The organism is Phytohabitans rumicis, from assembly GCF_011764445.1.
GTDB classification, from domain to species: Bacteria; Actinomycetota; Actinomycetes; order Mycobacteriales; family Micromonosporaceae; genus Phytohabitans; species Phytohabitans rumicis.
Genome location: NZ_BLPG01000001.1, coordinates 5,271,608 through 5,386,950, shown reverse-complemented (window position 1 = coordinate 5,386,950; position 115,343 = coordinate 5,271,608). Strand labels below are relative to the sequence as shown.

Here is a 115,343-nt window from a genome sequence, read left to right as displayed (position 1 = left end):
GGGCTCGCGGTGCCGTACGCGGCGCCCAGTTCGATGGACGGGCCGACCCCGGCGACCGGAATGGACACCATCCGGCCGACGTACGCCGACGCGGGCGACACCGGCGCGGCCCGCAGCGGCACCCACGTGACACGCGCCACGGCGGCGGCCGCTCCGGCGGGCCGCGGCCACCACGTGATCTGTTCGGCGCTGAGCGCGGGCAGCGACGGCGCGCCGTCCAGCGCCGGCTCCACGCCACGCAGCCGGGCGCCGACGAGCCGCGCGTCCGGCCGGCGCGCCGGGTCGGCGGCGAGGCACTCCTCGATCACCGGCCAGACGATCGGCGGCAGCCCGGGCGGCGGCACGGCGGCGCACATGCCGTGCCGGCGCAGCACCTGCAGCGGCCCGCCGCCCCGGAACGGGCTGCGACCGCACAGGAGTTCGAACAGGACGATGCCGAGCGCGTACACGTCCGCGGTCGGGGACGGGGCCGCCCCGGCGACCACCTCGGGCGCGGCGTACTCCGGGGTGGCGTGAATGGACGACGGCGGCGGGTCCGCGAGCCGCCACGCCACGCCGAAGTCCACCAGCTTGACCGGGCGCCCGTCGGCGGGGATGACGAGGTTGCCCGGCTTGACGTCGCCGTGCACGATGCCGTGCTCGTGCAGGTACGCCAGCGCGTCCGCCACCTGGGCGACCAGGTTGGCGGCGATCGCGGGCGGCACCGGCCCGTCCCGGCGTACCCGCCGGCGCAGGTCCTCGCCCTCCACGAGGTCCATCACGATGGCCCGTACGCCCGGCCGCTCGACGTACGCCCGGGGCCGCACGATGGACGGGTGCTCGATCCCGGCGAGCAACTCGGCCTCGGCCCGGAACCCCATGACCAGCTCGGGTTGGTCGGCAACCTCCGGACGCAGCAGCTTGACGGCCACCCGCTCCCCGGTGACGGTGTCGACGGCACGCCACACGGCGCCGATCGCGCCGCGCGCGATCTCCCCGTCCAGCCGGTAGCGGCCGTCCAACAGCGCGTCCATGCGATCGACGCTAGGGCCGGCGGGACCCTCGCCGATCCGACCCGACACGGGGTTGGCACGAACCGGGGACTGGCAATCGATCGTCGACTGCGGGAGGGTGAAAACCCGTGACCTCCCCCTGGTGCGATGGCTCGCGTCCCTGCCCGCCGAGGACCTCGCGGCGATCCTGACCCGGCGCCCCGACGTGCTCTCCGGCCCGCCGATGTCCAGCCTGACCGGGCTCGCCGGCCGGCTTCAGGACACCGAGGCGGTCGTGGCGGCGGCCGGCGGGCTGCCGCTGCCCGCGCTGCAGCTCATCGAGGTCATCCAGGCGTTTGGCGGGCCCGAGGTGAGCCTCGACCAGGTCGCCGCGGCGGTGGGGCGCAAGCCGGACGACCCCGAGCTCGCCGCCACCCTCCAGGTGCTGGCCCAGCGCGCCCTGGTCTGGCCGGACGGCGAGGACCTGCGCATGGCGGGTCCGCTGTGGGCGGCGTTCGAGCATCCGCTGCGCCTCGGCCCGCCGGCCCGCCGGCTGCTCGAGGGCGCCCAGGTGAGCGAGCTGCGCGAGATCGCCGGGGCGCTCGGGCTGGCCCGTGGGCGTACCCGGGCGACGGTCGTGGCCGACGTGTGCGGCGCGCTCGCTGACGGCGAACGCGTGCGATCGGTGCTCGCGTCCGCACCGGCCGACGCGCGCGACTTCCTCTCCAAGATCGCTTGGGACGGCCCGTTAGTGATCATGGGGCTCTACGGGCAGCCGTCCACCGGCCCGGTCGCCTGGGCGCTGCGCCACGGCCTGCTCGTGGCCGACGGCTGGCAGCACGCGCTCATGCCCAGCGAGGTGGGCATGGCGCTGCGCGGGCCGGACTGGCGGGCGCCGTTCGAGCCGCAGCCGCCCACCCCGGCGGTGACCGCCGTCGAGCCCGCGTCCGTCCACCGGGAGGCGGCCGCCGCGGCCACCGCCGCGGTCGAGCAGGCGTCCGCGCTGCTGGCCGCCGTCGCGGCCGCGCCCGTCGCGCTGCTGAAGGCCGGCGGCGTGGGCAGCCGCGAGCTGAAGCGGTTGGCCAAGACCGTCGGCTGCGGCGAGCCGGAGGTACGGCTGTGGCTGGAGCTCGCGTACGCGGCCGGCCTGATCGGCATGTCCGAGCTGCGGGCGCTGCCGGCGGACGGGTACGACGCGTGGTGCGCCGCCGACCCGGCCCACCGTCTGGTGCCGCTATTGCGCGCCTGGCTGCACCTGCCGGCCACCCCGCTGGCCACGACCGGCGCCGCGCTGACCCGGGACGCGTTCGGGCTCGCCGCGTACGACCTGCGGCCCGCGCTGCTGCAGACGGCGGCCGACCTGCCGGACGGGCAGGGCGCGACGGGTGACCTCGCGGAGGTGCTGCGCTGGCGGCTGCCGATGCTGGTCGGCTCGCCGGAGGACGACGAGCAGTTCCTGCCCGGGCTGTGGCGGGAGGCGCACCTGGTGGGCGCCGTCGCCCACGGCGCGCTGACCGCGCTCGGCCGGGCCCTGCTGTCGGACGGCGATCTGCCGGCGGCCGCGACGACCCTGCTGCCGCCGGCCGTCGGGGAGGCGGTGTTCCAGAACGACCTCACCGCCCTCGTCCCCGGCACCCCCGCGGCGGCCCTCGCCGAACTGCTCGACGCGGCCGCGGTCCGCGAGTCGAGCGGCGGCGCCACCACGTGGCGGTTCTCCGCGGCGTCGGTGCGGGCCGCCCTGGACGCCGGCCACGCCCCGGACGACCTGCTGGCCGGGCTGCGCGCGGTCGCCGTGGCCGGCGCGCTGCCGCAGGCGCTGGAGTATCTGATCCGGGACGTCGGGCGCCAGCACGGCCAGGTACGGGTCCGCCCGGTCGCCTGCGTGCTGCGCGCGGACGACCCGGCGCTGCTGGCCGAGATCGCCGGCGCGCGGGCGCTGCGGCCACTCGGGCTGAGCGTGCTCGCCCCGACCGTGCTCGCCAGCGCGAAGCCGGTGGCCGAGACGCTCGCCGCCCTGCGCGCCGCCGGCTACGCACCGGCGGGCGAGGACGCGCAGGGGGCCGCCGCGGTCGAGCGGGTGCCCCGCCAGCGGGTCGCCGCGCCACGCCGCGTGGCGGAACCGCGTACCCGAGGATCGGCCGACCCCCTGGAGCTTGCGCGGCGGCTGCTGGCCGCGCCCGTCAGCACGCCGGCCGGCCCGCGACCCACGCCGATCGGCGTCGCGAAGGCGGTGCGCGACTACGCCCCGCAGCTCACCGGCCACGAACGCCTGGTCCTGGTGAACGCGATCAGCGAGGGCACCCCAGTGGAGATCACCTACACGGATTCGGGCGGCTATCCGTCGCAGCGCGTGATCGAGCCGCTCGACCTGGAGGGCCCCAAGCTTTCCGCGTGGTGCCAGCTCCGCGAGGACGAGCGGATGTTCCTACTCCCGCGCATCGTGTCGGTGGCGCTGCCCTAACCCATATGGGGGTACGTGTGATCGGTCGGCGGCACGAACGTCTCCTTGATCGTCCGCGGGGACGTCCAGCGGATCAGGTTGTGCCACGAGCCGGCCTTGTCGTTGGTGCCGCTGGCCCGCGCGCCCCCGAACGGCTGCTGCCCGACCACGGCGCCGGTCGGCTTGTCGTTGACGTAGAAGTTGCCGGCCGCGTACCGCAGCGCCTGCGAGGCCCAGTCGACCACCCGCCGGTCCGTCGCGAAGATCGCCCCGGTCAGGGCGTACGGCGCGGCGCTCTCCGCCTGCTTGACCACGTCTTCGAAGCGCGCGTCGTCGAAGACGTGCACGCTCAGGATCGGCCCGAAGTACTCGGTCGTGAACACCTCGTGCTCCGGGTCGGTGCACTCCACCACGGTCGGGCGGACGAAGTAGCCCTCGCTGTCGTCGGCCGTCCCGCCGGCGATGACGATGCAGGAGTCCGAGTTCTTGATCCGGTCCAGCGCGGCGGCGTGCCGGGCGAACGCCCGGTCGTCGATCACCGCCCCGCCGAAGTTGCCGAAGTCGGTGACGTCGCCGTACGCCAGGGAGTCCGCGGTGGCCGCGAGCCGGTCGCGCAGGCCGGCCTCCCACAGCGACCGCGGCACGTACGACCGCGAGGCGGCCGAGCACTTCTGGCCCTGGAACTCGAACGCGCCGCGGACCAGCGCGGTGACAAGGGCATCCGGGTCCGCGCTGGCATGGGCGATCACGAAGTCCTTGCCGCCGGTCTCGCCCACCAGCCGCGGGTACGACCGGTAGCCGCCGATGTTCTGCCCGACCGTCTGCCAGAGGTGCTGGAAGACCTTGGTGGAGCCGGTGAAGTGGATGCCGGCCAGGTCGGGGTCGGCGAGCGCGACCTCGGACACCGCGATGCCGTCACCGGTCACCATGTTGATGACGCCGGGCGGGAGGCCGGCCACCTCCAGCAGCCGCATCGTGAAGTGGGCCGCGAACTGCTGCGTCGGCGACGGCTTCCACACCACGGTGTTGCCCATCAGCGCGGGCGCGGCCGGCAGGTTACCCGCGATCGCGGTGAAGTTGAACGGCGTGATGGCGTACACGAAGCCTTCGAGCGGGCGGTGGTCGAAGCGGTTCCACACGCCCGGCGACGACACGGGCTGCTCGCCGAGCAGCTTCTGTCCGAAGTGGACATTGAAACGCAGGAAGTCGATGAACTCGCACGCGGCGTCGATCTCGGCCTGGTACACCGTTTTCGACTGGCCGAGCATGGTAGCGCCGTTCAACGTGTCGCGCCACGGCCCGGCGAGCAGATCGGCCGCGCGGAGGAAGATCGCGGCCCGATCGGCGTACGAGAGGCTGCGCCACATCGGTGCGGCTTTCTTCGCGGCCGTCACCGCCGACACAGCATCCGCGTTGGTTGCGTTGTGGGTGACCCCCAGCACGTGCCGGTGCCGATGCGGCTGCACGACCTCGATGGCCGCCCCGCCCGCCATGCGCTGCTGACCGTCGACGGTCATCGTCAGGTCGAGTCGCTCGGCACCCAACTCCGCCAACCGCCGCCGCAGGCTCTCCCGCTCGGCGCTGCCGGGGGCGTAGTTGCGGACCGGTTCGTTGCGTGGCTCGGGTACGGCGAAGACCGCGTCCATCATGGGCTCCTGTCAGGGTCTGGACCTGGTTCCATCCTTACATGTTCCGGGCCGTACGCTGTGAAGTTGTCTTCTGGCCCTGGGAGGCTCCTGGATGACTGAGACTGTTGCCGCGCCGGCCCGGCCGGCCGAGAGTGATACCGCTCCGGGGGCGAGCATCCTGGCGGTGATCGCCCTGGCCTGGCTGGCCGCCATGATGTGGTCCTCGCACGCCGAGATCACGTCCGGCGAGGGCACCCTGGCGATCACGTCCGCGGCGATGGCGCTGCCCACGGTGATCTCGGCGGGACTCGTCGCCGGCGCCGCGGTCAGCCTCGCCGTATCCCAGCTCCTGCGCCGGCTGCGCGGGCCACTGCTGTTCGCCGTGGCCGTCGGCTCCGGCCTGGTCGTCGGTGTCCTGGCCGCCGTCGCGATCGTGTCCAGCTACGGCGGCGGCGAGGCCAGCACGGTCCTGGCCGGCACGCTCGCCGCGGCGGTCACCGCGGGCGGCGCGCTCGCCGGCGTACGGGCCCGCGGCGTGGTCGGGGCGATCGTGACCGCCGGCCTGGTGGTCTTCGCGGTCGAGCAGGTGCTCGACAACTTCAAGCCCACGCTGATGTCGTTCTACGGCGAAGGGGACGACCCGTCCTCGCGGCTGAGCGCCTCCGGCTGGTCCGCGCTGACCATCGCGGTCGTGACCGGCATCGCGGCCGGCGTGGCCGCATACGTCTACCTGCGCCGCGCCGCCCGCCGCACCCCGGACCAGCCGCCGCGCTGGCCCGCCTACGCCATCGCCGGCGCCGGCCCCGGCCTGCTCCTGATCGCGGCCGAGGTGATCATCCGTACGCTGGGCGGCGACGTGCTCGCCCTCGCCGGCTCGGTGAGCGAGGCCGACGCCACGGCCCAGCAGATGATGGACAGCTCGCGGCTCAACAACGCCCTGGTCGTGCTCTTCGTCGGCGCGATCGCCACGATCATCGCGTTCGGCCGTACGCTTCCCCGCGCTAAGTAAGGGTTTCCAGCTCGGAGATGTCGTACCACTCCAGCTCGTGGTCCTCGGCGCTATCCACGGTGAACTGCGCGTCCGGGTCCCCGGCCTGGGCCTCCTCCACCACCTCGGCGGCCGCCGAGACGTCGTCGACCGCGCCCGTACCGTCGATGTGAATCGCGGCCACCGCGGCGAGCTCGACCGGCCGTTGGATGCGCACGGCGCTGGAGCCCAGCTCCTGGTCGTCCCGGGTCACCGCGTTCGAGGGCACGTCGGCCGAGACGACCACCCGCTGGCGGGGCGCGTCTGGATCGTGCCGGAGCATGCGCAGTGCGCCCTGGGCCGCGCGCGTGAACGCCACGTACTCCAGCTCCTCCTCGTCGCCCTCGGCGTACCACTCGCGGAGGGCGGGCGTCACCGCGTGCGCCTCGTCCCCCGCGATCTGGCCCTGAGCGCGCAGGCTGGACAGCATCGGCATCGTCGCCGGCAGGTACACCCGGATGAGCTGCTCTGACACGCTCCCATGTACTACACCCTCTAGTTGATCAGCTCTGCACCGGGGCGGTCAGCGGGTCGGCCGGCCTGGTCACCAGCCCGTCCGCGGTCTCCACCGCAAAGCCCTCGCGGATCCAGTACTCGATCCCGCCGATCATCTCCTTGACCTGGTAGCCCCGGCGGGCCAGCTCCAGCGCGGCCTTGGTGGCCCCGTCGCAGCCCGGCCCCCAGCAGTACGTCACCACCGGCACGTCCCGGTCGAGCAGCCGGGCCGCCTTGATCGGGATCATGCGCCGGGGCAGGTGCACGGCGCCTGGGATGTGGCCCTGCCGCCAGGCGGCCAGGTCGCGGGTGTCGATGAGGACAAAGCCAGGGTCCGGCTTCTCCAGGGCCTCGTGGACGTCCGATACGTCCGTCTGGAAGGCCAGCTTCGCTTCGAACCAGCTCACGGCGTCAGTCATGATCTTTACGGTACGACCCGGGGCTAGGCTTTCTGAGAGGCGTTCCCCGGCGCTGGGCTCCACATGCCGTTGAATCACCGTTATTGTGCTCGGATGACCGCTGAATCACCGGTGCTCGACCAGACCGACTGGCGGATCCTGGAGGCCCTGCAGCGCGACGGCCGGATGAGCTTCGCCGACCTGGCCCGCGCGGTCGCGATGTCGCCGAGCGCGGTCACCGAACGGGTACGCCGGCTGGAAGAGTCCGGCGTGATCGCGGGCTACCGGGCCACCGTCTCGCCGGAGCGGGTGGGCCTGTCGATCCTCGCGTTCGTCCGCCTGCGCTACCCGACCGGTAACTACCGCCCGTTCCACGCGCTGCTCGACTCCACCCCCGAGATCATCGAGGCGCACCACGTGACCGGCGAGGACTGCTTCGTGCTCAAGGTGGTGGCCCGCTCGATGCGCCACCTGGAAGAGGTCAACGGACGGATCAGCGGGCTCGGCGCGGTCACCACCAGCGTCGTCTACTCCAGCCCACTCGCAGGCCGTACGGTGGACTCTCAAGCAGTCGATGGCAAACTGAAGCAGTGAGCCCCGCTTCCTGCTGCTGTCGGACGTCGCGGCCGAGCTGAACGTCACCGACTCGCAGGTCTACCACATGGTGCGCAGCGGCGAGCTGCCCGCAATCAAGATCGGCGGGCGCGGCCAGTGGCGGGTCGAACGGGCCAAGCTAGAGGAGTACATCCAACGCAAGTACACCGAGACAGCAAAATGGGTCCAGACCAACCCGCTAGTCGACTAGCCCACCCTCCGCCCTCTCTTGCGCCCTCTTTGCGCCCTTCGCGCCCTCTTGCGCTCCGTCTTTTGCGCCCTTCGCGCCCTCTTTTGCGTCGATCAAGGGCAAATGGTCGTGCTTTGATCTCCAAACCACGACCGTTTGCCCTTGATCGACGACGAAGTCCTTGATCGACGCGGGTGGGGGTCAGTTTCGCGGCAACCCATTGACGGATGCCGTTTGCATGTCTACAAACTAAAGGCTAACGGAGGCAAACGAAGGCAAACTCAAGATCGAGGTGATTGCATGATCGCCAAAGTCCGCCCGGCCATCCGGCTCCGCCCCGCTCCCGCCCTCGACCCTCCGTACGACGACGAGGCCGCGCCGCCCCAGCCCTGGAGCCTGCAACTGGCCCTCCAACTCGACGGCGGCGTCCGGCGTCGCATGCCCACCCCGGCCGCCCCGCCACCCGCGCCCGTCGCCGCCTCACCCGAAGCCCGCCGGGCGGCACGGCGCTTCCTCGACATGATCCTGGAGATCCTCAACGGCTACCGTCCGGTCAGCCACGTACGCCCCTCGCCGGCCAGGTCGACACCGAGATGGTCGTGGAGCAGGTGTCCGCCTGCCTGGACCGTGCCGACACGCTGCGCCGCGCCCGGCAGCAGGCCAGATCGATCCGCCGGCCAAGCGCGTTCGTGCAGCTCAAGCAGATACGCGTGTGCGAGCCCCGCCCCGGCGTCGCCGAGGTCGCAGCCGCGCTGGCCCTCGCCGAGCGCACCTGGGCGTTGGCCTACCGCCTCGAACGGCGCCGCGGCGCCTGGCTCTGCACCGCCATCCGTCTGGTGTAACCCCAGACCCCAGGGCGCTCACCTGCGAAAGCCAAGCGGCGAGCGCCCTGGCCTCCACCCACCCACCCCCGACGTCGCCTGCCCTGTCGTCCCACCCCACCCCGCCTGCCCGCCCCGCCTGACCCACCCCACCCCGTCGATCAAGGGCATACGGTCGTGGTTTGATCTCTGATCCACGACCGTATGCCCTTGATCGACGCAGAAGTCCTTGATCGACGGCGGCGTGGGCCCCGGGCCGGGCACTTCGTACCAGCAGGCGCCCTGTTGGTCCACCGACGCGAGCAGGGCGAGCAGGGGCGGAATTCCGCGCCGGATGTATCCGACATGACCGACGCGATCCCGGTACGGCAACGAATCTAGATCCACCCGCCTCACGTCCGGCTCGACGCGGAGCGCAACACCCTGCCCGGGTCCGCCGATCAAGGACGCGTCCGCAGGGAACGTGAAGGATCCGTGTCGTCCCAGCGACCCAAATCCTTCACGATGACGCCGTACCTGCGAACTCACACCGGCCCACCCGGAGTGGGATCCCAGGCGCACCCCACACCGCCGCCGTCGATCAAGGACTTCCACGCGGATCAAGGGCAAACGGTCGTGGATCAGAGATCAAAGCACGACCATATGCCCTTGATCGACGAGGCGAGGCCAGGCCAGGCCGCACAGGGCGAGGGGAGGCCGCACGAGGCGAGGCGCAGCCGGGCCAGGCCGCGCGAGGCGGGGACTCACGCGGGGTGAGGCGACGCCCCTCGGGGCCTGGCTGGCGGGTGGACGGAGGCGGAGGGTTAGGCGCCGGCGCCGGGGGCGCCGTGGCAGCGCTTGTACTTCTTGCCGGAACCGCACGGGCACGGGGCGTTGCGCGACGGGCCGGAGCCGCTCGAAGCCTGGCTGGGCGACGGGGACGGCCGTCGCGACCGGGCTGGCGCGGGACCGCCTAGCCCCAGCGCCGGAGCGGTGTCCTGCTCTTGCTCCATGAACACCGCGCCGTCGCCGGCGGCACCGTCGATGGTGGGCGCGGAGTACTGCAGCGGCTGCTGGGGGCGCTGGCGACCGAGGCCCTTGGCCTTGATCTCGATGGTGGCGTCGTCGGGCATCGGCATCGGCGCGGGGCCGCTCGCCGGGGGCGGAGCCGTGGCCGCCTCTTCCACCTGGACTTCCAGGTTGAAGAGGAACCCGACCGTCTCCTCCTTGATGCCGTCCATCATGGTGGCGAACATGGCGAAGCCCTCGCGCTGGTACTCGACCAGCGGGTCGCGCTGGGCGTACGCGCGCAGGCCGACGCCCTCCTGGAGGTAGTCCATCTCGTACAGGTGCTCGCGCCACTTGCGGTCGATCACCTGTAGCAGGACCATGCGCTCCAGTTGGCGCACGGCGTCGGTACCGAGCTCCTCCTCGCGCCGGCCGTACGCCTCGATCGCGTCGTCCTTGAGCCTCGCCATGAGGAAGTCGGCGTCGAGGTTGTTGCGCTCGCCGCCGGCCTCGTCCTCGAGGTCTTCGACGGTCACGCCGACGGGGTAGAGCTGCTTGAGGCTGGACCACAGCTGGTCCATGTCCCAGTCTTCGGCGTATCCCTCGGCGGTCGCGCCACTGACGTACGCCTCGATGACGTCGTTGATCATGTGGTTGACCTGGTCGCTGAGGTCCTCGCCGTCGAGCACGCGCTTGCGCTCGGCGTAGACCACCATGCGCTGCTTGTTGAGCACCTCGTCGTACTTGAGGACGTTCTTGCGGATCTCGGCGTTCTGGCCCTCGATCTGGCCCTGCGCGCTCTTGATCTGCCGGGTGACCATCTTGGACTCGATGGGCACGTCTTCGGGGATGTTGAAGCGCTCCATGACGGCCTCGACCGCCCCGGCCCGGAACCGCTTCATCAGATCGTCCTGAAGGGACAGGTAGAAGCGGGACTCGCCCGGGTCGCCCTGCCGGCCGGAGCGGCCGCGGAGCTGGTTGTCGATCCGGCGGGAGTCGTGCCGCTCGGTGCCGAGGACGTACAGCCCACCGGCCTCGGCGACCTCTTCGGCCTCGGCGTCGCATGCCAGCTTCCACCGCGGCATGATCTCTTCGAGTGCCTTCTGGTAGTCGTCCTCGTGCTCGACCGGGTCGAGGCCGCGCTGGTGCAACTCGTTGGCGGCCAGGTACTCGGGGTTGCCGCCGAGCAGGATGTCCGTACCACGGCCGGCCATGTTGGTGGCCACCGTGACGCCGCCCTTGCGCCCGGCCTGCGCGATGATCTCGGCTTCCTTGGCGTGGAACTTCGCGTTCAGTACGGCGTGCGGGATGCCCCGCCGGCGCAGGAGCTGGGAGAGGATCTCCGAGTTTTCCACCGAGACGGTGCCGACGAGGATCGGCTGGCCGAGGGCGTGCCGCTCGGCGATGTCCTCGACGACGGCGTGGAACTTGGCCTTTTCCGTCTTGTAGATGACGTCGGGCCGGTCGAGGCGGACCATCGGCCGGTGCGTGGGGATGCTGACCACGCCGACGGTGTAGACCTTGTTGAACTCGGCGGCCTCGGTTTGCGCCGTACCGGTCATGCCGGACAGCTTCTCGTACAGCCGGAAGTAGTTCTGCAACGTGATCGTGGCGAGGGTCTGGTTTTCCTGCTTGATCTCGACGTGCTCCTTGGCCTCGATGGCCTGGTGCATGCCCTCGTTGTAGCGGCGGCCGTGCAGGATGCGGCCGGTGAACTCGTCGACGATCAGGACCTCGCCGTCGTTGACGATGTAGTCCTTGTCCCGCTTGTAGAGCTCCTTGGCCTTGATCGCGTTGTTGAGGTAGCCGACGAGCGGGGTGTTGACCGACTCGTACAGGTTGTCGATGCCCAGCCGGTCTTCGACCTTGGCCACGCCGCGCTCGGTGATCGCGACCGTGCGCTTGGCGTAGTCGACCTCGTAGTCGCCCTCGCCGTCCTTGCCCGGCTGCAGTCGGGCCACCACCGCGGAGAACTCGCTGTACCAGCGGGCGGACTGCTCCGCGGGGCCGGAGATGATCAGCGGGGTACGGGCCTCGTCGATCAGGATGGAGTCGACCTCGTCGACGATCGCGAAGTTGTGGCCGCGCTGCACCAGCTCGTCCTTCGACCACGCCATGTTGTCGCGCAGGTAGTCGAAGCCGAACTCGTTGTTGGTGCCGTACGTGATGTCGCACTCGTACGCGGCGCGGTGCTCGGCGGAGGGCCGGTTGGGCATGATCACGCCCACGGACAGGCCCAGGAACCGGTGCACCCGCCCCATCCACTCGGCGTCGCGCTGGGCCAGGTAGTCGTTGACCGTGACGACGTGCACGCCCTTGCCGGACAGCGCGTTGAGGTAGGCCGGCAGGACACAGGTCAGGGTCTTGCCCTCACCGGTCTTCATCTCGGCGATGTTGCCGAAGTGCAGGGCCGCCCCGCCCATCACCTGTACGTCGTAGTGCCGCTGCCCCAGCACCCGCGAAGCCGCCTCCCGGGCGGTGGCGAACGCCTCGGGCAACAGGTCGTCGAGCGATTCGCCGTCCGCGATCCGCTGCCGGTACTGATCGGTCAGCTCCCGCAGCTCCGCGTCGGTCAGGTCGGTGTACTCATCCTCGAGCGAATTGACTGCGTTGGCGACCGCCTTCAGCCGCCGTAGCATGCGGCCCTCGCCGGCGCTAAGGATCTTTTCCAGAATCGACACGGATCAACGCTCCCCTTGGAACAGTCTGCCGAACCATCGTAGGCGCACCATCGGGGCAACTGTCAGCCACGCCTCCGGCCGATCGTGCTGAAGCGGACATAACGCACGGCCGAGCACCGAATTAGGTTACGCCACGCGCGAACCCTCCCAGACAATGACCATGTGCAGCCGAAAGCAGAGGGCCTACACCTCCGGCACTGGCGGGCCGACGACATCGACACGGTCTACCGGGCCTGCCAGGATCCGGCCATCCAGCGGTGGACCGGGGTCCCGTCGCCCTACCTGCCCGAACACGCCCGCGAGTACGTCACCGCGGTCGCCCCGGCGGGGTGGCAGGACGGCACGTCCGCCCATTTCGCGGTGACCGACGCGCAGACCGACGAGCTGCTCGGCTCGTGCGGCCTGCCCTCGATCGACCGGGTACGCCGCTCGGCGGAGGTGGGTTACTGGGTGGCGCCGTGGGCCCGTGGCCGGGGCGTCGCCACGCGGGCCACCCGGGCGGTGTCCCGCTGGGCGTTCGACGAGCTCGGCATGAAGCGCGTGATCTGGCAGGCGGAGATCGGCAACCACGCCTCCCGCCTGGTCGCCCGGCGGGCCGGGTTCCGGATCGAGGGCTACCTGCGGCTCGCCGACGCCGGGCAGGAGGCGTGGGTCGGCTCGCTGCTGCCCGGCGACCCGACCGAGGTGGACGTCCCGGAGCTGGAAGAGCAGCGGGCGGCGATCTTCGGAGCGCCGCAGCCGCGCCTGAGGTGCGGGCCGCAGCCGCGCCTGGACGGCATCCTGCGCGCGCCGGACGAGCGCGACATCGACGCCATGGTCGCCGCCTGCCGGGACCCCGAGACCGTACGTTGGACGACCGTGCCCAACCCGTACGAGCGGCGCCACGCCGAGGACTTCGCGCTGCGGGTCACCGCGGCGAAGTGGGCCCGCGGCGACGGCGTCGTGTACGCGATCACGGACCCGCACGACGCGTGGGTCGGCTCGATCGACCTCAGCCTCGCGCCGACCGACCCGTACGCCGGCGAGGTGGGCTTTCTGGTGGCGCCGGAGTCGCGCGGCCGGGGGTACGCCGTGGCCGCGCTCCGGGCGCTGGCCGAGTGGGGCTTCGACGAGTTGGGGCTGGCCCGGATCGTGTGGAAGGCGCACGTCGGCAACGTCGCGTCCCGCCGGGTGGCGGAGAAGGCGGGGTTCACGATCGAGGGCACGCTCCGCGGTGACCTCAACCACCGCGGCGAGCGCAAGGACGCCTGGGTGGGCGGGCTGACCAGGTGATCCACCTCCGCAAGTTCCGCGAGGCGGACACCGATGACCTGGTCGCCAGCCAGGACAACCCGCGCTACGCCAGGAGCGACGCGCTGCACTGGATCACCTTCGGCGCCCCGGCGGCCTGGGCCGCGGGCGGCGCGGCGTACGCCATCGCGGACCCGGCCACCGACCGCCTGATCGGCGGGGTGGGCGTCGGCCGGGTGCTGCCGGAACGCGGCCAGGGCGAGGTGGACTACTGGGTCGCGCCCTGGGCCCGACGGCGCGGGGTGGCGACGGCCGCCGCGAAGGCGGCGTGCGGCTGGGCGTTCGAGCGCGGTTTCAGCCGCCTGGAGCTGCTCGCCGACCTGGCGAACGGGCCGAGCCAGCGGATCGCGCTCGCAGCCGGATTCCAGCACGAAGGGGTGCGACGGAACTCCGGCGCCGGCCGGCATGATCTCGCCGTCTGGGCCCGGCTCGCGGACGATCCGCCCGGACCGACCGCGCGGCTGCTGCCCGACCTGCCGGGCGGCGCGCTCACCGACGGCGCGGTGACGCTCCGGCCGGTCGGCCCCGGCGACGCGGACTTCCTGCACGGGCTGATGTCCCTGCCCGACGTGGCCGGGACCAGCCTGCCGCCGGTGGTGCCGGACCGCGAGGAGATCGAGCTGCGCTGCGCGCGTGCCGAGGGCCACTGGCTCGCCGGCGAGCGGCTCAGCCTGGTGATCGTGGACGCCGCCACCGGCATCCCGGCTGGCGAGCTCGGCCTCTACTACGACGACCCGCGCACGGCCGAGGCCACGATCGGGTACGCCATGCTGCCGGCCTGGCGAGGCCGCGGCATGCCCACGCGGGCCGTGCGGCTGCTGGCCCGCTGGGCGTTCACGGAGGCGGGCATCGGCCGGTTGAGCGCGGGGACGCTCCCGGGCAACGCCGCCTCCCAGCGGGTGCTGGAGAAGGCCGGCTTCCGGCGCGAAGGCTACCTGCGCGGCCGGTTGCCGGGCATCTCCCGCACCCGCGTCGACGATGTGCTCTTCGGCCTACTGGCCGAAGACCTCGCGCGGGTTCAGGCGGCTAGGGCGATGATCCCGTAGTCGTAGCCCTTGCGCCGGTAGACGACGCTCGGGCGCCCGTTTTCCTTGTCGAGGAACAGGTAGAAGTCGTGCCCGACGAGCTCCATCTGGAAGAGCGCGTCGTCGACGGTCATTGGCTCGCCCGGGTGCTCCTTTTCCCGGACGAGGTGCCACGGCTGGTCGTCGTACTCCTCAACCGTGTTGACCGGACCGCCCCTGCCGTTCGCGGACGGTGCGGGCTCGACGTCGGCGGCGGTGGACTCGTTGAGCCACGCCGTGGGCAGGCCCGCCGTCGCCGCGGCGACGGAGACGGGCGTATGCCGGCCGCGGTGCACCCGCCGCCGGTCGGCGGCGCGGCGCAGCCTGGTGTCGAGCTTGGTGATCGCGCAGTCGAGCGCAGCGTAGAAATCCTGGGCGCACGCCTCGGCCCGTACCAAAGGGCCTCGGGACACGACGGTGATCTCTACGCGCTGGCAGTAATCGGACTGTCGCGGGTTTCGTTCGTGGAATAATTCGACGTCGACACGGATGAGCTTCTGGTCGTAACGCTCGATCTTGGCGAGCTTGTCGCCGACGTGCACTCGGTAATGATCGGGCACTTCGACGTTGCGCCCCTTGACGACGATGTCCACGCGTGACCTCCCCACGATGGTTCTGTGGTGACGTCACCGGCCCTTGCCGGATGACGATGAAGGAACGTGCCTCCTCTCCGGCCGTGCGGGCGACGACGGTTGCGATCGCCCTTCCGGTGGCTGAACCAATGGTCATACCCCGGTGAAGACGACGCTAACTCTTGCGCGGCCAGTAGTCACCCCTCCTAGCCAAGACCGTTTCGGGAAGATTCGCTCAGATAGCACGTTCGGGTGAAGAGGACCTACTGCCCGTAACGGAGACGCGTCGCAGCGATCACCGAAGCGCCGTCCACGGGTATATCGATGGCCGCCAAACAGCGTGCCACCGCGGCCAGCGTCACGCCGGTCGTGACGATGTCGTCCAGGACGACGACGCGCCGGCCGGCCGCCGCGCGCCGCAGCGCCGCCGCCCGCCCGGCCCGCAGCCGGAACGCCGATTCCGCCGCCGCGGCCCGCCCGGCCGCGTCCAACTCCGCCGAGTCCGGCTTCGGCAACGCCCGCAGCGGCCGGGCCACCGCCGTGGGCCAGCCCGCGCGCCGCAACCGGTCCGCCGCCCGCCGGGCCAACCGCCCCATGTGATCACCATGCCGGGCCCGCGCGGCCCGCGCCGTCGTCGGCACCGGAATCAGGAGTACGCCCAAGGGGTCCCCGCCGGCCGCAGAGGCGATCACATCGGCGAGCAACGCGCCCAGTGGCACGGCCAGCCCATGGCGCCCGCGTTCCTTGTAGGCGAGCAGCACCTCGCGCAGCACCCCGTCGTACGGGCCCAGCGCGGTGCACGGGGGCAACCCGGCCGGCACGGGTGTCGGCGACGTCGGGCCGGGGCGCAGGTCCTCCAGTTCCGCGGCGCACTCCGCACAGACGCCGTACCGCAGCGGCACCCGCTCGGCTTCGCAGCCGGCGCAGGCGGCGGGCAGTACGAGGTCCACCAGCCCGGCCATGCTGCGCATCGCCGCTCAGCCCATCAGGAAGAACGGCGCGGTGGCGCCGCCCTGTGGCGCGTCGGCCGGGGCACCCACCACCTCGCTCGCCTCGATCAGCTTGTTTTCCCCGTCGAGGTCGTACGACGAGTCCTCGCGGGCGTACATGACCATGGCCGGGGTCGGCCCGACGACGAGCGGGCTGCGCGGGTACGCCACCAGATGCGTGATCTGGCTCGGCTCGGTCTGCTGGTCCTCGATGATCCCGCCGTCCAGGCTGACCTGCCGGACCGCGATCTTCCCTCTTTCATGTCGCGCCCGGCCAAGACGACCTTGGTCTCCCCGCTCCAGTCGACCCCGGTGACGTCGGTCAGCCCGGCGCGTACCTCCTGGGCGCCCTGCACCTCCACGCCGCCGTCCTCACGAGTCACGGTCGCCACGTACGCCTTGCCGCCGGCCACCACCGCGATCCGGCGCCCGTCCGGCGCGACGCCGACGTCCGCGATCGGCCCGGCGATGCCCTCCACGTCGACCTTGGTGAGCACGGCGTTGTTCAGCGCGAACCGGTACAACTCCCCGTCCGCCACGACCAGCCCGGTGTCCAGCGGTGCCTTGAGCCAGACCGGGCGCCCCATCCGCTCGTACGTCCGGGGTCCCGTCGCCAATGGCCCGCCCGCGTCGCCGTACCCGGATCCGACCCGCAGCCGGAAGCGCTGCCCCTGCTGCTGGACGACGAGCGCCGTGGCCAGCAGGACCCCTGGCCGGTGGGCTCGCGCGCGAGAGCCGCCGCGGCGATGTTCTGGTTGACGCCTTCGCCGAGCAGGACCTTGGGCAGCGGAGCGGTGCCGCCGTTCGGCGAGCTTGCCAGCCGGTAGATCTTGCCCTGGTAGATCGCGAACCGCTCCGGGGTCTCGATGAGCAGATGCGCCGGGTTCGCGGCGAGATAGTCGTTGTCTTCGACGAACGCCTTGTTCGCTTGCCCGTCGATCCTCAGCTCCAGGTCGGTGCGCACGTACGGCTGCAGGGACCACAGCAGCTGCCTGCCGAGCCGGTCGATGCTGGCCTGTCCCCCGTCGCCCTGAGCGGCCTCCGCGTTGAGGCCGATCTCCAGCCGGTCGTCGGCGGAGTCCGGCACGTTCTGCGTCCGGTCGGTGCCGTTCGGCAGCGGGCGCACGCCGGGCAGGAGCCAGGGCGAGGGTCCACCCTTGATCATCATGTCGAGGATCTCGGTGGGCTGGCCCTCCAACGAGATCGCGCGGGGCACATAGCGGGCGTCCGGCACCAGCACCCGCTCGTCGGCGCTCCAGAAGTAGAGCGTCCGCTGCTCGTAGTAGTTGTTCAGGGCCTCGGAGCTGAGCAGCGCCACATCCGGGGCGTCCTTGATGATGACCCAGCCGGCGGTGCCCTCCGCCACGCCGATCGTGAAGCTGTACGAGCTGGTCGTCTGCGTCGCCGGGCCGATCTGGCCGAACGCGTTGAGCACCCCGACCTGCTCGACCTTGAGCGTGACCTTGGAGGCGCCGCCCACGAGGGCGATATCGGTGCTGAGCACGTGCACGACGTGGATCGCGACCGCCTCGCCGGGCTTGTCCTTGATCCGGTTCTGGAGGTTGGGCGCCAGGAACTTCTGCACCCGCGCGTACGCCTTGTCCGCCTCGCCCGCGGCCGCGCTCAGGTAGTACTGGACGAATTCGGGCTCGGTGGCGGCGCTCTCCCGTTTCGGCGGCTCGAGACCGACGGCACCGCTGGTCGCGAGCCCGGGCTCCGGCCCCTCGCCCACCGTCCGGACCTCGGTCTCGTCGGGGATGCCACAGCCGGCCAGCCCCGCGGCGAAGGCGGCGGCCAGGGTGAGCGCGGAGCGCCGGTTCACGCGGTCACCTCGACGGTCGGGCGCTGGTCGGGCGCCGGGCCAGGCACCGCGTCCGCCGGCACGAGCCGCAGCGGCGACGAGGTGAGCCGGTCGCCGGCCCGTACCGGGAGGGTGAGCCGGAACTGGGCACCCTGGCCCAGTGCGCCCCAAGCCTCCAGCCAGCCGCCGTGCAGCCGGGCGTCCTCCAGGCTGATCGACAGCCCGAGACCGGTGCCGCCGGTCTGCCGCGCCCGCGACGGGTCGGCCCGCCAGAACCGGTTGAACACCAGCTTCTCCTCGCCGGGGCGCAGCCCCACGCCCCGGTCCCGTACGGTCACCGCCACCGCGGAATCGTCCACCCCGAGCGTCACCGCCACCGGCCGGCCCTCGCCGTGCTCGACCGCGTTGCCGACCAGGTTGCGCAGGATCCGCTCGACCCGGCGCGGATCCACCTCGGCGATCACCGGCGTGTCGGGCACGCTCAGCTCGATCGGCACGCCGGCCCGGCTGCTCACGCCGTCCAGCCGGTCGACGACCCGGCGCACCACCGGCACCAGGTCGGTCGGCTCGGCGTCCAGCATCGCGAACCCGGCGTCGAACCGGCTGATCTCCAGCAGGTCGGTGAGCAGGCTCTCGAACCGGTCCAGCTCGGCCTGCAACAACTCGGCCGAGCGGGCCACCGCGGGGTCGAACTCGTCGCGCTCCGCGAAGATCAGGTCGGCGGCCATCCGCACGGTGGTGAGCGGGGTACGCAGCTCGTGCGAGACGTCCGAGGTGAACCTCCGCTGCAGCCGCGACATCTCCTCCAGCCGGACGATCTGGCGCTGGAGGTTGGTGGCCATCTGGTTGAACGACGCGGCCAGCAGGGCCAGATCGTCTTCGCCGTTGACGGCCATGCGCTGGTCGAGCAGGCCGGCGGACAGCCGTTGGGCGGTACGCGCGGCGACCCGGACCGGGTTGACGACCAGCCGGGTGACCAGGGCGGCCAGCACACCGAGGAGGATCACCAGCGCGAAGCCGGTGAGCAGCACCATCGCGCGGATCTGCACAGCGGTCTGGTCTTCGGTGGTGAGCGGGACGATGTAGTACAGCTCGACCTGCCCGAAGCCGGTCGGCACCGGCGAGCCGTACACGAGGTATTTGGTCGGGCCGGCGCCGAGGTCGTGGGTCCGGATCTGCCACGCGACCTCGTGTCCGTCGACGACCTTGGCCTGCAGCTCCGGCGAGATCAGCGGCGACACGTTGGCCGCCTGGACGGTCGCGGTCTTGAGGCTGGGCACCTGGCTGGCGGTGATCGCCACGATCGCGCCGCCCTGGCCGGGCCCGCCCCGGGACAGCGAGCTGGCGGTGCGGTTGAGCGTGGTCTGCACGGCGGCGCTGAATGGCTGGTTGTAGATGCCGAGCTGCTCGGCCGCGTACTCGGCGTCCACCTTCACCTGGGCCCGCGCGTTCTCCTCGGTGCGCTGCAGCAGGATGTTGGTGCTCTGCGTCGCGACCAGATAGGCGAACGCGCCCACCAGCAGGCTGGACGCGACCAGCGTGATCGCGACGACCCGGAAGTGCAGCGAGCGGCGCCAGGTGCCGCGCATCGGGGCGGCCAGCACCGCGGCCCGCCGCGCCACCGCGTGCCAGCGCCGCCGGGCAGCCGCCAGCGCCCGCGCGGACAGCGCGGATACGGAGGTAGCGGTAGTTTCCACGGCCGGACCCAGGCTATCCGGTGCCCGCCTTGTAGCCGACTCCGCGCACGGTCAGGATGATCTCCGGCCGCTCCGGATCCGGCTCGATCTTGGCGCGCAGCCGCTGCACGTGCACGTTGACCAGCCGGGTGTCGGCGGCGTGCCGGTAGCCCCAGACCTGCTCCAGCAGCACCTCGCGGGTGAAGACCTGGCGCGGCTTGCGGGCCAGCGCCACCAGCAGGTCGAACTCCAGCGGCGTGAGCTTGACCTCCTCGCCGTCGCGGCTGACCGTGTGCGCCGGCACGTCGATCGTGATCTGGTTGCCGGGCGGACCGATGGTCAGCAGCTCCGGGGCGGCGTCCTCGCCGCGCCGCAGCCGGGCCCGCATCCGCGCCACCAGCTCCTTGGGCTTGAACGGCTTCACCACGTAGTCGTCGGCGCCCGACTCCAGGCCGAGCACCACGTCGACGGTGTCGCTCTTGGCGGTGAGCATGACGATCGGAATGCCGGATTCACCACGAATCGACCGACATACGTCTATTCCGCTCATTCCAGGCAACATCAGGTCGAGCAGCACGATATCGGGCCGGCTCTCCCGGAACGCGGCCAGCGCCCGCTCTCCATCGGCGACGAACGACGGCAAAAAGCCCTCGCTGCGCAGCACGATGCCGAGCATCTCGGCAAGCGCAGGATCGTCGTCGACTACCAGTACCCGAGCCCTCATGCGTTCAATATTCCACCTCGCGTCCGATCCGTGGGACCGGCCCTCACCTGGGGTTATGACAAACCGGACGATCAGGCCATGGGTACGCGATGCCGGCCGACCCGTGCCAGGATGGCGCAGTGCTGCCGCTGCGCCCGCTCACCGTCGGCGAGCTGCTCGATGCCGCGGTGTCTCTGCTGCGCGGGTACGGCCGGGTACTGCTGCCCGTGGCGGCGGTGCTCGCGGCGGCCGAGCAGGCGTTGCTGGCCCCGCTGCGGCGGGCCGCCGGCGCCGAGCCGCCCGCGTACCTGCCCAACTTCCCGGAGTTCGATCACCTGGGGATGTACTGGGTCATGCTCGCGACCGGCGCGGCAACGGAGGTCACGATCATCGCGCTGCTGGGCGGGCTGACCTCCCGGGCCGCCGCAGCGGACGTACTCGGTCAGCGGCTGCCGGCCCGGCAGCTCCTGCATCCGCGCGGCGGCCGATTCGGCGCGGTGGCCGTGATCGCCGTCGGGGCCGGCGCCGCGACGTTCGCCGCCGCGCTCGCCGGGCCATTCTGGTTCCTCGCGTACGGCCTGCTCGGGCTCGCCGTGCCGGCCGTCGTACTCGATCGGTTAGGGCCCGGCCGGGCGCTTCGGCGCGGCACGGCGCTGGCGTGCCGCGCGGGCCTGCGGGCCGGCGCGATCCGGGTGCTCGGGTACGTCGCGTGGCTCGCCATCCGGGTCGCGCTCGGCGTGGGCGCGCTGGCCGCGCTCGACGGGCTGCACCTGGGCGGCGCGGAGTGGACCGGGTGGATGAGCGCGCTCGCCTGGCTGCTCGTCAACACCGTCGCCTACCCCACGCTGGCCTGCCTGGACGCGGTGCTGCACCTGGAGACCCGGATGCGCACCGAAGGGCTCGACATCCTGCTGGTCCGGGCCAGCCGGCGCGGCACGCTGACGCCTGCGTTGCTCGGAGTGGTCCGTTGACGCGCTGGTGGACCGAGTCGGTGGCGGCTCTTGGCGACGTGGTGCCGCTGCCGATCGCGGCGCTGCTCCTTCTCCTGGCGGCTTCGCTGGCCGCGGCCGGCTGGTACTGGTGGCCGCGGTGGGTGCCGCGCCGCCTCCCCCGCTGGCACCTGCCCTGGGTCCGCCTGCGCCGGCCGCGCCTGCGCTGGCTGCTGCGACTGCTGCGGCCCCGCTGGCCCTTCCGGCGCCGGCGCCGTGCCCCGGTGACCGCCGACCCGGCCGCGCCCGCCCAACCCGGCGACGACGAACTGCCCGACCTGCCGGCCGCCGCGTTCGCCTCGCTGGCCGACCGGCTCGCCGCCCAGGGCCGGTACGCCGAGGCGGTCCGCGAGCGGCTCCGCGCGATGGTGCGCGAGCTCATCGAGCGGCGCGTCGTCGAGCACCGTCCAGGTTGGACGGTCACCGAGCTGGCCGGCGCCGCGGCCAAGGCCCGGCCGGTCGTCGACGAGCCACTGCGCGAGGCCGGCGGCGTCTTCTCCGACGTGTGGTACGGCCAGCGCCCCGCCGAGGCCCGGCACGACGACCGGATGCGCGAGCTCGCCGACCAACTGCACCGGGCTTTGTCATGAAACGACGATGGCACCGGAGCCGACAGAGTCCGAGGCTTGGCGCGGAGCGACAAGGCCGGAGTCTGTCGGCTGCCGGGGCCAAAGCGAGCGAAGCGAGCCGGCGGGCGCGGCACCGGTTCGCCATACCGTTCGGGATCGCGGCGCTGTTGCTCGTGGTGACCGGCGTGTCGTACGCGGTCGAGGAGCCCGACCCCGGCGACCCGGCGTTCCTGAGCCCGACCAGCGACGCCGACATCGGTGGCCAGCGCCTGGCCGAGGCGCTGCGGGCCCGCGGCATCGAGGTGCAGCGGGTGACCCGTTCGATCGACGCCCGGATCGCCGCGCGCGCCGGGGACACGACGCTCTTCGTGCCGGCGCCCGACGCGGTGCATCCGGCGTACCGGCCGTTCCTCCGGCTCATGCCGCAGAGCACGCGCCTGGTGCTGGTCGACCCGTCGCGGCGCACCCTGGATGACGCCGGCATCGAGCTGACCACCGGCGCCCGGCGGTGGGCGGCCGAGGCGGTCCCGCCGGATGACGGTGGACCGTGCACAGTGGACGAAGCGCGAGCGGCGGGCGTCGCGGCGGCACTGCGCCAGCGCTACATCGGCGACGGCGACCGCTGCTACGGCGACGGCGTGGTACGCCAGCGCACGTTCTTCGCGGAGGTCGTGGTGGTCGGCGCCAACGACCCGTTCCGCAACGACCGGATCGGCGAGCACGGCAACGAGGCGCTCGCCACCGCCCTGCTCGGCACGAAGTCCCGCGTGGTGTGGCTCGACCTGCACGAGGTGGAGCCACCGCCGGATACGGCGGACGGCCCGGGTTCGGCGACCGAGGGCCCGTCGCAGGCCGGCCAGTCGCCCGAGGGCTCGTCCGGGCCCGGCCGGCCCGGATCCGGGTCCGGCTCGTCCGGCGACGGGCAATCCGGCTCCGGCTCGTCGGGCGAGGAAAACTCCACCGCGGACCGTCCAAATCCATTGTGGAACGCCTTTCCGCCGTCCTTCTGGGCGTTGCTGGTCCAGTTGGCGTTGGCCGCGCTGGTGTTCGCGCTGTGGCGGGCCCGCCGGCTCGGGCCGCCGGTCAGCGAGCCGCTCCCGGTGACCGTCCGGGCCGCCGAGACCGTCCTTGGTCGCGGGCGCCTGTACCGGCGGGCGAAGGCGCGCGGGCCGACCGCCGGCATCCTCCGGGCCGCCGCGCGCGAGCGGATCGCGCAGTCGCTCGGACCGGACGCCGACCTGGTCGACGCGGTGGCCGCCCGGACCGGACGGGACCGGGACGAGATCGACGCACTGCTGTACGGTGCCAGCCCGGAGACCGATGACGAACTGCGGCGGCTGCACGCCGACCTGGATGCGTTGGTGGATTCACTAAGGAGTGCATGGTGACCCAAACGGCGGGATCCGACGAGGCCCGCGCCGCCCTGCACCGGCTGCGCACCGAGGTGGCCAAGGCGGTGGTCGGGCAGGACGCCATCGTGACCGGCCTGCTGATCGCCCTGCTGTGCCGCGGCCACGTCCTGCTCGAAGGCGTGCCCGGCGTGGCGAAGACCCTGCTGGTGCGCGCGCTGGCGGCCGCCCTCGACCTGGACGCCAAGCGGCTCCAGTTCACTCCCGACCTGATGCCCGGGGACGTGACCGGCTCGCTCATCTACGACCCGAACAGCGCCGCGTTCGAGTTCCGGACCGGGCCGGTCTTCACCAACCTGCTGCTGGCCGACGAGATCAACCGCACCCCGCCGAAGACCCAGTCCGCGCTGCTGGAGGTGATGGAGGAGCGCCAGGTGTCGGTGGACGGCACGCCGCGGCCGCTGCCCGAGCCGTTCATCGTCGCGGCCACCCAGAACCCCATCGAGTACGAGGGCACCTACCCGCTCCCCGAGGCCCAACTCGACCGGTTCCTGCTCAAGCTGGCCGTGCCGCTGCCCAGCCGCGACGAGGAGATCGGCGTGTTGCGGGCCCACCACAACGGTTTCGATCCGCGCGACCTCAAGGGTGCCGGCGTGCAGCGGGTGGCCAGCGCCGCCGACCTGGCCGCCGGGCGGGCCGCGGTGCAGCGGGTCGGCGTCGTCGAGCCGGTGCTCGGCTACATCGTCGACCTGTGCCGGGCCACCCGGGTGTCGCCGTCGCTGGAGCTGGGCGCCTCCCCGCGCGGGGCCACCGCCCTGCTCGGCGCGGCCAAGGCGTGGTCCTGGTTGGCCGGCCGCGACTACGTGACGCCCGACGACATCAAGGCGGTCGCCCGGGCCACCATGCGCCATCGGGTACGCCTGCGCGCGGAAGCCGAACTGGAGGGCGTGACCCCGGACGCCGTGCTCGACGGGGTCCTCGCCACCGTGCCGACGCCCCGCTGATGCTCACCTGGCGGGCCGCCGCCCTGCTGGCCTTGACCGCCGGCACGCTGCCGCTGTGGCAGTCGCCGTGGGTGGGCCTCCTGGTCCTGGCCGGCGGGGTGGCGCTGCTGTCCCTTGTGGACTTCACGCTCGCGGCGGCGCTGCGCGACCTCGCCCTGAGCCGGGACGGCGCCCGCACCGTACGGTCCGGCGAGACGGCGACGGTCTCCCTGCGGGTGCGCAACGGCTCCACCCGCCCGCTGCGCGCCGAGATCCGGGACGCGTGGGTCCCGTCGGCCGGCGCGACGCCGTACTCGCACCGGGTGGTGGTCCAGCCGGACGAGAGCGCCGTGCTGGACACGACGCTGACGCCGACCCGTCGCGGCGACCGCCCCGCCGTACGACTGACCCTGCGGTCGTACGGCCCGATGGGGCTGGCGTTCCGCCAACGGGCCGGACGGCCGGAGATGCCACAGTGGACACTGCGCGTGCTGCCGCGCTTCGACTCGCGCCGCTTCCTGCCGGAAAAGACGGCGCGGCTGCGCACCCTCGAAGGCGCCACGGTGACCCGCGGTCGCGGGCAGGGCACCGAGTTCGACGTGCTCCGCGAGTACGTCATCGGCGACGACGTACGCTCCATCGACTGGCGGGCCAGCGCGCGCCGCTCCGACGTGCTCGTACGCACCTGGCGTCCGGAGCGCGACCGCCGCGTGGTGTGCGTGCTCGACACCGGCCGCACGTCGGCCGTACTCGTGGGCGCCGAACCACGGCTCGACGCGGCGATCGACGCCGCGGTGCTGCTGGCCGCGCTCGCATCCCGGGCGGGCGACCAGGTCGACCTGCTCGCGGTCGACACCGCGGTCCGGGCCAGCGTGTCGGGCGGCCGGCACGTGCTGCTCCCCAGGCTGGTCAACGCCTTGGCGCCGCTGCAACCGTCCCTTGTGGAGACTGACTTCGAACTGGTCGTCGGCGAAGTGCTGCGCCGGGAGCGGAAACGGGCGCTGGTCGTGCTCTTCACCGCCCTGGAGCCGGGCGCACTGGGCGAAGGACTCCTGCCCGTCCTGCCGAGGCTGGCCACACGCCACAAAGTGCTAGTGGCCGCCGTCCACGACCCCCTACTGCGGGACCTGACGTCCGACCCCTACCTCCACGCCGCCACCCTCCGCACACTCTCCGAACGCACCCGCGTAAAACACGCCCTGACAAGACACGGCGTAGAAGTCCTAGACGCCCCCGCCGACACCTTCCCCTCACTCTTAGCCGACACATACCTACGCCTAAAACGCACCGGCGCCCTCTAACCCGTCGATCTTGGAGTTGTCATGTCGGGATGCCCGATATGGCACCTGAAAACCCCAAGATCGGCGGGTTTAGGTCAGCGCCCCTCGCAAGACCGTCACCAGGTGCTGGGGGCGGCGGTAGAGGTCCACATCGGTGAAGTAGCGCATTCGCCAGCCCTGCGCGACGAGCCAGTTGTGTCGCTCGCGATCCCGGCGGGCCACCACACGGTCGAGATGAGATACGCCGTCGTATTCCGCGCCGACCCGCCTGCGGCGCCAGCCTAGGTCGAGGTAGTAGCGCACGTTGCCGTACTCGTCGACAACAGCCACCTGCAGCTCCGGGCGCGGTAGCTGACCATCGATGATGACCAGACGCATCTGGCTCTCCTGCCGGCATTGAGCGCCCGGGTCGGCGAGTGACACCAGCTCTCTGACCTGGCACACACCGCGGAGCCTTTGATGCAGCGCGACCTCTGCCGCGAGGTCGTCCGTGGTGCAACCGCCGAGGCGAAGCGCCCCATCGAGCACCGGCAATGCATCGAGCCTGCGGCTTGTCCGGGCCAGATCGACCGCACATCGCGCGGCCGGGACGCAGGGGATGCCGTGCACCATCACCGGCTCGACCGGCCGTACCGTGTCGTAGATCTTGACGCCCCGTACTTGTGGTCGGGCTAGTCCCGCAGGTACGAGGATGTGCACCTGCGGTGACAGCGGCGCGAATTCGCCGAACCCGTGGAGCCGTGCCGCGGTCTGCCGACACGCGACGGCCTCCGGCGGCAACCGAAGGAAGAGCGCGCGGAGACGGGCCACGTCGTCATGGGCGTTGCTGGGCGCGAGGTACACGCCGTGGAAGGGTCGAGCGAGTTGCCGATCGTCCGCCCGCCAACGGATCTGGCCCTCGCTGAGGCCGGACTCGCGGAGATCTCGGTATCGCCACGCTTCTGCCATGGGAGTCGAGGATTACGGCGACCACCCCGGCGCGCGACCCCGCACCCCGGTACCTGTGGACAACGAACCCCACTGTGGACAACGTTCGTACGCATGTCCACCCCGTCGATCTTGGGGTTGTCAGGTGCCATATCGGGCATCTGAACCTGACAACTTCAAGATCGACGGCCGAGGATGGCGATGTACCCGAGGAAGGCTAGCCAGGCCAGCGCGCCGATGGCTACGCGGAATACCGTGGGGAGGGGGGACGGGGTTACGAAGGCTTCGATTACGCCGGCTACCGCGAAGACGCACACCAGACCCAGGGCCACTAGCATGCCGCTGCGGCCCGCCTCGGCGACCGCCCGGCCGCGGGTGCGGTGCGGACCCGGGGCGATCCAGGCCCACCCGATCCGCAGCCCGACCCCCGCCGCGACGTAGATGCCGGTCAGCTCCAGCAGGCCGTGCGGGGTGATCAGCCCGAAGAAGAGGTCGCCCCGGTCGTACGAGAGCATCACGCCGCCGACCACGCCGACGTTGAGGGCGTTGTTCCAGAGCAGCCACAGCGTCGGCACGATGAGCACGCCCGAAGCCAGGCACTGCGCCGCCAGCCAGGCGTTGTGGGTCCACAGGTGAAAGGCGAACGCGGACGGCAGGTGCTCGGTGTAGTAGCCGGCGAACCCGGACTCGACCAGTTCCGCCGCGGCGTCCTCGCCGATGAACGCCGCCGCGCTCTCCGGATGCCCGGCCACCCACCACATCAGGAACCCGGTGAGCACGGTGGACAGCGCGCCGACGCCGGTCCACCATGGCCACGCCCGGTACACGGCGACCGGGAAGCTCTCCGTGAAGAACCGGCCCACCTCGCGCCGGGAGAAGCGGCTCCCGCCGGTGATCGCGGCGCGGGCGGAGAGCACCAGGCGGGACAGGCGGGCGACCAGGGCCGGGTCAGGCGACCTGCTGCGTACGACGGACAGGTGGGTGGCCGCCCGCTGGTAGAGCGCCACCAGTTCGTCCGCCTCATCCGCCGACAGCCGGTGACCGCGCGACAACTGCTCCAGCCGGCGCCACTCCCCGTCGTGCTCGGCGACGTACGCGTCGAGGTCCACGCCCGACATGGTGTTCACTGGTCGGGTGAACGCGCAAGTGCCCGGCGTGGTGAGCGGCGAGGCGGTCGAGCTGGAGATAAGGGCGGCCCGGGTCGGATCCCGGGTCCTCGCCCTGCTCATCGACATCGCCGTGCAGGTGCTGATCGCGCTCGTCCTGCTCTTCGTGACGGTCATGACGCTGTCGATGGTGCCGGCGGTCGACCCCGCGTTGGAGGGCGCCCTGTTCACCGTGGGTACGGTGCTGGTGCTCGTCGGTTACCCGGTGCTGTGCGAGACGTTCAGTCGCGGGCGGACGGTCGGCAAGCTCGCGGTGGGCCTGCGGGTGGTCCGCGACGACGGCGGGCCGGTGCTGTTCCGGCACGCCCTGACGCGTGGGCTGGTCGGCGTCGCCGTCGAGTGGCCCGGCCTCGTGTTGCCGCTGGTCACCTGGGTCGCGAGCATCGCCACCATGTTGGGCAACCCGCGCAGCAAGCGCCTGGGCGACCTGGCCGCCGGCACGATGGTCATCCACGAGCGCACGCCGGCCTCGTGGGGCTGGGTCCCCGGCATGCCGCTGCCGCTGGCGACCTGGGCGGCGACGCTGGACCTGACCGGGCTGGACGACGACCTGGCGCTGGCCGTACGCCACTTCCTGGCGCGCGGACACGGCCTGGCCGAGCCGGAGCGCAGCCGCCTCGGGCGGGCGCTGGCCGCCGAGGTGGCCGCCACGACGACGCCCCCGCCACCGCCGGGGGTGCCGGGGTGGGCATACCTGGCGGCCGTGCTGGCCGAGCGGCATCGGCGGGCGGCCCACCGGCTGGCCCGCGCCCGGTCAGTCACCGCCACCCTGTGGCCGGGACTGGTCAGCCCGCGGCGCGGCGTCCCGACCCAGCTCCGGCCACCGGCGCCCGCCCGGCCCGGCGAGCCGCAGAACTGGCCCACCGAAGCCTGGCCCGACCCGCCGTGGCAAACGCCGTCACTGGACCCCGTGGACTGGACCGGCCTACGCCCACCGCCCGTGGCGAGCGCGTTGCGCCGGTCCGCCCCGGACTAGAGATCCGCGCTAGGCGAAGAGGGCGCGGCCCCAGAAGTCGCCCTTCTCGGCAACGCCGCCGGGGCAGGCCCATAGGGCGCTGGAGACGTGTCTGATGTATTCGTTCATCACGTCGTTGCGGGCAAGCGCCAACTGGACGGGCACGAACTGCTTGTGTGGGTTGCGCTGGTACGCGATGAAGAACAGGCCCGCGTTCAGCCGGCCCAACCCGTCCGAGCCGTCGACGAAGTTGTAGCCGCGCCGCAGCAGCCGCGCACCGGCGTTCTGGTCCGGGTGGGCCAGCCGTACGTGGGCCACCTCCCCCACCACGAGCTCGCCGTCGGCGCCCTTCACGGCGAAGTCGGGCTCGTCGAACTCGTCCTTCTTGCCCAGCGGCGCGCCCGAGCCCTTGCTCCGCCCGACGATCGCCTCCTGCTCCATCAGCGAGGTCCGGTCCCACGTCTCGACGAGCATCCGGATCTTCCGGGTCACCGCGTACGACCCACCGTCCATCCAGGACGGACCGTCGCCGGACCGGGCCCAGAGCCACTCGCGCAGCAGCGCCTCCTCCTCGGCCTTCAGGTTGGCGGTGCCGTCCTTGAAGCCGAAGAGGTTGCGCGGTGTCGCCTGGTCGCGCGAGGTGGACGACGTACGCCCGAAGCCGAGCTGCGACCATCGCACGCTGACCACGCCGAAGCCGATCCGGGCCAGGTTGCGTACGGCGTGCACGGCCACCTGCGGGTCGTTGGCGCACGCCTGGACGCACAGGTCACCACCGGAGATCTCGGCCTCCAGCGCGTCACCGGGAAACTTCGGCAGGTCGGCCAGCGCGTCCGGGCGCCGCGCCGCCAAGCCGAACCGGTCGACGCCGTCGGCGTTCCGGAAGAGTGACGGCCCGAAGCCGATCGTCAGCGTCAGTCCGGACGCCGGCAGGCCGATGGCCTCACCGGTGTCGTCGGGCGGGGCCTCGGGGATGCCGGCGACCGCGCCGATGAGGCCGGCGTCCCGGCCGGCGGTCATCCGCGCTGCGGCCTCCGTCCACTCCCGGAGCATCTCGACCAGCCGGTCCCGGCTCTTCGTGACCACGTCGAACGCGACGAAGTGCAGCCGGTCCTGGGCCGGGGTGACGATGCCGGCCTGGTTGGCCCCGTAGAAGGGGACGGCGTCGGAAGCCGCGGACGCCGGAGAGTCGAACGCGTTCCGGGCCACCAGGGCGCCGCCCGCGACCCCGACCACGCCGGCACCGCTGAGCGCGATTGCCTTGCGACGGTTCATCTTTCCACCTACTTCGCTACGACGGCCGCGACCTTGCTGATCGGTTCGGCGAGCGCGTTGATGGCGTCGGACAGCTCTTTCAGCTCGGCCTGGGTGAGCTGGTTGTGCAGCTTCCAGCCGTCGCCCGCTCGGTGCTTGGCGAGCGTCGTGTCCACATTGGCGAACTCGGTGTCGAGCGTCTTGACCAGATCCGGCGCGCGCTCCTCCAGGACCGGCCGCAGCGCGGCGATGGCCGCCTTGGAACCCTCCACATTGGCGTTGAAGTCCCACAGGTCGGTGTGCGAGTAGCGGTCCTCTTCACCGGTGATCTTGCCGGTGGCGACCTCGTCGAGCAGTTCCTTGGCGCCGTTCGCCAACTGCAGCGGGGACAGCTTCTCCGCGTTCGCCTTGGCCACGATCTCGTTCACGTCGGCCATCAGCTTGTCGGCCATCGGGCCGGACTTGGAGATGTCGCCGGTCACCCACAGATCCTTCTCGATCCGGTGGAACCCGGTGAACTCCATGCCCTCCTCGATGACCTCTTCGCGCCCGTCGATCTTCGGGTCCAGGTCACCGAAGATCTCGGCGACCGGCTCGATCCGCTCCCAGTAGGTACGCGCGATCGGGAAGAGCTCCTTGGCCTTGGCCACGTCGCCCGCCTTGACCGCGGTGACGAACTCCTGCGTCTTCTCCAGCAGCGCGCCGGTCTGGCTCTTGACGTACCGCTGGTAGCTTTCCGTCGCGGCGGCCAGCGCCGCGTTGTCGGTCAGCGGCGCCGCGGACCCACTCACCTTGAGCGGCCCGCGGATGCCCTTGCCGATCATGCCGGGCTTGCACGCCGTCTCGTACGTGCCCGCGGGCAACTCCACGTGCAGTTCCCGGCTGAGGCCCGGCGCGATGTTCTCCACCTCGCCCATCACCCGGTCGCCCGCGGCGTAGACGTAGAACTCGGTCACCTTGACGCCCTTGTTGGTCACCTTGAACGTCACCGTGCCGGCCGCGACGTCGGTCGTGGCCACCTCGCAGAGGCTGTCGGTCGCGTTGACCGTGATCGGGCCGCCGGCCGCGGCCTCGTCGCCCGAGTCGTCGGAACAGGCCGCGAGAGCGCCGCCGGCCAGGACGCCGGCCGCGGCGAGAGCAAACAAACGGGGGGTACGCATACTTCGGTTCTCCTTCAGGCGGCCTGTTGCGCGGGCGCGGGAGTCTCAGGGGCCGGCTTGGGCGCGGCGGGGCGCCGTCCGGGCAGCAGGAAAAGCACCAGCACGGGTACGGCGTACGCCACCCACGCCACGACCTCCAGCACACTGGGTGCCGGGGTGATGTTGAACATGCCGGCGAGCAGGGCGGCGTACCAGGTGCTCGGGTCGAGCGTGCCGCTGATGTCGAACGCCAGCGTGTTGAGCCCCGGCAGCACGCCGGCCTCCTGGAAGTCGTGCACGCCGTACTTCAGGATGCCCGCGGCGATCAGCACCAACAGCACACCGGTCCAGGTGAAGAAGCGGGTCAGGTTGATCCGTACGGCGGTGGCGAAGAGCAGCACGCCGATGACGATCGAGGTGAGGATGCCGCCGAGGATCGCGAGCAGCGGCCCGGTGTCGCTGTCCGCCCCCTGCACCGCGGCGAAGAACAGCAGCGCGGTCTCCAGCCCTTCGCGGGCGACCGCGAGGAAGGCGAACAGGACCACCGCGACCGGCCCGACCGCGATCGCGCGTTCCAACCCCTCGCGCAGCTCACCGCCGATGGAACGCGCCGCGCGGCGCATCCAGAAGATCATCCAGGTGACGAAGCAGACCGCGGCGACGGACGTGATGGCCTCGAAGAGCTCCTGGTCGCGATAGTCGGCGAGCAGGCTGGTCCGGGTGTACGTGAGAAGCGCGCCGAAGCCGACCGACAGCGCCACGGCCACACCGACACCGAGGCCCACCCAGGGCAGCCGGTTACGCCGGTCGGATTTGACGAGGAACGCGACGAGGATGCTGACCACCAGCGTGGCTTCGAGGCCCTCGCGGAGGCCGATCAGATAACTGGCGAAGAGCGGGCTGTCGCTCATGCTGAGCTCCGAGGTCGTTAGGAGCCCCTTACTTAGGGCAGCCACACCTTCCCTCGCCCAACACCGCCACGTCAAGTCGGTGAGCTGTGACGCGCACCGCGCTCACCAGCAACTTTGGACTCTATCAAGATCGTTTAGAGGCGTACGTCGCCCCGCCCGGACGGCCACACCATCGCCGGCGCCGCGGCTACTCTTCTCCCACCCCGCACCCGTGAGGTCAGGTGATCCCGTGAAGTCACGCCGCTTTAAGCCCGAATTCATTACTTTGCCCCGCTTTCACGGCGGCCTCCTTGCCTCGATGGCATTATTCATCGCTGTTGTTCTTCTGATCATCTTTTCGCCGCTTGCGTTACAGATGCTGGACGACGACGGAAGAGACTGGGAACGTTTGAGCCTTATCGGCCAGTCCTACGGGGCGATTTCCGCAGTGCTGGCCGCCGCAGCGGTGGTCGCGGTCGCACTCACCTTGATACTGCAGCAACGGCAGATACGTGACGCTCGGCGGCTCGCAATCCGCCAATTTCACACCAATCTCTTGGCGATGGCGATAGAAGACCCCGAACTGCTACAGGCGTGGGGGCAGTTTCACCAACCAGAGGGCACCGCACCACGGCTGACCGTATATACGAATCTGGTTCTCAACTACTTCGTTTTGCTGCACCAGACAGGCACCGCAGACCTGGATGAGATCAGGTTGCACCTGAAGTTCATGGCGACAAGCGAATGGGCCCGTAACTACTGGGAAAGCACGGCCGACATCTGGGCCACCGCCTACTCGGGAAAGTCCGGCGAGATAGTAGACGTCTTCGCACAAGAGCTAGGCCGACCTGCTCAACGCTCAGAAACCTAGTCTCGGCGGGTTCGAGTCGAGGCGGTCCCACAAGAACCGCCTCGAACCCCAAGCTTTAGCTATGCAGTACGATCGAAATTTCCGGCTCGAAGAGAGTCCACGAAATCACGCCACGTCGCGGCGCGGAACTGAAGAATTGGGCCTTCAGGGTCCTTGGAGTCGCGCATAGCGATACCATCGGACATCGTCGCAATCTCGACACACTGGCCATTCCCGGCACTGCGGGTGCTCTTGCGCCAGTGCATCGACTTTTCGACAGACGCAGACATTGCGCCTTTCCTCTCTTCAAACTAACGAAGTAGTTATTGATTGTCACGCACAACCGCGTTGATGAACTCCACCGACCTGCGTGGATTCAGCGCGGCCGCACGTAACGCCTCGAAGCTCATCCAGTAACTTCGAAGCTCATCCTGCCGGCTACGGAACACGCCGCCCGTCATGCCTTCGCAGTAAACGAGCGGATGATCCGAGTCGCCGGAGAATTCCAAGATGACGAACGAGCCGGCCAAAGCCCGATGGGCACCGGCCGAGAAGGGGAGCACGTAGACCGTGATCATACTTCGTTCGTTCGCTTCGACCAGGCCGGTCAGTTGGCGGCGCATGATGTCTGGGCCACCGATCTGCCGGCGCAGCACGGCCTCATCGAGGATGACGGACAGCTTCGGCGGCGGATCGCGCGTCAACACGGCCTGACGCGCCATTCTTACCGCCACCCGCTGACTGTGCACCTCCTCGTCCTCGTACACACCATCGGCTTGGATCACCGCGCTGGCGTACTCGGCGGTCTGCAGCAGGCCCGGCACGATTTGGGCCTCATAGTTGTAGATCCCGGTCGCTTCGGCCTCGAAGCCGATATAGGTCTCGTACGCGTTGGGGAGGACGTCGCCGTACGCCTCCCACCACGCGCGCTGCCGGGACTGTCCCGCGAGCGCCCGGATTCGTGCCCGGCCATCCTCGGCGACGCCGTACGCCTCGAGCAGCCGGTCCAGGTCCTTGGGCCGGATGCCCGTGTGGGCGGTTTCGATGCGACTCAGTTTGGAGTCTGACCAGCCGAGCTCTCCAGCGACATCCGCGACCGTGCGGTCGGCTCGCAAACGCCTGAGCTCTGCGCCCAGTTGCCGCCGCAAGGTGGTCGGGCTCGGCTTCACTGCCATCATGCACACCGTACACGCAAGAGTGCCTCACAGGATGCAACAAGTTGGCCTCAGATGCACTTGCATCTGCCAGGCACAACATGCACTCTGAAAACAGGCAAGGCGACAACGACGTCGACGAGCAGCCACATCGAGTCCCACGAAGACCGAGGGAGGCAGCCGTGTTGGACGAGCAGACCCTGGCCGCAGAGCTTCCTGACCTGCCCTGGCAGCTACGTCTCGGGTTGGTGTTCGTCGACGAGAAGCCGACGGTGTTCGCCCTTTACCGGCGTGCCACCGGCGAGACCGCCGGCAAGGTCACCGCCTGGCTGATCGCCCTGCCCGGCGACAACGCGGTGCTACTCCCCGTCGACGGCGACGCGTCCACGCGGCCGATCCTCACCACCCTGCACAACGTCCGGCGCCGCTGGCTGCGGCTCTACGAGTCGGAACTTGTACAGGTCGTGGGACCGCAGGCGCAGCACATGGTCTGATCGGAGGTGTCAGGACTGGACCGGCGGGTCAGGTGGCGGCAAACACCGGCCCGCCGCTCCTTGCGTAGCGTGGTGGGTGTGAAGGCGTTTCTTCCCTGGCTCGCGGTGCTCGCGGTCATCATCGTTCTCAACGCGCTGAAACTGCGCTCGCTCGCGACCGCGGTGGCCGTGACCTGGTTCGTCTACTGTGTCTGGACCTGGGTACGCCCAAGAAAACGAGATCGGGCCGGCTGACCGCCGGCCCGATCCTGTTACGCGTTGCTCAGTAGCGGTAGTGGTCCGGCTTGAACGGGCCCTCCACCGGCACACCGAGGTACGCCGCCTGCTCCTTGGTCAGCTCGGTCAGCTTCGCCCCGAGCGCGCCGAGGTGCAGCCGGGCCACCTTCTCGTCCAGGTGCTTGGGCAGCGTGTAGACGCCGACCGGGTACTGGTCGAGCTTCGTGAACAGCTCGATCTGAGCGATCGTCTGGTTGGCGAACGAGTTCGACATCACGAACGACGGGTGCCCGGTGGCGTTGCCCAGGTTCAGCAGCCGGCCTTCGGACAGCACGATGATCGAGTGACCGTCGTCGAAATTCCACTCGTCGACCTGCGGCTTGATGTTGATCCGCGTGACGTCGTCGCGCTTCGCCAGGCCGGCCATGTCGATCTCGTTGTCGAAGTGGCCGATGTTGCCCACGATCGCCTGGTGCTTCATCCGCGCCATGTGCTCGGCGGTGATGACGTCGTAGCAACCGGTCGCGGTGATGAAGATGTCGGCGGTCTCCACGACGTCTTCGATCGTGGCCACCTGGTAGCCGTCCATCGCCGCCTGCAGCGCGCAGATCGGGTCGACCTCGGTCACGATGACCCGGGCGCCCTGGCCACGCAGCGACTCCGCACAGCCCTTGCCCACGTCGCCGTACCCGAACACCACGGCGACCTTGCCGCCGATCAGCACGTCGGTCGCCCGGTTGATGCCGTCGATCAGCGAGTGGCGGCAGCCGTACTTGTTGTCGAACTTGCTCTTCGTCACCGAGTCGTTGACGTTGATGGCTGGGAAGAGCAGGGTGCCGGCGGACTGCATCTCGTACAGCCGGTGCACGCCGGTGGTGGTCTCCTCGGTCACGCCCTTGATGCCAGCCGCGATCCGGGTCCAGCGCCGGTTGTCCTCGGCCAGCGAGCGCTGCAGCACGCCCAGGATGACCGCGTACTCCTCGTTGTCCGCGGTCTCCGGCGACGGCACGGCACCCGCGTTCTCGAACTCGGCGCCCTTGTGCACCAGCAGCGTGGCGTCGCCGCCGTCGTCGAGGATCATGTTGGGGCCTTGCCCATCGGGCCAGACCAGCACCATCTCGGTGCACCACCAGTACTCGTCGAGCGTCTCGCCCTTCCAGGCGTACACCGGAACGCCGGCCGGCGCCTCGGGCGTACCCGTGGGGCCGACGACGATCGCGGCGGCGGCGTGGTCCTGTGTGGAGAAGATGTTGCACGACGCCCAGCGCACCTGCGCACCGAGCGCGACCAGCGTCTCGATCAGGACCGCGGTCTGGATCGTCATGTGCAGCGAACCGGTGATCCGCGCGCCCTTCAGCGGCTGCGCGGCCGCGTACTCCCGCCGGATCGACATCAGGCCCGGCATCTCGTGCTCGGCGAGCTGGATCTCCTTACGGCCGAAGGCCGCCAGCGAGAGATCGGCGACCTTGAAATCGCCCTCGGCGAGGCTGGTGGGGCGGGCCGCAGCCGACGCCCCCGGCGCCGGCAGAGTGCTGGTCATGAAAGCTCCTGTCGTACGCGTCTGTTGCACGGCCCACTACCTTACGCGGCCGTCGACGCATAGCGCGCGGGGCGGCGGGTAAAGAGCGGACTCTCCGCTCAACACCCGACCGCCCCGCGCATCCCCCCGGTTTGGTTCCCCCGCGCGTGACTCGGACCTTGGTCGCGATAACGCTGCGTGGTTACTAGGTTACACGGCGCTACCGACCCGTCAAGCCAATCAGGAAATTTCTTGATCCGTCCTGGTGTGCACATGACGCACGCCACACGAGTGGGCGAAGGGGGACGGCGGAACGCGCTCAGGCGGGGACGGAGGCGACGTACGCCTCACCGGCGCCGGTCAACGTCACCGGTGACGGGCCGGCCGCACCGAACGCGGCGTACCCGCCGGAGAGCCGCACCGCGCCCGCGCCGTCGTCGGCGGACACCTCGCCGCTCAGGCACAGCACCACGCGCGGCCCCGCGAGCGGCAGCGTCACCGCGCCGCCCGCCTCGTCCGGCCGGACCCGGTGCAGCGCGAACTCCGCGATCGGCGCCGGCCAGGTCACCACGCCGGGCGCCACCGCCTGGGCCGGCACGACCGGGTCGTCCAGCGCCTCGAAGCGCAGCACCCGGAGCAGCTCGGGCACGTCCACGTGCTTGGGCGTGAGCCCGCCGCGCAGCACGTTGTCGCTGGCCGCCATGATTTCCACGCCGGTGCCGTCGAGGTACGCGTGCAGGTTGCCGGCCGGCATCCAGATCGCCTCGCCGGGCGCCAGCGTGACGTGGTTGAGCAGCAACGCCACCAGCACGCCGGGGTCACCGGGATAGAAGGTGGCCAGTTGCCGGGCCAGCTCGGGCGCGCCGGGGCGGCGACCGCCTCGTCCACCACGGACGGCGGGAGGCCGATCAGCGTCTCCATGGCGGCCCGAAGGTCGCCGCCGTGCAGGGCAAAGACGACGGGCTTCAGCACATCAAGTTCAAAGAGGTCGAACGCCGCGGCGGACAGCGCGGGATCACGAAACCCGCACAGCGCAACGAAATCCGACACCGCGACCAGCATCTCCGGCTTGTGGTAGGCGTCCACATAGCTCGGATGGCCGGCCGCGAACGCCGCCTGGGCCTGGGCCGAGTCCGGGTGCGCCTGCAACGACAGCGGGGCGGCCGCCGCCAGCACCTTCAGCAGGTACGGCAGCCGCGCCCCGAACCGTTCCGCGACCGCCGGACCGAGGAGCCGGTCCGGCTCGGCGGTGATCAGGTCGGCCAGGCTCGCACCGTCCAGCGTGGACGGATCACCCGGGTGCGCGCCGATCCACAGCTCCGCCTCGGGACCCTCGCTCGGCACCGGCCGCCCCTGCAACGAGGCGATCGCGGTACGCGAACCCCAGGCGTACGGGCGGATCGGGCTGGACAGCGGTCGCACGGCTCAGCTCGCCGCGGGGGCCGGGACCTGGTAGATGTCCGGCTCCAGGTAGATGACCCGGGCGATCGGCACCGCCTCGCGGATCCGCGCCTCGGTGTCGTTGATGTGCTGGGCGATCTCCTCGCCGGTCTCGTGCTGCCGGACCGCGATCTTGGCAGCCACGAGCAGCTCCTCCGGGCCGAGGTGCAGCGTCTTCATGTGGATGATCCGCTCGACCTCGGGCCCCGCCATGATGGCGTCCTCGATCTTGGTCACGTCCTCCGACGTAGCACCCTCGCCGAGCAGCAGACTCTTGGTCTCGATCGCCAGGATGACCGCGATCGACACGAGCAGGAGGCCGATCGCCGCGGTGCCGAGGGCGTCCCACAGGCCGCTGCCGGTGATCAGCGTAAGCACCACACCGAAAAGGGCGAAGATCAGACCAACCAACGCGCCGAGGTCCTCCAGCAGCACGACCGGGAGCTCGGGCGCGCGGGCCCGGCGGACGAACTGGACCCAGGTCGCCTTGCCCCGCACATGGTTGGACTCCTGGATGGCCGTGCGGAACGAGAACGACTCCAGGATGATCGCCACGACGAGGACGACAACCGGCACCCAGTGCCACGAGGTGATGCCCGACTCGTCAGGGTGGCTGTGCCACTCCTCGTACTTGTGGTACGCCTCGTACAGCGCGAAGAGGCCACCGACGCTGAAGAGCACGATCGACACGATGAACGCGTAGATGTAGCGCTCCCGGCCGTACCCGAAAGGGTGTTGCGGCGTGGCCTCGCGGCGCGCCCGCTTGCCGCCGAGCAGCAGCAGCGCCTGGTTGCCGGAGTCGGCGACCGAGTGGATCGCCTCGGCCAGCATCGACGATGACGCGGTGAGCGCAAAGGCGATGAACTTGGTCACCGCGATGCCCAGGTTGGCCAGCAGGGCGGCGACGATCGCTCTGGTCCCCCCGGAGGCGCTCATGGGTTGCTCAGCTCCTTCATCTCGGTGACGGCCGGCACCGCCATCGGGTCGAGTCCGTGCGCCAGGGCCAGGTAGATCGAGGCGAAGTCGGGCACCGCCACCAGCGACGCCAGGCGTTCCAGCGACGACCCGCCCTCGGCGGTCACCACGTCGCAGCGGACGCCGCGCCGCTCGGCGAGGGTCTGCACCGCGTCGGCCCGCCGCTCCTCCACCGCGAACGGCTCGTCGGTGTCCTCGTCGCTGCCGAGGCCGCCGTCGCGCAGCAGCACGAGGCGCAGCCGCGTCGCGTCCGACTCCGACTCTTCCTCCGGGTCGGCGAAGATGTCGCGCGCCGACTCCACCAGGCCGCCGAACACGCCGTCGAGCAGGCCCACCCGCCCGCGGCCGGCCTCGCCGAGCGCGCCGGCGACGACCGGGTAGCGGGCGTTCGCCGACAGGGTGTCGGCGAAGCGGCGCGCGGCCACCGTCGCCAGCGGCGACGAGCCCCACACGATCGGCACCGAGCCGGCCAGGCCGAGTGCCAGCGACTTCGCCGGGTTGACGAACGACTCCGCCGTGGGCCGGCACCGATCGGCGTCCGCGTCGAGCCGGGCCGCGGTCTCCGCCAGGTCCGCCTCATTGACCTTGACCAAGCCGAGGGTACGCGCGGCGAGCAGCACCGGGACCGTCAGCGCCCACAGGCTGGCGCGGGCCGGGGCGCGCCGCGGCACCGGGATGAACGGCGCGCGGGCGGTCTCGGCGACCGACTGGAGCAGCGAGTCCGGCGCGCCCACGGCGACCAGTCGCGCGCCCCGGCGGGCGGCTGCCTCGGCGGCACCCAGTGCCTCCGGGCTGCGACCCGAGGCGCTCACCGCGATCACCACGTCGGCCGCGCCCACCCAGCCGGGCACGCCTGCGCTGCGGTGTGCGATCACCGGCACCGGGCAGCGCGGGCCGGCGACCGTGGCCAGCACGTCACCCGTACGCCCGGCGGTGCCGATGCCCGCGATCACGACGGCGCGCGGGCGGCCCTCTTCGCCGAGCACGGCGAGGTTGGCCTCGGCGGCGAGCGCCGCCGACTCGCGGACCTGGGCCCCCGCGGACGCCGTGGCCCGCAGCATGCCGCCCGGGTCGTTCTCCCCGATGGCGGCCGGGTCGTCCAGGACGGCCTCGTCGACGGTACGGCGGCCGCGCACGCTAGCGCTCATTTCTCGCCTTCTGGAGCGGGGGTCTCGCCTTCTGGGGCACGGGCCTCGTCAAGCAGCAGCACCGGGATCCCGTCGCGCACCTCGAAGATCCGCCCGCACTCGGTGCAGGTCAGGGTCTCCGCCTCGGCGTCGTAGTCCAGCGGGGCGTGATGCGTGTCCGGGCAAGCGAGGATCTCGAGTAGCTGCGAGTCCAGTGACACCGGACGGCTCCTTTCACTCCTGTATGCAGGAGTGATCCTAGACGTCCCCGCTCGGGCCGTACGGCAGCGAGGGGAGTAGGTGCTCCACGTACTCCGCGGTGTCCTGCCACCGCGACACCGCCACGCACCGGATACCCATCGCCTTGACGGGGTAGTCGTTGCCGCCCTCGTCCAGCCGGTCGCCGACGAAGAGGACGTCCTCCTTGGCCAGCCCCAAGCGCTCGATCAGCTTGCCCATGCCGTACGCCTTGTCGACGCCCTTCTTGGTGACGTCGACCGAGGTGGAGCCGCCGCTACGGACCTCCAGCTCGGGCAGCCGCTCGGCGGCGTAGTCGCGCAGCGCCGCCTTCTTGCGGCCGTCCGGGTCCCATTCGTACTTGGCCTGCACGGGCGCCTTCTGGCCCAGCGCGGAGAACGTGATCTGGCTGCCCCGGTCCTCGATGATGTCGCCCCAGGGCTCGGCCTCCCACAGGCCCAGCGCCTTGGCGCCCTCGACCAGGACGGTCACCACATGTTCCTTGGCGGCGGTGCTCAGGTCCTCGGCGTACACCTGGCCCCAGCCGCCCTCGATCCAGCGGTAGTAGCGGGTGCCGCAGGTGGGCATGAGGTGGAGGTGGTCCCGCGCCTCGCCGTCCAGCTCCAGGTGCCGCAGCACCTGGGTGTCGAACTGCTCGAACCGGCCGCCGGAGATGATGCAGACGTCCACCTTGCCCAGCAGCTGCGCCAGGAGCTTCGCCATCCGGTCGTCGATCTGCGATTTCGACACCGCCAGGGTGTCGTCGAGGTCGAACGCGACGACCCGAATGTTGCCCGCCAACACATGCCTCCCGCGCGACTACGATTCGTTAGCGCTCACCGAACTCCCCAGGAGGATACGTCGTGTCCGATACCGACCGGCTTCACCCTCGTGCCGGCAAGGTTGCCGAAGGTGGCGATCTGGTTGATGTGCCGCGTCTCGTCTCGGCGTATTACACGGGCCGTCCGGACCCGTCCGTCGCCGCGCAGCGGGTGACCTTCGGCACCTCCGGGCATCGCGGATCCAGCCTGTGGCTCGGGTTCAACGAGGACCACGTCCTGGCCATGAGCCAGGCCATCTGCGAGTACCGGGCGGCGCAGGGCACCGACGGCCCGCTCTTCCTGGCCCGGGACACGCACGCGCTGTCGGAGCCGGCGCTGGTGAGCGCCCTGGAGGTCTTCGCCGCCAACGGCGTGGAGGTCCGGCTGGACAGCCGCGACGGCTACACCCCGACCCCCGCCGTCTCGCACGCGATCTTGACGCACAACCGCGGCCGCACCGGCGGGCTGGCCGACGGCGTGGTGATCACACCGTCGCACAACCCACCCCAGGACGGCGGTTTCAAGTACAACCCGCCCAATGGGGGACCCGCCGGCACGGACGTGACGCGGGTGATCGAGGACCGCGCGAACGCCCTGCTCGAAGGCGCGTTGAAGGAGGTCAAGCGGGTCACCGCGGCACGGGCGCGGGCCGCGGAGACCACCGGGACGTACGACTTCGTCGGCCAGTACGTCGGCGACCTGCCCAGCGTGGTCGACCTCGACGCGATCCGGGCCGCCGGGGTGCGGATCGGCGCCGACCCGCTCGGCGGCGCCAGCGTGGCGTACTGGGACGAGATCGCCTCCCGCCATGGCCTCGACCTGACCGTGGTGAACCCGGACGTCGACCCCACCTGGCGGTTCATGACGCTGGACTGGGACGGCAAGATCCGGATGGACTGCTCCTCGCCGTACGCGATGGCCTCGCTGATCGCGCAGCGCGACCGCTACCAGGTGGCGACGGGCAACGACGCGGACGCCGACCGGCACGGCATCGTGACCCCGGACGCCGGCCTGATGAACCCCAACCACTACCTGGCCGTCGCCATCGACTACCTCTACCGCAACCGGCCCGGCTGGGCCGCGGACGCCGCGATCGGCAAGACCCTGGTGTCGTCCTCGATGATCGACCGGGTCGCGGCCGACCTGGGGCGGCGCCTGATGGAGGTGCCGGTCGGCTTCAAGTGGTTCGTGGACGGGCTGGTGGACGGCTCGGTCGGGTTCGGCGGCGAGGAGAGCGCCGGGGCGTCGTTCCTGCGCCGGGACGGCTCGGTCTGGAGCACCGACAAGGACGGCATCATCCTGTGCCTGCTGGCCTCGGAGATCATCGCGGTCACCGGACGGTCGCCGAGCGACCACTACGCCGCGCTGACCGAGCGCTTCGGCGCCCCCGCGTACGCCCGGATCGACGCGCCGGCCACCCGGGAGGAGAAGGCGGTGCTCGGCAAGCTGTCGCCGGACCAGGTCACGGCGAAGGAGCTGGCCGGCGACCCGATCACGGCGGTGCTCTCGCACGCGCCCGGCAACGGCGCCCCGATCGGCGGAGTCAAGATCACGACGGCGTCCGGCTGGCTGGCCGCCCGCCCCTCGGGCACCGAGGACGTCTACAAGCTGTACGCCGAGTCCTTCCGCGGCGCTGAGCACCTGGCCCAGCTCCAGCAGGAGGGCGTGGCGCTGGTGTCGTCGGCGCTGCGCTAGAGGTCGAGGCCGGTGAGGACCATCACCCGCGGTTCGGTGTAGTCGTCCATCGCGCTGCGCAGGCCCTCACGGCCCGCGCCGCTGCCCTTCACCCCGCCGTACGGCATCTGGTCGGCGCGGTACGACGGCACGTCCCCGACGATCACACCGCCGACCTGGAGCGTGCGGTGCGCGGTGAACGCCGTCTGCAGGCTGTGCGTGAACACGCCGGCCTGCAAGCCGTACGCGGAATCGTTGACGGCCGCGAGCCCGGCGGCGTCGTCGGCGACCCGCGCCACCGCGAGCACCGGGCCGAAGACCTCCTCGGTGAGCACCTTCGCGCCGGCCGGCACGCCGGTCAGCACGGTCGGCAGGTACGTCGCGCCGGTCCGCCGGCCGCCGGTCACGACCGTCGCGCCGCCCGCGACCGCCTCCTCGACCCAGCTCTCCACCCGCTTCGCGGCGTCCTCGCTGATCATCGGCCCGACGTCGACCGCCTCGCCGCTCGGGTCGCCGGTCTTCAGCGCCTCGACGGCCGCGACCAGCCGGGGCACGAACGCGTCCTCCAGGAACTCGTGCACATACACCCGCTGCACCGCGATGCAACTCTGCCCGGCCTGGTAGTTGGAGAAGGTGGCGATCCGCTGCGCCGCCCAGTCCAGGTCTTCCAGGCTCGACCAGTCGCCGCAGATCAGCGCCGCGGCGTTGCCGCCGAGCTCCAGCGTGACGTGCTTGCGCGGCACCTGGTCGCGGATGCCGAAGCCGACCGGCCCCGAGCCGGTGAACGACACCACCGGCAGCCGCGGGTCGGCCACCAGGTCGGCGGCCCGGTCGTTCGGCACCGGCAGCACCGAGAACATGCCCGGCGGCAGGTCGGTCTCGGCCAGGATCGAGCCGAGCAGCAGCGCGGTCAGCGGGGTGGCCGGCGCCGGCTTGACCACGATCGGCGCACCCACCGCGAGCGCGGGCGCGACCTTGTGGGCGACCAGGTTCAGCGGGAAGTTGAACGGGCTGATGCCGAGCACCGGGCCGCGCGGGAAGCGGCGGACCACGGCGATCCGGCCGGCCGCCGCCGGGTCCGTGTCCAGGCGCTGGAGGTCGCCGGAGAAGCGGCGGGCCTCCTCGGCGGCCCAGCGAAACGTGGAGATCCCCCGGGTCACCTCGACCCGGGCCCACTTGAGCGGCTTGCCGTTCTCGGCGGTGATCAGCCGGGCCACCTCGTCGGCCCGCTCCGCGAGCCGCCGGGACACGTGGTCCAGCGCCGCCGCCCGCGCGGCCGCGGGCAGCGCGGCGGCTTCCGCGGCCACCGCCGAGGCCGCGGCCACGGCGCGCTCGACCTGCTCGGGGGTGGCATTCGCGGTACGCCCAACAGCGCGGCCGTCGTACGGATGCCTGACCTCGACCACGTCGTCGCTCGTGCTCTTCTGACCCGCCACGAAGAACGGAGTGGTCTGCATATGATCACCGTAATCCACGCTGAAATAGTTGCAGAACACCTTGTCCGCTGCGAATTCAGTAGCGAAGATGGCGAGTGGGATGCGATTACCGCCGTCTACCGGGGAGCCCTCGATGACCGAAAAGCAAGTCCTGCGCAACTTCGTCAACGGGGCGTACGCCGACCCGGTCGACGGCCGGTTCGGCGACCTGATTGACCCTTGCACCGGCGAGGTCTTCGCCCAGGCACCCATCTCCTCCGAGCGCGACGTCGACGCCGCCATGGGCGCCGCCGCGACCGCGTTCGAGTCGTGGCGCGACAGCACCCCGGCGGAACGGCAGAAGGCCCTGCTCAAGTTCGCCGACGCGGTCGAGTCCCGGGCCGCCGACCTGGTCGACGCCGAGGTCCGCAACACCGGCAAGCCGCGCCAGCTCACCGCCGACGAGGAGCTGCCGCCCGCCGTCGACCAGCTCCGCTTCTTCGCCGGCGCCGCCCGGATCCTGGAGGGCCGGTCGGCCGGCGAGTACATGGCGGGCCACACGTCGTACGTCCGGCGCGAGCCGATCGGCGTCTGCGCCCAGGTCACGCCGTGGAACTACCCGCTCATGATGGCCGTCTGGAAGATCGCACCGGCGCTGGCCGCGGGCAACACGGTCGTGCTCAAGCCGTCGGACACCACGCCGCTCTCCTCGCTGATGCTCGCCGAGATCGCCGCCGAGCACCTGCCCCGGGCGTGTTCAACGTGGTCTGCGGCGACCGCGACACCGGCCGCGCCCTGGTCGCGCACCCCACCCCGCAGTTGGTGTCGATCACCGGCTCCACCCGGGCCGGCAAGGAGGTCGCCGCGGCGGTCGCCCCCGACCTCAAGCGCACCCACCTGGAACTGGGCGGCAAGGCCCCGGTGGTGGTCTTCGACGATGCCGACCTGGCCGCGGCGGCCGAGGCGATCGCGGTGGGCGGCTACTTCAACGCCGGCCAGGACTGCACCGCGGCCACCCGCGTGCTCGCCGGACCCGCGGTGTACGACGACTTCGTCGCCGCGCTGGTCGAGCAGGCCCGCGGCACCAAGACCGGCGCACCCGACGACGAGGACGTGCTCTACGGCCCGCTCAACAACGTCAACCAGCTCGCCCGGGTCACCGGCTTCGTCGACCGGCTGCCGGACCACGCCTCCCTCGGCATCGGCGGCGCCCGGGTCGGCGACCGCGGCTACTTCTACTCGCCGACCGTCGTCTCCGGCGTACGGCAGCAGGACGAGATCATCCAGGACGAGGTCTTCGGGCCGGTCATCACCGTGCAGCGCTTCAGCGACGAGGACGAGGCGGTGCGCTGGGCCAACGGCGTCGAGTACGGCCTGTCCGCCTCGGTGTGGACCAAGGACCACGGCCGGGCGATGCGGATGACCCGGCGGCTGGACTTCGGCTGTGTGTGGGTCAACACGCACATCCCGTTCGTCTCCGAGATGCCGCACGGCGGGTTCAAGCACTCCGGGCACGGCAAGGACCTGTCCATGTACAGCCTGGAGGACTACACCCGGGTCAAGCACGTCATGCACAACTGGGGTTAATGCGATGCCATCCTCGGAGGAACTGCACAAGCGGCGTACGGCGGCGGTGGCCCGCGGCGTCGGCAGCGTCGTCACGTCCTACGTGGACCACGCGGGCGGCGGCACGCTGACCGATGTGGACGGTCGCGAGTGGATCGACTTCGCGTCGGGGATCGCGGTCACCTCGGTCGGCAACGCCGCACCCCGCGTCGTCGAAGCCGTCCAACGACAGGTCGAACGCTTCACCCACACCTGCTTCATGGTCACCCCCTACGAGTCGTACGTCGCAGTGTGCGAAACACTGAACGGGCTGACGCCGGGCACGTTCGACAAACGGTCGGCCCTGTTCAACTCCGGCGCCGAAGCCGTCGAGAACGCCGTCAAGGTCGCCCGGCACGCGACCGGCCGGCCGGCTGTAGTGGTCTTCGACCACGCCTACCACGGCCGCACCAACCTCACCATGGCGCTCACCGCGAAAAACATGCCCTACAAACACCGCTTCGGCCCCTTCGCGCCGGAGATCTACCGGGTACCCATGTCGTACCCCTACCGGGACGGCGGCCTGACCGGGGGCAGGCCGCCACCCACGCCCTGGAACAGATCGACAAGCAGGTCGGCGCCGACAACGTCGCCGCCGTCCTGATCGAACCCATCCAAGGCGAAGGCGGCTTCGTCGTACCCGCCGAAGGTTTTCTCCCCGCCCTGGCCGACTGGACCCGACAAGCCGGCGCCGTGTTCATCGCCGACGAAATCCAAACCGGCTTCTGCCGCACCGGAACATGGTTCGCATGCCAGCCGGAGGCGGTCGTCCCCGACCTGGTCACCACCGCCAAGGGCATCGCCGGCGGCCTGCCGCTCGCCGCCGTCACCGGCCGAGCCGAACTCATGGACGCCGTCCACGTCGGCGGACTCGGCGGCACCTACGGCGGCAACCCCATCGCCTGCGCCGCCGCCATGGCCACCATCGACACCATGCGCGAACTGGACCTATGCGCCGCCGCCCGCCACATCGAGTCAGTCATGCTCCCCGCCTGCACGCACTGGCCGAGCGTGACCCCCGCATCGGCGACGTACGCGGACGCGGCGCCATGCTCGCCATCGAAACGGCGGCCGCCGACCCCACCCTTGCCGGCGCCGTCTCGCGGGCCTGCCACAGCGCCGGCCTGCTCACCCTCACCTGCGGCACGTACGGCAACGTGCTGCGCTTCCTGCCCCCACTCGTCATCGACGACGCCACCCTGACCCGCGGCCTGGACATCCTCGACGAGGCATTCACAACCATTTGACCCCGAGGGATGTGCACGTACGCGCACGCAACACGTTTGGGGCTGGGATGAGGATCTTCGAGATCCTGGACGACCGCGACCACTGGCGTGGCGTGATCCGGGACGTGCCTGGTGCTCAACGCCGCCTTCGCGTCGACCTCGGCGCAGGACAGCGAGCGGGTGCCGGGTGGCGCCGAGGCCGGTGACCTGCCGCCCGAGGTGCTGGAGATGATGTCGCGCATCGAGAAGAACATGGAGTTCTTCATCGGGTACGAGGTGCCGCCGTTCGCCAGATACGTCCCGGACCTCGCCGCACTGAGCGCGTCCTCGGTACCCGTGGTGGCGGCTGTCGGCGGCGAGACGCAGGTGGACTTCGCACCGCGCCGCGCCACCATCGAGCTGGCCGCGCGGCTCGGCGTCGAGCCGACCGTGTTTCCCGGCGATCACGGCGGCTTCGGCACCCACGTCGAGGCGTTCGCGGCGAGCCTCGACCTGGCACTCTCGTAGCCCCGTCGATCAAGGAATTACCCGCCGATCAAGGACATACGGCCGTGGTTTAGAGATCAAAGCACGACCATATGTCCTTGATCGACGCGCAAAAAAAAAGGGGGTCGCCGGCGAACGGGGTCATGGCATGGGCGATGCCAGTGCCGTGAACGCGGGCAGGTGACGGTCGGCGCGGCCGGCGAAGAGGGCCATCTCGTACGCGATGGAGTCGACCTCCGAGTCGCCCGCGAACACGACGGTCAGGATCGCTCCGCCGGCGGTGGCGGTCACGAACAGGAACTTCGACCTCATCTCGGCGGTGATCTGCTTGACCGCGCCGAACTCGGTGTGCCGCCCGGCCGCGACGGACAGGGCGTACAGGCCGGCCGCCACAGTGGACAGTTGGTCGGCCTCGACGGCGCCCGCGTGCCGCGAGGCGGCGAGCAGCAGGCCGTCGGGGGAGATCGCTACGGCGTGCTCGGCCCCGGGGACCCGATCGACCACATCGTCGAGAAGCCATGCCAGGTCAGCGCTCATAACCGCCGGGTGCGTCACGTAGTCCCCCTTATGAAGTAATCGGTCAGTCAGCCGGCCGCCGTGGCCAGGGTGCCCGCCGCGCGCCCGCGCCACCGGGCTGCTCGGCGGTCATCGCGCGGAGCTTGGCCAGCAGGTCGCTGCGATTCGCGCAGCCCAGCCGTTGCCGCATCCGCGCGACGTGGTGCTCCACCGTCTTTGCCGAGATGAAGAGGCGGTCGCCGATCTGCTTGTACGTCAGGCCCGTAAGCACGAGATCCGCCACCTCCTGTTCGCGTTCGCTGAGCAGGCTCCTGGCCGGCGTGGTGAACGCCTCCGTGACCTGGTCGGCGGGCGAGGCACCCCCCGATGCGCCCCCGACTGCGTGCCCCGCAAGGATCCCTGAAGGAGGCGTGCGCAGTCCAGTAGCGCGGTCATGGCTCTGCGGTCCGACGTACGGATCGCGGCCTGCCCCGCCAGCCGGGCCCCGTCCCACCACAGCCCTGCACCGTGCAGGCCGCGGGCGGCGGCCTCCACTTTGGCCGGATCGACGGCTCCGCGCAGGACCTCCAACCAGCTCTCGGCCGCCGCGGCCACCACGGCACCGTACCGGGTGTGCCGGGCGGCGGCCACCAACGCGGCGGCGTGTTCATCGGCGACTGCCGGTTCCTCGGCGATTATCGCGGCGTGCAGACCGTTCCAGCGCAGCGGCGTCGACCACAGTGGTGGGTTGCCCAGCCGGTCGAGCAGGCGCCGCGCCTCGTACAGGTGGGTGGTCAGCCGGCTCTGCTCGCCGAGGCGCGCGGCGGCGACCGCCAGCTCGCCCAGCGGCAGCAGGGTGAAGAGGTCGACCGGGTTGCGCATGGCGGCCTCGCGCGCCTGGGCCCAGCCACGGTGCAGCCCCGCGAGGTCGCTGTTGCGCCGGGCGATGCCGACGTCGAGGGCGGTGGCGAAGAGCAGGTCGCGCGGTTCGAGCCCGGTGGTGCCCACGGCGGCCAGGCGTTCGGCGGCCGCGGCGGTGCGCCCGCGCAGCATGAGGATCCACGCCTGCAGCAGCCGGTGCCGGCGGGACATGAGCGCCGCGCCCATGTCCGCCTCGACGGCCCGGTCCAGGACGGACTCCCCGGTCTCCAATTCACCACTGTGGAGCGCCACCAGCGCGGCGAGCGCGGCCGGGCTGTCCGGCAGCAGCACCGCCTGGCCGGCCGGTTCGAGCAGCGCGGACGCCTGCACCAGTGTGGACAGTGCCGCGGTCGCCGAGCCGGTCAGCGACTCCCGGACGCCGCTCGCCATGAGGGCGGCAGCGCCGGTGAGCAGCGTGGGCGGCCCGTCCGGCGCCGTCTGGTCGTCGGCGCGGTCCAGTTGCCCCGTACCGATGAAGCCGATGGCGGCGAACGACACCGACGAGGCGGTGCCCGACCACCGGTAGAGTTCGGCGCCGCGGCCGAGTTGGCCGCGGTGCGCCAGCGCGGTCGCGGACACCGCGGCACCGGCAGCACGGTCCGGCGAGCCTTCGGCGACCAGGCGGTCGGCCAGGCGCAGCCCCGAGTCGAGGTCGCCGGAGAGCGCCGCGGCCAGCGCCCGGCGCGCGGCCGTCGGCCGCCCGGCGGAAGCCGCCTCGGCGAACAGCTCCGCGGCCAGCGCCGGCTCGTCGGCGAGCGCCTCGTCGGCCGCCGCCTCGAACGCCACGGCCAGGCCGCCGCCGCCCACCCCGGCCTCGCGCAGGGCGCGCACCAGCGGGAGTACGGCTCCGCCGCGCGCCTGCTGGAGCGCCGCGAGCCGGTGCCACAACGCGGTCCGGTGCGCCGCGGGACTGAGCGACGCCACAGCGAGCCGGGCGATCGGCACCAGCCGCCCGTCCGGCGCCATCAACCCGGTCGCCCGCGCCGCGTCGAGCACCTCGTCGACCGCCTCCGGCCCCGCTCCAGCAGCGCCCCGAGCAGGTCGGCCGGGAGCTCCACGCCGGTGGCGGCGGCGAGCAGCAGCCCGCGCAGGTCGCCGTCCACGTCCTCCAGATCCGCCCGGAACGGGAGCAGGACCTCCGGGGGCAGGCTTTCGTCGGGCCGTTCGGCCAGCGGCGCCAGGCGTTCCACCAGCCGGGGTACGCCGCCGGTCTGCGCGTGGATGTGCCGGGCGGCCGGCGAATCCGGCGCCACGCCGAGGTACTCAGCCGTCTGTGCCGCGGTGAACGGCGCGAGCGCGAGCGGTGGCCCGGCCGGCCGGAGCAGCTCCACCAGGTCGGTCAGGCCGGCCGGTCGCGGCCAGGGCCGGTACGCCAGCACCACGCCCGGTCGCCGGGTCTCGACCAGCCGGCGCAGCTCGCCCAGCCGCTCCGCGCCGAGCCGGTGCGCGTCGTCGACCAGCAGCACGAAGCCATCGGGCGGGTCGCCCTCGTGCCACGCGTCGACGACCGGCACGCCGGCCCGCCGGTAGACGCGGCCCAGCTCGCGCAGGAGCGCGCTCTTGCCGTACCCGCCGGGGGCGCAAAGGGCGACCCGCAGCGGCGCGTGCGGTGCGGCCTCGGCCGCGTCAAGAAGTGCCCTGGCCCGCTCGTCCAGCACGAGCCCTGCGGCCATGACGATCCTGGCGCTCAAGGATGCCCTCCGACCAGCCCGAAGAGGCGCTGAGCCGAGCGCATCCGCGGGAGCTTCAATGGCGTGATCTTCACGGGTGGGCGCGGCGGCGGCCCCGCGCCCGTGTCATCTTGTTCCACGTGCGGCGCGGGCTCCGGGTTCGGCGAAGCGACGACCGGAAGCTGAGAGGTCCACGTGGCCTGAGAGGTCCACACAGGACCGTGGCTCCGCACCGCCGGCGGCGCCACGATCTGCACCGCGGCCAGGGCCGCGCCGGCCGCGGCCGTGGTCTGCGGCTCCGGCTCGACCGACACCGGACCGGGCAGCGCGGCCCGGACCAGCTCCGCGACCAGCGGCATCCGCGCCGCGCCGCCGACCAGGAGCACGCCGTCCAGCTCGGACGGTCGCAGGCCACAAGTCCGCACCACCCGGACCAGTGTGTCGACGCTCACCCGCAGCGCAGGTCGGATCAGTTCCTCCAGGTCGGCCCGGTTCACCGGCACGCGAACCTGTCCGTGGGACGCCGTCAGGATCACGTCCGTCTCCAGGGCCGCGGTCAGGTCCTCCTTGACCCGCTGGCACTCGCGGCGCAACCCGAACAGCGCCGCACGGGCGTGCGGCGCCGACGCGTACAAGTGGCGCATTTGCTTGTCGAGCCGCGACCGCACGTGGCCGACGAGCGCCTCGTCGATGTCGGCCCCGCCAAACGGTTCGACGGCGCTCGCGCTGCCGAGGAGGCGGAAGCCGACGGGGTCGGCCCAGCGCACGACGGACGCCTCGAATTCGGTGCCGCCGAGGGAGAAGACGCCCAGCGTGCCGCCGCCCCAGCCGCGCGCGGCGTGGCTCTCGGCCGCGGCCACCGGCTCCGGCAGGAGCGTGACGGTGGCCAGGCCGATGTCCCACAGGGCCTGGTGCAACAGCTCCCTGCGGTACGCGCCCCAACTCGCCGGATGGCTGATGACGACCTGCTCGGCCGGCTCCCCCTCGTGAGCCAGCACCCGCTCGACGACCCACATCGCCAGGACGGCGACCAGCGCCTGCGGCGTGCACGGTTCGCCACCGACGATGAGCGGCACGTCGTCACCGACCCGGCGGATGAAACCGCGGGCGACCCGACCGGCGTCGAGCTGATCCGGATCACCCACGGTGAGCGCGCCGTCGCCCGAGACGTGCAGCACCGACGGTACGGCGGCCGACCGAACCCCTAGCCGGACCACCTCCGGCGCCGCCCACCCCGCGCTACTGAGCCGTGACACAGCGGCAGACGTGGTGGTGCCACCGATGTCGATCCCCAGCACGTACGGCATCCGAGCGCTCTCCTCCCCAGCGGACCTCTACGTTCGTACCAGAGATATCTGCACTTATGGGCCACTAATTCTGCCGGGACGGACCCCTAGTCCCCTAACGGACGGGCCCCGGACGCCCTAACCACGGCGGGGCGAAACCCGGCGCCGTCCCCGATGCCCGGCCCGCCACCCCGCTCATACGGTCGGCGCATGGAATCGAATCAGACCCTGCACGACTTCGTGCTGAACCTGCTCACCAACTCCGAGGCGCGCTCCGCCTTCGAGCTCGACCCCGAGGGCACGCTCAACGCCGCCGGCCTCGGTGACATCACCGCGGCGGACGTGCAGGACGTGGTTCCGCTCGTCGTCGACTACGCGCCCGTCCAGGGCATCGCGAACCTCGCGCCGGTGGGCGACCTCGGCCTCGGCGGGCTCGGCTCGCTCGACACCGCGACCAGCGCGATCGGCCAGCTGCAGACCGTCACCAACCAGCTCGCCCTCGGCGCGCAGTCGACCACGGCCGACGTCAACTTCGCCGGCGCCGCCGCGATCACCGTCGACGCCGGCGGGTTCGCCGTCGGGACGACCAGCATCCTGCCGGGTATCTCGGTGGCGGGCGGCCCGTCCGGCGTGGCCGCCGACCTGTCGGGCGTGCACGACGTGGCGAACACCCTGGACTCCGACGTGGTCGGGCAGGTCGGGACGGACGCCGCCGGCGCGGTCGACACCACTCTGGGTACGGCGCACGGCCTCATCGGCGGCGGCACGCCACTCGACGACGACGTCCTCGGCGGCGTGACCGGGCAGGTCGGCGGCGCGAGCGACCTGGTCGGCTCGGTGACCTCCGGGCTGGGCGTGGACCTGCCCGACGTCGACGGGACCCTGCACGGCACCCTCGACGGCAGCGGCTCGCTGACCGGTGGCGTCACGAGCACTGTGGACAGCACGCTGGACGGTGTGGGCGTCTCCGGCCTGCTGAGCGGCGACGCGGACGCGAGCCTGCACGGCTCGGCCAGCGCGGCGGGTCTGCACGGCACAGCCGACGCGGGCGCGGACGGTGGCCTGCTTGGTGTGACCGACATTCTCTTCTAATCGCTGCGCGCGCCGAGAACGTTACAGAGGTCCCGGGGGTGGGAGATCGGATCGGGCCGATCTCCCACCCCCTCTTGATAAATGCGGGGAAATCAGCACACTTGGTCCGGTGATGGCACCCATCTGGCTCGACGTCCTGGACGAGACGGCTCGGGTTTGCGCATCCCTCGGCCGCACCGACCTGGTCCACCGGCTGCTGCAGAAGCGGGCGCAGCTGCTCGACCCGACGCTGCGGGTGCTGGTCATCGGCGAGCCCAAGCAGGGCAAGAGCCAGCTCATCAACGCGCTCATCAACGCGCCGGTGTGTCCCGTCGGCGACGGCATCACCACCGCGATCCCGACCGTGGTACGGCACGCCGAGACGCCGTCCGCGGCGCTGGTGCCGGCGGGCGACGCCGAGGAGCGGATCGCCATGCCGGTGGCCGACATCGCGTCCCGGATCAGCAGCGGGTCCGGCCGGTGGTCCGGCGCCGATCCCGGGCACGCCGAGATCGGTGTGCCGCGCGGCCTGCTGGCGTCGGGCATCGTCCTCATCGACACGCCGGGCACCGACGAGCGGCATTCCGTGCCGCTGCCGAAGGCGGACCTCGTGCTGTTGGTCACGGACGCGACACGCGAACTGTCCGTCACCGAAGTCGACCTGCTTCTCCACGTCATGCAGTCACACCCGCGGGTGCTCGTCGCACTTACGAAGACCGACATCTCGCCGCACTGGCGGACGATCGCCGAGCGCAACCGCGAGCACCTCGCCAGCGCCGGCGTGCCGGCCACGCTGCTGCCGGTCTCCGCGGCCCTGCGGCTGCAGGCCGCCCGCACCAACGACAAGGCCATCAACGCCGAGTCCGGCTTTCCCGAGCTGATCGCCCGGCTCACCCGCGACCTGGGTACGAAGAAGGACGTCCTCGCCCCCAGCACGGTGGGCCTGCTGGCCACCACGGTCATCGAGCAGCTCGCCGCGCCGCTGCGCGCCGAGCTGTCCACAGAGGACTCCGGATCGATCTCCCGGCTGTACGACGCCCAGCGCGGGCTCGACGAGCTGCGCCGGTGCTCGACCCGCTGGCAGAACACGCTCGCGGACGAGATGACCGACCTCATGTCCGACATCGAGTACGACCTGCGCGACCGCACCCGGCAGATCATGCGCAAGGTCGACGAGGCGTTCGAGACGGCCGACCCGCTCAAGGCGTGGGACGAATACCAGTCCTGGATGGAGAAGAACCTCACCGAGGCGACCGAGGCCAACTTCGCCTGGCTGGTGCAGCGGTGCGACTGGGTCACCGGCCGGGTCGCCGACCACTTCGTCAGGTACGGCGCCGACATCCTCCCCGAATGGCGGCACGGCGTACCCGACCGGCTGGCCGAGCAGTTGAACGAGCTGGAGCGGCCGAACATCGAGAAGTTCACCCCGGCCCAGAAGATCTTCACCGGGCTGCGCGGCTCGTACGGCGGACTGCTGATGTTCGGCCTCGCCACCACGCTGGCCGGCATGCCGCTCATCAACCCGGTCTCGCTCGGCGCCGGCGCGCTCTTCGGCGGCAAGAGCATCCGGGACGAGGGCAGGTCGATGCTCAAGCGCCGCCAGGCGACCGCCAAGCTGGCCTCCCAGCGGCACGTCGACGACTTCTTCCTCCGCCTGAACAAGGAGTGCAAGGACACCGCCCGCTGGGTGCAGCGCGCGCTGCGCGACCACTTCACCGGCCTGACCGAGCAGTTGCAGGAGGCGATCGTCCACTCGCTGCGCACCGCCAAGCAGGCGGCCGACGCCGACGCCCTGGAGCGGGACCAGCGGCACCGCGACATCCAGCAGAAGATGCGGCGCCTCGCCGCCCTCTACGACCGGGCCCAGACCCTGTCCACGCTCCCTCGTACCCTGGAACCCGTGGCGTGACGTCCACTCTGGAAGAGTCGGCGTGGGCGCTGTTGCGGGAGGCGCTTGACCTCTACCGGGACAGCCAGCCGGCGACCGAGCGGCTGCACCATCACCTCAGCCGCTTCGGGGAGCCGCTGCGGATCGCCGTCGCCGGGCCGTGGCAGGCCGGCAAGTCCACATTGGTCAACGCGATGGTGGGCGAGGAGGTCGCCCCGATCGAGGTGCGGGACGGGGCACAGGTGTTCACCTGGTACCAGGACGGGACCGAGCCACGCGCCACCGCGTACCCGGCCGGGATCGAGCTGCCGGTCAGCCGGTCGACGCACGGGCTGGCCGTCGACATCGGACGGTGGCGGCCGTCGGCGGTCAACGACGTGGTGGTCACCTGGCCCAGCCGTACGCTCCGGAACGCCACCATCGTGGACACGCCCGCGCTCCCGGCCAGTGGCGACAAGGTGCTGCGCGACGCCGACGCGATCCTCTACCTGACCCGCGACGGGCGGGGCACCGACCTGCGGTTCCTGGAGGTCGCGCAGGACGGTACGGTGGCGCGGGCGGCCCCGGTCAACGTCATCCTCGTGCTGTCCCGGGCCGACGAGATCGGCGGCGGCCGGATCGACGCGCTGCTCGCAGCCAAGCAACTGGCCCGCAAGCACCACCGCGACCACCAGGTGGGCGGGCTGTGCCTCGGTGTCGTCGCGCTCGGCGGCCTGGTCGCCTTGGCCGGCCGGGTGCTGACCGACGCGGAGTTCGCCGCCCTGTCCACACTGGCCGGTGCCCCGCGCGCCGAACTGGACAGCCACCTGCTCTCCACCGACCGCTTCGCCGGCGCGGACTTCCCGGCGCCGGTCGACGTGGCGACCAGGCGGGCATTGCTGGACCGGCTGGGCATCTTCGGCGTACGGCTGGCGACGACGCTGATCCGCACCGGCACGGACACCCGCGCCGCGCTCGCCGCCGAACTGGTACGCCGCAGCGGCCTGACCGACCTGCGCGAGGCGGTCAGCCGCTGCTTCGTCGACCGGGCGGGCGCGCTCAAGGCCCGTTCGGCGCTCGCCACGCTGGAGGCGGTGCTGCGCGCGGAGCCGCGTCCGGGCGCGGACAAGCTGCTCGCGGATCTGGAGCACGTGCTGGCGAACGCGCACGACTTCCGCGAGCTGCGGCTGCTCGGCGCGCTCCAGGGCCACCGGATCCGGCTCGACAAGCCCTTGGAGGCCGAGGCCCGCCGCCTCATCGGCGAGAACGGCACGGGCACGGCCGCCCGGCTGGGCGTGGACCAGCGGGCGACCGCCACCGAGCTGTGGGAGCTGAGCTCGGACGCCCTCTACCGGTGGCAGGAGCAGACCGAGGATCCGCTGCTGAGCCTGGAGCAGCGCCGGGCCGCCGGCGTGGTCGTCCGCAGCTGCGAGGGGATCCTGCACGCCCTCACTCGTTGATGCGGTTGATGGCCGTTTCCACGCCGCCTACCCGGTCGGCCAGGAGGCCGATCGCGCCGACCGCCCGGGTCATCGGGTCGTCCTCGGCACCACCCAGCGCCTTCGCCTTCAGGTAGCCGGCCTTCACCTCGGTCCAGCGTTCGGCCCGCTCGGGGGTCAGCCGGCCGCGCAGCTCGGCGAGCTTGAGCAGGTTGGCCTCGGCCCCGGCCGCGAGGGTCTGCGCCTCGCCCAGGTAGTGGTCGTCGATGACGGCTTCCAACTCGTCGTCGTTCATCACCGGCACGATCCGCTCGGCCAGCTTGTTCATGTTCCGGTACGACCCCTGTAGCTGGAACGGTGGCTCGGTGCGGGACGCGTCCGACTGGGCGGCCGACGCGATGTACGCCTTGTTGTTGGTCAGCACCACCCGCTGTACGCGCAGCAGCTTGCGCAGCACCGCCAGCATCTGGTCCAGCTCCACCGCCGAGTACGGGTGCGCGAGCTGGTCCGGCTGCACGGTCTCGTCGCCCTTGGCCAGCCGTACGAGCAGCTGCACGTCGTCGCGTTCCCTTGTGGACAGGGGGGCCAGCACCGAGTTGGCGGTCAGCGAGTTCTCGATGTAGCTCAGCGCGAACAGCTCTTCCTTGCCGGACAGCACGTCGCCCAGGTTCCACACGTCGGCCCGGTTGGCGAGCATGTCCGGGATGCGGAAGCGCTGACCCGACTCGGTGTACGGGTTGCCCGCCATGCAGACCGCGAACCGCTTACCACGCAGGTCGTACGTGCGGGTGCGGCCCTCCCAGACCCCTTCCATCCGGCGCTGCGCGTCGCAGAGCGAGATGAACTTCTGCAGCAGCTCCGGCGAGGTGTGCTGGATGTCGTCCAGGTAGAGCAGCACGTTGTTGCCCATCTCCAGGGCGAACGAGATCTTCTCGATCTCCTGCCGCGCCGTGGCGTTGGGCGCCTCGGCCGGGTCGACCGACGTGACCGCGTGCCCGAGCGCCGGCCCGTTCACCTTGACGAAGACCAGGCCGAGCCGGCTCGCGACGTACTCCATGAGGGTGGTCTTGCCGTAGCCGGGCGGCGAGATCAGCAGCAGCAGGCCCATCTGGTCGGTGCGCTTGGCCTCGCCGACGGCGCCGAGCTGCCGGGCCAGGTTGTCGCCGATCAGCGGCAGGTAGACCTCGTCCAGCAGCCGGTTGCGGACGAACGCGCTCATCACCTTCGGCTGGTGCTCGTCCAGACGCAGCCGGGCGCGCTCGCGGGCCACCAGGTCGTTGCGCTGCCGCTGGTACGCGCGGAACGCCGGCACCCGCTCGGCGCGGAACCGCCGGATCCGGGTCAGCACCTCGTCGAGGCGTACGTCGAGCCGCCGCCCTGCGACGCGCGGATGGGTGCCGAGCAGCCCGTCGACGCCGGCGGAGAGCACCGCCGACGAGTCGTGCCGGGGCAGCTCGGTGCCGCACAGCTCGATGGCCACGGCTTCGGGGAGGTCGGTCGCGTCGCCGCCGGCCTTGTCGACAAACGCCTTCAGCCACGCGGTCACGAGCTGATGCCGGGCCGCCAGGTCGCCGTCCAGCGCCCGCAGATCTTCCTCGAAGGACGTCACCACCGTGCGGTGGAACTTGTCGAGCAGGTCGCGGGCGCCGGCGCTGGTGACGAAGCCGAACGGCGCGCTGGACAGCTCCTCGAAGAGGTACTCCCCGCGAGGTAGGTGTCGATGGGCAGGCCCATGCCTTCGACCGCTTCGGAAAGCTCCGCGCACAGCTCGTCGATGGCCGGGCTCTTACCGAAGGCAGCACGTGCCCGCCCGAGCGAACCGGCCCTTGTGGACAGCCGGGTCCGGGTCGCCTCGTCGGCGCCGTACGCCCAGAAGAGCTGAGCCGCGGCTCGGGCCGCCGGCGGGTAGCGCAGCAGTCCCGCGCCGGCGTGCAGGCGCAGCAGGGCGTCCAGGATCGCGGCGGCGTCCTGGTCGTGCACGCCGCGCTCGTGCCCCTCGTCATAGCGGGTCTCGGCGGCGCGCCGTACCAGATCGCGGAGCCCGCCCTCGGTGACGGCGGCCTCGTGGAGCGCGTCCAGATCGCCGTCGGCGAGCATCGAGGCGGCCAGGAACTCCGCCCGGTACACATCCGGCGTCTCGGAGACCAGCAACTGCTCCCAGAACGGCCGCGTCGCCTCGAAGTCCGCGTCCCGTACGGGCGCGCGGTAGTCGGTGCCGGTGACCGCGACCGCCATCCGCCCGTCGTGCGGCACGAGCGTGAGGTCAACCGCCTGGGTGTTGACGGCGAAGCGGTGCCGGCCCAGCTGGATCGTCTCGCCGCCGTCGCTGTAGAGGTCGAGCCGGTCGCGCAGGCTGCGGCCGGCCTCCTGGCGGGCGGACTTGATCCGCCCCGCCAACTCCTCGGCACGGACCGCGTCGCCGAGGCCGCGCAGATCCTCCGCGACCGAGCGCAGCTTGGCCACCATCGGGTCAGCGGCGAAGTAGGTGTTGACCTCGTCGATCGAGCGCAGGCCGGCGATCCGGCGGTGCACGCTGGTGAGGATCCGGTCGGCCGACTCGACCAGCCGGTCGGACCGGCGGGCCCGCTCGTCCAGCAGCGCCTGCTTGCGCGAGGAGAACACCTCGTACACGTCGGTGCGCTTCGCGCCCAGGTCGGCCAAAAAGTCGTCGAACTCGCCGAACCGCGACTCCAGGTTCTCCAGCTGGAGCAGCAGCCGGCCGAGTTGCTCGTCGCACTTCTCCGGGGTGTCGGCGACCGCGAGCGCGCCGGTGATGGCCTGGCCCAGCAGCGCGAACTCGGCGGCGAACTCGGCCCGCCCCTCGGTGGCCAGCAGCTCCCTGCGGCGACCGTCCAATGTGGCCCGAGCGCGGTTGACGCCGCCGAGCACCTCGCCGATCCGCTCCAGGATGCCGGTGCGCACGGTGGCGTCGGCGATGTCGAGCGTGCCCACGACCTCGGTGATGACCTGCATCCCCTCGGCCTGCTCGGCGAGCCGCTGGCCGAGCGGCTCGGCCGCCGCGACGGTCGTGATGGTCTCCGCGTCCGCGACCAGCCGCTCGATCTCCGCGTGGTAACCGGTGAACGCGTCCTCCCGCTGGAGGAACCCCACCGCCCGCTGCGCGGCCAAGGCCAGCTCCGTATCGAGTACGCCGGACAGCTCGTCGATGCGAGCGGTGTCCACATAGCGCAGTTCCCGCAGCGTCACCAGGTGGCCCTGGGCGGCGTGCAGCTCAGCGATCTGGCGCACCCACGCGTCCGTCGACTGTGGAGTCTCGCCGCGCGCACGCCGTACCAGGGACTGGATCCGGGCGGCGGCCTCCTCAAGAGCGGCGGCGGCCTGACCGGTGAGCGCCTGCACCTTCTCGAACTCGTCCAGCACCTGCTCGGCCGTCGCCCGCACCTCGGCGAGCGGGCTGCGCAGGTCGCCGAGCTCGGCCTCGCCGAGCCAGTGGTAGTGGTCGAAGATCCGGGCGCAGGCCGCGATCAGACCCTCGAAGACGCCGGTGGACGGGCTCATCTCGTTGACCATCCGGCCCACCGAGAGGCAGTCCGAGATCCCGCGTACCAGGTCGGCGTTGCCCACCCGCTCCAGCGGCCCGGTGCCGACCGGCTGCGCCGCCGCGTACGTGTCGGACACGTACGGCGTCTGCCACACCTGCATCGGGTGCACCCGGGTCGGCTCCTCCGACGTGGCCCGGAACACCACGAGCGTGCCGTCGTCGAAGAGCGAGTAGCCGTGGCACGGGATCGGGTTGGCCACCTCTTTGCGGATCACGTTGTACGGCAGGAGCAGCGAGCGCCCGTCCGCGCGGGCGTGGAAGACGTACAGCACGTCTTCGCCGTTGGTGGAGCGGATGACCCGGTCGAACTCCAGGCTCGCCACGTCCGTGTCGAACGTCTTGGTCACGCCGGTGGCCAGGTAGTAGCCGCCGGGGAAGATGATGCCGTGGTCCTCGGGCAGCCGCTGGCACGCCTGCCCGATCCCGTCGAGGCGTACCACCGTCTTGGTCCTGGTGTTGAAGACCAGGTGCCGCCACACGGTCTCCTTGTACGGCCGTACCCGCAGCAGGATCAGCGACCCGACCCGGGCGTAGTGCACGTCGGCGTCGGCCAGGCTCTGCAACGGCTCGTCGACCGGCTCGGAGTAGATGCCCTCGCCGGTCTCGGTGTTGTTCTCTATCTTGACGGTCAGGTTGCCGCCGACGGTCTCGACGAAGACCTCGTCACCGATGGAGATGTGTGGGTGCCGCCCGAGCACGTGGTTGTCCCGCGTCGTCTCGACCCACTCGAAGTCGTGCGCGGGCGGGAACGTGTGGTCGCGCTCTCCGCGGCCGTCCAGATAGGACACGGAAGCGTCAGCACCGACCTGCCACCGCAGTACCCGGATGTCCTCGATGTTCGGCCCGGTCTGGAAGACGGCGAGCAGCCGCCCGTCGAGCCGGCGCAGCTGGACCAGCCGGGTGTCCCGGTAGTAGCGGTACAGCTCGCCGAAGTCCCGGAGGAACTGCGGGTCGCGCAGGAATCCACCGTCGCCGGGCGGCTCGGGGTCCGGGGTGTCCCTGGGATCGCTCTCGAAGCGGAACGCGTCGCCGTCGCGGCTGAACGCGTGCAGCGAGAACACGTCGTCGACCGTGGTCTCCGGCTTCAGCCCGATGAAGACGTTGTACCCGAAGAGCATCAGCCCGCCGATCGACACGATGTCGCGCGGCACGCAGTTGTTTTCGGTGCGGATCCGCTCGGTGCCGATCAGCCGCATCTCCGCGCTGCCGAAGACCTCCAGGCGGCGCGCGTTCAACGCCTCCGCGCGGCGGGCCAGCTCGGCCGAGCGTTCGGCCAGCCGCCCGCGCAGGACTTCGTAGGTCCCGACGTCCAGCGCGGGTGCGGCCTGCGGCGTGGTTGTCGCGGTGGTCACTTCGAGTTGAGCTCAGCGAGAGGGGCGTCGGCCAGGCCGAGGCGCTTGGCGGTGTTCAGCAGCTCCTTGAGCTTGTCCGCGTCGGCGCCGCCCGCCTTGATCTGCTGCACGAGGAACGCCGACAGCGTCAGGTTCTGCACGTCGGCGGTGCTCAGCGAGCCGAGCATCCGGGATAGGTCTTCGGGGAAGCTGGCCGACCCGTCCAGCCACGGCCTGCCGAGCGCCTGCGCCACGTCGGAGTGGCCGACGAAGCCGTCGACGCTCTTGCCCGCGGTGATCGAGCCCATCAGCCGGTCGACGAACATGCTGTCGCCGCCCACGATGTCGATGTTCGCCTTCTCCAGGCCGGCGGCCACGACCGACGCCTGCGCCTCGGCGATCTTCTGCTGCACCTCGATGCCGGCGAGCCGGATCTCCTTCTCCGCCTCCAGCCGCAGCCGGTACTCCTCGTGCTGGCGGGTCGCGTCGTCCAGGGCGGCCATCGCGGCCGCCTTCTCGGTCAGACCCTCGGCCTCGCCCTTGAGCTTCTCGCGTACGGCGTCGGCCAGCACGAGCGCCCGCTCCCGTTCCACGGCGGCCTCGGCCTTGCCGACCTTCTCGGTGCCCTCCGCGGAGGCGAGCGCCTTCTCCCGCGCGACCGCGGCCTCGGCCCGGCCGATCTTCTCGATGGCCGCCGCGTCCCGTTCCCGCACCTGCACATCGGCCAGCCCGGCGGCGGCCGCCTCGGCCTGCGCGCCCTCGGCGAGCCGGATCTTCGCCCGGGTGTCCAGCTCGGCGGTCTGCTGGCGCGCCTCGGCAAGCACGAGCGCCTCGCGCGCCTTGTGCTTGGCGGCCTGCTCCGCCGCCTCGGCGGCCTTGATGTCCTTGACCAGGTGCTCCTGCGCCTCGGCCTCGGCCTGGATCACGACCGCCTGGCGGGTCCGCTCGGCCTCCTCGACCACCCGCAGGCGCTTGATGTTCTCCTCCTGCTCGGCGACCGTCTTCTCCACCGCGATCCGCTCGCGGATCACCTCGGCGATCGCCCGCTTCTCCCCTCGACCTCTTTGTCCTTGGCGATCGTGGTCAGCTCGGTCTCCCGCTGCCGCGAGATGACCTCCAGCATCCGGTCCTTTTCGATCTTCTCGGACTCGATCGCGATGACCCGCTCGCGGTTCTTCTCCGCGACCGCGATCTCGCGCGCCTTGTTCTCCTGCTGGATGCCGAGCTGCTCCTCGGTACGGATGTTCGCGCCCTCGGCCCGCAGCCGCTCCTGCGCGTGCGCGGTGGCGATCTCCGCCTCCTCGCGCGCCCGCATCGTCTCGATCTCGCGGCGCTGCTTGATCTCCGCCTCGGCCTGCTGCCGTTCCAACTCCAGGATCGTCTGCCGGGCGTCGACGTTCTGCCGCGTGATCTCCTTCTCTTCCTTCTTCTGGAACTCGTTCGTCTTGACGTGCTCGATCGCGGTCAGCTCGGTGATCTTCCGGATGCCTTGCGCGTCAAGGATGTTCTTCGGGTCGAGCCGTGCCATCGGGGTCTGCTCGAGGAAGTCGATCGCGGCGTCCTCCAGGCTGTAGCCGTTCAGGTCGGTGCCGATCACCGCGATGATCTGGTCGCGGAACTCGTTGCGCTTGGTGTAGAGGTCGACGAAGTCGAGCTGCTTGCCGACGGTCTTGAGCGCCTCCGAGAACTTCGCGTTGAACAGCTCCTGCAGCGTCTCCTGGTCGCTCGCCCGGGCGGTGCCGATCGCCTGCGCCACTTTGATGACGTCTTCGGTCGTCTTGTTGACCCGGACGAAGAACGAGATCCGGATGTCGGCGCGGATGTTGTCCCGGCAGATCAGGCCCTCGTTGCCGGTGCGCTCGATGTCGATCGTCTTGACCGAGATGTCCATGACCTCGGCCTTGTTGAACACCGGCAGCACCACCGCACCGGTGAACGTGACGTCCACCCTGCGGATCTTCGAGATGATCAGCGCCTTGCCCTGCTCGACCTTGCGGAACAGCCGGCTGACCATGAACAGCAGCACGATTACGACGAAGACGGCGACGGCGATGAGCACGCCGAGCCCCGTGGTGATGACGCCCATCAGTGGTTCCCTCTATCCGTGAGTGCGACGGGGGTGACCCAGAAGAACTCCCCGTCGGCGTCGTAGTCGTAGATCAGGGCGGAGCTGCCGGCGCCCAGCTCGTCGGCGCCTGCCTGCCGTACCTGGATGATGGCGGATGAACCGTCGGCGGCGGTAACCTCCGCCTGGCCGAAATCGGGGCTCACCCGGCCGGTGCGGATGACGCAGAGCGAGCCGACGAAGTCGTTGCGCGACGCCTCCGGGCCGCCGGAAAACAGCGGCCGCAGCGGGCGCAGCAACAGTCGGGTGGCGAAGAGCGCGACGGCCAGTGCCACCACCAACACGAGAATCGACAGCACGAGCGCCGACGGGAGCAGCACCCCGCCGACCAGGCTGACGAACCAGGCGATCGCGACGGCGATGGAGAGCGCGACGGTCGCCGGTACGCCGGAAAGCCCGAAACCGTCGAGGAATCCGCCTTCGAGCGCCTCGATGTCGAGCGCGCCGATCAGCACGAGGACCCAGTAGCCGACGACGGCCACGAGCAGAAAACTGAAAAGCACGGTCGGGAAACCGAACGCCGCATCGACGAACCCACCCATCGGACCCGCGCCGCCCCCCGTTGCCGCTCAAGATTTGGTAGCCAGAATGATGGCATGCCAGGTCAACCGCGTACGAACCGCGGTGTGACACATCCACGGCCCGTGGCGCTGTACGAGAGGGGACCCTGACACCCACGGAGGTTCACGCCCGTATGGAAGTAGCGGAGGCACCGATCGACCTCCACGCTCCGCCGGATCTGGCCGGCACAGTGCTGGCCGCACAAGCCGGCGACGAGTCCGCGTTCCTTACGGTCTACCGGACGCTACAGCCCGTGCTAATGCGCTATCTGCGCGTACTCGTCGGCGATGACGCCGACGACGTGGCGTCGGAAGCGTGGCTGCAAATCGCCCGCGATCTGGGCGGTTTCCGGGGTGACTGGGACAAGTTCCGCGGCTGGGCGGTGACCATCGCGCGGCACCGGGCGATGGACCATCTGCGCAGCGCGCGCCGGCGGCCCAGCGTCGCGGCTCCGGTCGAGCACTTCGCCGACCTGACCGGCACCGAGGACACCGTCGAGGCGGCCATGGAGTCGGTCGGAACGAGCGCGGCGATCGCGCTGATCGGCACGCTCCCGCGCGACCAGGCGGAGGCCGTGCTGCTGCGCGTCGTCGTCGGGCTCGACGCCGAGACGGCCGGCCGGGTGCTGGGCAAGCGCGCCGGAGCGGTACGCACGGCCGCGTACCGGGGCCTGCGCCGGCTGGCGGAGCAGCTCGGTGCGAGTGAGAGAGCTGGCGCGGCGGCGTCTGGACTGAGGAGCGAAGCGACGAGGGAAGGCGGCGCCTTTGACGCCGCGCGAGCGAACGAACAGAAGGCACTGTGACATCTGAGAACGCCTCGGCGCTGAAGAAGGTGAAATGAGCAGCCACGAAGGACCACGCCGCATCGACCGCGCAACGGCAGAGCGCCTACTGCGCGGCGGAACGGACGCGCGCGACGCCGGACAGCCGCGTCTCGCCGCCGTACTCGCCGCCGCGGCAGCGCCGCACGGCGGTGGGCCGGTCCGGGGTGAGTCGGCGGCACTGGCCGCCTTCCGGGCCACTCAGCTCGACCCACATTCCCGACCGCAGAGGCAATCCATGATCAAGACCGCGCTGGCCAAGCTGCTCACCGTGAAGATCGCCGCAGTGACCGCCGGAGCCCTCGGCGTCGGCGGCGTCGCCCTCGCCAGCACCACCGGCACTCTTCCCGGACCGCTGAAGTTTGGCGGCCCCTCCGCGTCGCACAGCCCGAAGCCGGACAAGACCCACCCGACGACGCACCCCACCGGCCGCCCCAGCGACAAGGCCGGGCCTCCCGGGCTGGTCTGGCTCTGCCACGACTACATCGGCAAGGACCGCGACCACCGCGGCAAGGCGCTCAACGAGAACCAGTTCCGCGAGCTCGCCGACAAGGCCGGCGGCCGGGACCGCGACAAGGCCGACAAGTTCTGCGACGACCTGCTGCGCCGTTGGCCCAGCGCCACCCCGAAGCCCCGCCCCACGGGTACGCCGTCGCCGCGCTCCACCGACCGCCCCGACGGCGACAAGCCCGGTACGGGCGACCGGCCCGGCGGCGACGAGAGCACCAAGCCAACCACCGCCCCCACTGGACGGCCCAGCGGTTCACCTTCCCCAAGGTGACCCGCTAGGCCCCCTCTCGGCGCCCGGGGTGAGCGGACCCGAATCGCTCACCCCGGGCGCCGCTCCATGTCCTGGATCAAGGGCTTTCGCGTCGATCAAGGGCAAAGGGTCGTGGATCGGAGATCAAACCACGACCGTATGCCCTTGATCGACGGGGAAAGCCTTGATCGGCGCACTGTTAGCGGGCGTCTAGGAGGGGTTGTCGTGGGTCCCACGGGGGCCCTTGCGGCGGCGGGCGATGGCGGACAGGGCTTCCAGGACGACGCGGTTGCCCAGGAACGCGGTGACGTCGGCGTGGTCGTACGGCGGGGAGACCTCGACCACGTCCACGCCGACCACGGGCAGCTCGTAACAGCAGCGGCGTACGGCGTCGAGCAGCTCCCGCGTGGTCAGGCCGCCCGGCTCGGGAGTGCCGGTGCCCGGCGCCATCCCGGGGTCCACCACGTCCACGTCCACGGACAGGAAGACGCCGTCGCAGTCGTCCACCGCGATCGCGAACGCCTCGGTCAGGCATTCGTTCAGGCCGCGGGCGACGATCTCGGTCATCTCGTACGACCGCATGCGCTGCTCGGCCATCCAGTCCAGGACCGGCGGACCGGGCCAGTACCCGCGCAGGCCGATCTGCAGGAACCGGTCGCCGCGTACCGCGCCGGACTCGATAAGCCGGCGCATCGGCTGGCCGTGCCCGTAGAGCGAACCGAAGTCCATGTCACCGGTGTCGGCATGCGCGTCGAAATGCACCATCGACACCCGGCCGTAGCCGAAGCGGTGGGCCACGCCGGTCGCGTCCGGCAGGGCGATCGAGTGGTCGCCGCCGAGGATCACCGGGATCACGCCGGCGGCGGCGACGGCGGCGACCACCTGCTCCAGGGCGTTGAGCGACCGCTCGATGTCGCCGCCGAACATCTCCACGTCGCCCGCGTCGTACACGCGCAGGTCGCGCAGGGCGTCGACGCGCAGCGCCAGGGACGGCCGGGAGCCGTCGTGGGCCAGATAGCACGCCTTGCGCATGGCCATCGGCCCGAAGCGGGTGCCGGGCCGGTTGGAGGTGCCGCCGTCGAAGGGCGCCCCGATGATCATCACGTCGGCGTCGACGTACGACTCGGGCTCGGTCACGTCGCACCGGTCGACACCCAGGAACGTCAAGTCCGGGCCGTACATGGCTCCGTATCGCGTCACATCTCCTGAATACCCCACGGTGAGCCGTATTCGGTGAGCAAACCCAGGAACGGCGCGGCGGGAAATGCCTCGGGACCGAGCACACCGGCGCCGGACCACGCGCCCGAGGCGAGCAGTTCGAGGGCGACCACCGGGTTGATCGCGGTCTGCCAGACGACCGCTTGGTGGCCGTACTCCTTCATCGACCACTCGTTGTCGACGACGTGGTAGAGGTAGACCTCGCGCGGCTGGCCGGCCGTCGAGCGCCCACGCACCCACGTGCCGGCGCAGGTCTTGCCGCGCATCCTGTCCCCCAGCGTGGCCGGGTCGGGCAGGCACGCGGCCACCACGTCCCGCGGCGCCACCGACACGCCGCCGACGGACACCGGCGCGGTGCCGTCGAGGCCAAGCTTGTGCAGGGTACGCAGGACGTCGATGAACTCGGCACCGAGGCCGTACTTGAAGGTGACCCGCTTGGCGTCGATCCAGCGCGGGATCAGCAGCACCTCTTCGTGCTCGACGTTGACGCACTCGACCGGGCCGATGCCCTCGGGAAAGTCGAAGATCTCCGGCTCGGAGAACGGCTCGGTGGTGTGCCAGCCGCGCGGCGACTCCCAGATCACCGGCGGGTTGAGGCACTCCTCGATGGTGGTCCAGATGGAGAACGACGGGGCGAAGTCGTACCCGTCGACGACCAGGTTGGCGCCGTCCCGCACGCCGATCTCGTCGATGGTGGAGAAGAGCTCGTCGGCGGCGTACCGGGCGAAGACGTCGGACAGGCCGGGCTCCACGCCGATGCCGACGAGCGCCAGCCGGCCGGCGTCCTCCCAGGCGTCCTTGCGGGCGAACTGCGCGTCGCCCAGCTTCACGCCGCACTCCTTGTGCGGCGCCACCGGGTGCGGCGTGGACAGCGACATCGCCATGTCGAGGTAGTCGGCGCCGGCGGCGTACGCGCCCTCGAAGACGGGCATGACGAAGCGCGGGTCGACGGCGTTGAGCACGTGGGTGATCCGGTGCTTGCGGCACAGCGCCGCGACGGCGTCGGCCGACGAGGCGTCGACCCGCTCGGCGATGAAGCGACCGTCCAAGGTAGACACCGCACGCAGGGCGCGCTCGGGGTCGTAGTCGGCCACCACCATGATCTCGAAGAACGAGCGCCGGACCGCGATCGACACCGCCGCCGATCCGACTCCGCCGGCCCCCACCAGCAGAACGCGCATCTAAGCTATGCCTCCTGATTCACTCGGTCGCGCGGCGCCAGAAGGCGACGCCTTCCCAGCGGCGACAGTGTCCGCGGATGGCTGCGATTCGTGGCGCCGCTGGGAAGACGCCGCCGCGCCAGCTCCCTCGCTCATGCCCGCCTCCGGCGGAACGTGGTGCTCAGCACCAACAGCAACGAAATCAGGAACATGGCCGTGCCGACGACGTTCACCTGCGGCGGGATGCCGCGCTGGGCCGCGCCCCAGACGTACATGGGGAACGTGACGGTCGTGCCGGAGTTGAAGTTCGTGATGATGAAGTCGTCGAACGACAGCGAGAACGCGAGCAGCGCGGCGGCGACGATGCCGGGGAGGACCAGCGGCAGCGTGACCCGCCGGAAGGTCTGCCACTCGCTGGCGTAGAGGTCCATCGCGGCCTCCTCCAGCCGGCTGTCCAGCCCGGCCAGCCGCGCCTTGACGGTCACCACGACGAACGAGACGCAGAACATCACGTGGGCGATGATGACCGTGCCCATGCCCAGCGGTACGCCCCCGCCACGAAGAGGGCCAGCAGCGACGAGCCCATCACCACCTCGGGCGTGGCCATCGGCAGGAAGATGAGCAGGTTGGTGGCGGACCGGCCGCGGAAGCGGTGCCGTACCAGGGCGAACGCCATCAGCGTGCCCAGCACGGTGGCCACGATCGTGGCGATGAAGCCGATCTGCACGCTGCGCACGACCGCGTCGCACATGTCCCCCGGACCGCACGGGTTGGTCCAGTTGTCCAATGTGAACTCGTTGAAGTCGTACGACAGCCGGCTCGACGGCTTGTTGAACGACAGCCCGACCACCACGGCGATCGGCAGGAAGAGGTAGCCCAGCACGAGCACACCGGCGGCCATCACCCAGTGGTCGGCGAGCCAACGTCCGAGCTTCATCTAGAGCACCTCGTCGGTTCCGGCCCGGCGCACGTACACGAAGACGATTGCGAGGATCGCGGCCATCAGGAGGAACGACAGCGCCGCCGCCTGCGGGTAGTCCAGCCGCACCAGGAACGCCGAGTCGATGACGTTGCCGATCATGTACTCCTTGGGCGTACCGAGCAGCTCGGCGTTGATGTAGTCGCCGGCCGCCGGGATGAACGTGAGCAGCGTGCCGGCCACCACGCCGGGCATCGACAGCGGCAGCGTCACCTTGGCGAACGTCCGGATCGGGCTGGCGTACAGGTCGTTGGACGCCTCCAGGAGCCGGCCGTCGAGCCGGTCCAGGCTGGCGTACAGCGGCAGCACCATGAACGGCAGGAAGTTGTACGTCAGGCCGAGCACCACCGCGGCCGGGGTGGCCAGCAGCCGCCCGTCGGCGCCGAGGATGTGCAGGTCGCGCAGCACGCCGACCACCCAGCCGTTGTCCGACAGGATGGTCTTCCAGGCCAGCGTGCGCACCAGGAAGCTGGTGAAGAACGGCGCGATGACGCACACCAGCATCAGGTTCTTGAAGCGGGTGGCCTTCTGCGCGATCGCGTACGCCAGCGGGTAGCCGAGCAGCAGGCAGAGCAGGGTGGCGATGCCCGCGTACACCAGGGAACGCACGAAGTGCGGCCAGTACTGGGACAGCGCGTCGGCGTAGTTGCCGAACGCCCACGTCATCGCGTAGCCCTGTTCGAGCGACCCGCTCGGGTCGTACAGGCTGGTCGCGGCGAGCTGTAGGGCCGGCACCGCGAAGAAGATCAGCAGCCAGAGGCCGCCCGGCAACAGCAGCAGGTACGGCAGCAGCTTGCTGCGCCCCCGCTTCTTCTGCGGAGCGTTCTGCTCGGCGGGGAGCCGGGCGAGGACCGTCATGGAACCGGCTCCAGCAGCGGCTGGGTCGCGTCGCCGGCACCCGCCTCGCGGGCGAGCAGGAACGCGTGCTCGGGCCGCCAGTACGCCACCACCTGCGCGCCGAGCGGCAGCTGCGCGTGCACGCCGGCGTTGGAGGAGAACGCGGACAGCTCGGTGCCCCATGAGGTGCGGACGAGGTACTGCGTGCTGACGCCCACATAGGACGAATCCGAGACGACGCCGGCGATCCACTGATGCCCGGCCGGCACCGCCTCGGCGGACGGGGCCAGGTGGAGCTTCTCAGGGCGTACCCCCAGATAGATGTCGCCGGAAGCGGCCCGGCAGCGGGCCGCGGGCAGCGAGAACCGCGAGCCGTACGCCGATACCACCACCTCGTCGGCGGAGCGCCCGGCGACCTCCCCGGCGAGGAGGTTGGACTGGCCCAGGAAGTTGGCCACGAACGGGGTGGCCGGGAACTCGTAGATCTCGGCCGGCGCCCCCAACTGCTCGATCCGCCCGGCGTTCATCACCGCGACCGTGTCGGCCATCGTCATGGCCTCCTCCTGGTCGTGCGTGACGTGCACGAAGGTCAGCCCCACCTCGGTCTGGATGCGCTTGAGCTCGATCTGCATCTGGCGGCGCAGCTTGAGGTCGAGCGCGCCGAGCGGCTCGTCGAGCAGGAGCACCTGCGGGTGGTTGATGAGCGCGCGGGCGAGCGCCACCCGCTGCTGCTGGCCGCCGGAGAGCTGGGCGGGGCGGCGCTTGTCGTACCCGTCGAGCTGCACCAGGGAGAGCATGCGGCCGACCTGCGCCGCGATGTCGCGGACGCCGCGCCGGCGCAGGCCGAACGCGACGTTCTCGAAGACGTCCAGGTGCGGGAAGAGCGCGTAGCTCTGGAAGACGGTGTTGACCGGGCGCTTGTACGGCCGCAGCCGGGCGATGTCCTGCCCGCCGAGCAGGACCTGTCCGGATGTCGGCTCTTCCAGGCCGGCCACCATGCGCAGCGTGGTTGTCTTGCCGCAGCCGGACGCGCCGAGCAGGGCGAAGAAGCCGCCCTGCGGGATCGTCAGGCTGAGGTCGTCGACGGCCGTGAAGATCCCGAACCGCTTCGTGAGGTTGACCAGACGCAGGTCAGCACCGTCTGCCATCTATCACGCCCCGATCGCCTGCTGGAACTTCGACGAGTACGACTTCTCCTGCGCCTCGTCGAGCGCCATGAACACCTTGGTCTTGTCGAGCGTCGCATCGTCCGGGAAGATCAGCGGATTCGTCGCGAGCTCCGGATCGATAGCGACGATCTTCTCCCGGGTGCCCTCGACCGGGCAGATGTAGTTGACGTACGCGGCGAGCTCGGCGGCCACTTCCGGGTCGTAGTAGTAGTTGATCAGCTCTTCGGCGTTCGACCGGTGCGCGGCCTTGTTGGGTATGAGCATGTTGTCGGACCAGATCATCAGACCCTGCTCGGGTACGACGAACTTGATCTTTTCGTCCTCGGCGGTGAGCTGGACGACGTCGCCGGACCAGCCGATGCACGCGGCGATGTCGCCCTTGGCCAGGTCGGTGGCGTAGTCGTTGCCGGTGAACCGGCGGATCTGCCCGGACGACACCGCCTTCTTGAGCTTCTCCAGCGCGTCGTCGAACTGCGCCTCGGTGAAGTTCGTCGGGTCATGCCCGTTCGACAGCAGCAGCAGGCCCATCGTGTCGCGCATCTCGGTCAGGCAGGTCACCTTGCCCTTGAGATCGGCCCGGGTGAGCAGTTCGTCGACTGTGCGCACTTCCTTGGTGACGTTGCCGTTGTACGCCAACCCGGTCATGCCCGACTGCCACGGCACCGCGTACTCGTCGTTCTTGTCGAAGGAGCGCGCGCGCAGCGAGCGCAGCAGATTGGCCTCGACATTCGGCAGCTTGGCCTTTTCCAGCTTCTGCATCCAGCCGAGCCGGATCATGCGGCCGGCCATCCAGTCCGTCAGCACGATGATGTCGCGGCCGGTGGACTGGCAGGCGGCCAACTGGTTCTGCACCTTGCCGAAGAACTCGTCGTTGTCGTTGATGTCCTCGGTGTAGGTGACCTGGATGCCGGTCTTGCTCTGGAACGCCTCCAGGGTCGGGTGCTTGGACTCGTCCTTCTCGTCGACGTCCATGTACTGCGGCCAGTTGGAGAACGCGAGCTTCTTGTCCGTGCTGGAGGTGTCCTCGCTGACACAACTGGCCTCGGTCTGCTTGGTACCCTCCGTGCCGCAGGCGGCGAGTGTGCCACCGGCGGCCGCGAGGGCGCCCGAGGCAAGTGCGCCGCGCACGAGGGTACGGCGAGTGAGGTGCGTCGCGGTTATCAGAGCCGCCGCCTCCGGTGACAGGGGGCGACGAAGGGTCTTGCGCATCGACGGCTCCAGTTTGTTGATGCGATCTGACGACTGATCCTGGCATGCTGTAACCCGGCTCACAAGGGATTCCGTTGCAGATCTACTGATTCGCAACGAAATACGATAGAAACACGGCTGCACGGGGAGGCAGTGGATGGCAAAACCGCGGCAGGTGGTGCGGGACGGCGCGAGTCACGCGCTGCTCGATGACGTCGCCAAACAGATCATCGAGCAACTGCAGGAGGACGGGCGGCGCCCGTACGCCTCGATCGGCAAGGCCGTCGGCTTGTCCGAGGCTGCGGTACGCCAGCGCGTGCAGCGGCTGCTCGACGCCGGCGTGATGCAGATCGTGGCCGTGACCGACCCGCTGCAGCTCGGCTTTCCCCGGCAGGCCATGATCGGGCTCCGCACGACCGGCGACCTCGAAGCGATCGCCGACCGGCTCGCCGAACTGGAGGAGCTGGACTACGTAGTCATCACCGCCGGCTCGTTCGACCTGCTGACCGAGGTGGTCTGCCGCAACGACGACCACCTGCTGGAGGTCATCAGCCGGCTCCGCGAGGTCGAGGGCGTGGTGTCCACAGAAGCGTTCGTCTACCTCAAGCTCCGCAAACAGACGTACACGTGGGGGACGGCCTAGCTTCTCTGCGGAATTCGTTGCCAGATCTTCAAGACGTCACGGATTCGCTTGCGCGCGGCCATCGACCTATGCGGTAATCGTTGGCATGGGCAACGCGACCGACCACCTCTGGATGCACTTCACCCGCATGGCCAGCTACCGCGATGGCGACGTGCCCACGATCGTCCGCGGCGAGGGCGCATACGTGTGGGACGCCCAGGGCCGCCGGTACCTCGACGGGCTGGCCGGGCTCTTCGTCGTGAACGCCGGTCACGGGCGCACCGAGTTGGCCGAGGCGGCCGCCAAGCAGGCCGCCGAGCTGGCGTTCTTCCCGCTGTGGTCGTACGCGCACCCCGCCGCCATCGAGCTGGCCGAACGGATCTCCGCCCTCACCCCGGCGACCTCAACCGGGTCTTCTTCACCACCGGCGGCTCGGAGGCCGTCGAGGCGGCGTGGAAGCTGGCCCGCGCCTACTACAAACGGGTCGGCAAGCCCACCAAGCACAAGGTGGTCAGCCGGTTCATCGCGTACCACGGGACGTCCATGGGCGCCCTCTCGATCACCGGCCTGCCCGGTATCAAGAGCGACTTCGAGCCGCTCGTGCCCGGCGGGATCAAGGTGCCCAACACCAACTTCTACCGGGCGCCGGAGCACGGCGACGACCCCGAGGCGTTCGGCCGGTGGGCGGCGGACGAGATCGCCCGCGCCATCGAGCGGGAGGGGCCGGACACCGTCGCGGCCGTCTTCCTGGAGCCGGTCCAGAACTCCGGTGGCTGCTTCCCGCCGCCGCCCGGCTACTTCCAGCGGGTACGCGAGATCTGCGACGCGTACGACGTACTGCTCGTGTCGGACGAGGTGATCTGCTCGTGGGGCCGCCTGGGCGAGTACTTCGGCGCGATCCGCTACGGCTACCAGCCCGACATCATCACCACCGCCAAGGGGCTCACGTCCGGCTACTCCCCGCTCGGCGCGATGATCGCCTCGGACCGGCTGATCGAGCCGTTCCTGGATGAGACGGCCATGTTCGCCCACGGCGTCACGTTCGGCGGGCACCCGGTGTCGTGCGCGGTGGCGCTGGCCAACCTCGACATCTTCGCCCGCGAGGACCTGACCGGGCACGTTCGCGCCAACGAGGCCGCGTTCCGGGCCACCCTGGAAAGGCTCAACGACCTGCCGATCGTCGGCGACATCCGCGGCGACGGCTACTTCTACGGCATCGAGCTGGTGAAGGACAAGGCCACCCGGGCCACGTTCGACGACGACGAGTCCGAACGGCTGCTCCGTGGGTTCCTGTCCACCGCCCTCTTCCGGGCCGGGCTCTACTGCCGGGCCGACGACCGTGGCGACCCGGTGGTGCAACTCGCCCCGCCGCTGATCGCCGAGCAGCAGCAGTTCGACGAGATGGAGCAGATCTTGCGAGCCGTGTTGGCCGAGGCATGGCAACGCCTCTAAGCCTCTGGATGTCCACCGTGGACGACGACCTGTCGCCACGGCCGGCACTTGACGGGCCGCTGGTGGCCGACGTCGCGATCGTCGGCGCCGGCTACACCGGGCTGTGGACCGCGTACTACCTGGCCACCGCCGCGCCGTCGCTGCGCATCGTGGTGCTGGAGAAGGAGTTCGCCGGGTACGGCGCGTCCGGGCGCAACGGCGGCTGGTGCTCGGCTCTCTTCCCCACCCCGGCGCGCCTGCTCGCCCGCCGCCACGGCCGCAAAGCCGCGGTGGCCATGCAGCGCGCCATGAACTCCACTGTGGACGAAGTGGGGCGGGTGGCCCGCCTCGAAGGCATCGACTGCCACTGGACCAAGGGCGGCACGGTGACGATCGCCCGCACTCCGGCCCAGCTGCGCCGCGCCCATGAGGCCGTCGAGGAGGCCCACGAGTACGGCTTCACCGACGACGACCTGACCCTGCTGGGGCCGGACGAGGCGGCCAAGCGGTGCGGCGCGACCAGCGTGCTCGGCGGCACGTACACGCCGCACTGTGCCGCCATCCACCCGGCCCGGCTGGTGCGCGGCCTCGCTCGGGCGGTGGAACGCAAGGGCGTCACCATCTACGAGCGCACGCCGGTGCTGCGCCTGCGCCAGGGCGCCGCCGACACTCCAGTGGGGACGGTGCGCGCGCCCGTGGTGGTACGCGCCACCGAGGCGTACACGGCCGCGCTGCCCGGCTCCCGCCGTACGATCGCGCCGGTCTACTCGCTCATGGTGGCCACGCCGCCGCTCCCGGACGGCTTCTGGGCCAACGCCGGACTGGGCGAGCGGGAGACGTTCTCCGACTACCGCCGGCTCATCATCTACGGACAGCGCACTGTGGACGGTCGGCTGGCCTTCGGCGGGCGCGGCGCGCCGTACCACTTCGGTTCGAAGACCAAGCCGGAGTACGACAGTGAGCCGCGCGTCTTCGCGGCGCTGCGCCGGGCGCTGGCGGAGCTCTTCCCCGCCCTCGGCGACGTGCCGGTCACGCACAGCTGGGGCGGCCCGGTGGGGATCCCCGGGGACTGGTCCGCGTCGGTCGGGCTGGACCGGGACACCGGGCTCGCGTGGGCGGGCGGCTACGTGGGCGACGGGGTGGGCACGACCAACCTGGCCGGCCGTACCCTCGCCGACCTGATCCTCGGCGTGGAGAGCGACCTGACCGCCCTGCCCTGGGTGGGGCACCAGTCGGTGCGGTGGCCGCCCGAGCCGCTGCGCTGGATCGGCATCAACACCGTACGCAAGCTCGTGACTTTGGCGGACGCGGCGCGGCTGTAGCGTCGCCCCGCCCAGTAGGGCGCCCTGGTTGGGCGCTCGCGCGTGAGTGGGGCGCCCCATGCAGCTCAGGGCGGGCATAGGGGCGCCCCACTCACGCTCGCATGCCGCGTGGGGGCGCCCCACTCACGCTCACGCGCCTCGTAGGGGCGCCCCACTCACGCGGCGGTGGCGAGCCACTCGGTGATCTGCTGGGCGCGGGTCTGCTCGTCGAGCTTCGGACAGATGCGTTCGCAGTACTCCAAACCGGGGCGCTTGTACGCCAGGCAGCACGCCGCGGCGATCGGCACCGGCCCTGCCCAGCGGCGGCGTACGGCCAGCGGCCCGGCCCCGGCGAGCAGCTCCTCGGCCTCGGCGGCGGCCCGAGCGGTCGACGGGCCGGGCGGCTCGTCGGCGTGGAAGGCGCCCAGCACGGTGTCCGCGACCAGGGCCCAGATCGTGCGCCGGCCGAGGCGGGACTGCTCCTTGATGGTGTCGACGACCGGTTCGGCGAGCGTGCGCACGGTGCTGGTGAGGGCCTCGGCGAGATTGTCGACCGGGTGCACGCCCGGCTCGCCCACCAGCGGGTCGCCGGGCAGCACGGCGAGCTGCGGCCGGTCCACGGCCACGCCGTCGAACCAGCCGCCCGGGTTGCCGTGCAGCGCGGTGCCGGCGGCCGTGAGCAGGGGCACCCGCCGCTCGGTGCGGTACGCCCACACGAGCAGCCGGGAGAACGAGCCCGTGGTCCAGCCGGCCAGGTGCGCCGCGGCGGTCTCCGGTGGGCAGCCGGACAGCTCGACGAACATCCGCATCCGGTCGGCCAGCGAGGCGCCGGTGAGGTCCGGCAGCGCGTACCAGCCGTCGCCGGCCGCGGACGGGCTCGCCGCGGGGAAGATCCCCGCCGCGTTGTAGCGATCGAGCAGCGCCTGCATCACGCCACGGTCTTGAAGGCGCTCAGCTTGGCGGCCAGGTCGCGCAGGGCCGGCGCGAACGCGGCCCAGGTCGACGGGGTCTCCGGGTTCCACGCGACCGCCTGGTTGGCGGTGATCGCGGGGAGCTTGGCCACCGTGGGGTACTTGGCCAGGTCGGTCGTGAAGTACGACGGGTTGCGGGAGTCGTAGAGGAGCACGTCGATGGGGTACTTGCCGGCCTGCTCCCAGGAGAGCACCTCCCAGTGCGGCTGGTCCGCCGGCACCGTGGGCTGGACGAAGTTCACACCCTGATTCTGCAGGTACGCCAGGTCGGAGAAGATCTTCGCGTTGCCGAGGTAGAGGTTGTCCTTGGTGCCGCTGACGAACGCGACCCGCAGGCCGGACTGCGCCTTGGCGGCGCCGGCGAGCGTCTTGCCGGCCGCCTCGAAGTCCGCCTTCGCGCCGGTGACGGCCGGGGCCGACAGGTCCGCGCCGAGCGACCCGGCCAGCTCGGCGAACCGGTCGATCACCTTGTCGACGGGCACCTCGAACTGGTTGATGCCGACGCTGGGGCACAGCGGTTCGATCTTGCTGACCGCCTCCTCCGGGACGTACCAGAGCTGGTCCTTGGCCTGCATCGGCGCGACCAGCAGGTCCGGCGCGAGCGCCGCCAGCTTTTCGATGTTGAAGTCGCCCCAGGTCTGGCCGACCCAGGTGACCGTGCTCGGGTCGACGTTGCCCTTGAGCACGTCCGACCCCTTCTCCTCGCCGAAGGTGCCGATCGGGCGCAGGCCGAAGTCCCACAGCGTGGCCGCGGCGCTGATCTGTGCCACGATCTTGGCGGGCCGGCTGTCGCGGGTGGCCTTCTTGCCCCGGTCGTCGGTGAACTCCCACGGTCCACCGCTGCTGGGCGCGTCCGCTTCGCTGTCGTTTCCGCATCCGGCCAGCACGACGAGCCCCGCGCCGCCGATCAGGAGCCGCCGCCGACTCAGTCCGTTCACCGTTGCCTCCCACCAGATAAGGGGAGGCTAAGCTAACCCACACCGCGTTGTCGAGGAGTGATCTTGTGACGGTGACCGCAGCGGCCACCCGTTCCCGGCCCCGGCTGGCGTGGGGGTTGGCGGGCGCGGTCGCGGTGCTCGCCGCCACCGCCCTGCTCTCGGTCGCGGTCGGCTCGAAGTCGATCCCCCTCGGCACGGTCTTCGACGCGCTCATCCACTACGACGGCCGGCTCGACGACCACGTCATCGTGCGGGACCTGCGCGTCCCCCGTACGCTGCTCGGCCTCGTCGTCGGCGCGGCGCTGGGCCTCGCCGGCACGCTCATCCAGGCGCTGACCCGCAACCCGCTCGCCGACCCGGGCATCCTCGGCATCAACGAGGGCGCGGGGCTCGGCGTGATCGTGGCGGTCGGCGTGATGGGCCTTTCCAGCCCCTGGGCGTACGTCTGGTTCGCCTTCGCCGGCGCGGCGATCAGCGCGACGCTGGTGTACGCGGTGAGCGCGCGCAGCCGGGAGGGCGCCAGCCCGGTGCGCCTGGTGCTGGCCGGCATCGCGTTCACGTACGTGCTGCACGGGGTGGGCCGGGCGATCCTGCTCACCGACACGAACGCGTTCGACCGGTGGCGCAACTGGATGGCCGGATCGCTGGCCAGCACCGACCCCGACGTACTCGCCGGCATACTGCCGTTCGTCGCGGCCGGCGTGATCATCGGCCTGGCCCTGACGCCGTCGCTCAACGCGCTCGCGCTCGGCGAGGAGGCCGGCCAGGCGCTGGGCGTACACCGGGACCGGACGCGGGTGCTCGGGGCGGTCGCCGTCACGCTGCTCTGCGGGTCGGCGACGGCCGCGGCCGGGCCGATCGCGTTCGTCGGGCTGATGGTGCCGTACCTCGCCCGCATGATCACCGGGCCGGACTACCGGTGGCTCGTGCCGTACTCCCTCGTGCTGGCCCCGATCCTGCTGCTGGTCTCGGACATCGCGGGGCGGCTGGTGGCCCGCCCCAGCGAGATCGGCGTCGGCGTGGTGACGGCGGTGATCGGCGCGCCGCTGCTGATCGCGCTGGTCCGCCGCCGGGGAAGGCTGCCGCGGCTATGAGACCACCCGCTGTGAGACCTTCAAACGTGAGGTCCGTCGCGGTCGGCGCCGCGCTGCTGGCGTTCTGCGCCGCCGTGGGCATCCTCGCCCTGGGTACGGGTGACTACCCGCTCTCGCCGGCCGGGGTGCTGCGTGCCCTGTTCGGCGGTGGCACACCGGCGACCGAGTACATCGTGCTGGACCTGCGGCTGCCCCGTGTGCTGACCGCGCTCGCCGTGGGTGCGGCGCTCGGCGCGAGCGGAGCGATCTTCCAGAGCCTGACCCGCAACCCGCTCGGCAGCCCGGACGTCATCGGCTTCACGGCTGGCGCCAGCGCCGGGGCGCTCATCATGATCATCGTGGCGGGCGCCGGGCTGGCGTCGATCGCGTTCGGCGCGGTGCTCGGCGGGGCGCTCGCCGCGGCGGCCGTCTACCTGCTCGCGTACCGCCGGGGCACGCACGGCTACCGCCTCGTGATCATCGGGGTGGCCGTACAGGCGCTGCTCACCTCGCTCAGCACGTACCTCCTGGTCCGAGCCAACATCTTCGACGCCCAGCGGGCCGCACTGTGGATCATGGGAAGCCTCAACGCCCGGGACTGGGCCCACGCCGCCGTGGCTGGCGGGGCGCTGGCGCTGCTCATGCCGGTCGTACTGATGTTGGGGCGGCGGGCGCTGGTCCTCGAGATGGGCGACGAGACCGCCCGCGCGCTCGGCGTGTCGGTCGAGCGGGTACGCCTGGCGCTCATCGCCACCGCGGTCGGCCTAGCCGCCGCGGGCACCGCGTGCGCGGGACCGATCGCGTTCGTCGCGCTGGCCGCGCCGCAACTCGCCCGCCGGCTCACCCGCGCCACCGGCCCCAACGTCGTACCGGCCGCCGCGATGGGCGCCGCCCTCCTGCTGGCGAGCGACCTGCTGGCCCAGCGCGCCCTGCCGACAACCCAGCTACCGGTCGGCGTGGTCACGGCGTGCCTCGGCGGCGCGTACCTGATCTGGCTCCTCGGCTGGCGCCCCCGAGCGACCTGACCGTTCCAGCCCGTCGACGCTCCCGCGCGGGCGCGATCAAGGAATTCTGCGTCGATCAAGGGCGAATGGTCGTGGATTGGAGATCAAAGCACGGCCGTATGCCCTTGATCGACGCGCAAGGCGCGCGGGGCGCACAAAGCGCGCGGGGCGCGCGGAGGGGGCCGCCGCGCGGGGGGCGCTAGTAGGTGGGGGGATTACGCGGAGGTGGCCGCGGCGGCCTTGCTGGGGGCCGCGGTCTTCCTCCAGCGGCGGGGGGCTCGGGCGGGCGGCTTCGCGGACGGCCTCGGCCAGGGCGACCAGGTCGTCGGTGGTGGGGGGTGGGGGTGCGAACTCGCCGTCGTGGCGGACCAACTCCCAGCCTCGGGGGGCGGTGAGGCTGCGGGCATGCGGCTCGCACAGGTCGTACGTGTGGGGCTCGGCGAACGCCGCCAAGGGGCCCACAACCGCCGTGGAGTCGTTGTAGACATAGGTCAGCGTGGCGACGGCCTGACGCGGGCAGCCGTTTCGGGAGCAACGCCGTGGTGACCTCACGGCGGCACGTTATCTCTCCTACCCGCTCCGGAACTCCGGATGCCGCTGCGACACGCCGGCCGCGTGAGTTGGTCGTCGGTCCGGGCGACTACCCTCTTGACGTGAGCAGTCCTGAACCTCGACGCCCGGGCCACCGGTCGAAGCGTGACCGGCACGGGCGCGGACTACGCGGGCGGCTGGTGCCAGCCACCGTGCCGCTCGCGCGTACCAAGGCCGAAATCTTCGATGACCTGGTGCTGGACACCGTGGAGGCGCTGGAGCGGCGCTTCGCCAAGGAGCTGGCCGGCGTCGAGTTCGCCGTCGAGGACGTGCCGCCCGACCTCAACGTCTACGACTCCGACGTGCTCGAGGACGGCGAGGTGCCGCTGGCCCGACTGCTGCCCGGCCGGCCCGGGCGGCAGGAGGTCCCACCGCGGATCGTGCTCTACCGCCGGCCGCTCGAGTTTCGGGCGATGGACCGGGAAGATCTCGCCGACCTCGTGCACGACGTGATCATTGAACAGGTGGCCAACTTGCTCGGCGTGGACCCCGACGAGCTGGCCTGACCCGGTCACCCCCCAGCGACCGGGTAACCAGGCTCAGGCCACGCGGCGCTTGAGCTTGCGACGTTCTCGCTCGGAGAGGCCGCCCCAGATGCCGAACCGCTCGTCGTGGCCCAGCGCGTACTCCAGACACTCGGCCTTGACCTCGCAACGCGAGCAGATGCGCTTCGCCTCGCGGGTCGATCCGCCCTTCTCTGGAAAGAACGCCTCCGGGTCGGTCTGCGAGCACAAGGCCCGCTCCTGCCACTCCGGCGCGTCTCCGATCAGGTCGGCCACTTCCAGTGGGCCGTCCATCAGCCTGCCTCCTTCTTGCGCACCGGCCGCGTCGCCGGCGCAACCCCCCACGCGGAAGGCGTGTCTTTTGTCCGAACGGTCTGGTTTCAACTGATCCTAGGCAACAACCAAAGATCCTATTCGAACAACCCCAGTGAAATTACACGCGTGTAATGCGTGCGTCGTCAAGCCGAACCTGATAAAAGGGCCCGCTTTCTCGGCGCGCCGCGTCCGACTCGCGGAGTGTCGCGCACCGTTGAGGCACCGTCATCGCGCCTACCGATTCAGGCCCTCTCGGGGTAACGGGGATTCACCATAAGGCGTCAGCGCAAGACGTACGCCGTGGTGCGCTCGCGTGCGGGTCGGCCGGCCGCGGTGGCGATCGACCGCAACTGCTCGACGGTACGCGCCGAGCCGTTCTCCGAGCCGGCCATCCGCGAGATGGTCTCCTCCATCAGCGTGCCGCCGAGATCGTTGCACCCGCCCCGCAGCATCGCCACCGTGCCCTCGTCGCCGAGCTTCACCCAGGAGCACTGGATGTTGGCGATGCGGCCGTGCAGCAACACCCGGGCCATCGCGTGCACGGCTCGGTTTTCCCGCCAGGTGGGGCCGGGACGGGCGAGGCCGGCCAGGTAGATGGGCGCGTTGGTGTGCACGAACGGCAGCGCCACGAACTCGGTGAACCCGCCGGTACGGTCCTGCACGCCGCCCAGTACCCGGAAGTGCCCGAGCCACTGACGCGGGTGGTCGACGTGGCCGTACATCATCGTGGAGCTGGAACGGATGCCCAGCTCGTGCGCGGTCGTCACGACCTCGACCCAGGTGGCGGCCGGGAGCTTGCCCTTGGTCAGCACCCAGCGCACGTCGTCGTCGAGGATCTCGGCGGCGGTGCCGGGGATCGTGTCCAGGCCGGCCTCGCGCAGCATCGTCAGCCAGTCGCGGATCGGCAGGCCGGCCTTGGCTGCGGCCGAGACGATCTCCATCGGGGAGAACGCGTGCACGTGCATCCCGGGCACCCGCGCCTTGACCGCCCGGACCAGGTCGGCGTACGCGGTGATCGGCAGCTTGGGGTCGATGCCACCCTGCATGCAGACCTCGGTGGCGCCCGCCTGCCACGCCTCCTCGGCCCGGTCCGCCACCTGCTCCACCGAGAGCCGGAACGCGTCGGCGTCCCGCTCGCGCTGGGCGAACGCGCAGAACCGGCAACCGACGTAGCAGACGTTGGAGAAGTTGATGTTCCGGTTCACCACGTACGTGACGTCGTCGCCGACCGCGTCCCGGCGCAGGTCGTCCGCGATCCGGCAGAGCTCGTCCAGGGCCGCCCCGTCGGCGTTGAAGAGGGCGAGGGCGGCCTCCTCGTGGCGCGGCTCCAGGAGGGCGGCCGGGTCGGTGGCGGCCAGCTTGAGCCCGTCGAGCAGGTCGGACTCCAGCCGGGGGCCGGCGTCCGGAGTGCGCACGTGGTCGGCCACCGCGGCCCAGTCGCCGTACACGTCCGCGAAGTCGCCGCGGCGGTCGGACGTACGGCCGGTCGTGTCGATCTCCTCGTGGAGGTTGACCCGCCCGGTGGGTACCGAGTCGTCCGGCTCCTGCCATGGGCGGCCGGCGAGCACCGCCTCGGGGTCGGCCAGCCCGTCGCCCAGGGCCAGGGCGGACACGTGCGGAGTCACTCGCGGGTCGAGCCAGGGGTCGCCGCGCACGACGTACTCGGGATAGATGGCCAGGCGCTCGCGCATGGTGAATCCGGCGGCGGCCGAGTGGCGTGCCAGCTCGTCGATCTGTGGCCAGGGCCGCTCGGGGCTGACGTGGTCCGGCGTCACCGGCGAAACGCCGCCCCAGTCGTCGATGCCGGCGCGCAGCAGCAGGTCGTACTCGCCGGCGATGAGGTTGGGCGGCGCCTGGATGCGGGCGCGCGGGCCGAGCAGGACGCGTGCGACGGCGACCGTGGCGGCCAGGTCGTGCAGCTCGGCGTCGGGCATGCCGCGCATGGCCGTGTCCGGCTTGGCGCGGAAGTTTTGCACGATGATTTCCTGGATGTGGCCGTACTCGCGGGCCACGCGGCGGATCGCGAAGAGCGAGTCGGCGCGCTCCGCGCGGGTCTCGCCGATGCCGATGAGGATGCCGGTGGTGAACGGCACGCCGACCCGGCCGGCGTCCTCGAGGACCCGGAGGCGCACCGCGGGCTCCTTGTCGGGCGAGCCGAAGTGCGGGCCGCCGGGCTCGCTCCACAGCCGGGTCGCCGTGGTCTCCAGCATCATGCCCATGCTCGCCGCGACCGGCTTGAGCCGCAGCAGGTCCGCCCAGGACAGCACGCCCGGGTTCAGGTGCGGCAGCAGGCCGGTCTCCTCCAGCACCGCGATCGCCGAGGCGCGTACGTAGTCCAGTGTGGACCCGTAGCCGCGCTCCTCCAGCCACTGGCGGGCGACCGGCCAGCGCTCCTCCGGCCGGTCGCCGAGCGTGAAGAGCGCCTCCTTGCAGCCCTGGGCGGCGCCGTCGCGGGCGATCTGGAGCACCTCGTCGCGCTCCAGGAACGCCGCCGGCAGCCGGTGCGGCACGGTCGCGAACGTGCAGTAGTGACACCGGTCCCGGCAGAGGCGGGTGAGCGGGATGAAGACGTTCTTCGAGTACGTGACGACGCCCGGCCGCCCGGCCTCGCGCAGGCCCGCGTCGCGGATCCCCGCCGCGACGCCCAGCAACTCGTCGAGCGCCTCGCCACGGGCGGCCAGCAGAGCGGCCGCCTCCTCGACGTCGATCGCGCGGCCCTCGGCGGCCCGGTGCAACGCCCGCCGTACGCTCGCCTCGCTGGGTGTGTGATCAGCCACCCGATGAAGCCTAGGCCGGTCGCCGCGCAGATGTGAGTGGGGAGGGCAGTCGCCCTCCCCACATTGGTAATTAGCGCTGTACGGGGCGGGTGGGGTCGTCGCCGAGGCCCGGAGGGGGCGGCGGGAAGCCGGCCGACGGGAACTGGCTGGCCGGGTTGATCAGCTGGGTCTGCTGTCCCGGCTCGGCCGGCGGCTCCGCGGGCGGCGGGACCGCCTGCGTGGCCTGGGGTGGCTGCGGCGGGGCGCCGTACGGGGAGGCCGGCTGGCCCTGCCCGTACGCCTGCGGGTAGGCCGCCGTGGGCTGGCCGTACCCGGCGGGCGGGTATCCGGGCTGCTGCTGCGGATACCCGGGCTGCTGCTGCGGGTAGCCCTGCGGGTAACCGGGCTGCTGGCCGTACTGCGGTGCGCCGTACATGCCGGGCTGAGGCTTCGGCTTGGGCACCCAGTAGAGGGCGCGACCCACCCGGACCAGGGCGTACGCGGCGACGGCGAGCACCGCCAGCGTCGCCGTCCGGCCCAGGAACGCCTTCAGCGCGTTGAAGACGCTGTCGTCAGCGATCTTCACCACGCCGATGAAGAGCCCGAAGATCACGCCGAAGAAGGCCATGACCGCGTACTCGATCAGGGCCACCATCGTGATCAACTTGGCCCGGCTGAGCACCGGCTGCACGTGGTTGGCCAGGAGCACGGCCAGGAACGGCAGGCCGATCGTGCCCAGGTTGACGAAGTTGTCGAAGCTGTCACGTGCCCTGTCGGTGAAGCCCTCGAATTCTCCCGTGGGAATGAGGTTGAGGACGGCCACGAACAGCACCACCGCGGTGGCGCCGAGAAGCACCAGGGCGGCGAGTTCCCGCAGCGGCTTGGTGTGCTGGCTGGCCTGCCCGTCGGTTGGCGTGGCCTCGGGTTGGGTAGTCACGGCTCCCCCTGGTCGGGTTGCGGACAAAGCGGTCTGCGCCCGTGAGCCTAGTTGACCGGGGTAGCGCCGCTGAACTCACGTCCCGTGAGCAAGGATGGGCCCATGCGGATCGTGGTTTTGGCCGGCGGCATCGGCGGCGCCCGCTTCCTGGTCGGCGTGCGCGCGTACGCCCAGCAGACCGGCGCCGAGGTGACCGCGATCGTGAACGTCGGGGACGACGTCTCGATGCATGGCCTGCGCGTATGCCCTGACCTGGACAGCGTCATGTACACCCTGGGTGGCGGCGCCGACCCCGAGCGGGGCTGGGGCCGCGAAGGCGAGACCTGGGCCGTCAAACAGGAGCTGACCGCGTACGGCGCCGAGCCGACCTGGTTCGGCCTCGGCGACAAGGACGTCGCCACCCATCTGGTGCGCAGCACGATGCTCACCGCCGGTTACCCCCTCTCGGCGGTCACCGAGGCGCTGTGCACGCGCTGGCAGCCCGGCGTACGCCTGCTGCCGGCCAGCGACGACCGCCTGGAGACGCACGCCGTGGTCGACCTGGACGGCGAGCAGCGGGCCATCCACTTCCAGGAGTGGTGGGTACGGCACCGCGGCGACGTGCCCACCCACCGGTTCGTCTTCGTCGGGGCGGAGTCGGCCAAGCCGGCGGCGGGCGTGCTCGACGCGCTGGCCGCCGCCGACGTGGTGCTGCTCGCGCCCAGCAACCCGGTGGTGAGCATCGCGCCGATCCTGGCGGTGCCGGACCTGCGCGAGGCGGTCGCCGGCGGGCCCGCCCCGGTGGTCGGCGTCTCGCCCATCATCGGCGGCGCCCCCGTACGCGGCATGGCCGACCGGTGCCTCGCCGTCGTGGACGTCCCCTGCACGGCTGCCGGGGTCGGCGGCCTGTACGGCGCCCGCGCCGGCGGCGGCGTGCTGGACGGCTGGCTCGTCGACTCGACCGACGCGGACGCGACCGTGCCGGGCGTGACGGTGCGCGCCGTTCCACTGTGGATGACCGACGAGGAGGCGACCGCCGCGATGGTGCGCGCCGCACTGGAGCTCGCATGAAGCTTGAGATCCTGCCCATCGACGGGATCGGTGACGTGTCGCCGGGTGACGACCTGGCCGCCCTGATCGCCGGGGCCGCGCCGTGGCTGCGCGACGGCGACGTGCTGGTGGTGACCAGCAAGGTGGTGTCCAAAGCGGAGGGTCGGCTGGTCGACGTGCCGGTCGACGGGCCGGAGCGGGCGGCCGCCCGGGACGAGGTGCTGGCCGCCGAGACCGCCCGGCCGGTGGCCACTCGGGGGCAGACCCGGATCGTGCAGACCCACCACGGGTTCGTGATGGCGTCCGCCGGCATCGACGCATCCAATGTGGATCGCTCGCGCCTCGTGCTGCTGCCGAAGGATCCGGACGCCTCCGCCCGGTCGCTGCGGGCCGCGCTGCGCGAACGGCACGGCGTCGACGTGGCCGTCGTGGTCTCCGACACGATGGGCCGGCCCTGGCGCAACGGGCTGACCGACGTCGCGCTCGGCGCCGCCGGGATCGCGCCGATCCGGGACCACCGCGGCGAGACCGACCCGTACGGCAACGAGCTGCACATCACCCAGATGGCCGTGGTCGACGAGCTGGCCGCCGCCGGCGAGCTCGTCAAGGGCAAGTGCGACCAGGTGCCCGTCGCGGTGGTGCGCGGCTATCTCGCGCAGGCCCAGGAGGACGACGGCGCGGGGGCGGTGGCGCTCGTCCGCGACGCGGGGTCCGACCTCTTCTCCCTGGGTACGGCGGAGGCCCGCGCGGCGGGGCTGCGGGCGGCCGCCACGCTGCCGGCGGCATCGGTGGTCGGCGAGGTCGACCCGGCTGCCGTGGCGCGCGCCATCGCGACAGTGACCGGCGTCGTGGCGCCCGGCACGGTCTTCACGTACGTCGATGGCGAGGGCGTCCACGCGGCGCCTCCGGGGGGCGCCGACCTGGTGCGCTTCGGCGAAGACGTGCACCGCCTCCGGTGCGCCCTGGCCGCGGAGGGCTGCGCGCTCCCCGTCCTGCCCTCGGGCGGGCGGCGCTAGAACGGGGCGGAGAGCATGGCGCGGCCCAGCGGGGTGAGTGTGTGCAGGGCGGTGTTGCGGTCGCGGTGCGTGGCCAGCAGGCCGGCGTTGCGCAGGACGGTGGCGTGCTGGCTGGCCGCGGCCGGGGAGATGCGCAGGCGGCGGGCCACTTCGCCGGTGGAGCAGCCGTCGCCGACCACCTCCAGCACGGCCGCCCGGGTGCGGCCGAGCAGGGCTTCGAGTGCCTGCTGCCCGCCCCCGCCCCGGCGGGCCAGCCCATCGAGCCGGTCGATCGGGTAGACCAGCACCGGCGGCAGGGCGGGGTCGACCAGGGCGACCGGCGTACGGGCGCAGAAGAACGAGGGCACCAGCAGCAGGCCCCGGCCGTCGAGGTGCAGGTCCCGCTCGGTCGGGTAGTCGTGCACCTCCAGCACGCCCGCGTTCCAGCGCATCTTGGGCCGCAGCCCGCTCAGCAGTCCCTCGGCGCCGCCGTCCAGCAGCGTACGGGCACGGCGCGCCCGGTCGGCATCCACCGCCGCCTCGATCCGCGACCAGTACGGCGCGACCGCGATCGAGTGATAGCGCTCCATCGACTCGGTGAGCTGGCTGAGCGCCTCCGCCTCGCCGCGGCCCAGCGCCGCGGCCGGCGGGGCAACGCGTTCTCCTCGGCGAGCACCGCGATGTCCCGGTTGAGCCGCTCGATCGGCGTGGACCGGATCGCGTCCATGCCGGCTTGGAGCCCGTGCAGGCTCTCGGACGGTGTCAGGAAGTCTGGAAAGTACCCCTTCGAGGGGTTTGTGGCTGAGAACAGCCGCAACTGGGTGGTCGCGGTGACGTCCCGGCGCAGCCCTTCGGAGACGTCGCCGCGCCAGCCCGCCAGGGACGGTTCGCGGGTCCGACCCTGCAACAGGTGCAGGCTCAGCACCGTCTCCCAGACCGGGTCGGCGGCCGGAGCGACCCGGGTCCGGGCGATGTCGTCGCTGGAGAAGACGATCCTCAGCATGGCGCTCTCCCGAATCAGGAGCCCGTCACTCTACCCGGCGGCAATGACCTGCATGTTTCGGCGGAGCGTGAAAGTTCTCGACGGTAAGGCTTGCCTACCGGCATGCTCGTCATCTGGGCTGGGGAGGAACGTGCCGCGCCCGGACAGCCATCACGAGGGTCCGCGGCCCTTGATCCGCGGAGATGGCGGTCCGGGTGCGGCCCCTCAGCCGAGCCAGAGGGCCACCCGGTGGTCTTCGTCGGTGACGTAGATTCGCTGGCCGTTCAGCCGGGCCAGGCCCTCCACGTTGTGGAACGGGGCCAGATCGGCCACCAGCTCGCCGACCGCGTCCGGGAGGGCGAAGCGCACGTGGCGACTGGCCACGTCGCCGCCGGCCGGGTGGTCGTCGAGCAGCACCGAGCCCTTGCCCAGCGCGTCGATCGACCCGATCACGGCGTCGTACGTGCCGTCGCCGTTCGCCGTCAGCGCCCGGAACCCGGTCAGCGTGCCGGGCGGCGTCACCCCGCTCAGGGCGTACGCCCCGACCACCTCCGGCCATGTCTGAGCGTCGTCGTCGAACATCCCCGCCACGCCGGCCACCTCGACCAGGATGGGCTCGCCCTTTTCGGTCACCGGGAAGCGCAGCCCCAGCAGCAGCGTGCCGGCCGGGGTGAAGGCGGCCGCCTCGACGTTCAGCGGCAGGTCGCCGGGGGCGAGCCGGGTGACCCAGCTCTTCTCCCGGGCGGTGCCCCGGTTGATCGTCTCGACGATGAACCGGTCCTGCACCCGCTCGCCCGGCGGCAGCGGCACGATGTCGGCGGCCGCCAGCGCGTCGTTGACCAGACGGTGCAGCCGGAACTGGTTGCGCACGATCTGCAGCGGCGCCGCCCCCGGGCGGCCGGCGTCGGCCTCCCGGAACCGGGCGAAGAACCCGCGCTTGGGGCGCAGCGGCCCGCCCTTGGAGCCGAAGTGCGAGCCCAGCACGTAGACCCAGCCGTCGATGTGGGCCAGCGCCTCGCCGTCCTCGGTGCGCCCGGTCTCCGCCCCGGCGTCGAACGCCGCGTGGTGCGCGGTCCAGGTGCCGTCGGTCCGCTCCACCAGCAGGGCCACGCACTGCTCGACCGCGCCCTCGTCCAGGACCGTCCAGAAGGCGCGGCGCGCGTCGTGCGCGGCCAGCACCTCCGGCGACTGTACGGGGAGAAGGTCGCTCGCCTCGTTGCACCCGACGGCGAGCTCCACCGAGATCAACGTGGCGCTCATGACCTAAACGTAGCCGTCGGCACCACGTTCTTTGAGTCGGTCGACCAGCTTCTTGACATCCTGCGCACGGTCACGGGGGCAGATCATCACGGCGTCCGGGGTGTCCACGACGATCATGTCGTGGAGGCCGAGCGTGGCGACCAGGCGGCCGGACTGCGGGAGCACGACCAGCCCGGACGAGTCGTGGAGCAGGACCCCGGGCTTTTCCTCGGCGGCACCGACCACCACCACGTTGCCGTCCGCGTCGGCGGGCAGCAGGTCACCGAGCGTGTGGAAGTCGCCCACGTCGTTCCAGCCGAAGTCGCCAGGGACGGTGCCCACCCGCCCGGCCGCCGCCGCGCCCTCCATCACCGCGTAGTCGACGGAGATCTTCGGCAGCGTCGGCCAGATCTCGCCGAGCACGTCCTCGCGGGCCGGGGTGTCCCAGGCATCGGCGATCCGGGTCAGCCCGGCGTGCATCTGCGGCCGCTGGCGCGCCAGTTCGGCCAGGAACGCGTCGACCCGCCAGACGAACATGCCGGCGTTCCAGTAGTACCGGCCGGACTCCACATAGGAGACCGCGACGTCGTACCCCGGCTTCTCCTTGAACTCCTCGACCATGCGCATCGGGCCGGCGCCGATCGTCCCGCCACACTGGAGGTAGCCGTACCCGGTCTCGGGCCGGGTCGGGGTGATGCCCACGGTCATCAGCAGGCCCTGCTGCGCCCCGTCCACGGCCCGCCGGACGGTCGCCGCGTACGCATCGGGATCGCCGATCAGGTGGTCGGCGGCGAAGGAGCCCATCACCGCGTCCGAGTCACGGCGGGCGATGACCATGGCGGCCAGGCCGATCGCCGCACACGAGTCCCGCGGCGACGGCTCGACCAGGATGTTCTCCTCGGGCAGGCCGGTGAGCTGCCGGGCCACCGCGGCGGCATGCGACACGCCGGTCACCACCAGCGTCCGCTCCGGGGCGGTCAGCGGCGCCAGCCGCTCCACGGTCGCCTGCAGAAGCGAGGCGGCGCTGCCGGTCAGCGGGTGCAGGAACTTCGGGTTACCGGCACGGGACAGCGGCCACAAACGCGTGCCGCTGCCGCCCGCCGGGATGACGGCGAAGAGCATCAGTCCATCATGCCCGGCCGACGTTTCCGGCTCAGGCTGGGATGCTTAAGAAGCGGCCCGGCTCCAGGCCGCCACGTGCACCTCCGCGCTGGACTCCCAGGTGAACTCCTTAGCGCGGTCGAAACCGGCCTTGGCCAGGGAGAGCCGGCGCGCCTCGTCATCGAGCAGCGCGGCCAGGTCGGTCGCGATCTGCGCCGGGTCCTCGCTGGTGTAGGCCACGGCGTCGCCGCCGACCTCCGGCAGGGACAGGCGCGGCGTGGTCAGGACCGGCGTCGCGCAGGCCATCGCCTCCAAGATCGGAAGACCAAATCCTTCGCCGTACGACGGGTAGGCGGCGACCAGGGCACCGCCGAGGAAGCCCGGCAGGTCGGCGTAGCGCAGGTAACCCGGCCGGAGCAGGCGCAGGTGCGCGGGCGCCTCGGCCACGGCCTGGTCGATGGCGTCGTCGTGCCCCTGCCCACCGGCGATCACCAGGGCGGGTGGCTCGGGGCGGTCACGCACCGCCGCCGCCCAGCCGCGGATCAGGTTGGGCACGTTCTTGCGGGGCTCCTTGGCGCCCAGGAACGCCACGTAGTCGGTGCTCCCCAGGCCCAGCCGGGCCCGCACCCGGGCCTTTTCCTCGTCGGTGGGCGGGTGGAACGCCCCGTGGTCGACCCCGTGATAAGCCACGTCGATCCGGGTGGGGTCGGCGTCGAGCAGCCGGATCAGCTCGTCGCGGGTGGCCTTGCTCGGCACGATCACCCGCTCGGCCCGGCGCAGCGCGGTCTTGATGGCGCTGCGGAAGAACGTACGGCGGGACTTGTCGTAATGCTCCGGCTCGGTGAAGAACGTCGCGTCGTGCACGGTCACCGTGACCGGGCAACCGGCCCGCAGCGGGCAGGTATAGAACGGCGAGTGCAGCACCTCGGCGCCCACCTGCTGGGCGAGCAGCGGCAGGCCGGTCTGCTCCCAGGCCAGCCGGGCCGGGCGGTGCGCCACGGCGGCCGGCGCGGAGATCACCTCTGCGGCGGGCAGCATCCGCGCGTATCGCTCGACGTCGGTGCGCAGGGACACCACCGCCAGCTCCACCCCGGATCCGATCACCTTGGCGAGGGCGCCGAGCAGTCCGTCGACGTATCTACCCACGCCGCCCCGGTCGGCGGGAACACTCGTGGCGTCGACGAGCACGCGGGGCGGACTACCGGGGGTCACGGGGCGGCTCCTTGATGCTGTCTTCGCCGGCTGTTGACCGACGCTTCGGCTGTGTCTAACAACACTTACGTAAAGCCTACGCCGAGCGGATCGGCGATCGTTGTCTGCGACGCGACGGTAAGACCTTTCCTACGTGAGTGAGTACTTGTGATCGAACTGTTCACCGCCGCGGTGGCCAAGAATCCGGCCCGGCCGCTGCTGACGTGGTACGACGACGCGACCGGGGACCGGACCGAGCTGTCCGGCGCGACACTGGACAACTGGGTGGCCAAGACGGCGAACCTGCTGGTCGACGGCCTCGGGCTGGGCCAGGGCGACCGGGCCGGGGTGCTGCTCCCGCCGCACTGGCAGACCGCCGCCGTACTGCTCGGCTGCTGGTCCGCCGGGCTCACGGTGGGTGCCGAGGAGGGCCCGGTGGACGTGCTCTTCGCCGCCGCCGACCGGCTGGCCGACGCGGAACGATGGCCGGCCGGGGACCGGTTCGCGCTCGGGCTGGCACCGATGGCCATGCCGATGCGGCCCGCCCCGGAGGGTTTCGCCGACTACGTGGTCGAGGTACGTACGTACGGTGACCACTTCACGCCGTACCCGATGGATGGCGATGGCGCGGAGCTGGCCCTGCGCGCGGGAAGGCGCGCCGCGGACCTGGGCGTCGGCGCCGGCGACCGGGTGCTGGTCGACGCCGCGAAGCACCCGGATCCGCTGGACTGGCTGCTGGCGCCGCTGGCCGCGGGCGCCACGGTGGTCCTCTGCGGGCGCCTGGACGCGGCCCGGCTCGGTGACCGGGTCGCGGCGGAGAAGGTCACCGTCGTCTACTGACCCGTCAGCGTTCCTTGGCGAAACGCTCGAACGCGGACAGCGACTCCGGGTTGACCAGGGCACCTGCCGCCGCCGCCTCCCGCACCGGCGTACCGGTGAGGATCTTCTTCACCGGCACCTCCAGCTTCTTCGCGCTCAGCGTGCGCGGTACGGCCTTGACCTGGTGGATCTCGTCGGGCACGTGCCGCGGTGACAGCGCGGTGCGCAGCTCCCGGGCGATCTTCCGGCGCAGCTCGTCGTCCAGCTCCCGGTCGTCGGCGAGCACCACGAAAAGCAGGAGTTCGCCCTGTTCACCGCCCTCGAGGTGGATCACCAGGGAGTCGGTGATCTCGTCCAGGCCCTCCACCACGGAGTAGAACTCGGCCGTGCCCAGCCGGACGCCGCCGCGGTTGAGGGTGGCGTCGGAGCGGCCGGTGATCACGCAGGTGCCGCGCTCGCTGATGGTGATCCAGTCGCCGTGCCGCCACACGCCCGGGTAGACGTCGAAGTACGCCTCGCGGTAGCGGCTGCCGTCCGTGTCGCCCCAGAACCCGACCGGCATGCTGGGCATCGGCGCGGTGATGACCAGCTCGCCGAGCTGGCCTATGACCGGCTTGCCGCCGCTGTCGTACGCCTCCACCCGGGCGCCCAGGGCGCGGCAGGACAGCTCACCCTCGTACACCGGGACCAGCGGGACGCCGCCGACGAACCCGGTGCACACGTCGGTGCCGCCGGACAGGGACTGCAACTGGATGGTCGGGCCGAACGCGTCGTACACCCAGGCGAAGCCCTCCGGCGGCAGCGGCGCGCCGGTGGAGCCGACGCCGCGCAGCTGGGGGTTCGCCTGCGGCCGCAGCCCCGCCTTGCGACAGGCGAGCAGGAACGGCGCACTGGTGCCGAAAAACGTCACGCCGGCCTCATCGGCCAGCCGCCACAGGCTGTCCAGGTCCGGGTGGCCTGGATTTCCGTCGAACAGCACGATCGTCGCGCCCACCGCCGGCGCGGAGACCAGGAAGTTCCACATCATCCAGCCGGTGGTGGTGAACCAGAAGAACCGGTCACCCGGGCCCAGGTCGTGATGCAGGGCCAGCATCTTGAGGTGCTCGACCAGGATGCCGCCGTGCCCGTGCACGATCGGCTTGGGCAACCCGGTCGTGCCGGAGGAATAGAGGACGTAGAGCGGGTGGTCGAACGGCACCGGCTCGAAGGCCAGCTCCTCGCCGGTCTGCGGCCAGGCGAAGTCGCCGCCGGCCAGATAGGGCAGCATGATCGTGTGCCGGAGCGAGGGCAGCGCCTCCTGGATCGCGGCCACTTCGGCACGGCGGTCCACCGCCTTCTCGCCGTACCGGTAGCCGTCGACCGCGAAGAGGACGGTCGGCTCGATCTGCTGCCACCGGTCCACCACGCTGCGGGTGCCGAACTCCGGCGCGCACGAGGAGAACACCGCGCCCAGGCTCGCCGTGGCCAGCATCAGCACGTACGTCTCGGGGATGTTCGGGGCGTACGCGGCCACCCGGTCGCCCCGGCCGACACCGAGGCGGCGCAGCTCCGCGCGGGCCCGCCGGACCTGGTCGCGCAGGTCACCCGCCGTGAGCGTGACAGGTCCGCGCGTTTGCGAGTACGCCAACACGACCGGGTCGCCGTCGGCCAGACCCGGCATGCGCAGGACGTGCTCGGCGTAGTTCAGGGTGGCGCCGGGAAACCAGCGGGCGCCGGGCATCGTCGGGTGCTCGATGGTGGCGGTCGGCTCGGTGTGCGCGAGGACCTCGAAGTAGTCCCAGATGGACCGCCAGAACCCGGCGAGGTCGTCGACCGACCACTGCCACAGGTCGGCGTACGCCGCGAAGTTCAACCCGCGGTACTCGCGCAGCCACCGCAGGTAGGCCCCGATGCGGGACCGGTCCCGTACGTCAGCCGGCGGCTCCCACAGCACCTTGCCCTCTGTCATGTGGACATCTTGCCCCCGGTGCCAGATATCGACGGAACCGGTACGGTGCGCGCATGCGACATCTATGGAGTTTGCTCGCGGGCGTGGTCGCCGCGCCGCTGGCCTGGGTGCTCGTCTCGATGGGCCAGGGCGACTCGGCACGGACCGTGAACGATTGGGCGGCAAGCGGCAGCTACAACACCGCCGACCTGATCGAACCCGCGATCTATCTGGTCGTGGCCGGGATCGTGCTCGGGCTCATCGGCACGCTGCGTTTCTCACCGCTCGGCCCGCTCGTCGCGGGTCTGCTGCTGGTCACCCCGTACGCCGGGCTCTTCGCCGACCCGTTCGCGGTGCGCGACCTCGTACCGGACGGCTGGGAGGTCCTCGACCGGGCCATCCCGCTGGAGCAGCCGCTCGACAACGGCACCCTGGTGCTGCTCGGGGCGCTGCTGGTGATCGCGACGTTCAGCGCCCAGCGCTGGCGGCGGTGGCCCGTCGCGGCTGTCTCTCCCGCTTCGCCGGACCTCGAATCGACGTTGACCGACGCCCCCGTGGTGGATGCGCCTGCGGTGGATGCGCCGTTGGTGGATGCGCCTGTGGTCGGCGCTCGGACCTCCGGCGAGACGCCGTGGTCGGCGCCGCCGTCGACCGTCGGCAAACGCGTCGAGTCTTAGCTGTTCAGGCGCTTGCCACTGCGGGGTACGGTGCGCGTGGCACATGACATTGGGAGGGGCCCATGCGCCACGCCGGTTCGCTATTCCTGTCCCTGTTCCTGGCGCCGCTGATCTGGGTGGCGACCGGCTACGGGACCAGCGAGATATTCCGTGGTACCCGCCAGTTCACCAGCGGTTTCGACCTGGACATCCTGCTCGGGCTGGCCGCGCTGATCGCCGGCGGTGCGCTCTACGCGGTGCTGGTGATGGCGCGGCTCTCCCCGATCGGGCCGGCGCTGATCGGACTGGTCTTCCTCGGGCTCACCACGTGGGCCGCCTTCGACCCGTCCTCGTACTTCGACACGATGCCCACCGATCTGCAGAGCGGCGACCAAGCGCTGACGTACCCGGCTCTCGCCTGGGGCGCGGTGCTGGCCGTGCCGCTGCTCGCCACGGTGCTGAGCCCCCGCCGCTGGCGCCGGTACGCGTCGCCGCCCGCCCCGGTCCCGGCGTACGGGGCTCCCATGGGCGCTCCCGGCGGACCGGTGCCGCCGTACGGCCTGCCACCCGGCGCCACGCCACCGCCCCAGGGCGGCTTCGGGGCCACGCCCGGCTACCTCGCGCAGCCGCTCAGCCCGCCCCCGCCCCGCCCGGCCGACCCGGCCCCGACGACGGCGTTCCAGGCCAGCCCGCCTCCGCCGCTGCCCCCGCCACCGTCGTACTTGGAGCAGGCCACGACCCGGCTGAACCCGCCTTCTCCGCCCGTGCCTTCTCCGCCTCCTCTACCTCCGCCTCCGTCGCCGGCTGAGGCCACGACGCGGATCACGGCGCCCACGGCGGAGCCCACCACGACCCGGCTGAACGCCCCGGACGGCGAGGCGACCCAGCTCCTGAAGGGCCCGCCGCCGCCGGACGCGTACCCCCGGCCGGCCTGGTCCGCGCCGACCCCGCCGCCGATCACCCCGCCCGGCGCCCGCACCGCCCCCGACGACGACCCCGAAGCCACCCAACCGTCCCGCTAGCAGTCCTTGATCGCCGCAGCGCGTCGATCAAGGACTATGCCGTCGATCAAGGAGTTCTGCGTCGATCAAGGGCGAACGGCCGCGACTGGATCTCCGATCCACGACCATTCGCCCTTGATCGACGCAGAAAGCCTTGATCGGCACGCGCGGCGCGCGCAGGCCACGCACCGCCCGCAGACCACGCACGGCGCGCGGCCACCAGCACGCGGCGCCCACAGGCCGTCGCCACGCGGCGATCAAGGACTATGCCGTCGATCAAGGGCCAACGGCCGCGACTCGATCTCCAAACCACGACCTTTTGCCCTTGATCGACGTAGAAATCCTTGATCGGCGCGCGCGGCGCGGGCGGGTCACGCGGTGCGCGCGGTGCGCGAGCCAGCTTCGGCACACGCAGGTCACGCGGTGCGCGGCCGCCGGCACGCGGCGCCCGCGGCCACGCGCCGATCAAGGACTAGGCCGTCGATCAAGGGCGAACGGCCGCGACTCGATCTCCGATCCACGACCTTTTGCCCTTGATCGCCGCGGAAGTCCTTGATCGGCGCGCGCGGCGCGCGCGGGCCACGCAGCGCGCGAGGCGCCCGGGCACGCGCGGCGTGCAGGGCGCGTGGCGTGCAGGGCGTGGAGTGGGTGGGGAGGCGTTAGCGGAGGGACTTGAGGAGTTGTCTTGCCATGACGATGCGCTGGACCTGGTTGGTGCCCTCGTAGATCTGAGTGATCTTGGCGTCGCGCATCATGCGCTCCAGCGGGAAGTCGCGGGTGTAGCCGTACCCGCCGAGGAGTTGGACCGCGTCGGTGGTGATCTCCATCGCGGCGTCGGACGCGAAGCACTTGGCGGCCGCGCCGAAGAACGTGAGATCCGCGTCACCGCGTTCTGAGCGGCCGGCCGCGGCGTATGTGAGCTGGCGGGCCGCCTCCAGCTTCATGGCCATGTCGGCCAGCATGAACTGGATGCCCTGGAACTCGGCCACCGGCTTGCCGAACTGGGTGCGCTCGGTGACGTACTTGGCGGCGTGGTCGAGTGCGCCCTGGGCGATGCCGACCGCCTGTGCCGCGATCGTCACGCGGGTGTGGTCCAGGGTGCGCATGGCGGTGCCGAATCCGCTGCCCGGCTCGCCGATGATCCGGTCGGCGGGGATCCGCACGTCGTCCAGATAGACCTCACGGGTGGGCGAGCCCTTGATGCCGAGCTTCTTCTCCGGTGCGCCGAAGCTGACCCCCGTATCCGACTTCTCCACCACGAACGCCGAGATCCCCCGCGCGCCGGCGCCCGGCTCGGTGACGGCGAAGACGGTGTAGAAGCGCGATACGCCGGCGTTCGTGATCCAGCGCTTGACGCCGTTGAGCACCCAGGAGTCGCCGTCCCGCTCCGCGCGGGTGGTCATGGCCGCGGCGTCGCTGCCGGCCTCCGGTTCGGACAAGCAATAGGAGAACATCGCCTCGCCGCTGGCCACGAGCGGGAGGACCTGGCGCTTGAGCTCGTCCGAGCCGGCCAGCAGCAGCGGCAGCGTGCCGAGCTTGTTGACCGCCGGGATGAGCGAGGAGGCTGCGCAGGCGCGGGCCACCTCTTCGATGACGACCGCGGTGGCGAGCGCGTCCGCGCCCGCGCCGCCGTACTCGACGGGGATGTGCGGGGCGTGGAAGTCGGCGGCCCGCAGCGCGTCGTACGACGCCTTGGGGAACTCGCCGGTCTCGTCCGCCTCGGCGGCGTTGGGGGCGACCTTGGCGTCGCAGACGGCCCGAACCGCCTCGCGCACGGCTTCGTGTTCTTCCGGTAGCCGGTACGCTTCAAATGGTTCTGTCGTCATGGCGCCTCCCCTTGGCGATCATCGAACGCGAGTGTGAGGATACCGACCAGCGTTCAGGTGTCCTTTACCGCCGCGTAGGCTCACGCACTATCGTCGCTTGCACACCTCGCAGGCTGACATGCTTGCAACATAGGTCCCTTATAGTCCGACCGGCGCCTCAGTCGGCGCCGTCCAGGCCCCGCGACGCGATGCGCCGCCAGTGCGAGCGGAGAACAAGGCGTGACGATCCCGTACCCGAGCACCCAGCAGATCCCCGCGATGGGCGCGGTGACCCCGCCGTCCGGCGCGGCCCGGCCCCGGCTGGCGTTCCTCGGCACCGGCTACCTCGGCGCCACGTACGCCATCTGCTTCGCCGAGCTCGGCTACGAGGTGATCGGCTTCGACGTCGACGAGGCCAAGATCGCTAAGCTCTCGGGTGGGGCGGTCCCGTTCCACGAACCCGGCCTGGACGAGCTGCTGCGCCGCAACCTGGCCGCCGGCCGGCTGCGCTTCAGCACCGACTACAAGCAGACCGCGGACTTCGCCGACGTCCACTTCATCTGCGTGGGTACGCCGCAGCGGGCCGACGGCATGGGCGCCGACCTGTCGTACGTCGAGGCGGCGGTGACCGGCCTCGCCCAGCACCTGACCCGCAAGGCGCTCATCGTCGGCAAGTCCACGGTGCCGGTGGGCACGGCCGAGTGGATCGAGCAGTTGGTCGGCAAGCACGCGGCCGCGGAGCTCGGCGTCGAGGTGGCCTGGAGCCCCGAGTTCCTGCAGGAGGGCTTCGCGGTCGAAGACGTGCTCCGGCCCAACCGGATCGTCGTCGGCGTCAAGAGCGACTGGGCCAACGCCATGCTCTACGCCGCCCACAAGGGCGTGTTCGACCTGGCCGCGACCGAGGACCGGGAAGTGCCGTTGGTGGTGACCGACTTCGCCACCGCGGAGCTGGTCAAGGTCGCCGCGAACGCGTTCCTCGCCACCAAGATCTCCTTCATCAACGCGATGGCCGAGGTATGCGAGGTCGCCGGCGGCGACGTCACCCAGCTGGCCCGCGCCATCGGGTACGACCCGCGCATCGGCAACCGGTTCCTGCAGGCCGGTGTCGGCTTCGGCGGCGGCTGCCTGCCCAAGGACATCCGCGCGTTCCAGGCCCGGGCCCAGGAGTTGGGCGCCGGCGAGGCGCTGCGCTTCCTGCACGAGGTCGACCTCATCAACCTCCGGCGCCGCACCCGGGTCCTGCAGCTCGCCGCCGATCTGCTCGGCCGGCGGTACGGTCCGGCCGGCCCGGACCTGTCCGGCACCCGGGTGGCCGTGCTCGGCGCCACGTTCAAGCCCAACTCGGACGACGTACGGGACGCGCCGTCGCTGGCCGTCGCCGCGCTGCTCGCCAAGGCCGGCGCGGACGTACGGGTCTACGACCCCGAGGGCATGGACAACGCGAAGCTGGCCCAGCCCGACCTCGCGTTCGAGGCGTCGATGACCGATGCGGTGCGCGGCTCCGATCTGGTCTGCGTGCTGACCGAGTGGGCCGACTTCCGCAACGCCGACCCGGTCGCGCTCGGCGAGATGGTGGCCGGCCGCCGGGTGATCGACGGGCGGAACTGCCTCGACTCGACACTGTGGACGCACGCCGGGTGGGAGTACCGCGGCATGGGGCGCCCGTAGCCACGCGTCCCATAGACTTGGAGTGCCGCTTTTAGGCATGCTTCCTCTGGGGATTCCACAGTGCTGGACCCCGCGGGAGAGGGGTGCCATGGCGACGTACGAATGCTCGTCGTGCGGCCGGCAGATCCAGCCGGCTGCACAGTGCCCGCACTGCGGTGCCGTCCAGGGCCGCTGGGCCGACGAACTGGCCAAGATTGAGCGTTCGATAGCCGAGATCAAGGCCGACGACGTACGCATCGCCAAAGAGGCGAAGCTCAACGCGCAGAAGCTGCAGGCGGCGAATTTCCAGCGGGACATCCTGGCGCACGCGAACGCGCAGGCCCAGGAGAAGCGGGCCAAGCAGGCCACCCGCACGCGCCGCCGCACCTTCACCCGCCGGCCGCCGAACGCCGGGATGGGTGCGCCGCCCGGCCCGCCACCGGGTGCGCCGCCGCGCGTGCCCCGGCAGGGCCAAGGCACCCGGCCAGCGGCGGCCAGCGCGCCACCACCGCCGCCCCACCGCCCGGACCCGGACCCGGCCCGCACACTGAGCACCCGCCGGAAGCCTCCACCCGCGAGGTCCAGAACATCTACCTCGGCCTGGGCGGCCTACTGCTCGGCATCGCCGCGGTGGTGTTCGCCGCGGTCGCGTTCACGTCGTTCGACGACATCAGCCGCACGGCGATCCTCATCGGCGCCACCGCGCTCATGCTCGTCGCGTCGCCCGCCGTGGCCAAGCGGGGCCTCATCTCCACCGCGGAGACCATCGCCGCCGTCGGGCTGATGCTCGTCCCCCTCGACGGGTACGCACTGTGGACGGTCGAGCAGATCCGCAGCGAGACCGTGCCCGGCGCGGTCGTCGCGGGCGTGGTCTTCGCGTTGACCGCACTGATCACCGGCTGGTACGCCGTCCTGACCGGGCTGAGCGTGCCCCGGTACGCCACCGTGCTGGCCCTGCAACCGATCCTGCCGCTGCTGGCGTACGAGTGGGTCACCGGGCCGACCGGGTGGGCGCTCATCCTCGCCCTGGTCGCCGGGCAGAACCTGTTGCTGGGGCGGCAGTTCGACCAGCAGGGGCGGCTCGCCACGCCACCGTGGCTGGGCCGGCCGGCGCCCGAGCCCGCCGAGTCGCCGGCGGAGGCGGACCAGGCGGAGGCCGCGACCGAGCGGCCGGAGAGCGCGCCGGAAGAGGACGACGCGGTGGTCAGCGACGCGGCGGACGGCTCCCGGAACGCGCCGACCGCCGCCACCGCGACATGGCTGCGCGAGCTGACCTGGGCCCTGCACGGGCTGGCGGTCGCCGCCGCGCTGGCGTACGGCACGGTGGCGACCGTCGAGGCGGGCACCGTGCCCACCGCGCTCGGCGCCGGGCTGGCGCTGGTCCTGGCCGCGGTGATCGGGCTGGCCGGGGCGCGGGCGTTCGGGCAGCCGGTCCTGGTCGACCTCGCCGCCGGGATCCTGACCCTCGCCGTCGTCGGCGCCGCCGGGCGGCTCGTCTCGGTGGCGCTGCCGGGCCGCGCGATGCTCCTGATCGCCGCCGTCATCGCGCTGATCGGCCTCGCCGTGCGCGCCATACCGGAACAGGCCCGGCGGGGGCCGCAGCTCGCCTCGGCCGCCGCGCTGATCGTCATGGGCGTCGTGGTGGCCGGCACCGCGCTGCGCGCCGCCGTCGCCCCCGTCCAAGCCGCCCTCCCCGTCTGGGAAGCAGACCTTTCGACGTACCAGAGTCGTCTTGCGGAGGCCGCGGGGACCGCTGGCTGGCAGCTGGCCGCGAGCGCCCTGTTGCTGACCATCGCGGCGGTCCTGTCGCTGCCGCCCGAAGGGCGGCGGGAGTCGGCCATCGCGGGCGTGGCGCTGAGCGCGCTGGCCGCGCCGGCGTCGCTCGGGCTGCCCTGGGCGGTGGCGCCGTGGCTGCCCACGCTGGCCGCGATCGGCATCGGCGTGACCGGCCTGTACGCCCGCAGCGAGCGCACCGCGCAGGCGCACGTGGCCGGCGCGGTGGTGGTCGGGCTGGCCGGTGCCGGCGCGTCGCTCGCCCGGCCGGCGTCGATGGCGGCCGTGCTCGCCGTGCTGACGCTCGCCGGCGTGCTGATCGCGATCGCCGGGGTGTGGCTGCCGGAGCAGGCCGAGGCGCTGCGCGACGAGCCCGCGCCCGCGCAGTTCCTGCGGGCCGGGCCGGCCGCCGAGATGGTCGGCGAATGGGCCGCGGGCGGGGCGGCGTTCGCGCTGCCGGGGCCGCCGCGGCCGCCGTCGCCGCCACCGCCGCGGACCGCGCCCAGGCCGCGGTGCCCATCCTCGCGGCGGCCTTCGTGGCCGTCTGCGCGACCCTCGGGTACGCGGCGGTGACACAGGTCGCGCGGCGCCACATCCCGCTGCCGTTGACGCTCGGCACCGGGCTGGGCGCGCTCGCGGTCACCGCGGCGGCGTTCGGCGCGCCGGGCGCCACCGTCGCGGACGCCTGGGTCGGCGCGCTCCTCATGGTCGGCGCGGTACTGCTCTTCCTCGCCCCGTCAATCGACGCCGGCCGGCGGTCCGACCGGCTGCTCGACGGGCCGGACTTCGCCGCGGCGGCGGCCATCGCCGGCATCATCGGGACGTTCACGCGGATCGCCGGGATCCTCTTCCCCGACGCGATCCTCGCGGTCGCCGCGTTGCTGGTGCTCTTCGTCGCCGTCGGCGTACGCGCGATGGCGCCGGAGTGGCGGCGCGGCCCGATCCTCGGCGTCGCCGCCAGCGGGGCGGTGCTCGCCGCCATCGCCGGCTACACGGCGCTCAGTGGCGGGCTGCGGGTACTCGCCACGCCCGGCGCGCTGTGGCAGGCCGACCTGAGCGCCTGGCCGACCGGCCCGGACGGCGTCGGCTGGCAGGCGCCGGTCGCGCTGGCGCTGCTCGCCGCGGCCGCCGCGGTGGTGCTGCCGCGGCCGTGGGCGTACGACGTCGCGGCCGTCTGCGCCGGCCTCGCGACCGTCGGCGCGCCGGTCGCGCTCGGCCTGCCCTGGTGGTCGCCGATGCTCGTCGGGGGCGCGGTCGCCATCGTGTACGGCGTCGCCGCCGTCATCGCCGCGGACCCGCGCGCCGGGTTGGCGCGCACCGCCGTCGCCGCCGGCGTGGCGCTGCACGCGGTCGGGGCCAGCCTGGTACGCCCGTGGACCACCGCCGCGGCGCTGGGCATGGTGGTGCTCGTCGGCGCCCTGGTGGCCACGCTGGCGCGGGTGCTGCCCTCCCTCGACGACGTCTCGTCGGACGAGATGCCGCCGCACCTCGGCCAGATCGGCGGCTTCGCCGCGGGCGGCGCGCTGCTGGCGCTGCCGGGGGCGATCGCCGCGTTCGTGGCCGCCTCGGGCATGTCCGCCTCCGCCGTGCTCGCCTGGGCGCTCGGTGGTTCCGCGCTCGGCCTGGCCGTGGTGGCCGCCGTGCGGAGTACGGTGCCGCGCTACCTGCCGTACGCGACGGTGGGCATCGCCGGCGGCGCCACGCTCACCGCGCTCGCCTCGATCCCGACCGGCCTGCCGATCGGCGTGTACGCCGCGGCGGCGGCCCTCCTCGGCGTCGTCGCCGAACTGCTGCGCGCCGCCACCCCGCCCCCGAGCCGATCGCCCAGCCGACCCAGCGCTGGTCGGTGATGCTCGGCGGGGTCTGGCGGCGGATGCCGTCCGGCTCCACCCCGCGCGGGCGCTGGGCGGTCAGCCCCGAGTTGGGCGCGGTGATGGTGGCCGCGCTGCCGACCCTGCTGGCCCTGATCGCGATCGCCCCGGCCCTCTGGGTGGCGCTCGTCGATCCACATCAGACGGTCAACCACATCTGGCAGGGCCCGCCGGCCGTGCTCACCGATCCGGCCCACACGGTGGACCCGACCGACGTGCTCGGCACGCTCCTGCTGACGATCACGGCGGCGCTGGCGGCGATCGGGTTCGGCGGCGGCTTCTCCGGCGGTGGGCGTACCGCACAGGCCATCCCCGTGGTGCTCCCGGGCGCGGCGATCACCTTGCTCATCGCCCCGATCGGGCTGGGGGCGCAGTGGCCGGCGTCCACCATGGCCGCGCTCGCTGTCTTCACGCTCGCGATGCTGGGGTTGGCGCTCTCCCCACCGCCGCCGGCCGCCGAGCGCGCCCGCCCGCTGCGGATCACCCGGATCGTGGTGTTCGCGCTCGGGCTCGCCGCCGGAGGCGCCGGGCTCGCCGGCAGCCTCGCCGAGAAGTCGCTGACGCTCTTCACGCTCGGCGGCGCCGTGGCGGTGGGCGCCATCGCGGCGAACTTCGGGCGGACCCAGCGGGCCCGCATCCTCGGCTGGCTCTTCGCCGCCGTCTCGGCCGAGGGGTTCGTGCTCACCGCCGCCCTTATCGCGGGGCTCGACCCGGCCTGGTCCGCGTACGGCGTACTGGCCGTGGGCGCGGCGCTCCTCGTGGTCGCCGCGGTGCTGCCCCGACTGCGCCGCCCCGAGTCCTACCGCGAGGCGGCCACCGTCGAGTGGAGCGGGTACGCCGCGGCGCTGATCGCCTTGGCCCTCGCGTTCGACCAACCGGGGCACGTGGCCGGTCTGCTGGCCGCCTGGGGAGCCGTGCTCGGCGTCGCGTCCGCCCGGCCCGGGCGCCGCGCGCTGGAGCGACGGACCCTCTTCTGGGCCAGTATCCTGTCCGAGATCGTCGCCTGGTGGCTGTTCATGGCGATCAGCGAGGTGGCGCTGCCCGAGGCGTACACCCTGCCGTTCGCCGCGCTCGCCCTGCTGGTGGGCCTGGTGGAGCTGCGCCAGCGGCCCGACCTGAGCAGTTGGACGGCGTACGGGCCGGCGCTGGTCGCCGCGTTCGTGCCGACGCTGGTCATCGCGCTGCGCACGGACGCCGGCACCACCCGGGAGGTGCTGCTGATCCTGGGCGCGGTGGGCACGGTGATCTTCGGAGCGCGTACCCGGCAGCAGGCGCCGCTGGTGATCGGCTCGGCGGTGACGGTCATCGCCGCCCTGCACGCGCTCATCGTGGTCGGCCTGTCCTGGCTGATCTTGATCCCGGTCGGCCTACTGCTCATGCTCTTCGGCGCCACCAACGAAAGCCGCCGCCGCACCCAGGAACGCTGGCGGGCTGTTACGCGCATGCGCTAGGTGCAAGGAAGGGCCCCTTGTTATCGCTTTTTGCATAACAAGGGGCCCTTCCTTGCACTTAGCGCAGGGATGCGCGGAGGTTGGCATCCTTCTCGGCTACAAGTTGCTCCAGGGTGCGCTGGAAGTCTTCGACGCGCCGCAGCAGCGCGGGATCGCTCGCCGCGAGGATACGTACGGCCAGCAGCCCGGCGTTGCGGGCACCGCCGATGGACACGGTCGCCACCGGTATGCCGGCCGGCATCTGCACGATGGACAGCAGCGAGTCCATGCCGTCGAGGTACTTCAGCGGCACCGGTACACCGATCACCGGCAACGGCGTGGTGGAGGCGACCATGCCGGGCAGGTGAGCCGCCCCGCCCGCGCCCGCGATGATCACCTTGAGGCCGCGGCTCGCGGCGGACTGGGCGTACTCGATCATGGCGACCGGCGTGCGGTGGGCGGAGACGACCCGCACCTCGTACGCCACGCCGAACTCGTCGAGCGCCTCGGCAGCCGCCTTCATCGTCGGCCAGTCCGAGTCGCTCCCCATGATCACGCCAACGACGGCGCTCATTTGCCCTCCGGTCCGCTCGCTCGCCCTCCCGCAGCCAGCGCGCGGCTCGCGCCGCCCGGGCCCGTACGTCGTCCATGTCGTCGCCGAGCACCGTGACGTGCCCGATCTTCCGGCCCGGGCGGACCTGCTTGCCGTACAGGTGGACCTTGGCGCCCGGGTCGGTGGCGAACAGGTGGTGCAGCCGCTCGTCGAGCGAGATGCCGCCGGGCGGGCCACCGAGGACGTTCGCCATCACGACGGCCGGAGCGGTCAGCGCCGTCTCGCCCATGGGGTAGTCCAGGATCGCCCGCAGGTGCTGCTCGAACTGCGACGTCCGGGCGCCCTCGATGGTCCAGTGCCCGGAGTTGTGCGGACGCATGGCGAGCTCGTTCACCAGCACGCCACCGTCCACTTCGAAGAGTTCGACGGCGAGCAGCCCGACGACGCCCAGCGACGTCGCGATGTCGATGGCGAGCTGCTGGGCCGCCACCGCCAGGTCTTCGGCGAGGCCGGGTGCCGGGGCGAGCACCTCGACGCAGATCCCGTCCTGCTGCACGGTCTCCACCACCGGGTACGCCGCGACCTGCCCGAACGGCGAGCGCGCCACCAGCACGGCCAGCTCCCGGCGCAGCGGCACCCGCTTCTCCAGGATCAGCTCGACGTCCGGCAGCGCGTCGTCGGCGCCGAGCATCCACACCCCCCGGCCGTCGTACCCGCCGCGGACCGCCTTCGCGACCACCGGCCAGCCGACCTCGTCGCCGAACGCGCTGACCTCCTCAGGTGCGGACACCGGCCGCCAGTGCGGGACCGGCGCGCCCAGCGCGGACAGCCGTTCCCGCATGGCCCGTTTGTCCTGGGCGTACAGCAGCGCGTCGGCGCCCGGGTGGACGGCCACGCCGTCGGCGGCCAGCGCGCGGATGAGGTCGGTCGGCACGTGCTCGTGGTCGAACGTGACGACGTCGCAGCCCTTGGCGAAGGTGCGCAGGGCGGTCAGGTCGGTGTGGTCGCCGAAGTGCAGGTCGGCCACCACCAGCGCGGCGCCGTCGTCGGGCGCCGCGGCGAGCACGCGCAGGGACTGGCCAAGGGCGATCGCGGCCTGATGGGTCATCCGGGCCAGCTGCCCTCCGCCCACCATGCCGACAACGGGCAAACCGGTTCGGGTATCCATCTCGCGCGCCAGCCTATCCGGGCCGCCCCAGGGCCTGTTTATAAGGGCTGGCCGGCCTGCGGCGGACCCTCATAAACAGGCCCTAGCGAGCGCGTTTGCCGGACCGGCGAGTTGGCGCGGGGCTGAGCACCACCACGATCGGCGCATCCATGGAGGTAACCGGATCGACGTCGCCCGCGACGCCGATCACACCGGCCGGCCCGACCACTGCGCAGCCGCCGAGCGTCGCGTACGCCTCCTCGGGCAGCGCCGTGCGCAGGGCGGCCACTACCTCGGCGGCCACCCGGTCCGGCTCCTCCGGCGGGAGCAGCACGGCCACGCCGCCCTCGCCCGGCCCGCGTACCCCGTGACGGGCGGCCGAACCGAACGCGGCCCGCAGCGGGCCGACCTGCTCGACCGCCACCTGGGCCGTCCATGGGGAGTCCAGGCCGGCCACCGGGCGGGCGAACCGGTGCAGGAGCCGCGCGACCGGGCCGGGCCGGATCTCCCAGACCGGCCGCGTGCGGCCCTGGACGACGGCGACCGGCTTCGCGGCGAGCAGCACGTGCCAGCGCCCCCGCCGGTACGCCTTGCGGCCGAGCTCGGCCAGGCATTCGGCGACGTACCAGGCGACCTTCTCCGGCAATTTGTCCCCGGCGGTGAAGGTCTCCGTGCGGATGGGCACCCGGTTCGCACCCGCCGGGATCTGCCGGCGCGCCGGCGGCGGCGCCAGCGTGCGTAGCCAGCGCTCCACGACGTACCGGCGGAAGAGGGCGTTGGCGTCCAGTTGGGCGCCGCCGAAGAGGGCGGCCAGCGCGGTCCACGAGGCCCGCTGCGCGGCCGGTACGCGCGGGTGCAGCAGCGCCGCGGCCAGGTCGGCGCGCAGCCGCAGCAGCACCTCGCGCATCGGCGGCAGCAGGCTGTGGCCCGCGTTGGCGGTCGCGAAGCGCGCGGCGGCGGTCGGCAGCGTGCCCTCCACGATCGCGGCCAGTTCGGCGCGCAGGACCGGGCCGGTGGACGGCAGCGAGCGCAGCGGGAAGCGGACGGTCACGCCGTACCGGCTCTCCAGGCGGTCCGCGACCCGCGCCAGGTGGGCTCCGCCGCCGGACGTGTCGATCAGCGTGTCGACCTCGCCGGCGGTGGACCGGGCGGTCGCCCAGGTGAGGTAGCTGTCCAGGTCCGGCACCGGCTCGCCCAGGTCGGCGAGCATGCCGTCGAGGTCGAGCTCGTCGACGAAGTAGGGCTGCGCGCGATGCCGCGCGCCGGTGGTCGCCACCGGGCCGAGGACGGCCGCGGCGTAGTCGGCGGCGGCCGTCGTCAGCCCCGGGAACGTCGCCGAGTACACCGTCAGCGCGCGCCGCCCGTCCGGTCCGGTCAGGGCCGCGCCGATGGTCGCGGCCCCGGCCAGGCCGTGGCCGAAGCGCACGCCGATCCGCCCCCGTCCGATCGCCGCGTCGAGCACGGATCGCGCGAACCGTCCGGCGCCGTCGCGGGCCGGCATGGCTCGACGGGTACGACTGCCGCCGGCCAGTTCGACCACCTCGCCCGGCAGCACCCGGCGGATCCCGGCGTAGAACGTCGCGGCGGTGTCGTCACACGCGCCGGTCGCGATGAACCGCCCCACCACGCCCTCGTCGGGCTCGGCCGGTACGCCGGCGGCGAGCAGCGCGCCGGGCTCGGAGGCGGCGAGCACGCCGGTCGGGGTCTCGGCGTAGTAGAGCGGCGGGCCGTCGCCGTTGCGGGCCAGCACGATGGCGCCCCGCCCGGCGTCGGCGAGGATCACGGCGTACGGCTCGGGGCCGCCCAGCAGCGCGCCGGAGCCCTCGGCGGCGTACCCGGCAGCGAGGGCGCTGACCTCGGCGATCCCGTCGACGGCCAGGGCGAACCCGCCCTGCTCGTGGACCGCCGGCATGCTCGCCCGGACCAGCAGGCGGGCCGCGCCGGCGCGCCAGGTGGCCGTCTCGGGGCCGCGGCGGGCCAGTGCGGTGGATAGTGCGGTCAACGCGCTCTCGGGCGCGCCAAAGCTTCCGGCAATTCCGGCCATTAGCCGATATTAGGACTATTCGCCCCGTATGCCTTGGAGCTGGGCGACGAGTTCACCGGCGCCGGTGACGGGACGGTCGCAGACGAAGCCGCGGCAGACGTACGCGGTGGAGGCGCCGTCCAGCTTGGGCCGACTCGCCAGCAGGGGCACCCCGGGCTGGTCGGGCCCGCCCGCCACCACCACGGCACCCGGTGGCGCGTGCCGGTGCGCGGCCCGCACCAGCGGATCGGCCGCCGGCTCGTCGGTGACGATCGCGATCTCGTACGGGCCGGACAGCACCGCCTCGCCGACCGCGGCGGCGTACCCGGTGAAGCGGGGGTGCTTGTCGACGATCGGCGCGACCGTGGCGAGGGCCGCCTCGGCCGCCTCCCGGTAGCTCGGCTCCCCGCTCAGCGCCGCGTACGTGGTCAGCGCCGCCACCAGCGCGGACAACCCGGACGGGGTGGCGTTGTCGGTCGGGTCGGCGGGCCTGGTGACGAGCCGCTCGGCGTCGTCGGCCGTGTCGTAGAAGCCGCCGTTGCTCGCGGCGAAGTGGGTCAGCGCGGCGTCCAGCAACCGGCCGGCCAGGTCGAGCCAGCGCCCCTCGCCGGTGAGCTGGTGCACCGCGCAGAACGCCTCGGCCACCGCGCCGTAGTCCTCCAGCACCCCGGCGGGCTCGCCCACCATGCCGTCCCGGGAGACCCGGCGCAGCCGCCCGTCCACCATGTGCCGCTCGGCCAGCACCTCCGCCGTACGCCGGGCGGCGAGCGCGGTCACCTCGTCGTCAGTGATCATGGCGTGCTCGGCGAGCGCGGTGACGGCCAGGCCGTTCCACGAGGCGACCACCTTGTCGTCGCGGGACGGCTGCGGGCGCTCGTCGCGGGCGGCGCGGAGCCGGGCTCGCACCCGCTCCCAGCGCTCGACCACGGCCGGGTCGGCGTCGTCGATGTCCCGCGCCAGCCGCAGCACGCTGGCGCCGTGCTCAAACGTCCCGTCTGACGTCACCTCGAAGAGGTCGGCCGCCCAGGCGCCGTCCTCGTCGCCGAGCACCTCGCGGAGCTGGGCGGGCGTCCAGGCGTACGTGGCGCCCTCGACGCCCTCGGTGTCCGCGTCCAGGGCGGAGGCGAGCCCGCCCTCGGGCGTACCCAGGCCGTCCAGCAGGAACGCGGCGGTCTCGGCGGCGACCCGGCCGGCGAGCGCGTCACCGGTCAGCCGCCACAGGTGCGTGTAGACCCGCAGCAGCAGCGCGTTGTCGTAGAGCATCTTCTCGAAGTGCGGCACGGTCCAGGTCGCGTCGACGGAGTAGCGGGCGAACCCACCGGCGAGCTGGTCGTAGATGCCGCCCCGGGCCATCGCCTCGGCGGTGTGCCGGACCAGTTCCAGGCTGGTCGGCGAGCCGGTGCGCTGGTGGTGCCGGAGCAGGAAGAGCAGGTTCATGTGTGGCGGAAACTTGGGGGCGCCCCCGAAGCCGCCGTGCCTCTCGTCGTACTCCCTGGCGAGTTGGAGCGCGGCGGTGTCGAGGATGTCCACGGTGAGCGGCGTGGTGGGGCCGCCGACGGCCTGCGCGCCGCCGATCGCCTCGACCACGGCGGCGCCCTGGCGTTGTACGGCGTCGCGCTGCTCGCGCCACGCGGTGGTGACGCTGTCCAGCAGGCGTACGAAGTTGGCCTTCGGGAAGTAGGTGCCGCAGAAGAACGGCTGCCCGTCGGGGGTGGCGAACACCGTCATCGGCCAGCCGCCCTGCCCGGTCATCGCCTGCGTGGCGGTCATGTAGACCGCGTCGACGTCCGGCCGCTCCTCCCGGTCCACCTTGATCGAGACGAAGTTGTCGTTCATGAGGCGGCCGACCGCCTCGTCCTCGAACGACTCGTGCGCCATCACGTGACACCAGTGGCAGGCCGCGTAGCCCACCGAGATCAGGACCGGCACGTCCCGGCGCCTGGCCTCCGCGAACGCCTCGTCGCCCCAGGGCCACCAGTCGACCGGATTGTCCGCGTGCTGGAGCAAGTACGGCGAGGTCGCGCTGCCGAGCCGATTCACCACTCCACCCTCTCACGCGTCCCGCACAGCGAACAGCACCGCGCCGGTGAGCAGGGCCGCGCCGGCGTACGCCGCCAGGAGGCCCAGCCCTTCCCACGGCTGGAGAAGCATGGTTTCCAGCCGCTCCGTCGCCTGGATGGACAGCCCGGCCGTCATTGGCGAGTACTTCAAGATCCACTCGGCGTATTTGCCGGTAAACAGCGACGTGAGCATCGGCAGGACGAACAGCGCGGTGAGCACCGCCGAGAGCGCCGCGGCGGTATGCCGGACGATCACTCCGACGCCATAGCTGAGCAGCGCGATGAGCAGGTAATACAGCACGGTGCCGCCGGCCGCCCGCAGGATCGGCTCGGTGCCCAGCGACAGTGGCCAGTAGCCGTTGGCGGTGGTGAATCCGTTGCCGATCAGGAGCGGGCGGCCGGCCGCCAGCGCCCCGAGCACCCCCACCGCGCCGGCCCCGGCCACCAGCGCGATGAGGACGCCGGCCTTGGCCGCGAAGACCACCCCCGGCGGGGCTCCGCGGCCAAGGTGCCTTTGATCGTCTGCGTGCCGTACTCAGCGGTAACCGCAAGCGTGGCGAGCACCACCACCGCGATCTGTCCAAGGTAGACACCGGCGAGGCTGTACCGGGCGATGTCCTCCCGGCACCCGGCCTCGGGGGCCAGGCACTCGGTCGGGACGCTCCAGGCGGTCAGCGCGCCGATCCCGGCGGTGCTCACCGCCAGCCCCAGCAAGAGCCAACCGGTGCTCTGCAAGGTCCGCAGCTTGGTCCACTCGGCACGCACCGCGGACCTCACGCGGTGTCGCGCTTGCGGATCAGCCAGTACGCCACGCCCAGCGCCACGGCCGCGTACGCGCACGTCACCCCGAACCCGGCCCACGGATTGACCCAGTTGTCCCACCGCTCCCGGGTCTGCTGCATGGCCAGTCCGGCGAGCGGGGTGAGCCGCTGCACCCACTTCTCCGCCTCCAACGGCAGGAACCCCGTGGCGATCCCCGGCACCACGGCGAGCGCGATGACCAGGACAATCGCGCTCGCCGCCCGGCGCAGGATCGCGCCGACACCGAGGCCGAAGAGCGCGATCACGGCAAGGAACGCGGCCGTGCCGAGGACCGCGCGCAGCACCGGCCAGTCGGTCAGCGACGGATCCGGGTACGCGGGCGCCTTGAAGCCGTGGTCGCGCTGGATCGGGCGAACGGCGTAGAGCGTTACCAAGGTCGCCACAAGCCCGCCGACGAACGTCAGGACGCCGAGCACCACCGCCTTCGCGAGGAGCACGCGACCGCGGCGCGGGCTCGCGGCGAACGTCGTACGGATGACGCCGGTCTTGAACTCGGTGGTGACGAACAGGACGCCCAGCACGATCGCGGCGATCATGCCGAGGTAGACGCCGCCGAGCCCGTTCCGGACGATGTCGTCGTCGCCCATCTCGGACGGCGGGATCTGCCGGATGTCGCCGAACCCGGTGACGGTGAAGGTCCCGCCCGACTCGCCGGCTTCGCCCCTGACCTCGGTGCCGTCCATGTACTGCAGCGGTCCGCCCACGCTCTCGCTCTGCCACGCTCCCGGCTGCCCCGTGCCGGCCGGTGTCAGGGTCACGCTGTCGAACGTGGCGGTGCTGGGATCGAAGGCATCGGTGACCGAGGTCTGGCCGGCGCGTTCCACGATGTACACGTCGGTGGAGGGCGATGCCGAGAACATGCCCACCGCGGCGGTCTGTGGCAGCGCCGGGAGGTCGATCGTGCCGACCTGCTCCCAGGCATTGCCGTTGGCCGACTCGTACCCGGTGATCGACGTTCCCGATCGGGTGAGGCGCAGCCAGATCGGTGTCCCCTTGTCGCTCCCGGCCGTGTCGGTCGTGAAGTTCGCCTGGAACCGCACGCCGTGGTCGGGGGTGACCATCATCGCCGCGTACGGCGTGTTCGGCTCGGTACTCTCCTTGATCATGATGCCGGCGCGCGCCCAGGGCCCGGTGTTCTCCTGGCTCACCACCCGGGCGGTGATCGTGCCGTCGCCGGCGAGCGGCTGGTGCATGAACTGGAACCGGTCGTCATAGGCCGGACCGGGGTTCGAGCCGGCGTCCGTGCTGCTGCCCTGCGCGCCGAGCAGGGAGAGCAGGATCGTCAGCGCCGCCGTCAGGAACAGGCACCACACCGTGCTGCGCACCGACACCAGCTTGGTCCACTCGCCACGCAGTACCTGGCCGAAGCCGTCCCTGGCCATCACGCCTCCCCCACCGTCGGCGTGTTGAACTCGACCGCGTCCCGGGTCAGCTCCATGTACGCCTCCTCCAGCGAGGCCCGGTGCTGGGCCAGCTCGGAGAACGTCAGGCCGCCACCGCTGAGCAGCGCGGCGATGCGCTCCGCCGACAGGCCGCGCACGGTGACCGTCTCCAGGTCGGTCGCCGCGACCGTCGCCCCGCGTTGGCGAGCACGGTCATCGCCTCCGACCGCTTGGACGTACGCAGGACGATCTGGTCGCTGGACGCGCTGGCGAGCAGGTCGCGGACGGTGGTGTCGGCGATGAGCCGGCCACGGCCCACCACGATGAGGTGATCGGCGGTGCCCTCCAGCTCGCCCATGAGGTGGCTGGAGACGAATACCGTGCGCCCCTGCGCCGCCAGCGACCTCAGGAACCCACGGATCCACTTGATGCCCTCCGGGTCGAGCCCGTTCACCGGCTCGTCGAACATCAGCACCGGCGGGTCGCCGAGCAGGGCGGCGGCGATGCCGAGCCGCTGCCGCATGCCCAGCGAATAGCCGCCCGCCCGCCGGCGCGCCGCCGAGGCGAGCCCGACCTGGTCGATCACCTCGTCCACCCGACCCTTGGACAGGCCGTTGTAGTGCGCCATCCACAGCAGATGGTCGCGGGCGCGGCGGCCCGGGTGGATCGCCGACGCGTCCAGCAGCGCGCCGACCTCGCACAGCGGGTTACGCAGCGTCCGGTACGGCTGGCCGCCGACGAGGGCGCTGCCCGCGTCGGGGGCATCCAGCCCGAGAATCATGCGCATCGTGGTCGACTTGCCGGCGCCGTTCGGGCCGACGAAGCCGGTCACCTCGCCGGGCTTCGCGGTGAACGACAAATCGTCCACGGCGACGGTGCGCCCGTAGTGCTTTCTCAGCCCACGAGCTTCGATGGTTGCTGCCATGCTGGTGAGGTTAGGAAGGCGGTCGATGCCGGGGCGTCCCGCTGCGGCGCCGTCTTTGCCGGCACCAGATCCCCCACACGGGGGACGCTGACCCACGGTGGCCTTCGGACAATGACGTACGTGAGCCGTACTGTCGTCGACCGCGCGATGGCGGCGGGTCGGCGGGTCAACCGCGCACCCGACTGGCCGCTGGTCGCCGCGGCGATCCTCGGCCTGATCTCCATGATGGAGGTGGCCGCCCGCGGGGCGCAGGGCCCGGACGACACCGTGCAGCTGTCGTTCGCCCTCCTTTGCGGCCTGGGCGCGACGATGCCGCTCGCCCTCGTGCGGGCCAGCGCGCTGGCCGCCGCCGCGCTGGCCACCACCGCGACGTTCCTCACGCTGGTCAGCAGCCTCCCATTGACGTACGGCGGCGCGATCGCCCAGTTGGCCGTCCTGTACGTGCTGGGCCTGCGGCACACCCGCCGGGTCTCGCTGCTGGTCGTCCTCCCTTTCATCGGGTACGCCGTCGTGGTGGCCAGCGGGTTCTCCGTGATCCTGCTCGGCGCGACGGCGGGCGCGCTCGGCCTCGGCCACGCCCGGCGGATCCACGGCGACCTGCGCGACCGCGACGCGCGCCGGCGCGTCATGGAGGACTCGCTGCTGGAGCACGCGGCCCGCGGCGAACGAGCCCGGATCGCCCGCGAGCTGCACGACGTCGTCGCGCACCACATCTCGATGATCGCGGTGCAGGCGGAGACCGCCCGGCTCACCACGCCCGGCATGCCCACCGAGGGCGCCCAGCGGTTGAGCGCCATCGGGGACACCGCGCGTACCGCCCTGACCGAGATGCGCCGGCTGCTGGGCGTGCTCCGCGAGGACGCCGGCACCGTCCCCGACCGCCGGCCGCAGCCGGGTCTCCAGCAGCTCAACGAGCTGATCGACGAGGCGCGGGCGTCCGCCGGGGCGAGCACCCGGCTCATCGTGCACGGCCACGTCGTGCCGCTGGACCCGGGCATCGAGCTCACCGCGTACAGGATCGTGCAGGAGGCGCTGACCAACGCCCGGCGGCACGCGCGCGGCGCCGCCGTGGACGTCGAACTGGACTACACCGACGACGCCCTGCACCTGCGCATCCGCGACAACGGCCCGGGCCCGCCGACCACCGCGGCGGCGAGCGGGCACGGCCTGCTCGGCATGCGCGAGCGGGCGGCGATGGTGGGCGGCACGCTGTGGACCGGGCCGGCGCCGGCCAGCGGGTTCCTCGTGTCGGCGGTGCTGCCGGTGGTCTCGTCATGAGCGCGATCAGCATCGTCGTGGTGGACGACCAGGAGGTCGTGCGTGCCGGGTTCGCCGCGCTGCTCGACACGCAGCCGGACTTCACCGTCGTGGGAAGCGCCGCCGACGGTGCCGAGGCGGTACGCCTCTGTGGCCGGCACGACCCCGACGTCGTGCTCATGGACGTACGCATGCCGGTGATGGACGGCATCGAGGCCACCCGCCGGATCGTCGCCACCGGCTCGGCCCGGATCCTCATGCTCACCACCTTCGACCTCGACGAGCACGTGTACGACGCGCTGAGCGCAGGGGCCAGCGGCTTCCTGCTCAAGGAGGTGACCGCCGAGCGCCTGTTCGACGCCGTACGCGTGGTGGCCGCGGGCGAGGCGCTCCTGGCCCCGACCGTCACCCGGCGGCTCATCGACGAGTTCGCCCGGCTGCGCCCCCGCCCTCGGCAGGCGACCCACCTGCGGGTGCTGACCCCACGCGAGACCGACGTGCTGCGCCTCATCGCCGAAGGGCTGTCCAACACCGAGATCGCCGAACGCCTCGTGGTGAGCGAGGAGACCGTCAAGACCCACGTGAGCCGGGTGCTCGGCAAGCTCGGGCTGCGCGACCGCACCCAGGCGGTGGTGACCGCGTACGAATCTGGACTGGTTGTGCCGCGTTCGAGTCGCTGAGTAGTCATTCTGCCGTCAACTTCGCATGTGAGCCTCATTTCATGAAGAGGCTCCGGGCCGCTGTCACCAACCCCTGGCTGGGTTTCATCGTGCTCGCGGCGAGCGTGGTGGTATCGGTGTGGAGCATCTCCACCATCCCGGAGGCGTCGCCGCTGCCGGTGCTGCTCGGGCTGCTGCCCTGGACGGTCGGCAAGTACGTGCTGTGCCCGCTGCGCTGGCACGCGCTGTCGATGGGCGGGCAGAGCCGCTGGTGGCACATGCGCGCGTACGCCGAGAGCGAGCTGCTCGGCCTGGCCTCCCCGGTGCACGCCAGCGCCGACCTGTGGCGGGTGCACCGCCTGCACCAGACCGGCCTGGGTCGCGGGCTCGCCGTCGCCGAGGTGGCCCTCGACCGGGTGATCGGCGTCGGCGGGATCGCGCTGGGCGTTGTGCTCGCCGGCGTGACGCTCCCCTGGCACGTGCTCCTCGCGTTCGGGGCGGTCGCTCTCGGCGCCGCCGTCGCCGTGCTGCTCGTACGCCGCTGGCGCCCCGACCTGTTCAACCGGCGCCCGCTGCCCAGCCCTCGGGTCCTCGCCCTCGGCCTGGGCATCTCCCTGACGTACCAGGCGGGTGTCGCCGGGCTGATCCTCGGCTCGGTGATCGGCGTGGGCAGCGACGTGACCCTGCTGGGCCTGGTCACCGTCTTCGCGGCGAGCCAGCTCGCCAGCATCCTGCCCCGGATCGGCGGCGCCGACCCGCACAACGCGGCGCTGGCGGTGGGCCTGACCTCGCTCGGCGTCCCGTGGCCGGCCGCCATCGGGGCGGTCTCCCTGGTAGCCGTGGTGCCCTGGCTCCCGGCGTTGCTCCTCGGCGGCACCAGCTTCGCGGCCCGCCGCATCGCCGCTCTCCTCCCCGTCGCCCTAACCCCCCGCCCGAGCCCGCTAACGCCTCGCCCCCGCTAACGCCTCGCCCCCGCTGACGCCTCGCCCCGCGCCCGCCTCGCCGCCGCGCGTCGATCAAGGACTTTTCCGTCGATCAAGGGCATACGGTCGTGGATAGGAGATCAAAGCACGACCATTCG

Annotated in this window: 95 protein-coding genes and 9 pseudogenes (1 of these 104 cut by a window edge); 41 read left to right on the top strand and 63 right to left on the bottom strand. The window is 71.7% G+C overall.

Translation table 11 applies throughout. The features are described from left to right. A protein-coding gene (locus Prum_RS24355; RefSeq protein WP_173078589.1) for a serine/threonine-protein kinase crosses the window boundary here: on the bottom strand, positions 1-1,013 show its 5' portion. The gene continues 370 nt to the left of window position 1, outside the view; 1,013 of the gene's 1,383 nt are visible here — the first part of the coding sequence; it begins with the start codon at positions 1,011-1,013; its stop codon lies off the left edge, out of view. 121 nt (positions 1,014-1,134) lie between these two features. Here Prum_RS24355 and Prum_RS24350 point away from each other — a divergent pair, with 121 nt between their 5' ends. Next, complete coding sequence (locus Prum_RS24350) at positions 1,135-3,432, top strand: helicase-associated domain-containing protein (protein WP_173078588.1); 2,298 nt, start codon at positions 1,135-1,137, stop codon at positions 3,430-3,432. Here Prum_RS24350 and pruA read toward each other — a convergent pair. Next, complete coding sequence (pruA, locus tag Prum_RS24345; protein ID WP_173078587.1) at positions 3,429-5,057, bottom strand: L-glutamate gamma-semialdehyde dehydrogenase; 1,629 nt, start codon at positions 5,055-5,057, stop codon at positions 3,429-3,431. The two genes, Prum_RS24350 and pruA, sit on opposite strands and share 4 nt — an antisense overlap. Before the next feature lie 94 nt (positions 5,058-5,151). Here pruA and Prum_RS24340 point away from each other — a divergent pair, with 94 nt between their 5' ends. After that, positions 5,152-6,048, top strand: a complete 897-nt coding sequence (locus tag Prum_RS24340) for a hypothetical protein (protein ID WP_173078586.1) — start codon at positions 5,152-5,154, stop codon at positions 6,046-6,048. Here the strand turns inward: Prum_RS24340 and Prum_RS24335 are convergent. Both Prum_RS24335 and Prum_RS24330 read right to left on the bottom strand, forming a co-directional pair. Beyond that, the gene (locus Prum_RS24335) at positions 6,041-6,541 is read right to left on the bottom strand and encodes a DUF6912 family protein (protein WP_173078585.1); all 501 of its coding nucleotides are present in this window, start codon (positions 6,539-6,541) and stop codon (positions 6,041-6,043) included. The genes Prum_RS24340 and Prum_RS24335 overlap by 8 nt on opposite strands. 28 nt (positions 6,542-6,569) lie before the next feature. After that, positions 6,570-6,980 (bottom strand): rhodanese-like domain-containing protein, encoded by a 411-nt coding sequence (locus tag Prum_RS24330; protein WP_173078584.1) that lies wholly within the window; start codon positions 6,978-6,980, stop codon positions 6,570-6,572. A gap of 93 nt (positions 6,981-7,073) precedes the next feature. Between Prum_RS24330 and Prum_RS24325 the strand changes: the two genes are divergently transcribed. From Prum_RS24325 to Prum_RS51825, 3 genes are all read left to right on the top strand, one after another. Next, on the top strand, positions 7,074-7,553 hold the full coding sequence (locus tag Prum_RS24325) for an Lrp/AsnC family transcriptional regulator (RefSeq protein ID WP_173078583.1): 480 nt from the start codon (positions 7,074-7,076) through the stop codon (positions 7,551-7,553). Between the two features lie 10 nt (positions 7,554-7,563). Beyond that, positions 7,564-7,764: a helix-turn-helix domain-containing protein gene (locus Prum_RS24320; protein ID WP_173084101.1), complete on the top strand. Its 201-nt coding sequence runs from the start codon at positions 7,564-7,566 to the stop codon at positions 7,762-7,764. A gap of 578 nt (positions 7,765-8,342) precedes the next feature. Then, complete coding sequence (locus Prum_RS51825) at positions 8,343-8,585, top strand: Rv3235 family protein (RefSeq protein ID WP_246278068.1); 243 nt, start codon at positions 8,343-8,345, stop codon at positions 8,583-8,585. 782 nt (positions 8,586-9,367) lie between these two features. Here Prum_RS51825 and secA read toward each other — a convergent pair. After that, a complete protein-coding gene (gene secA, locus Prum_RS24310; RefSeq protein ID WP_173078582.1) occupies positions 9,368-12,232 on the bottom strand; it encodes a preprotein translocase subunit SecA in 2,865 nt (954 codons plus the stop codon). 162 nt (positions 12,233-12,394) lie between these two features. Between secA and Prum_RS24305 the strand changes: the two genes are divergently transcribed. Together Prum_RS24305 and Prum_RS24300 are read left to right on the top strand one after the other, a co-directional pair. Next, complete coding sequence (locus Prum_RS24305; RefSeq protein ID WP_173078581.1) at positions 12,395-13,504, top strand: GNAT family N-acetyltransferase; 1,110 nt, start codon at positions 12,395-12,397, stop codon at positions 13,502-13,504. Beyond that, the gene (locus tag Prum_RS24300) at positions 13,501-14,568 is read left to right on the top strand and encodes a GNAT family N-acetyltransferase (RefSeq protein WP_173078580.1); all 1,068 of its coding nucleotides are present in this window, start codon (positions 13,501-13,503) and stop codon (positions 14,566-14,568) included. Before Prum_RS24305 ends, Prum_RS24300 begins: the two co-directional genes overlap by 4 nt. Here Prum_RS24300 and hpf read toward each other — a convergent pair. From hpf to mtrA, 7 genes and pseudogenes are all read right to left on the bottom strand, one after another. Continuing rightward, positions 14,541-15,179, bottom strand: a complete 639-nt coding sequence (gene hpf, locus Prum_RS24295) for a ribosome hibernation-promoting factor, HPF/YfiA family (protein ID WP_173078579.1) — start codon at positions 15,177-15,179, stop codon at positions 14,541-14,543. The genes Prum_RS24300 and hpf overlap by 28 nt on opposite strands. Before the next feature lie 242 nt (positions 15,180-15,421). After that, the gene (locus tag Prum_RS24290; protein ID WP_173078578.1) at positions 15,422-16,129 is read right to left on the bottom strand and encodes a ComF family protein; all 708 of its coding nucleotides are present in this window, start codon (positions 16,127-16,129) and stop codon (positions 15,422-15,424) included. A gap of 6 nt (positions 16,130-16,135) precedes the next feature. Further along, positions 16,136-16,267 carry a hypothetical protein gene (locus Prum_RS53885; protein WP_281368961.1) on the bottom strand — a complete coding sequence of 44 codons (132 nt, stop codon included), beginning with the start codon at positions 16,265-16,267 and terminating at the stop codon, positions 16,136-16,138. Beyond that, on the bottom strand, positions 16,216-17,130 hold the full coding sequence (locus Prum_RS55165) for an LpqB family beta-propeller domain-containing protein (protein ID WP_371871384.1): 915 nt from the start codon (positions 17,128-17,130) through the stop codon (positions 16,216-16,218). Before Prum_RS55165 ends, Prum_RS53885 begins: the two co-directional genes overlap by 52 nt. Beyond that, positions 17,085-17,465 (bottom strand): annotated as a pseudogene (locus Prum_RS55160) (GerMN domain-containing protein); the annotation flags it as partial. The pseudogene Prum_RS55160 and the gene Prum_RS55165, both read right to left, overlap by 46 nt. A 500-nt stretch (positions 17,466-17,965) precedes the next feature. Next, a complete protein-coding gene (mtrB, locus tag Prum_RS24275) occupies positions 17,966-19,645 on the bottom strand; it encodes an MtrAB system histidine kinase MtrB (protein WP_371871258.1) in 1,680 nt (559 codons plus the stop codon). Between the two features lie 13 nt (positions 19,646-19,658). Further along, positions 19,659-20,348, bottom strand: a complete 690-nt coding sequence (gene mtrA, locus Prum_RS24270) for an MtrAB system response regulator MtrA (RefSeq protein WP_173078575.1) — start codon at positions 20,346-20,348, stop codon at positions 19,659-19,661. 119 nt (positions 20,349-20,467) lie between these two features. Between mtrA and Prum_RS24265 the strand changes: the two genes are divergently transcribed. The 5 genes from Prum_RS24265 (at position 20,468) to Prum_RS24245 (ending at position 25,518) form a co-directional block, all read left to right on the top strand. Beyond that, a complete protein-coding gene (locus Prum_RS24265) occupies positions 20,468-21,298 on the top strand; it encodes a hypothetical protein (RefSeq protein WP_246278067.1) in 831 nt (276 codons plus the stop codon). Further along, positions 21,295-21,906: a DUF4129 domain-containing protein gene (locus Prum_RS24260; RefSeq protein ID WP_173078573.1), complete on the top strand. Its 612-nt coding sequence runs from the start codon at positions 21,295-21,297 to the stop codon at positions 21,904-21,906. The genes Prum_RS24265 and Prum_RS24260 overlap by 4 nt, the downstream gene beginning before the upstream one ends. A 152-nt stretch (positions 21,907-22,058) precedes the next feature. Further along, positions 22,059-23,273 (top strand): DUF4350 domain-containing protein, encoded by a 1,215-nt coding sequence (locus tag Prum_RS24255; RefSeq protein WP_246278610.1) that lies wholly within the window; start codon positions 22,059-22,061, stop codon positions 23,271-23,273. Beyond that, a complete protein-coding gene (locus Prum_RS24250) occupies positions 23,270-24,238 on the top strand; it encodes an AAA family ATPase (protein WP_246278066.1) in 969 nt (322 codons plus the stop codon). Before Prum_RS24255 ends, Prum_RS24250 begins: the two co-directional genes overlap by 4 nt. Continuing rightward, on the top strand, positions 24,238-25,518 hold the full coding sequence (locus Prum_RS24245) for a DUF58 domain-containing protein (protein WP_173078571.1): 1,281 nt from the start codon (positions 24,238-24,240) through the stop codon (positions 25,516-25,518). Before Prum_RS24250 ends, Prum_RS24245 begins: the two co-directional genes overlap by 1 nt. A gap of 69 nt (positions 25,519-25,587) precedes the next feature. Here Prum_RS24245 and Prum_RS24240 read toward each other — a convergent pair whose 3' ends face one another. After that, complete coding sequence (locus Prum_RS24240; RefSeq protein ID WP_246278065.1) at positions 25,588-26,340, bottom strand: type IV toxin-antitoxin system AbiEi family antitoxin; 753 nt, start codon at positions 26,338-26,340, stop codon at positions 25,588-25,590. 260 nt (positions 26,341-26,600) lie between these two features. Then, on the bottom strand, positions 26,601-27,542 hold the full coding sequence (locus tag Prum_RS24235; RefSeq protein WP_308785437.1) for a stage II sporulation protein M: 942 nt from the start codon (positions 27,540-27,542) through the stop codon (positions 26,601-26,603). 16 nt (positions 27,543-27,558) lie between these two features. Here Prum_RS24235 and Prum_RS24230 point away from each other — a divergent pair, with 16 nt between their 5' ends. Beyond that, the gene (locus Prum_RS24230; RefSeq protein WP_246278064.1) at positions 27,559-28,566 is read left to right on the top strand and encodes an RDD family protein; all 1,008 of its coding nucleotides are present in this window, start codon (positions 27,559-27,561) and stop codon (positions 28,564-28,566) included. 9 nt (positions 28,567-28,575) lie between these two features. Here Prum_RS24230 and efeB read toward each other — a convergent pair whose 3' ends face one another. The 3 genes from efeB to efeU are packed head-to-tail and all read right to left on the bottom strand — an operon-like array spanning position 28,576 to position 31,849. Then, positions 28,576-29,820: an iron uptake transporter deferrochelatase/peroxidase subunit gene (efeB, locus tag Prum_RS24225; protein ID WP_173078567.1), complete on the bottom strand. Its 1,245-nt coding sequence runs from the start codon at positions 29,818-29,820 to the stop codon at positions 28,576-28,578. Between the two features lie 8 nt (positions 29,821-29,828). Next, entirely contained in the window at positions 29,829-30,959 is a 1,131-nt protein-coding gene (gene efeO, locus Prum_RS24220) for an iron uptake system protein EfeO (RefSeq protein ID WP_173078566.1), read from the bottom strand. A 14-nt stretch (positions 30,960-30,973) separates the two neighbouring features. Continuing rightward, positions 30,974-31,849, bottom strand: coding sequence for an iron uptake transporter permease EfeU (gene efeU / locus Prum_RS24215; RefSeq protein WP_173078565.1), 876 nt, complete (start codon positions 31,847-31,849; stop codon positions 30,974-30,976). Between the two features lie 229 nt (positions 31,850-32,078). Between efeU and Prum_RS24210 the strand changes: the two genes are divergently transcribed. Continuing rightward, complete coding sequence (locus Prum_RS24210) at positions 32,079-32,699, top strand: DUF6082 family protein (protein WP_173078564.1); 621 nt, start codon at positions 32,079-32,081, stop codon at positions 32,697-32,699. Between the two features lie 59 nt (positions 32,700-32,758). Here Prum_RS24210 and Prum_RS51820 read toward each other — a convergent pair whose 3' ends face one another. After that, the gene (locus Prum_RS51820) at positions 32,759-32,944 is read right to left on the bottom strand and encodes a DUF397 domain-containing protein (RefSeq protein ID WP_281369129.1); all 186 of its coding nucleotides are present in this window, start codon (positions 32,942-32,944) and stop codon (positions 32,759-32,761) included. A gap of 57 nt (positions 32,945-33,001) precedes the next feature. After that, positions 33,002-33,853 (bottom strand): helix-turn-helix domain-containing protein, encoded by an 852-nt coding sequence (locus Prum_RS24200; protein ID WP_173078562.1) that lies wholly within the window; start codon positions 33,851-33,853, stop codon positions 33,002-33,004. Between the two features lie 161 nt (positions 33,854-34,014). Between Prum_RS24200 and Prum_RS24195 the strand changes: the two genes are divergently transcribed. Both Prum_RS24195 and Prum_RS24190 read left to right on the top strand, forming a co-directional pair. Further along, positions 34,015-34,326 carry a hypothetical protein gene (locus tag Prum_RS24195; protein WP_173078561.1) on the top strand — a complete coding sequence of 104 codons (312 nt, stop codon included), beginning with the start codon at positions 34,015-34,017 and terminating at the stop codon, positions 34,324-34,326. Between the two features lie 78 nt (positions 34,327-34,404). After that, complete coding sequence (locus Prum_RS24190) at positions 34,405-34,560, top strand: hypothetical protein (RefSeq protein ID WP_173078560.1); 156 nt, start codon at positions 34,405-34,407, stop codon at positions 34,558-34,560. Positions 34,561-34,588: 28 nt separating this feature from the next. Here the strand turns inward: Prum_RS24190 and ahcY are convergent, their stop codons facing one another. The 6 genes and pseudogenes from ahcY to Prum_RS24160 form a co-directional block, all read right to left on the bottom strand. Beyond that, positions 34,589-36,082 (bottom strand): adenosylhomocysteinase, encoded by a 1,494-nt coding sequence (gene ahcY, locus Prum_RS24185; RefSeq protein WP_173078559.1) that lies wholly within the window; start codon positions 36,080-36,082, stop codon positions 34,589-34,591. 298 nt (positions 36,083-36,380) lie between these two features. Next, positions 36,381-37,483, bottom strand: a pseudogene (gene manA / locus Prum_RS24180) (mannose-6-phosphate isomerase, class I). A 3-nt stretch (positions 37,484-37,486) separates the two neighbouring features. Further along, positions 37,487-38,437 (bottom strand): cation diffusion facilitator family transporter, encoded by a 951-nt coding sequence (locus Prum_RS24175; protein WP_173078558.1) that lies wholly within the window; start codon positions 38,435-38,437, stop codon positions 37,487-37,489. Further along, positions 38,434-39,624, bottom strand: coding sequence for an SIS domain-containing protein (locus Prum_RS24170; protein ID WP_173078557.1), 1,191 nt, complete (start codon positions 39,622-39,624; stop codon positions 38,434-38,436). The genes Prum_RS24175 and Prum_RS24170 overlap by 4 nt, the downstream gene beginning before the upstream one ends. Next, a complete protein-coding gene (locus tag Prum_RS24165; RefSeq protein ID WP_173078556.1) occupies positions 39,621-39,824 on the bottom strand; it encodes a Trm112 family protein in 204 nt (67 codons plus the stop codon). The genes Prum_RS24170 and Prum_RS24165 overlap by 4 nt, the downstream gene beginning before the upstream one ends. Before the next feature lie 37 nt (positions 39,825-39,861). Then, positions 39,862-40,641 (bottom strand): HAD-IIB family hydrolase, encoded by a 780-nt coding sequence (locus tag Prum_RS24160; RefSeq protein ID WP_173078555.1) that lies wholly within the window; start codon positions 40,639-40,641, stop codon positions 39,862-39,864. A 62-nt stretch (positions 40,642-40,703) separates the two neighbouring features. Here Prum_RS24160 and pgm point away from each other — a divergent pair, with 62 nt between their 5' ends. Continuing rightward, a complete protein-coding gene (gene pgm / locus Prum_RS24155) occupies positions 40,704-42,356 on the top strand; it encodes a phosphoglucomutase (alpha-D-glucose-1,6-bisphosphate-dependent) (RefSeq protein ID WP_173078554.1) in 1,653 nt (550 codons plus the stop codon). Here pgm and Prum_RS24150 read toward each other — a convergent pair. After that, the gene (locus Prum_RS24150; protein WP_173078553.1) at positions 42,353-43,792 is read right to left on the bottom strand and encodes an aldehyde dehydrogenase family protein; all 1,440 of its coding nucleotides are present in this window, start codon (positions 43,790-43,792) and stop codon (positions 42,353-42,355) included. The genes pgm and Prum_RS24150 overlap by 4 nt on opposite strands. 112 nt (positions 43,793-43,904) lie before the next feature. Between Prum_RS24150 and Prum_RS24145 the strand changes: the two are divergent. From Prum_RS24145 to Prum_RS24135, 3 genes and pseudogenes are all read left to right on the top strand, one after another. After that, positions 43,905-45,337 (top strand): annotated as a pseudogene (locus Prum_RS24145) (gamma-aminobutyraldehyde dehydrogenase). A 4-nt stretch (positions 45,338-45,341) separates the two neighbouring features. After that, positions 45,342-46,602 (top strand): annotated as a pseudogene (gabT, locus tag Prum_RS24140) (4-aminobutyrate--2-oxoglutarate transaminase). Positions 46,603-46,713: 111 nt separating this feature from the next. Further along, the gene (locus Prum_RS24135) at positions 46,714-47,088 is read left to right on the top strand and encodes a hypothetical protein (RefSeq protein WP_173078552.1); all 375 of its coding nucleotides are present in this window, start codon (positions 46,714-46,716) and stop codon (positions 47,086-47,088) included. Positions 47,089-47,208: 120 nt separating this feature from the next. On the opposite strand, the gene Prum_RS24130 is transcribed toward Prum_RS24135, so the two are convergent. Genes Prum_RS24130 through Prum_RS24120 form a run of 5 tightly spaced genes read right to left on the bottom strand, consistent with a single transcriptional unit; the run spans position 47,209 to position 51,460 of the window. Further along, complete coding sequence (locus tag Prum_RS24130; protein ID WP_173078551.1) at positions 47,209-47,604, bottom strand: roadblock/LC7 domain-containing protein; 396 nt, start codon at positions 47,602-47,604, stop codon at positions 47,209-47,211. A gap of 43 nt (positions 47,605-47,647) precedes the next feature. Next, positions 47,648-47,854, bottom strand: coding sequence for a response regulator transcription factor (locus tag Prum_RS49665; RefSeq protein WP_218577315.1), 207 nt, complete (start codon positions 47,852-47,854; stop codon positions 47,648-47,650). Further along, complete coding sequence (locus tag Prum_RS24125) at positions 47,839-49,479, bottom strand: hypothetical protein (RefSeq protein ID WP_218577314.1); 1,641 nt, start codon at positions 49,477-49,479, stop codon at positions 47,839-47,841. Before Prum_RS24125 ends, Prum_RS49665 begins: the two co-directional genes overlap by 16 nt. Beyond that, positions 49,449-50,174: a hypothetical protein gene (locus Prum_RS49660; protein WP_218577313.1), complete on the bottom strand. Its 726-nt coding sequence runs from the start codon at positions 50,172-50,174 to the stop codon at positions 49,449-49,451. Before Prum_RS49660 ends, Prum_RS24125 begins: the two co-directional genes overlap by 31 nt. Beyond that, positions 50,171-51,460: an Hsp70 family protein gene (locus tag Prum_RS24120; RefSeq protein ID WP_173078550.1), complete on the bottom strand. Its 1,290-nt coding sequence runs from the start codon at positions 51,458-51,460 to the stop codon at positions 50,171-50,173. Before Prum_RS24120 ends, Prum_RS49660 begins: the two co-directional genes overlap by 4 nt. Positions 51,461-51,649: 189 nt before the next feature. Between Prum_RS24120 and Prum_RS24115 the strand changes: the two genes are divergently transcribed. The 3 genes from Prum_RS24115 to Prum_RS24105 all read left to right on the top strand — a co-directional run bounded on the left by Prum_RS24115 (position 51,650) and on the right by Prum_RS24105 (position 55,837). Further along, positions 51,650-52,531 carry an IniB N-terminal domain-containing protein gene (locus Prum_RS24115; RefSeq protein WP_173078549.1) on the top strand — a complete coding sequence of 294 codons (882 nt, stop codon included), beginning with the start codon at positions 51,650-51,652 and terminating at the stop codon, positions 52,529-52,531. Positions 52,532-52,643: 112 nt separating this feature from the next. Continuing rightward, a complete protein-coding gene (locus tag Prum_RS24110; RefSeq protein ID WP_173084095.1) occupies positions 52,644-54,419 on the top strand; it encodes a dynamin family protein in 1,776 nt (591 codons plus the stop codon). Then, the gene (locus Prum_RS24105; RefSeq protein ID WP_173078548.1) at positions 54,416-55,837 is read left to right on the top strand and encodes a P-loop NTPase family protein; all 1,422 of its coding nucleotides are present in this window, start codon (positions 54,416-54,418) and stop codon (positions 55,835-55,837) included. Before Prum_RS24110 ends, Prum_RS24105 begins: the two co-directional genes overlap by 4 nt. On the opposite strand, the gene Prum_RS51815 is transcribed toward Prum_RS24105, so the two are convergent. The 5 genes from Prum_RS51815 to Prum_RS24090 are packed head-to-tail and all read right to left on the bottom strand — an operon-like array spanning position 55,827 to position 63,376. Next, positions 55,827-57,425 carry an AAA family ATPase gene (locus Prum_RS51815; RefSeq protein ID WP_246278063.1) on the bottom strand — a complete coding sequence of 533 codons (1,599 nt, stop codon included), beginning with the start codon at positions 57,423-57,425 and terminating at the stop codon, positions 55,827-55,829. The genes Prum_RS24105 and Prum_RS51815 overlap by 11 nt on opposite strands. Further along, the gene (locus tag Prum_RS24100) at positions 57,422-60,730 is read right to left on the bottom strand and encodes a DNA repair ATPase (RefSeq protein WP_246278062.1); all 3,309 of its coding nucleotides are present in this window, start codon (positions 60,728-60,730) and stop codon (positions 57,422-57,424) included. Before Prum_RS24100 ends, Prum_RS51815 begins: the two co-directional genes overlap by 4 nt. Further along, a complete protein-coding gene (locus Prum_RS51810) occupies positions 60,727-61,740 on the bottom strand; it encodes a coiled-coil domain-containing protein (protein ID WP_246278061.1) in 1,014 nt (337 codons plus the stop codon). The genes Prum_RS24100 and Prum_RS51810 overlap by 4 nt, the downstream gene beginning before the upstream one ends. After that, positions 61,737-62,795 (bottom strand): flotillin family protein, encoded by a 1,059-nt coding sequence (locus Prum_RS51805; protein WP_246278060.1) that lies wholly within the window; start codon positions 62,793-62,795, stop codon positions 61,737-61,739. The genes Prum_RS51810 and Prum_RS51805 overlap by 4 nt, the downstream gene beginning before the upstream one ends. After that, positions 62,795-63,376: a hypothetical protein gene (locus Prum_RS24090; RefSeq protein ID WP_173078547.1), complete on the bottom strand. Its 582-nt coding sequence runs from the start codon at positions 63,374-63,376 to the stop codon at positions 62,795-62,797. The genes Prum_RS51805 and Prum_RS24090 overlap by 1 nt, the downstream gene beginning before the upstream one ends. A 152-nt stretch (positions 63,377-63,528) precedes the next feature. Between Prum_RS24090 and Prum_RS24085 the strand changes: the two genes are divergently transcribed. Next, positions 63,529-64,197, top strand: coding sequence for an RNA polymerase sigma factor (locus Prum_RS24085; RefSeq protein WP_173078546.1), 669 nt, complete (start codon positions 63,529-63,531; stop codon positions 64,195-64,197). 34 nt (positions 64,198-64,231) lie between these two features. Next, on the top strand, positions 64,232-64,996 hold the full coding sequence (locus tag Prum_RS24080; protein ID WP_173078545.1) for a hypothetical protein: 765 nt from the start codon (positions 64,232-64,234) through the stop codon (positions 64,994-64,996). Positions 64,997-65,185: 189 nt separating this feature from the next. Here the strand turns inward: Prum_RS24080 and speB are convergent, their stop codons facing one another. The 7 genes from speB to Prum_RS24050 all read right to left on the bottom strand — a co-directional run bounded on the left by speB (position 65,186) and on the right by Prum_RS24050 (position 71,466). Next, on the bottom strand, positions 65,186-66,175 hold the full coding sequence (gene speB, locus Prum_RS24075) for an agmatinase (protein ID WP_173078544.1): 990 nt from the start codon (positions 66,173-66,175) through the stop codon (positions 65,186-65,188). Next, complete coding sequence (locus Prum_RS24070; protein WP_173078543.1) at positions 66,172-67,374, bottom strand: saccharopine dehydrogenase family protein; 1,203 nt, start codon at positions 67,372-67,374, stop codon at positions 66,172-66,174. Before Prum_RS24070 ends, speB begins: the two co-directional genes overlap by 4 nt. A 131-nt stretch (positions 67,375-67,505) precedes the next feature. Continuing rightward, a complete protein-coding gene (locus tag Prum_RS51800) occupies positions 67,506-67,889 on the bottom strand; it encodes an ABC transporter permease (RefSeq protein WP_246278059.1) in 384 nt (127 codons plus the stop codon). Then, positions 67,862-68,290 (bottom strand): ABC transporter permease, encoded by a 429-nt coding sequence (locus Prum_RS51795; protein WP_246278058.1) that lies wholly within the window; start codon positions 68,288-68,290, stop codon positions 67,862-67,864. Before Prum_RS51795 ends, Prum_RS51800 begins: the two co-directional genes overlap by 28 nt. After that, positions 68,291-69,190, bottom strand: a complete 900-nt coding sequence (locus Prum_RS24060) for an ABC transporter permease (RefSeq protein WP_173078542.1) — start codon at positions 69,188-69,190, stop codon at positions 68,291-68,293. After that, positions 69,187-70,317, bottom strand: a complete 1,131-nt coding sequence (locus Prum_RS24055; RefSeq protein ID WP_173078541.1) for an ABC transporter ATP-binding protein — start codon at positions 70,315-70,317, stop codon at positions 69,187-69,189. Before Prum_RS24055 ends, Prum_RS24060 begins: the two co-directional genes overlap by 4 nt. Positions 70,318-70,320: 3 nt before the next feature. After that, positions 70,321-71,466 (bottom strand): polyamine ABC transporter substrate-binding protein, encoded by a 1,146-nt coding sequence (locus tag Prum_RS24050; RefSeq protein WP_246278057.1) that lies wholly within the window; start codon positions 71,464-71,466, stop codon positions 70,321-70,323. Positions 71,467-71,683: 217 nt separating this feature from the next. Between Prum_RS24050 and Prum_RS24045 the strand changes: the two genes are divergently transcribed. From Prum_RS24045 to Prum_RS24035, 3 genes and pseudogenes are all read left to right on the top strand, one after another. Beyond that, positions 71,684-72,169, top strand: a complete 486-nt coding sequence (locus tag Prum_RS24045) for an Lrp/AsnC family transcriptional regulator (protein ID WP_173078539.1) — start codon at positions 71,684-71,686, stop codon at positions 72,167-72,169. Between the two features lie 85 nt (positions 72,170-72,254). Beyond that, positions 72,255-73,600 (top strand): annotated as a pseudogene (locus tag Prum_RS24040) (aspartate aminotransferase family protein). Positions 73,601-73,608: 8 nt separating this feature from the next. After that, positions 73,609-74,901, top strand: a complete 1,293-nt coding sequence (locus tag Prum_RS24035; protein ID WP_246278056.1) for an NAD(P)/FAD-dependent oxidoreductase — start codon at positions 73,609-73,611, stop codon at positions 74,899-74,901. Positions 74,902-75,056: 155 nt separating this feature from the next. Here the strand turns inward: Prum_RS24035 and Prum_RS24030 are convergent, their stop codons facing one another. Both Prum_RS24030 and Prum_RS24025 read right to left on the bottom strand, forming a co-directional pair. Then, on the bottom strand, positions 75,057-75,809 hold the full coding sequence (locus tag Prum_RS24030; RefSeq protein WP_173078537.1) for a hypothetical protein: 753 nt from the start codon (positions 75,807-75,809) through the stop codon (positions 75,057-75,059). Beyond that, positions 75,809-76,789: an ABC transporter substrate-binding protein gene (locus Prum_RS24025; protein WP_173078536.1), complete on the bottom strand. Its 981-nt coding sequence runs from the start codon at positions 76,787-76,789 to the stop codon at positions 75,809-75,811. The genes Prum_RS24030 and Prum_RS24025 overlap by 1 nt, the downstream gene beginning before the upstream one ends. 65 nt (positions 76,790-76,854) lie before the next feature. Here Prum_RS24025 and Prum_RS24020 point away from each other — a divergent pair, with 65 nt between their 5' ends. After that, positions 76,855-77,883 carry a FecCD family ABC transporter permease gene (locus Prum_RS24020; RefSeq protein ID WP_246278055.1) on the top strand — a complete coding sequence of 343 codons (1,029 nt, stop codon included), beginning with the start codon at positions 76,855-76,857 and terminating at the stop codon, positions 77,881-77,883. Beyond that, the gene (locus Prum_RS24015) at positions 77,880-78,887 is read left to right on the top strand and encodes a FecCD family ABC transporter permease (RefSeq protein WP_173078534.1); all 1,008 of its coding nucleotides are present in this window, start codon (positions 77,880-77,882) and stop codon (positions 78,885-78,887) included. The genes Prum_RS24020 and Prum_RS24015 overlap by 4 nt, the downstream gene beginning before the upstream one ends. A 186-nt stretch (positions 78,888-79,073) precedes the next feature. Here Prum_RS24015 and Prum_RS24010 read toward each other — a convergent pair. Further along, a pseudogene (locus tag Prum_RS24010) lies at positions 79,074-79,418 on the bottom strand (DUF3499 domain-containing protein); the annotation flags it as partial. Positions 79,419-79,519: 101 nt separating this feature from the next. Here Prum_RS24010 and Prum_RS24005 point away from each other — a divergent pair. Then, positions 79,520-79,963: a metallopeptidase family protein gene (locus Prum_RS24005; protein ID WP_173078532.1), complete on the top strand. Its 444-nt coding sequence runs from the start codon at positions 79,520-79,522 to the stop codon at positions 79,961-79,963. A gap of 33 nt (positions 79,964-79,996) precedes the next feature. Here the strand turns inward: Prum_RS24005 and Prum_RS24000 are convergent, their stop codons facing one another. The 3 genes from Prum_RS24000 to Prum_RS23990 form a co-directional block, all read right to left on the bottom strand. Beyond that, on the bottom strand, positions 79,997-80,254 hold the full coding sequence (locus Prum_RS24000) for a WhiB family transcriptional regulator (RefSeq protein WP_173039867.1): 258 nt from the start codon (positions 80,252-80,254) through the stop codon (positions 79,997-79,999). 302 nt (positions 80,255-80,556) lie between these two features. After that, entirely contained in the window at positions 80,557-83,052 is a 2,496-nt protein-coding gene (locus Prum_RS23995) for a bifunctional FO biosynthesis protein CofGH (protein WP_173078531.1), read from the bottom strand. A gap of 70 nt (positions 83,053-83,122) precedes the next feature. Then, positions 83,123-83,968, bottom strand: coding sequence for a hypothetical protein (locus Prum_RS23990; RefSeq protein WP_246278053.1), 846 nt, complete (start codon positions 83,966-83,968; stop codon positions 83,123-83,125). A 102-nt stretch (positions 83,969-84,070) separates the two neighbouring features. Between Prum_RS23990 and cofD the strand changes: the two genes are divergently transcribed. Continuing rightward, a complete protein-coding gene (gene cofD / locus Prum_RS23985) occupies positions 84,071-85,018 on the top strand; it encodes a 2-phospho-L-lactate transferase (protein WP_173078530.1) in 948 nt (315 codons plus the stop codon). Further along, a complete protein-coding gene (locus Prum_RS23980) occupies positions 85,015-86,013 on the top strand; it encodes a coenzyme F420-0:L-glutamate ligase (RefSeq protein ID WP_173078529.1) in 999 nt (332 codons plus the stop codon). The genes cofD and Prum_RS23980 overlap by 4 nt, the downstream gene beginning before the upstream one ends. Here the strand turns inward: Prum_RS23980 and Prum_RS51790 are convergent. From Prum_RS51790 to Prum_RS23960, 4 genes are all read right to left on the bottom strand, one after another. Then, positions 86,010-86,582, bottom strand: a complete 573-nt coding sequence (locus Prum_RS51790) for a winged helix-turn-helix domain-containing protein (protein ID WP_503826928.1) — start codon at positions 86,580-86,582, stop codon at positions 86,010-86,012. The genes Prum_RS23980 and Prum_RS51790 overlap by 4 nt on opposite strands. Positions 86,583-87,199: 617 nt before the next feature. Next, positions 87,200-88,234: a hypothetical protein gene (locus tag Prum_RS23970; RefSeq protein WP_173078528.1), complete on the bottom strand. Its 1,035-nt coding sequence runs from the start codon at positions 88,232-88,234 to the stop codon at positions 87,200-87,202. Positions 88,235-88,237: 3 nt separating this feature from the next. After that, positions 88,238-89,335, bottom strand: a complete 1,098-nt coding sequence (locus Prum_RS23965; protein ID WP_173078527.1) for a mannose-1-phosphate guanylyltransferase — start codon at positions 89,333-89,335, stop codon at positions 88,238-88,240. Positions 89,336-89,380: 45 nt separating this feature from the next. Then, positions 89,381-90,526: a glycosyltransferase family 4 protein gene (locus tag Prum_RS23960; protein ID WP_173078526.1), complete on the bottom strand. Its 1,146-nt coding sequence runs from the start codon at positions 90,524-90,526 to the stop codon at positions 89,381-89,383. A 147-nt stretch (positions 90,527-90,673) separates the two neighbouring features. Between Prum_RS23960 and Prum_RS23955 the strand changes: the two genes are divergently transcribed. Next, a complete protein-coding gene (locus Prum_RS23955) occupies positions 90,674-91,345 on the top strand; it encodes a TIGR03089 family protein (RefSeq protein WP_173078525.1) in 672 nt (223 codons plus the stop codon). Between the two features lie 4 nt (positions 91,346-91,349). On the opposite strand, the gene Prum_RS23950 is transcribed toward Prum_RS23955, so the two are convergent. Further along, complete coding sequence (locus Prum_RS23950; RefSeq protein ID WP_173078524.1) at positions 91,350-93,272, bottom strand: acetoacetate--CoA ligase; 1,923 nt, start codon at positions 93,270-93,272, stop codon at positions 91,350-91,352. 53 nt (positions 93,273-93,325) lie between these two features. Here Prum_RS23950 and Prum_RS23945 point away from each other — a divergent pair, with 53 nt between their 5' ends. Then, positions 93,326-93,928: a hypothetical protein gene (locus tag Prum_RS23945; protein ID WP_173078523.1), complete on the top strand. Its 603-nt coding sequence runs from the start codon at positions 93,326-93,328 to the stop codon at positions 93,926-93,928. Between the two features lie 62 nt (positions 93,929-93,990). Continuing rightward, complete coding sequence (locus Prum_RS23940) at positions 93,991-94,929, top strand: hypothetical protein (protein WP_173078522.1); 939 nt, start codon at positions 93,991-93,993, stop codon at positions 94,927-94,929. Positions 94,930-95,567: 638 nt separating this feature from the next. Here Prum_RS23940 and Prum_RS23935 read toward each other — a convergent pair. Then, positions 95,568-96,734, bottom strand: coding sequence for an acyl-CoA dehydrogenase family protein (locus Prum_RS23935; RefSeq protein ID WP_173078521.1), 1,167 nt, complete (start codon positions 96,732-96,734; stop codon positions 95,568-95,570). Between the two features lie 219 nt (positions 96,735-96,953). Here Prum_RS23935 and Prum_RS23930 point away from each other — a divergent pair, with 219 nt between their 5' ends. Together Prum_RS23930 and Prum_RS23925 are read left to right on the top strand one after the other, a co-directional pair. Continuing rightward, the gene (locus Prum_RS23930; RefSeq protein ID WP_173078520.1) at positions 96,954-98,381 is read left to right on the top strand and encodes a UDP-glucose dehydrogenase family protein; all 1,428 of its coding nucleotides are present in this window, start codon (positions 96,954-96,956) and stop codon (positions 98,379-98,381) included. A gap of 88 nt (positions 98,382-98,469) precedes the next feature. Further along, positions 98,470-103,455: pseudogene (locus Prum_RS23925) on the top strand (SCO7613 C-terminal domain-containing membrane protein). Positions 103,456-103,513: 58 nt separating this feature from the next. On the opposite strand, the gene purE reads toward Prum_RS23925, so the two are convergent. The 8 genes and pseudogenes from purE to Prum_RS23890 all read right to left on the bottom strand — a co-directional run bounded on the left by purE (position 103,514) and on the right by Prum_RS23890 (position 112,346). Continuing rightward, entirely contained in the window at positions 103,514-104,008 is a 495-nt protein-coding gene (purE, locus tag Prum_RS23920) for a 5-(carboxyamino)imidazole ribonucleotide mutase (RefSeq protein ID WP_173084093.1), read from the bottom strand. A 22-nt stretch (positions 104,009-104,030) separates the two neighbouring features. Then, positions 104,031-105,155 (bottom strand): annotated as a pseudogene (locus tag Prum_RS23915) (5-(carboxyamino)imidazole ribonucleotide synthase); the annotation flags it as partial. A gap of 82 nt (positions 105,156-105,237) precedes the next feature. Continuing rightward, positions 105,238-107,178 (bottom strand): class II glutamine amidotransferase domain-containing protein, encoded by a 1,941-nt coding sequence (locus Prum_RS23910; RefSeq protein ID WP_173078519.1) that lies wholly within the window; start codon positions 107,176-107,178, stop codon positions 105,238-105,240. Positions 107,179-107,193: 15 nt separating this feature from the next. Then, complete coding sequence (locus tag Prum_RS23905; RefSeq protein ID WP_173078518.1) at positions 107,194-109,197, bottom strand: thioredoxin domain-containing protein; 2,004 nt, start codon at positions 109,195-109,197, stop codon at positions 107,194-107,196. 12 nt (positions 109,198-109,209) lie between these two features. Then, on the bottom strand, positions 109,210-109,701 hold the full coding sequence (locus Prum_RS49655; RefSeq protein ID WP_218577312.1) for a hypothetical protein: 492 nt from the start codon (positions 109,699-109,701) through the stop codon (positions 109,210-109,212). Further along, complete coding sequence (locus Prum_RS49650; RefSeq protein WP_218577311.1) at positions 109,602-109,982, bottom strand: hypothetical protein; 381 nt, start codon at positions 109,980-109,982, stop codon at positions 109,602-109,604. The genes Prum_RS49655 and Prum_RS49650 overlap by 100 nt, the downstream gene beginning before the upstream one ends. Before the next feature lie 8 nt (positions 109,983-109,990). Further along, the gene (locus Prum_RS23895) at positions 109,991-111,421 is read right to left on the bottom strand and encodes an ABC transporter permease subunit (RefSeq protein ID WP_173078517.1); all 1,431 of its coding nucleotides are present in this window, start codon (positions 111,419-111,421) and stop codon (positions 109,991-109,993) included. Continuing rightward, a pseudogene (locus tag Prum_RS23890) lies at positions 111,421-112,346 on the bottom strand (ABC transporter ATP-binding protein). The gene Prum_RS23895 and the pseudogene Prum_RS23890 overlap by 1 nt, the downstream one beginning before the upstream one ends. Before the next feature lie 120 nt (positions 112,347-112,466). Here Prum_RS23890 and Prum_RS23885 point away from each other — a divergent pair. From Prum_RS23885 to Prum_RS23875, 3 genes are read left to right on the top strand one after another with little or no spacing between them, the layout of a single operon-like run. After that, a complete protein-coding gene (locus tag Prum_RS23885; RefSeq protein ID WP_246278051.1) occupies positions 112,467-113,624 on the top strand; it encodes a sensor histidine kinase in 1,158 nt (385 codons plus the stop codon). Beyond that, positions 113,621-114,283 carry a response regulator gene (locus Prum_RS23880; protein ID WP_173078516.1) on the top strand — a complete coding sequence of 221 codons (663 nt, stop codon included), beginning with the start codon at positions 113,621-113,623 and terminating at the stop codon, positions 114,281-114,283. The genes Prum_RS23885 and Prum_RS23880 overlap by 4 nt, the downstream gene beginning before the upstream one ends. A 41-nt stretch (positions 114,284-114,324) precedes the next feature. Continuing rightward, positions 114,325-115,224, top strand: a complete 900-nt coding sequence (locus Prum_RS23875) for a lysylphosphatidylglycerol synthase transmembrane domain-containing protein (RefSeq protein WP_173078515.1) — start codon at positions 114,325-114,327, stop codon at positions 115,222-115,224. The last annotated feature ends 119 nt before the right edge of the window (positions 115,225-115,343 follow it).

Coding starts and splice junctions, on each gene's coding strand:
- Prum_RS23980 (WP_173078529.1), top strand. CDS start 85,015: ATGAAGCTTGAGATCCTGCCCATCGACGGGATCGGTGACGTGTCGCCG.
- Prum_RS24090 (WP_173078547.1), bottom strand. CDS start 63,376: ATGGGTGGGTTCGTCGATGCGGCGTTCGGTTTCCCGACCGTGCTTTTC.
- Prum_RS23940 (WP_173078522.1), top strand. CDS start 93,991: ATGCGCCACGCCGGTTCGCTATTCCTGTCCCTGTTCCTGGCGCCGCTG.
- Prum_RS24245 (WP_173078571.1), top strand. CDS start 24,238: ATGCTCACCTGGCGGGCCGCCGCCCTGCTGGCCTTGACCGCCGGCACG.
- Prum_RS24030 (WP_173078537.1), bottom strand. CDS start 75,809: ATGCAGGCGCTGCTCGATCGCTACAACGCGGCGGGGATCTTCCCCGCG.
- Prum_RS24045 (WP_173078539.1), top strand. CDS start 71,684: ATGGCAAAACCGCGGCAGGTGGTGCGGGACGGCGCGAGTCACGCGCTG.
- Prum_RS24085 (WP_173078546.1), top strand. CDS start 63,529: ATGGAAGTAGCGGAGGCACCGATCGACCTCCACGCTCCGCCGGATCTG.
- mtrA (WP_173078575.1), bottom strand. CDS start 20,348: ATGAGGGCTCGGGTACTGGTAGTCGACGACGATCCTGCGCTTGCCGAG.
- Prum_RS23950 (WP_173078524.1), bottom strand. CDS start 93,272: ATGACAGAGGGCAAGGTGCTGTGGGAGCCGCCGGCTGACGTACGGGAC.
- Prum_RS24110 (WP_173084095.1), top strand. CDS start 52,644: ATGGCACCCATCTGGCTCGACGTCCTGGACGAGACGGCTCGGGTTTGC.
- Prum_RS24130 (WP_173078551.1), bottom strand. CDS start 47,604: ATGAGCGCTGACCTGGCATGGCTTCTCGACGATGTGGTCGATCGGGTC.
- Prum_RS23965 (WP_173078527.1), bottom strand. CDS start 89,335: ATGCTCTTCGCCGTCATCCCGGCGGGCGGCAGCGGCACGCGTTTGTGG.
- Prum_RS24175 (WP_173078558.1), bottom strand. CDS start 38,437: ATGAGCGCCTCCGGGGGGACCAGAGCGATCGTCGCCGCCCTGCTGGCC.
- Prum_RS24070 (WP_173078543.1), bottom strand. CDS start 67,374: ATGCGCGTTCTGCTGGTGGGGGCCGGCGGAGTCGGATCGGCGGCGGTG.
- Prum_RS23945 (WP_173078523.1), top strand. CDS start 93,326: ATGCGACATCTATGGAGTTTGCTCGCGGGCGTGGTCGCCGCGCCGCTG.
- Prum_RS24035 (WP_246278056.1), top strand. CDS start 73,609: ATGTCCACCGTGGACGACGACCTGTCGCCACGGCCGGCACTTGACGGG.
- Prum_RS23880 (WP_173078516.1), top strand. CDS start 113,621: ATGAGCGCGATCAGCATCGTCGTGGTGGACGACCAGGAGGTCGTGCGT.
- Prum_RS24325 (WP_173078583.1), top strand. CDS start 7,074: ATGACCGCTGAATCACCGGTGCTCGACCAGACCGACTGGCGGATCCTG.
- Prum_RS23895 (WP_173078517.1), bottom strand. CDS start 111,421: ATGGCCAGGGACGGCTTCGGCCAGGTACTGCGTGGCGAGTGGACCAAG.
- efeO (WP_173078566.1), bottom strand. CDS start 30,959: ATGCGTACCCCCCGTTTGTTTGCTCTCGCCGCGGCCGGCGTCCTGGCC.
- pruA (WP_173078587.1), bottom strand. CDS start 5,057: ATGGACGCGGTCTTCGCCGTACCCGAGCCACGCAACGAACCGGTCCGC.
- Prum_RS53885 (WP_281368961.1), bottom strand. CDS start 16,267: ATGTACGCCCGCGAGGACTCGTCGTACGACCTCGACGGGGAAAACAAG.
- Prum_RS24330 (WP_173078584.1), bottom strand. CDS start 6,980: ATGACTGACGCCGTGAGCTGGTTCGAAGCGAAGCTGGCCTTCCAGACG.
- Prum_RS23970 (WP_173078528.1), bottom strand. CDS start 88,234: ATGAGCGCCACGTTGATCTCGGTGGAGCTCGCCGTCGGGTGCAACGAG.
- Prum_RS24115 (WP_173078549.1), top strand. CDS start 51,650: ATGGAATCGAATCAGACCCTGCACGACTTCGTGCTGAACCTGCTCACC.
- ahcY (WP_173078559.1), bottom strand. CDS start 36,082: ATGACCAGCACTCTGCCGGCGCCGGGGGCGTCGGCTGCGGCCCGCCCC.
- Prum_RS23875 (WP_173078515.1), top strand. CDS start 114,325: ATGAAGAGGCTCCGGGCCGCTGTCACCAACCCCTGGCTGGGTTTCATC.
- Prum_RS51795 (WP_246278058.1), bottom strand. CDS start 68,290: ATGAAGCTCGGACGTTGGCTCGCCGACCACTGGGTGATGGCCGCCGGT.
- Prum_RS24055 (WP_173078541.1), bottom strand. CDS start 70,317: ATGGCAGACGGTGCTGACCTGCGTCTGGTCAACCTCACGAAGCGGTTC.
- Prum_RS51805 (WP_246278060.1), bottom strand. CDS start 62,795: ATGGGCGTCATCACCACGGGGCTCGGCGTGCTCATCGCCGTCGCCGTC.
- Prum_RS24000 (WP_173039867.1), bottom strand. CDS start 80,254: ATGGACGGCCCACTGGAAGTGGCCGACCTGATCGGAGACGCGCCGGAG.
- Prum_RS23935 (WP_173078521.1), bottom strand. CDS start 96,734: ATGACGACAGAACCATTTGAAGCGTACCGGCTACCGGAAGAACACGAA.
- Prum_RS24170 (WP_173078557.1), bottom strand. CDS start 39,624: ATGAGCGCTAGCGTGCGCGGCCGCCGTACCGTCGACGAGGCCGTCCTG.
- Prum_RS23910 (WP_173078519.1), bottom strand. CDS start 107,178: ATGGCCGGAATTGCCGGAAGCTTTGGCGCGCCCGAGAGCGCGTTGACC.
- Prum_RS24290 (WP_173078578.1), bottom strand. CDS start 16,129: ATGCGCAGCATGGCCGGGCTGGTGGACCTCGTACTGCCCGCCGCCTGC.
- Prum_RS24340 (WP_173078586.1), top strand. CDS start 5,152: ATGACTGAGACTGTTGCCGCGCCGGCCCGGCCGGCCGAGAGTGATACC.
- efeU (WP_173078565.1), bottom strand. CDS start 31,849: ATGAGCGACAGCCCGCTCTTCGCCAGTTATCTGATCGGCCTCCGCGAG.
- Prum_RS51800 (WP_246278059.1), bottom strand. CDS start 67,889: ATGGGCACGGTCATCATCGCCCACGTGATGTTCTGCGTCTCGTTCGTC.
- Prum_RS24120 (WP_173078550.1), bottom strand. CDS start 51,460: ATGCCGTACGTGCTGGGGATCGACATCGGTGGCACCACCACGTCTGCC.
- Prum_RS24235 (WP_308785437.1), bottom strand. CDS start 27,542: ATGTCGGGCGTGGACCTCGACGCGTACGTCGCCGAGCACGACGGGGAG.
- Prum_RS24200 (WP_173078562.1), bottom strand. CDS start 33,853: ATGGCAGTGAAGCCGAGCCCGACCACCTTGCGGCGGCAACTGGGCGCA.
- Prum_RS24060 (WP_173078542.1), bottom strand. CDS start 69,190: ATGACGGTCCTCGCCCGGCTCCCCGCCGAGCAGAACGCTCCGCAGAAG.
- Prum_RS24150 (WP_173078553.1), bottom strand. CDS start 43,792: ATGCAGACCACTCCGTTCTTCGTGGCGGGTCAGAAGAGCACGAGCGAC.
- Prum_RS51790 (WP_503826928.1), bottom strand. CDS start 86,582: ATGGAGCGCTATCACTCGATCGCGGTCGCGCCGTACTGGTCGCGGATC.
- Prum_RS24015 (WP_173078534.1), top strand. CDS start 77,880: ATGAGACCACCCGCTGTGAGACCTTCAAACGTGAGGTCCGTCGCGGTC.
- efeB (WP_173078567.1), bottom strand. CDS start 29,820: ATGAACCGTCGCAAGGCAATCGCGCTCAGCGGTGCCGGCGTGGTCGGG.
- Prum_RS51820 (WP_281369129.1), bottom strand. CDS start 32,944: ATGCACTGGCGCAAGAGCACCCGCAGTGCCGGGAATGGCCAGTGTGTC.
- cofD (WP_173078530.1), top strand. CDS start 84,071: ATGCGGATCGTGGTTTTGGCCGGCGGCATCGGCGGCGCCCGCTTCCTG.
- purE (WP_173084093.1), bottom strand. CDS start 104,008: ATGAGCGCCGTCGTTGGCGTGATCATGGGGAGCGACTCGGACTGGCCG.
- Prum_RS24080 (WP_173078545.1), top strand. CDS start 64,232: ATGAGCAGCCACGAAGGACCACGCCGCATCGACCGCGCAACGGCAGAG.